We start from the raw sequence: 114,122 nt of genomic DNA, 5'->3' as shown, positions 1-114,122 counted from the left end.
AGGCCACCGCCACCGTTTCCGGCACCGTGGTGGTGGCCATGTCGGCAATGGCCTTGACGGTGGCCAGCTTCATCTCCTCGTTGATGGTGGTGGCGCCGCAGTCCAGGGCGCCCCGGAAGATGAACGGGAAGCAGAGGACGTTGTTGACCTGGTTGGGGTAGTCCGAGCGTCCGGTGGCGATCACCGCATCCGGGCGCACCGCCTTGGCCTCCTCCGGCATGATCTCCGGGGTGGGGTTGGCCATGGCCAGGATCAGGGGGCGTCCCGCCATGGTCGCCGCCATCTCCGGGGTGAGCGCGCCTCCGGTCGAGAGACCGAAGAAGACATCGGCCCCGTTGACGGCATCGGCCAGGGTGCGGGCCTCGGTGCGAGCCGCATAGCGCGCCTTGTACTGATCCAGGCCGTCACGGTCGGCGTGGATCACGCCACTGCGGTCGCAGACCAGGATGTTCTCCTGGCGAACCCCCAGGGAGACCGCCAGGTCCAGGCAGGCCAGGGCCGCGGAGCCCGCGCCGTTGCACACCAGACGGATGTCGCCGAGCGGCTTGTCCACCACCCGCAGGCCGTTGAGCAGCGCGGCCGCCGTGACGATGGCGGTCCCGTGCTGGTCATCGTGGAACACCGGAATATTCATCCGCTCGCGCAGGCGCCGCTCGATCTCGAAGCACTCCGGTGCCTTGATGTCTTCCAGGTTGATGCCCCCGAAGGTGGCCTCCAGGCCGGCGATGATCTCGATCAGCTTGTCCGGGTCGCGCTCCTCGATCTCGATATCGAAGACGTCGACGTCGGCGAACTTCTTGAACAGCACCGCCTTGCCCTCCATCACCGGCTTGGAGGCCAGGGCGCCGATGGCCCCCAGCCCCAGCACCGCCGTGCCGTTGCTGACCACGGCCACCAGGTTGCCGCGGGCGGTGTACTCGGCCGCCAGCAGGGGATCGCGCTCGATCTCCTCGCAGGCCGCGGCCACGCCGGGGGAATAGGCCAGGGAGAGATCCCGCTGGCTGGCCATGGGCTTGATCGCCTGGATCGCCAGCTTGCCGGGGCGGGGAAACCGATGGTACTGCAGGGCGCTGTCGCGCAGATCGTCTGCCATGTGCTCTACCCCATTCGTTGTTATTGACAGCGAGGCGGCCTCGGTGACCGTCTTGCCGATCGCCTTCTCGAACTGTTGTCAGTCCGGCTCTACCGGCCGAGCCACCCTTGCCTTGGCAACGCACTCGACTCGATACGCCTTAGGGCAATATAGACATCAACGGTTAACGAGCAATCAACGAAGATTGGATGCCACGACATCGTCATCGCCGTCCTCGCCGTTGAGGTGACATTCGAAGGGGGGATCCTGACTGCAGTCGTGAGGGTGGGCGTTGCGCGTCTCGTGGTCCTTCAGTCCTCGGCATTCAGCAATTCGCGGATCGCCCGGCCGATCTCGGCCAGCACCCGCTCGCTGCGTGCCACCTCTACTTCGCCGCGAACGCAGGCCACGACCGCCAGCTGGCGGCCCTCGCCCACCATGGAGACGATGCCGGCATCGCAGGCCAGGCGATGCTGGGTGCCGGTCTTGTGGGCGAAGCGGATGCCGGGCCCAAGGCCCGCCTTGAGCCGCTGCTCACCGCTGGCGGTGGCGGTCATGATCGCCAGCAGATCGGCGCTGGCCTGAGCCCCCAGCGCCCGCCCCTGCGCCAGGGCGGCGAGCAGGTCGGCGACGCCATCGAGCCGGCCGCCGTTGAGGCCGCTGGCGTAGTAGCGGGCGAAGGCGGCCTCCAGGCTCGGCAGGCGCAGCGCCTGGGGCGCAAGCTCCAGCCGGTCCACTAGCCACGCCAGCCGCCGGGCGTCGTCGGGCTGCTTCTGCAGCGCGATGAAGTCGAGGCCGGTCAGCTCCCGTGCGGCGGGATGCAGCGCCCCGTACACCTCGCGGCGCACGTCCACCAGGCGGGTGATCGGCCCCAGCCGCCGCGGCTCGTCGACCAGCGCCGCGGCACGCCGGTTGATGGCCGAAAGCCCCAGGTGCTCGATCAGCATATCGGTGGCGGTGTTGTCGCTCACCGTGAGCATCGCCACCAGCAGTTCGCCCAGCGTCAGCGGCGTGCCAGGGTCGTGCCAGTTGGTCGGGCCGGCACCGTCGATATAGTGGCGCTCCTCGAGGATCAGGCGCTCCTCGAGGGTCGTCTCGCCCACCTCCACCCGAGCCATCAGCTCGATGGCCACCGGCACCTTGACCAGCGAGGCTAGGTACCAGGTCTCGCGATCCCGCCAGCCGAAGGCAGGCGCATCCGAAGCCAACGGACGCAGGTGCACCCCCAGCTCGCCGTCGAAGGCGGCCTCGATGGCGGCCAGGCGCGATTCGAGCCGGGCCCGCCAGTCGGCCTCGACGGCGGTGGAAGCAGCGGTGGCCGTTACGGAAAAAGACAGTGAGAGCAGCAGGCCGGCCAGGGCCAGGCCTATCATCAGGGCGCGGGTCATCGCCTCGCTCCCATCCAGCGCAGCAGGGCGATCCAGCCCGCGGCCCCCAGCACCAGCGCCACGCCGATGCCCAGCGTCTGCGGATAGCTGTACACCTGCCAGGCCTCGAGCAAAAAGCGCAGGATCAGAAAGATCACCACGATATGAAACACGAACGCCTTGAGGGCGTCACCGCCGATCAGGGTGATCGGCCTAAGGGCGCGCGCCGCCCCCGCCCCACCCCACAGGCAGAGCGCCAGGATCACCAGGGCGCCGCCCAGGCTGAACAGCATGAAGGACAGCGCCGGCGGGTGCTTGCCGCGGTTCCAGGCCACGCCCATCAGGGCCTGGTAGAGCTCGGGCAGCGCCAGCGCCAGAAAGCCCAGCAGCAGGGCCACGCCGAGCCCGCCCACGCCGAGGACCAGCCGTCGGCGCCATACCGGTGTCCCGTACCCGCGCAGCAGCGCCTCGCCGATCAGCAGACCCAGCATCACCAGCGGGAGGCGCGAGAGCTGCCCCCAGGCATAGTGGTCGTCATCCTCCACCAGGATCGCCTTGAGCGGCTCGATCCCCCAGAAGTGGAAATGCCGCTCCAGGGCCCCCGCCAACAGGGCCACCGCCACCGGTGCCGCCAGCCGCGACCAGAGCGGCAGACGCCGCCACAGGGGAAGCACCCAGGGCAGCCACAGCAGGGCAATGGCGTAGAAGCCGAGGATCTCCACCCAGATCGGAAAGCGCTGATACAGCAGGGCGTCGAGGATATCCTGAGGCTCATAGAGCGGCAGCATCTCGACGATGGTCAGCGCCTTGTACCAGAACAGCACCTCGAGCCCGCGCAGCAGCAGTTTGAGGCGCCGCCGCGGCCAGCCTGGCTCGCCGACCCTGGGCAGGAAGGCCACGGCCAGGGCGATGCCGAACACCACGATGAACAGCGAGGAGGAGAACTTGGTGAGCAGGTGGATCGGCACCATGCCCCAGTCGGGCACCTGGCGAATGCCGTACAGCCCGCTCACTGCATGGCTGAGGATCATCAGCGAGATGGCGATGCCCCGGGCCAGGTCGATGGCCTCGATGCGCGCCTCGGCGGCCGGCAGCACCGGCCGTTCGTTGAGTCTCGAGGTGACTCCCTTCCCCCCCATGCGGCTCTCCCGTCGCTGCTCGTCCCGGACTCAGTCTCGCCGAGACACCCCGGACTATGCCAGCGCGCCGGCCGTATACCAGGCGATCATGCGCTCTTCGTCGGTGGGAATCACCCACAGCCCCACCCGGCTCTCCGCCGCGGCGATATCGGTGGCATCGGCCCGGTTAGCGGCCGGGTCGAGGGCCGCCCCCAGCCACTGGCAGCCCGCCACCACCCCGGCGCGCACCGGGGCGGCGCGTTCGCCGATGCCGGCGGTGAACACCAGATGGTCCAGCCCGCCCAGCGCCGCGGCCAGGCTGCCGATCTCGCGCACGATGCGGTAGACATAGAGTTCGATGGCCTCGGCGGCCTCGGGGGCCTCGCTTTCCAGCAGCTCGCGCATGTCGCCGCTGATCCCGGAGACGCCGAGCAGCCCGGACTCCTTGTAGAGCAGGCGCTGCACGGCCTCGGCGGCCATCCCCTCCTGGAGGATCAGGTGCAGCACCAGGCCCGGGTCGAGGCTGCCGCTGCGGGTGCCCATCATCAGCCCCTCCAGGGCGGTGAAGCCCATGGTCGAGGCCTGGCTCACGCCGTCGCGGATGGCACACAGGCTGGCGCCGTTGCCCAGGTGGGCGACGATCACCCGCCCCGGCGGCACGGCGCCCTGAGCCTCCCCGGGCCCTGCCCTGTCCGGCAGCACCCGCTCGTTGAGGGTGCGATTGATGTAGTCGTAGGAGAGGCCGTGGAAGCCGTAGCGCACCACGCCCGCCTCGCGATAGCGGCGCGGCAGGGGAAAGGTCTGGGCCACGGCGGGCTGCCCGGCATGGAAGGCGGTATCGAAACAGGCCACCTGGGGCAGCGCGGGACGCAGCGCCGACAAGGCCCGCACCGGGGCGAGGCCATAGGGCTGGTGCAGCGGCGCCAGGGAGTTGAGCGCCTCCAGGGCAGCAAGGGTGGCGTCGTCGAGGCGCACCGGGTCGGTATGCTCGCGCCCGCCGTGGACGATGCGGTGGCCCACCGCCGCGATCTCGCCCAGGTCAGGATGGGCCTCGATCCAGGCCAGCAGCCGCTCCAGGGCGGCGTCGTGATCGAGCGCGGCGGGTAGCTCGCCAAGCGGCGAGCCGGCGGGGTCCAGCGCCCGGCCCTCGGCGTCGTGCAGGCTCAGCCGCGCCTGGCCGCCTAGGCCGGCCAGGTGGCCACGAAAGCGCAGCGTCAGCGCCAGCGGGTCGGCCTCCACGGGCACGCCGAACAGCGCGAACTTGATGCTCGAGGAGCCGCTGTTGAGGACCAGGATCTCGCGCATCACCGGCCCACCCGCTGCTGATGGTCGGCGGCCAGCAGCGCAAGGGCGCAGGAGGCCAGGCGGGTAATGGCGTCGTCGGCGCGGCTGGTCAACACGATGGGCACCCGGGCCCCCACCACCAGGCCGGCGCCGGTGGCGTCGGCCAAGTAGGTCAGCTGCTTCATCAGCATGTTGGCGGACTCCAGGTCGGGCGCCACCAGGATATCGGCCCGACCGGCCACCGGCGAGACGATGCCCTTGGCCGCCGCGGCGGCCTCGGAGACGGCGTTGTCGAAGGCCAGCGGGCCGTCGATCACCCCGCCGCGAATCTGGCCGCGCTCGGCCATCTTGCACAGCGCCGCCGCCTCCAGGGTGGAGGCGATCTTGGGGTTGACGGTTTCCACCGCCGAGAGAATCGCCACCCTGGGATTGTCATTGCCCACGGCATGGGCCAGCTCGATGGCGTTCTGCACAATGTCCCGCTTGGCGTCGAGCTTGGGATCGATATTGATCGCCGCATCGGTGATGAACAGCGGCCGCGGGTAGGTGGGCACATCGAAGGCCATCACATGGCTGATGCAGCGCTCGGTGCGCAGGCCACCCTCGCGCTTGACCACCTCATGAAGCAGTTCATCGGTGTGCAGCGCACCCTTCATGATCGCCCCCGCACGCCCCGCGCGAACCTGCGCGACCGCTTCGGCGGCGGCGGCATGGCTGTGGGGCACATCGATCAGCGGGAAGTCGTCGATATCAATGCCGGCCGCCTCGGCCGCCGCCCGGATCTTCGCTTCCGGGCCGACCAGCAGCGGGCGAATCAACCCGTGGCGCGCCGACTCGAAGGCCCCCAGGATCGACACCTCGTCGACCGGGTGTACCACCGCCATATCCACCGGCTCGGGGTGATCGGCGGCACTGAGCAGCTCGTGCAGGCGGGCCCGCTCGGCCATGCGCACCCGCGGCAGAACCGCCCGCGGGCGGCGGATCTTCTCGGTGGGCGCCTGGACCTCCGCCTCGCCCTCGATCACGGCGCGGCCGTTCTGGTTCGTACAGCGGCAGTCGAAGGTGATGCGCTTGCGCGCCTCGTCCTTGGCGCGCACCGTGACGCCGACCTGCAGCACGTCCCCCAGGCGCACCGGCTCGAGAAAGCGCAGCGTCTGGCCGAGGTAGATGGTACCGGCACCGGGCAGCTCGGTGCCGAGCACCGTGGAGATCAGCGCCCCGCCCCACATGCCGTGGGCCACCACCTCCTGAAAGCGCGTGCTCTTGGCAAAATCTTCGTCGAGGTGCGCGGGATTGATGTCCCCGGACATGATCGCAAACAGCTTGATATCGTCCAGCGTCAGGCGCTTCTCCAGCGAGGCGCTGTCGCCGATGTGAATTTCGTCGAAGGTGCGGTTCTCGATATGGCCGTTGCCGTCCGTCAGCTCATGATTCTCCATCCGGCGGGTCTCCAAGGGTAAAAACGCTCATCATACTGCGTCGCAGCATGAACATGCCGTCAGCATCGACGATAGCTTGACCGACATCAAGGTCTTACGCCGGCCCCATGCGGCTTTCGCAGGGCACAGCCTGGGCAACTATAGTGACTCAGGCCCCTGGACGCGCTGGAGAGACACTCACATGCCCGATTATCGCAACGATCCCACCCTGGCGATCCCCGCCTTTCCCGGCAGCCATCTGGTGCTCGACGACCATTATGTGTTCGTCTCGGGGCTGACGGTCGCCGATATCCAGGGCGGCGAGAGCGTGATGGGCGATATCGGCGAGGAGACCCGCTGGGTGATGCGCCGGCTGGAACGCATGCTCACCTATGTGGGCGCCGACCTGGCCGACACGGTGCGGGCGGACGTCCACCTGACCAACCTAGACGAGCTGCGCAACATGGACGCCGCCTATGCTGAATTCTTTCACCATCACCGCTATCCGGCGCGCACCTGCACCATGACCCCGCGCCTCTACGGCGGCGCTAACGTGGAGATCACCCTGATGGTGCGCCGGCGCCGCGACACGGCGAGCTCGGAGGCGTGAGCCGCGACATCAGAGGGTCATGCCCGGCTCAATCCGATAGCCCAGATCGATGGCCGGCTCACCGCCCGGCTCGCCCTGGATTCGCCGGAGCAGCTCACCGGCCGCGCACTCGCCGATGGCCTGGCGGGGGGTGATCACGCTGGCCAACCGCGGGGTCATCACCTGTCCCACGTCATGGCCATGGAAGCCGGCCAGTGCCATCTGCTCGGGCACCTTTACGCCGCGGCGCAGGCACTCGAAGTAGGCCCCCACCGCCACGTCGTCGTTGGTGCAGAAGATGCCATCGGCCGCGGGATAGTCGCTGAGAATTTCTCCCAGCAGGGCCGCCCCCACGCTGTAAGAGGAGCGCTGGCTGCGCTGCAGGGTGACCGGCTCCAGGCGATGCTCCTGCATGGCGCGGCGGTAGCCCGCTTCACGCTGGCGGGTGCGCGCGTCGAGGCGCACGGCCAGGTAGAGGATGCGGCGTCGGCCGCGGCGGATCATCTCGCTGACCATGTCGTAGGCGGCCTGGACGTTGTCGTAGCCCACCGCCTGATGCAGCGGCGGGGTCAGCGAGTCCATGATCTCGACGGTGGGAATCCCGGCGGTTTCCAGCATGCGCAGGCTGCGCGGGCTGTGATGGCTGTCCGAGAGAATCACCCCGTCCACGTTGTAGGAGAGCAGCGAGGCGAGGCTGCGCTCCTCCAGCTCCGGGCTATAGCCGTAGTGGGAGAGCATCAGGTGGTAACCCGCCGGCTCGGTGACCGTCTCGATGCCGACGATCACCTCGGCGAACACCTGGTTGGTCAGCGAGGGCACCAGCACGCCGATGGCGTGGCTCTTGGCCTTGGAGAGGATGTCCGGCGCACGGTTGGGAATATAGCCGAGCCGCTCGGCCACCTCGAAGATGCGCTCGCGCAGCCCCTCCGAGACCGTGGTGGGATCGCGCAGGCAGCGGCTCACGGTCATCTTGGTGGCGCCGACCTGGTCGGCGATATCCTGTAGCGTGGGGCGTTTCTTTTTCACGGCATTCTGATCGAAGTGACGGTGAGCCCTGCCAGGCTCTGTCTGAAAACTGGCTGCGCTCGACCATACGGCGTTAAAAATCGGTTCAAAGTACTCATTTACACCCCGTAAACTCCGTCTTTTCGCCGATTTTTGCCTTGTCTGGCCTTCGCTCGCCGACTTTTCGGACAAAGCCTTGGGTGGGAAAGAGCGACGCGCTCACCTTACCCAAGTTGTCCCGCAAACGCATGTCCGCCACGCTGCCGACCCACGGTTCAGCCGGCGCCCAGCCAGTCCAGGGCGGCATCGAGGATGCTGTCCGGCGAGCGACTCACCGACAGCGCCAGGGCTTCCCCCTCGCCCGGAGGCTCCAGGTCGGCCAGCTGGCTGTCCAGCATCTCGTCACCCTTGAAGAAGTGCCCCTGGCGGGCCATCAGCCGCTGTCGCAGCAGGGCCCGCTCGCCTTCCAGGTAGAGGATCCGCAACGCCGGGTCGGCGGCGCGCAGTTGCTCTCGGTAGCGGCCCTTGAGGGCCGAGCAGGCGATCACCAGAGTGGCATCGCGCCGCCGGTAGTCGGTAAAGAACCCTGCCAGGGTCTGCAGCCAGTCCTGGCGATCGCCGTCATCCAGCGGCACACCGTTGGCCATCTTGGCGATGCTGGTCGGCGAGTGGTGGTCGTCGCCGTCGATGAAGTCGGCCTCCAGCCGCTCGGCCAGCAGGCGCCCGATATGCGACTTGCCCGAGCCGGACACCCCCATGACCAAGATGCGGTACGTGGTCCGTGGCATGATCACCTCCTTGTCGGTCTCAGTTGCCACGCACGGCGGTCAGGTCGGGCAGCCAGGTCACCAGCCCGGGGAAGGCGATCAGGATCACCGCCATGACCAGCAACGTCGCGTAGTAGGGCAGCATCGCCTTGACCAGCTGCTCCATGGTCACCTTGCCCACCCCGCAGCCGACGTACAGGCAGGTGCCCACCGGTGGGGTCAGCAGCCCGATGCCCAGAATGAACGCCATCAGCACCCCGAAGTAGACCGGTTCGATGCCCACCGAGGTGACGATCGGCGTCAGCATCGGTGCCATGATCACCATCGCCGGGGTCAGGTCCATCACGAAGCCCACCAGCAGCAGCAGGCCGGCGACGATCAGCAGCAGCCAGAACGGGTCCTGGGTGATCGCCTGCACCTGGATCACCAGGGTCTGGGGCACCATGTTGATGGTCAAGAACCAGGCGATCACCGTGGCGAAGGCCAGCAGCAGCAGCACCATGCCGGTCAGCCGTGCGGTGCGGATCAGCATCCCCCACAGCTCGCGCACGTGGAACTCGCGGTAGACCGCCAGCGAGATGAACAGCGAGTAGAGCAGCGCGGCGACCGCCGCCTCGGTGGCAGTGAAGACCCCGCCGATGATGCCGCCGACCACGATCACCGGCAGCACCAGCGCCAGCCAGGCGGCCTTGAACGCCTGCCACAGCGGGCCGAGGCGGAACTTGCGGGTCTGCCCGGCGCCGCCGAAGCTGGCCATGATGAAGGTGGTAACCATCAGCCCGAGACCGATCATCACCCCCGGCACGATGCCGGCGATGAACAGCCGGCTGATCGAGGTCTCGGTGACGATGCCGTAGAGGATCAGCGGAATCGACGGCGGAATGATGATGCCGATCACCGAGGAGACGGTGTTGATCGCCGTGGCCTGGGGCGCCGAATAGCCCTGCTGCTTCATCGACGGGATCATCATCGAGCCGGTGGCGGCGGTATCGGCCACCGCCGAGCCGCTGATGCCGCCGAAGAACATCGAGCCGGTGATCGCCACCTGGCCCAGTCCCCCGCGGATGAAGCCGACCAGCGCGCCGGCCAGTTCCATCAGCCGCCGGGCGATGCCGCCGGCGCTCATCACCTCGCCGACCAGGATGAAGAAGGGGATGGCCAGCAGCGGGAAGTTGTTGATCCCGCGCACCGACTGTTCGATGAGGATCGACAGCGGGATATCGGAGATCACCGCCATCACCACCGCGGCGATGCCCAGTCCGAAGGCGATCGGCAGGCCCAGGGCCAGGGAGGCGAACAGAATGCCGAGAAAGATCCAGAGCATGACAGGGAGTCCTTAGCGAGCGCCGAGCATCAGGCGGGCGGCGCACCAGGCGCGCCAGATCGCCACCGCGGCGATGAAGGCGGCGCACAGCACCAGCGAGAGATTGATCAGGTTCCAGGGCACGCCGAGGATCGCGGTGCGCCCGGTGGAACGGGAAATGACGAGGTAGCCGCCGATCATGATCACGATCATCAGGCCGGTGATCAGCAGGTGCTGGACCAGGTAGAGGCCGTAGGCGGCGCGCTCCGGCAGCTTGCGCAGCAGCAGGTCGACGGCGATATGCTCGAAGCGCGCGAAGGCCGCAGCGGCGCCGATGAACACCAGCCAGATGAACAGCATGCGCGCCAGCTCATCGGCCCAGGGCAGCGAGCGGTTGAACAGCGCCCGGCCGATGACGTTGGCCGACACCGAGACGATCAGGGCCACCAGGATCGTGGCGATCAGATGCTCCATGGCCACGGTCAGCCAGCGGAACGGCGCGGGGCCGCGGCGCTGCTCGGTATCGATCTCCAGCGGCTGGCGGCGCGGGTCGTCGAGAAACTCCGCCGGGTCCGGCGGGGAGTGAGAGGGTTGCATAGGCGCTCCAAACGCGGACGGACAGGACGCGGGGCAGCGTGCCCCGCGTCTGACTCATGGGTTGCCCGAGGGCAGACGCCTTAGTCGTTCATGGTCTGTTCGACGATCTGCTGGATCTCGGCGACCAGGTCCTCGCCGATGCGCGGCGCCCACTCCTCGTAGACCGGCTGCACGGCCTCCTGGAAGGCGGCGATCTGGTCGTCGTCGAGGCGAGTGATCTGCATGCCGCGCGCTTCGAGCTGATCGCGGGACCAGTCGTCATACTCGGTGGCCAGCTGGATCTCGTACTCGGCGGCCTGGCGGGCGGCTTCCTGAATCAGCGCCTGATACTCCTCGTCGAGGCGGTTCCAGGTGCGCTCGGAGATCATCTTGATGAACGGCGTGTAGACGTGGCGGGTTTCGGAGCCGTACTCCTGCACCTCGTAGAAGTTGGAGGTGAGGATGGTGCTCCAGGGGTTCTCCTGGCCGTCGACCACGCCCTGCTCCATGGCCGAGAACAGCTCGCCGAAGGCCATCGGCGTGGGGTTGGCCCCGAGGGTCTCCCAGATCGACAGGTGCACCGGGTTCTCCATGGTGCGCACCGACAGGCCGCGCACGTCGAGGCCGGCCACGTCCTCCGGCGTGGCGACCGGCCGCGCGCTGTTGGAGAGCTGGCGGAAGCCGTTCTCGGAGAACGCCAGGGCCTTGATGCCGGTGCCTTCGAAGCCGTCGAGCATCGCCTGGGCGACCTCGCTGTTGAGCACGGCGATGGCCGCCTCGCGGGTCGGCAGCAGGAACGGCAGGTCGAACACCGCCAGCTCGCTGACATAGGTGGTGGCCGGCGAGCTCGACGGATAGGTCATGTCCAGCGAGCCGGTCTGCAGCATCTCCATCATCTGCACGTCGTCGCCCAGCTGGCTGTTGGGGAAGATGTTGACGCTGATGCGCCCTTCGCTGCGCTGGTCGAGGATATCGGCGAAGTACTGGGTCGAAAGGTACTGCGGCGAGGTCTCGGCCAGGCCGATCCCCATGCGCAGGGTGATGCTGCCGTGATCGCCGACCGTGTCGCCTTCGATGGCGGGAGGCGCAGAGAGGTCGGGGGTCTGGGCGTAAGCGAGGCTGACAGAGAGGGTGGCCGCGCCGGCCAGCGTGAGCGTGGTACGCCAGATTGGGGTCATGGCGGTATCTCCATTGCAGATTATCGTTGTTGATGCGGGAGTCGGTGCCGCTTGGACCGAAAGTTCGACTCGAGGCATCGGATGACCCGGGATTGTTACCGGTAACATTCGATGATAGAAGCGTAGAAGGGTGGCCGCGGAGTGTCAACGCGTCTCGCGCCGGCCACGCCTAGACCTTAGTCGCAATACCGAAGAAAAACGACTCTTCGCACTTTAGCGTGAACATGTTTGGCGGGCTTTATGGGGGGAGGCCGGCTCTGCCGGCGGTTCGACGCTTCGACGAAGGCGCCGCAGGCGCCCCTTGGGTAGCGCTGCGCGCTACTTCGCGAGCTGAAGCTCCCTCCCACAAAGCCAGTTCACGCCAGTCTACGATGAACCAGAAAATCTGCACCGATGGGGGTGCCGCGTGACCTCACTCCTCCGGCTAATCGAGCACTTCGACGCTCTCCAGCGTCAGCTGGCGCCCCTCCGCGGGGGCATACTGGAACTCGCCCACCACTCGCACCCGCTCGCCCAGATGCGGGGCGATCTCCTCGTGGGGAAAGATCTCGACGCGGTTGAGATCGGCGTCTTCGATCCAATAGTGCAGCGGCTCGTCGAAATGGCGCACTTCTCCCTGGGTGGCGACCACGGCCCCGTCATGGCTCGCCGGGTCGGACGCGAGCACCGCCAGGGTCACTTCCCGGGGCGCGTCGTCGCCACCGCAAGCCGTCAGGGCGGTGAAGAGCCCTGCCAGCCATAGGGACCTGGCACGAGCCGGCAGAATCGATGATGAGGGTATGCCCATGGTGGCCTCCGATTGGCGTTGGGTATCGACGCCCGAGCCGGCCAGCAACCCGGCCCGCGGCCGAGCCGGGCTCGGTCGCGGGCGCCGCCTCAGGGCAGGATCAGCGTCATGCCGGGCCAGACGTGATCCGGGCTCTCGAGCACATGCTCATTGGCCGCGTGAATCTCCGTCCAGCGGTTGGCGTTGCCATAGTAGCGTCCGGCGATTCTTGCCAGGGACTCTCCCGGATTGACGCGATAGAGGGTACCGCCCTGGACGCGACTGACCAGGCGCTGATCGTGCTCCAGTTCCTCGGCCAGCTGTTCCAGGTCGGCCTGCTGGGCCGCGCTGCCGCCGCCGGCGCGGCGCAGTTCCCGCTCGGCAGAACGCATCGCCTGAGCCGTCAGCCGCGCCGATGCATGGGCCGACTCGAGCTCCAGGGTGCCCCCCTCTTCCGGCGGCAACCGACTGCGCAGCGCTGACAGCTCGGCGTGGTGTTCGCGGTACTGGATATCGCGATCCCGCTGAGCCTCCTGCAGGGCCTGCTCCAGCTCGGCCACCCGCACCGAGAGGGCATTGACCTCCTCGCTGGCGCCCGCCTCGTCGTTGAGGGCCTCGCGGGCCTCCTCCGCCATGTCGGTCGCCTCGCTCGCCTGCTCGCGCGCCTCGGCCAGCTCGGCTTCCAGGGCGTCGAGCTGCCCGCGCAGCGCCTCCATCTCGCCCGCTTTCTCCTGCAGGCGGCTGTTGGCCGCCTCCAGCTCGCTTTGCAGCGACTCCTGCTCGGCCTGCAGCGCCTGGCCGTCCTGCTCGGCCAGCGCCGGCGTGCCCAGGGCAGCGACCAGCAGCCCCGCGGCGAAGAGCCCGGGCAGCGGCAGCCGGCGTTTGGCCACTGGGGAAGCGGCGAGAACAGCTTCGGTCATAGTCGTGTCTCCCTGCGGATGCGTTTGGCCCGCTGCACCGTGCAGCAGGCCCATCGAAACCTGAGTCGCGGATATGAAACCAGTTCATCCCGCCCCCTGAGTATGGACAGCCCGACGCTAGCTTTCTTGCCTTGGCTTCAACGCTGTAGCGAAACGACCCGGTTCCGGCCGGAAAGCCGCCTCACATACAGGTTCACAGCGCCTCTTTGCAGGCGTGCCTTCAGGTCGTCCCCGAGCGATGCAGGCAATCTGCGATAACCTCGCCCCGAGGATGGCATCCTGGCGCCGGGGACGGCATCATGGGGCCCCGATTTCCTCATCCATTCACCGATCCAAGAGGCCCCGTCCAACCCCATGAGATTTCTGATTCGCTACTTCTTCCGCGGCGTTCGCCTGGTGCTCACCCCCGTGATGCTGACCGCCGAGAAACTCTCCACGCCCAACCAGGACGTCGAACGCAGCGCCGATCAGCAGGCGCAGGTCGACGAGCAGTGCCGAGCACTGGCGCTCTACCAGTTCCGCGCCTGCCCCTTCTGCATCAAGGTGCGCAAGGAGATGGCACGCCTGGGCCTGAACATCGAGCTGCGCAACGCCCGCGACGACGCCGAGCATCGCCAGGCGCTGGAGGCCGGCGGCGGGCGCGTCAAGGTCCCCTGCCTGCGGATCACCCACGCCGACGGCAGCGACGAGTGGCTCTACGAGTCCGACGAGATCATCGCCTGGCTGCAGCGTCGCTTCGACACCGCCGCCAGTCAGCCGGCCTGATCCTCTAGGCTGGCCAACAGCCGGTTGGCCAGCGCATACGCCTCCTCGCGGGCCAGAAACGGCAGGCTCACCCGGCCGTTGGCCAGATTAAGCCGCAGCGTTGCCACCCCGTGTCGGCGCTGCAGCCAGCTCTGCTGCACGCTCGCCGAGACCAGGCTGTGCAGGGGGAACAGGCTAGTGCGCTGGCCCCATAGCCCCTGGCGGACCCGCAGGTAGCCCCCTTCCCGGGCCCAGCCCAGTGCCAGCCAGCGCAGCTGCGCCAGCCCGGCCGCCAGGGGCAGCAGCAGCATGGCGAGCAGCCCCCAGATAAGCGGCGACAGACTGGCCGGCCCCGCCAGCCCGCCAAGCACCAGCAGCGCCGCGAAAAGTCCCAGCAGGATGCGCCAGAACATCACCCGCCGATAGAGAGGCGTGACCCGTGCCAGGGGCTGGCGCATCTCCAGGCCGGGCCAGAGCACGGCGCTCAGCGCCCGCCCCTGGGCCACGCTGAGTCCCGGCACCAGGAAGCGGCGCGACTCGGCAACGCTGCCCCCGCCCAGCGCCCCGAACTGATGGCAAACCAGATAGCCGCGACCCAGCAGGCGACCCAGGCCGGTCTGCACCCACTCCACCACCTGCAGGCGCGACAGGGTCAGCACCTGCTCCTGGCGATGGAAGAGCCCACTGACCTGAACCTGTCGGTCGCCGTCATCGCGCAGCACATAGCCGTGAAAGCGCCACCAGGCGGCCAGCACCGAGAGCAGTGCCAGCACGACGACCACCGTCAGCAGCCCCAGCGCCGCCGCCAGGGGCGCCGAGGCCGGCAGCCAGGCACGCAGCTCGAGATGCGGCAGGTGGTCATGGAGCCAGCGCTCCAGCGGCTGCACCAGCGGCGAGAGCATCGCCGCGATCACATACACCGAGCGGCTGGTCAGGCCGTGCAGCACCAGCGCCCCGGCCGTGAGGGAGAAACGTAACCGCGATGGCGCCGACGCCTCCGGCTCCTCCGGCGCCAGCGATGTTTCGGGGGTGTCGCCGGTACCGCGCAGCCGCCGCCCCAGCGCCTCGGCGATGTCACGGCGGATCCCCGGCAGCTCGATGCGTGAGGCTTCTCCTGCCAAAGTTTCCACCTGCCACTGCACCACACCGAAGGGGCGCATGTAGAGAGGCTGATGCACGGCGATATGCTGCACATGGGAAGCCGACACCTTGAATTCCCGGTGCTCGAAGAGCCCCTTCTGGATAACCAGCACGTCGCCCTCGAGGCGGAAGCGAAAGCGCCGGTAGTAGAGCAGGCTCAGCAGCACCGCCACCGCCAGCAGCAGACCACCGCCCAGCAGCAGCTCGCGAACGCCGATCCGCTCCACCAGCGCCAGGCCAGCACCGGCTCCCAGCAGCAGCGGCAGGTGCTGGCGAATCAGCGACAGCCCGGAGGTCACCAGCAGCAGTCCCACCGCCCAGGGCGACAGCCGCTGCCACCGCGCCAGCCGCGCTGCGGCGTTCTCGGTTCCGGAGCGGCTCACGGCCCCTCCGACGGCGAGGGCGGCGCCCCTTCCAGCCGCGACAGCAGGTGCTGCTTCACCCCCTCGGCTCGGGACGCCGGCAGCCCTTCGAGCAGCAGGTCCGCGCCGCGCCCGCCGGCCGTAAAGCAAGCGAGTCGGACTAACCCAAAGGCCCGCTCGACGGGGTTGCTGAGCGTTTCGACGTGCTGCAGACGCACCAGTGGCAGCACCTGGGTACGTCGCACCAGCAGGCCACGCCGATAGATCAGGTCATGCTCGCGCACGCCGTAGGCGCGACGCCGCGCCTCGATCCAGCTCAGCCCCACCGCGACCAGGCCGATCAGTGCCACGGCGCCGGCCGCCAGCAGCTGCCAGCGGGCCGCCTCCTCGTGCTGCAACGGGAAGATCAGCACCAGCACCGTGACCAGCATCCAGCGACCCAGCAGCAGCAGCGCCTGACAGGGTGCCAGGCGCGGCGAAACCGGCGTCAGCGGGGCCTGCTCGAGAGCCGGCAGCGAGTCGGGGTCGAGAGGATCGTTGGTGAACGGCACGGCGGCTCCTGAATTCCAAGGGACATGGCGCACCCGCAAGCGAGAAAAGCGCAGGCGCGATGTTGCTGCACGGGCGCTATGCTGTAGGGAGTGGAACCGCAACAATCCGAAGGGAGGCACGGTAATCGGTCAATTGTCGGCCCTGGCGGCCGAAGGAGAAAGTACCATGGCCATCCCGATGACCATCCGGGAATACCTCAGAGCCTGCGACATCGACTATGAGGAGGTCAAACATCCGCGCGAGGTCAGCACCAGTCGGCTCGCCCAGGTGGCCCACGTCAGCGGCGAGCAACTGGCCAAGGCAGTGATGCTGCATGCCGACTCGGGCTGTCACCTGGCGGTGCTGCCCAGCAGCTGCGACGCCGACCTCGAGGCGCTGTCGCAGCTGTTCAACGAGCGGGTCGAACTCGCCTCCGAGGCCGAGATCATGAGCCGCTTCAGCGACTGCGATCCGGGCGCCACCACCCCGGTGGGCCAGGCCTACGGGCTACAGGTCTATGTCGACGACATGCTGCGCCATCAGCCGGACATCTATTTCGACGCCGGCGATCACGAGACCCTGCTGCATATGAGCGGCAGCGAATTCAACCGGCTGATGAGCAACAGCCCCCACGGGCACTTCAGTCGCCACCACTGAGCCGCCCTGCCCCAGCAGGGTATCCGGCTCCCCCCAGGGCCGCGGCCGATCACCGCGGCCCCGCTTGATTCCCCCCGCCGCTTGCCTTGGCGGGGCCTGGCGCCTACACCTTGAGCATGGACAGCTCTCCCTCCCCCACCGGCCCGTCCCTGGATGCGCTTGCCATGCTGCGCTTCCTGGGCCTGGTCATGCTCGGCGCTGTCATCGGCGCCGTGGCGGCGCTGCTGGCGGTGGGTTTCGTGGCCGCCGTGCTATGGCTCAATGACCTGCTGATGATCTCGCCGCGCAGCCGGATGATGGTCGAATCCCCCGGACTGCTGATCGCCGCCACCCTCGCCGTTCCCGCCCTGGGGGGACTGGTGGTGGGAATGCTGCACCGCGGCATTCCCGAAGGACGCCCCCATACGCCCGCCGATGTGATCGCCGCCGTACAGACCCGTCGGGGCCGCCTGCCGGCCCGGGCCGGTGGCCTCTCGGCGGTGAGCGCCGTGGTCTCGCTGGGCGCGGGCGCCTCGGTGGGACAGTACGGTCCGCTGGTGCATCTGGGCGCCACCCTGGGCTCCCAGGTGGCGCAGCTGTTGCGGCTGGGGCGCTCCGACGACAACGTCACCATCGCCTGCGGGGTGGCCGCCGCTATCGCCACCGCCTTCAATGCACCGCTGGCGGGAATCCTCTTCGCCCACGAAGTGGTGCTTCGCCACTACGCGCTGCGCGCCTTCGCCCCGGTGGCCGCCGCGGCCCTGGTCGGCCATGTGATCGCCACCGGCGTGCTCGAGCGGGGCGCCCTCTTCCATGTCGCCGACCCCACCCTGCCGGCCCCCTGGGAATTCGCGGTCTTTCTGGCCATCGGCGGCGTCGGTGCCATGCTGGCCGGCGCCTACATGACCGCCATCCTCGGGGTCGGACGGCTGGCCCGCACCCTGCCGCTGCCTCCCCTGCTGCGCCCGGCGCTCGCCGGGGCGCTGCTGGGACTGGTCGCCCTGTGGGTGCCCGATATCCTCGGCATGGGGCAGGAGACCCTACGCTTTGCCACGCTCTTCGGCGCCTACGGCTTCGGCGAGCTGATCGTGGTGCTGCTGCTCAAGCTGGCGGCCACCGCGCTGTGTCTAGGGATGGGCTTCAGCGGCGGGGTCTTCAGTCCCGCTCTGGTGATCGGCACCCTGTTCGGTGCCCTGTGCGGCACCCTGGTGAGTCAGTTGACCGGCGCTCCCCTGGAAACCTTCGTGTTCTATGCGGTGTGCGGCATGGTGGCCGTGACCGCCCCGGTTATCGGCGCGCCCTTGACCAGCCTGCTGATCGTCTTCGAGCTCACCGGCAGCTACGCCCTTACCACCGCGGCGCTGGCCAGCGTGACGCTGGCCAGCCCCATCGCCGCTCAGCTGTTCGGCCGCTCGCTGTTCGATATCCAGCTTCGGCAGCGGGGGCTGGACCTCTCGGGCGGCCGTGGCGAAGCGCTGCTCCGCGATAGCCCGGTATGCGACCACCTGACCCGGGAGTGCGTCATCCTGAGCCCGACGATGCCGGTCATCGAGGCGATAGGCGCCCTCAGTCGCGCCGACCACGCCGAGGGACACCTGGTCGACCCGCGGGGCCGCTACCTGGGCTGTATGACCCTGGCCGAGCTGGAAACGGCCCGCGAGCGTGGGGACGGCCATGAGGCGCTCGGCCGCCTGCCGCTTCGACCGCGCCCAACGCTGAGACCCGACGCCTCGCTGTGGGACGCCATGGCGCTGCTCCAGGAGGTTACCGGCGAGGCCATCGCAGTGGTCGATGGCGCCGATGGCGAGCGCTTCCAGGGTGTGGTCTACGAGGCGAGCATCACCCGCGCCTACCTGAGGCGCAGCAACGAGATGAGGCGAGAAGAGCATGAGAACCGCTGATCTGCGCGGCCTGGCCATCGGCTGCCTGCTGCTGGCGACGCCGGCCCTGGGGGAATCGGACTCGGCGACCCTGACCGTGCTGAGCTGGGGCGGCGCGTACGAACGCGCTCAGCGCACGGTGCTCTTCGACCCCTTCGCCGAGGCCAGCGGCATCGCCGTGGAGGCGGCGCGCTACGACGGCGGGCTCGACATGCTGCGCGATGCCGTGACCAGCGGCGAGGTGCCCTGGGACCTGATCGACATGACCCGCAGCGAGGCGATGGCGGCTTGCGACGAGGGGCTTTTGGAGCCGCTCTCGCCCACGCTGCTGGCCCCTGCCCCGGACGGCACGCCGCCCGCGCAAGACTTCCTGCCGGAAGCCTTGGGCCGCTGCGCCATCACCCACACGATCTTCGCCACCGTGGTGGCCTATCGACGCGACGCCTTTCCCGCCCGGCGCCCCACGCGGATCGCCGACCTCTTCGACCAGCAGCGCTTTCCCGGCCCGCGCGCCCTGCAGCGCACCCCCGCGGCCAACCTGGAGTGGGCGCTGCTCTCCTATCGCGTTCCCCGTCAGGAGCTCTACGAGCTGCTGAGCACCCAGCGCGGCCTGCGCCTCGCCCTGGAGCGGCTGGATGGCCTGGACGACATACGCTGGTGGGAAGGCGGCGAGGAGTCGCCGCGCCTGCTCGCCGAGGGCGAGGTGGTGATGGCCTCGGGCTACAACGGCCGCTTCTTCGACGCCATGCTGCGCGAACAGGCGCCCATCGAGATCCTCTGGGACGGCCAGGTGCAGGAGCACGAGACCTGGGTGATTCCACGAGGCAGTCGCCATCCCGAGGCCGCCCGCGACTTCATCCGCTTCGCCACCACCACCGAGCGGCTGGCCGAGTTTGCTCGCCATATTCCCTACGGGCCGGCACGCCGTTCGGCGGCACTGCAGGTCACCACGCATCCGGAAAGCGGCATGGACATGCGCCTGCACATCCCCACCCATCCGCTCAACGCCGAAGGGGCGATTCTCAAGGACGAGACCTGGTATGCCCGCACTCGGGAACGCATCGAAGCCTACTTCGAGGCCTGGCTGGATGGTCGCTGACCCTGGCGTCCGTCACGCCTCCTCTTCCCGGGGCCGATAGGCGTGACGCAGGTTGCGCTGCACCGGCTCCGGCGCCGGCTCGTAGTGGCTGAACTGCAGAGTGTAGCTGCCTGCCCCGCCGGTCAAGGCGTTGAGCCGGCTGGGGTAATCGGCGACTTCAGCCACCGGCGCCAGGACCTGAATGCTGACCTGGTCGCCCAGGGTCCGGGTGTCCTGAATGCGCCCGCGGCTAGCCGCGAGGTCCGCGGTGAGGTCGCCCATGGCGCTGCTCGGCCCCTCCACCACCAGTTCGGCCATGGGTTCGAGCACGATGGGCGAGGCCTTGCGCACGGCATCCAGAAAGGCCTTGCGGCCGGCAATGACGAAGGCGATCTCCTTGGAGTCCACCGGGTGGGTCTTGCCATCGTGAACGATGACCCGGACGTCCTGCAGGGGATAGCCGGCCACCGCACCGCTGGCCATGGCCTGGCGCACCCCCTTCTCTACTGCCGGCAGCAGCACGGCGGGAATCACCCCGCCGCGGATGGTGTCGGTGAACTCGAAGCCGGCACCCCGAGGCAGCGGCTCGACGCGCAGGAAAACCTCGCCGAACTGCCCAGCCCCGCCGCTCTGCTTCTTGTGGCGGCAGTGCCCCTCCGCCGCCGCGGTCACCGTCTCGCGGTAGGCGATCGATGGGGTACAGGTCTCGACCTCCACGTGGAAGCGCTGACGCAGCCGCTCCAGGGCCATGCGCAGGTGCAGTTCGCCCAGCCCGCGCAGCACCGTCTCCTGGGTCGCGGCGTCCTGCTCGACCCGCAGGCCGGGGTCCTCCTCGACCATGCGAACCAGCGCTTCGGAGAGCTTCTGCTCGTCGCCGTGACGGGTCGCCTGGATCGCCAGGCCGAAGACCGGCGCGGGCAGCTCGACCGGCCGCAGGCGAATATGGTCCTCGTCATGGGAGTCGTGCAGCACGCTGTCGACGGTCACCTCCTCGACCTTGGAGAGCGCGCAGATTTCGCCGGGGCCACAGCGCTCGACGTCGAGGTGCTGGTCGCCCTGCAGGCGGAACAGGGTGCCGACGCGAAAGGGTTTGCGCGCCTCGCCGATGAACAGGCGGGTGTCCCGGGTCACGGTGCCCTGGTGAACCCGAAACACCGCCACCTTGCCGCGGTAGGGATCGTGCTCGATCTTTACCACATGGGCCAGCACGTGGGCCTCGGGGTCGGGACGGGCCCGGTACTCGTGGGTCCCCGCCTCATCCTGGCGCAGGAATGGCGGCGGGTTACCTTCCAGCGGATTGGGCATCAGCCGCGCAAAGACCGACAGCAGCTCGGCAATACCGGCCCCGGTGGTCGCCGAGGTGAAGCAGACCGGAACCAGGTGGCCCTGGCGCAGCGCCGCCTCGAAGGGGGCGTGGAGCTGGTCGGGATCGAGCGCCTCTCCCTGCTCCAGATAGAGGGCCATGAGCGCCTCGTCCAGCTCGACCACCTGGTCGACCAGCTGCTCGTGGGCCTCGGCGACAGAGGCGAAATCGGCGTCGCCGTCGGGGGCGAAGAAGCAATCCACGACCCGCCGAGCGCCGTCGGCGGGCAGATTGAGGGCCAGGCACTGGGGCCCGATGGTGTCGCGCAGCGTGCCCAGCAGCGCCTCGAGCCCGGCAGGGTCGACGTCGATCTGGTTGACGATGATCAGTCGGCACAGCCCGCGCTGCTCGGCCCACTGCAGCAGGCGCCGGGCCATGGCATCCAGGCCGTCGGCAGCGCTGATCACCACCGCCACGGTCTCCACCGCCGGTAGCACCGACAGCGCCGCCCCCTGGAAGTCGGCGTAGCCGGGCGTGTCGATCAGGTCGATACAGGCGTCTTCCCACTCCAGCCCCAATATCGCCGCGCTCACCGAGTGCTGCAGCCCCTTCTCCAGCGGCGAGGCATCGCTCGCGGTGGTGCCCTTGTCGACGCGGCCGGGACTGGCCAGCTCGCCGGCGGCGGCCAGCAGCGCCTCGGCCAGGGTGGTCTTGCCGGTGCCGGGGCCGCCGGCCAGGGCGATGTTGCGAATACGCTCAGGGACTCGTGCGACCATGGGGGCCTCCACCAGGCTGTCGGCAACTTGCCTAAAGCGTAGCAGGACATTGCATCCCCGAGCTCCTCAGCGGTGCAGCCAGCAGGCCGAGAGGTGGCGTTCGCGGGGGGCGAAGTCGGGCGGGTCGTCGCGGTCGCACAGCCCAGCCATGGCGTGGGGGCAGCGCGGATGGAAACGACAGCCCCGGGGGGCTGGATCAGGCTCGGCGGCTCGCCCGCCGGCACCTCGCGCAGCCGACGGGCGTTGGCCGCATCGGGGTCGGCGATGGCGGCCAGCAGCGCCTGGGTATAGGGGTGCTGAGGGTGGTCGAGCAGCTCCTCTACCGAGGCGCTCTCTACCACCTGGCCGGCGTACATCACGAAGATGCGCTCGGCGAAGTGGCGCACCGTGGAGAGGTCATGGGTGATGAAGGCCAGGGTCAGCTCGCGCCGCGCCTGAATGGCGCGCAGCAAGTTGAGGATCTCGACCCGCACCGAGGCGTCGAGCATCGAGACCGGCTCGTCGGCGATGACCATCGAAGGGGCCAGGATCAGCGCCCTGGCGATCACCACCCGCTGCTGCTGGCCGCCGCTGAGCATGTGCGGAAACTTGGTGAGGTACTCCTCGGCCGGGGAGAGTCGCACCTCCTCGAGCACCGCACGGATGCGCCGCTCGCGCTCCTGGCGGTCCTTGATCCCATGCACGATCAGCGGCTCGGCGAGGATGCGACGCACATCGAGAAAGGGCGGCAGTGCGCCGTAGGGATCCTGTTGCACATAGCCCACCTCGGCACGGAAGGCCTTGAGCTCGGCGGCGCTAAGCGACTGCATATCGCGCCCGGCGAAGCGCACCTCGCCGCGGGTGGGGCGATGCAGCCCGAGCAGGGTGCGGGCCAGAGAGCTCTTGCCGCAGCCGCTCTCGCCGACGAAGGCCACCGCCTCGCCGCGAGCCAGCGTGAAGGTGACCCCGTCCACCGCATGCACGGCGCCGACACGCATGAATCCCCACTGGCGCAGCTCGAAAAAGGTCTGCAGGTCGCTCACCTCGAGCAGCGGCGTCGAGGCGTCGGCGTGAGCTTGTGAGATCGCCATCATGCCCCTCCTCCGGCCTGAGTGTCGTCATGCAGCCAGCAGCGCACGCGGTGGCGCTCGGCCAGGCGAATCGCCCTGGGGTCGCGGGCGCAGGCCGCGAAGCGGTGCGGGCAGCGCTCGGCGAAGCGACAGCCCCCGGGGGGCGCGAACAGGCTGGGCGGCTGGCCGGGAATCGCCTGGGGTCGGCTGCGCTGACGCAGCTTCGGCACGCTGGCCATCAGCATCTGGGAATAGGGGTGGGCGGGGTCGGAGAAGAAGCGCTCGGCATCGCTGACCTCGACCAGCTGCCCGGCGTACATCAGCGCCACTCGGTCGGCCAGCTCGCTGGAGGTGGCCACGTCGTGGGTGATCAGGATGAAGCTGGTACCCAGCTCGCGCTTGACGCGCTTCAGGGCGTTCATGATGCTCGCTTGGGTCAGCACATCCAGGGCCGAGGTGGGCTCGTCGAGGATCACCAGCTCCGGCTCGGCCACCAGCGCCATGGCCAGCACCGCCCGCTGGCGCATGCCGCCGGAGAGTTCGAAGGGGTAGCGGGTCATGAAGTCCGTGGAGATGCCCACCAGGGCGAACACCTCGGCGGCCCGCGCCAGGGCACGGCGCCGCGGCCAGCGGCGCAGCACCCGCAGCGGCTCGGCGACCTGCTCGCCCACCTTGACCACCGGGTTCAAGGCGTTCATCGAGGCCTGCATCACCAGCGCCATGCGCGACCACTGCACCTCGCGGCGAAAGCGCTCGTCGGTGAGCGTCGACAGCTCGGTGTCGCCCAGGGTCACCCGCCCGCCCTGATGATGGACGTTGCGCGGCAGCACCCGCATCAGGGTCTTGGCCAGCGAACTCTTGCCGCAGCCGGACTCGCCCAGCACCACCAGCGCCTCGTTGCGCCTGAGCTCGAAGTCGATCCCGTCCACGGCGTGCACTACCCCCTGTCGGGTCTGATAGTGGAGCCGCAGGTCGTCCACACGCAGCAGGGTCGCCTCGCCCATCACAGACTCCTCAGTCGCGGATTGAAGACCCGATCCAGGGCGAAGCCCAGCATGGCGAAGCCCAGGCCAGTGAGCATCAGCAGCACCGCCGGCGATACCACCCAGTAGTAGTAGCCGTTGTAGAGCGCGCTCTGGGACTGGGCGTCGTTGAGCACCTTGCCCCAGGTGGGCAGCACCGGGTCGCCGAGCCCCAGCACCGCCAGCGACGCCTCCAGGAACACGAAGGTGGGGATCAGGGTGACGAAGGTGGGGATCAGCACCGGCAGGATGCGCGGGATCATGTAGCGCATCACGATGCGCAGGTTGCCGGCGCCGTAGGCCCGGGCGGCCTCGATATAAGGCGCCTCGCGAATCGGCAGCAGCATCGCCCGGTACATCTTGATCCCGGCGCTGAAGATCCCCAGCACCACCACCACGCCGAGCATCAGCCAGATACTGGTGGAGTAGAGGGTGCCGACCATCACCAGAATCGGCAGCAGCGGCAGGATCATGTTGACCTCAGTGAGCCGCTGAATCACCGCGTCCACCCAGCCGCGGTACCAGACGCCCACGGCGGCGATCACCAGGGTGGTCACGGTGGTGCCCACCGCCGCCAGCAGGCCGAAGGCCAAGGCTACCGGGGTGCCCCACATCAGCGCCAGGCTAAGGTCGCGGCGCTGGTGGTCGGTGCCGGCGATGCCGTGGACGCGGCCGTAGAGCACCAGCTCGGCCTCGATGCCGGCCGTCTCATCGAACACCACGGTGTCGAGCAGCAGCCGGTGGCGGCCAGGCAAGACCTCGGGCTCGCCCTCCGCCGCGGGGTCGGCCAGCAGGCCGATATGCGGTACCAGCCCACCCAGGCGCCGCTCCAGGGCGCGATCCTGGGAGAGCGAGATACGATCCTGCCGGCCGATACGGTGCCCGCCCAGCGCGATCTCGCGGCCGTCGGGAGTCTGCCACACCAGCCGCGCGAAGGGCCGCTGGGCGTGGTCTTCGGCGCGCAGGAAGAGGTTCAGCTCGCTGGGAAAGCCGGCATAGGCGTAGTCCACCTCCAGGGGAATGCGCAGACGTCGCCCGCCCTCGAAGGGGATCTCCTCCACGTCGGCACCTTCGCTGTCAACGATCAGGGTGCGTGCCTCGCGGCCCCCGGTGAGCCGGTCAAGCCACACCGGCGAGGCGTTCACGGGATGCAGCTGCCAGGGCTCGCCGCCGCGCCACTCCTCCAGGGCCTGGGAGTAGGGAATGGCGATCACCGTGTAGAGCGACAGCCCCACCAGGACCGCAATGATCGCCATGCCCACCAGCGCCGAGGGGTAGCGACGCAGCTCTGCCCAGCGCTCTCGCCAGCGTTCACCGATCATCGCCGCCCTCCTTCGATGCGCACCCGCGGGTCGAGCAGCGCGTAGAGAATGTCCAGCAGGAACACCGTGACCGCCAGCAGATAGGCGAAGATCACGACTCCGCCGATGATCACCGGGGTGTCGCGATGACCGATCGCCTGGAACAGCAGCGAACCCAGCCCCGGCCAGTTGAACACCTGCTCGAGGATGATCGCCCCGCTCCACAGGCCGATCAGCATCAGCAGGAAGCTGGTGATGATCGGCGACAGGGTCGGGCGCAGGATGTAGCGCCGCTCGATCAGGTTCGACGGCAGCCCCTTGGCGCGCGCCATCTCCACGTAGTCTTCGCTGGAGTGGATCAGGAAGAAGGTGCGCCAGGAGTAGATGGAGATGAAGATCGACGACAGGAACATCGCCACCAGCGGCAGCAACATGTGGCGCAGCACGCTGGCGGCGTACTCCCCGCGCCCCTCCGGCGGCGGGGCAGTGACCATGCCGCCCGCCGGCAGCACCGGCACCACGAATGCAAACAGCAGGATCAGGAAGATGCCGTAGAACCACCCCGGTGCCGCCGAGGTGGGTGCCAGGGCGATCACACTGCGATCCAAGGCGCTGCCGTAGCGTCGGGACAGGTACAGGGCGGCAAACACCGAGACGAAGAACACCAGCAGGTTGGCGCTGCCGAACAGCAGCAGCGTGGCCGGCAGTCGTTCGACGATGATGTCGTAGACCTCACGGGAGCCGCGGTCGCTGTGCATCTGCTCGGCGCGCCCCAGGTCGAGGCGCATGGCCCGCTGCAGGTAATCAACGCTGCGCACCACGAAGGGCTGGTCGAGCCGCAGCCGCTCCACCTCCAGTGCCACCTGACGCTCGATCAGTTCGTTGCGCTCCTGCGCTGGGAGGTCCTGGAAGGCGGGGTCGGCGCGCACCGCTTCAGCGGCCTGGCTGCGGATTTGCACCAGGCGCAGCTCATCGACCTGACCGCCCATGTTGGCGATGACGATGGTCAGGTAGACCCCCACCAGCACGGTGAGCAGCAGCGCCACCAGGCGCTTGCCGGCAAACAGCAGCAGGTGGCGCAGGTCGCGCAGCAGGCCGCGACGCGGCGGCGGCGCCATGGGCGAATCGTTCATCGCGCCTCCTCCAGGCCGCCGGGCGGCACCGTGGCAAACACATGGGAGACGAAGGCCGGCAGCGCCACGCGCCGGCTGGTGACGGCAAGCTCCAGGCTGTTGGCGCCCACCCCCAACGCCGCCAGGGCTTCCGGCGACAGCCGTATGCGCCACTGGCCGTCGCCCAGCGCCTGGGCTTCGCCGCGCCGGGCCAGCTCGCCGCGCCCGTCGAACAGCAGGTACTGCACCTGCTGGATCGCCTCTTGCGGGTAGGGCTCTCCTTCGAAGGTCACCGCCAGCTGGAATTCGGCACCTTCCAGCCCCTCCCCTCCGCCAGCGGCCAGGGGGCCGTTACCCGCCGGCCCCACCGCCACGCGACCGCTCTCCACGACCATGGGACCCTCCAGCGCCAGCTCCGGCACCATGGGAGTGGTGAAGCCGAGCCACTTGTCGGCCGGGTCCGGGAACTCTTCGAAGCGGCGCATCACCACGCTGCCTTCCACCGGGTGCACGGAGTGCAGCTGGAAAGGGCCGTTGCCGATCCAGAAATGGCCACGCTCGGCGTGCCAGTCGGTGAGCGACTGGTAGCGTTCGGCGATCGCCTCCTCATCGAGCCACTTGGCCAGCACCTCGGGATAGAGACGCGTGCCGCGCTGGCGTGCCTCCCTCAGATGGCGCTCGAGAATCGGCAGGCTTGGGCCGGCCACCAGGCTCATCCAGTCCACCCGCAGACGATCGGCCTTATTGGAGGAGAACGCCAGCTCGCCGCTGGCCTCGGCGAGTATGCCCAGCGTCAGGGTATGCCAGGGGGTCGGCACCGGCGCCCTGGCGGCGACAATGGTCTCGGCATCGGGATAGATCTGGTCGCTGTAGATCTCGATCACCAGCGGGTCCTCGGCGACGATGCGCCAGCCGCGGAAATGGCGCTGGAAGGCCTCGAACACCGGCAGGTGGGCGATATCGAACAGCGGGCTCTGCTCGTCGGCGCGCTCGAAGGTGAGGATCCAGGGCAGCACGAAGTCGGCCGGTGAGAGGTGTGAGCCGTCGTGCCAGCGCTGTTCGAAGAGGCTCGGGTCATAGGTCACCCGGACCCGGGTTCGCGCCGTGATACCGTCCGGGTGCTTGTCGCCGACGGTCATGAAACGGCCGGCGTCACCGTCCCAGTCGATCCAGGCCTCCTCGGGGACCTCAATGACCTCGGCGCTCTCCACGCTCAGCCAGTCCAGGGTGCGCTCCACCGGCACGTCCTGCTGCACGGTGACCTCGGCCGCCGCCAAGCGCTGGGGCAGATAGAGGCCGGTGAAGGGGTCGGGCATCACCACCGGGTCCTGGGTGGCGCGCGTCAGCATGGTGTCGAAGACCCAGTTGCTGCCCGCCACCGGGTTCCAGGGTTCGGTAAGGATGCCCGGGGTGCCCAACACCATCTCGCCGCCTACCCGGTCGGTATAGCGCAATGTGTAGGGCCATAGCGCCGAGCCGGAGAGCCCCCCGGCCAGATCCACGGCGACCGCGACATTGGCGGCCCGTGCCGAGGCGTTGAGCTGATCCACCAGCCAGATGCGCACCGAATCCTCCATGGCCAGCTCCAGGGCCCGCGCCATCATCGCCTGACGCTCCTCCCAGGTCGCATAGTCGCGGCGCTGCAGGCGGTCGGCCAGCTCGTCGAATTCCGGCACCGGCTCATAGGCCTGCCACAGCGGTTCGGCCCGGCCTCGGGGGGTGTAGTAGAAATTGAACCCCTCGGCCTGGTCGCGCTGAATGACGATGGTGATCCAGCTACCGGTATAGAGATGCCAGTGACCGGCGCGGGGATCGCTGGCGATCCACAGCCGGGACGCCTCCTCGGCGGTGCGGTAGCGCCGCTCGACCGCAAAGCCGATATCCTCCATCAGGTTGGCGATGTAGTCGCCGATTCGCCGGCGCTCGTCCTCGGTGCGGATCAGCACCCTGAGTTGCACCGGCTCCCCCTGGTAGCGCCACTGCCCCCGTTCGAAGTGGGCACCTAGCGACTCCATCTCCCGGTGAATCACCTCGATGGCGGCATCCGGGTCGTGGGCATAGCGCAGCTCCAGCTCGCGGGCCACGTCGGCCAGGCGGGCGTAGTCGGGAAAGGCGGTGGAGAGCGGCAGGTAGCGCGGCACCGCCAGCCCCCCGTAGATCTCCTCGGCGATATGGCGGCGATTGATCAGGCGATTGAGGGCCTCGCGGATGGCCGGCACATGGAAAGGATTGAGGCTGCCATCGGCCAGCTCCGGCCCGGCAGGGTTGAGGGTCAGCTCGCTGGAGGTACCGTAGGAGAGGTCGTAGTCGGCATACAGGGAGTCCCGCAGACGGTTGAACACCGTGGGGCTGGAGATGCCCTGGGTGAAGAGCTGATGGCTGCCCGCCTCGATCAGCCCGGTGACTCGGCCCACCTCCGCCTCGCGGGTGAACACCAGCTGGTCCACGATGGCCCCGCGGCGGCCCTCGAGCTGGGCCGCGCCGACGGTGTCGCTGGCCTCGCCCGCAACGGGCGGCTGACGCGCCGGCGTAGTGAACGCCGGGCGCAGTGCCACCGCCAGCACCGCCACCAAGAGCAGCAGACTGGCCGCGAGTACGACTCCCCTCATAGTTCCACCACTGCAGTGTGCCTCGGCAGGGTCACTGACCCGTAGGATTGGGTAATCCGTTTTGACACCCTAGGCAAGATGACCGCTTCGGGAATAGTGGCCGATTCAACGCTTGGGGGCCTTGCACTAGGCGGGTGACATCGCACAATCCCCCTCGCGCCCCCACCCACCCAGGAGCCGACAGTATGGAAGCGAATCAGGCATCGACGGCACCGTGCGTGCTGGTCACCGGCTGCTCCAGCGGGATCGGCCACGCCGCGGCCCATGCCCTGAGCCAGCGCGGCTGGCGCGTCTTCGCCACCGTCCGCCGCGAGCAGGATGTGGCCAGGCTGCAGGACGAAGGCCTGGAGGCGCTGCCCCTGGATCTGGCCTGCAGCGAATCGATCACCGAGGCCGTGGAAAGCGTGCTGGAGCGAACCGACGGGCGCCTAGACGCTCTGTTCAACAACGGCGCCTACGGCCAGCCTGGCGCGGTGGAGGACCTCTCCCGCGCGGTGCTGCGCGCCCAGTTGGAAACCAACCTGCTCGGCACCCATGAGCTTACCTGCCGGGTACTGCCCACCATGCGCCGCCAGGGCCATGGGCGAATCGTGCAGAACAGCTCGGTGCTGGGCTTCGCCGCCCTGCCCTACCGCGGCGCCTATGTCTGCTCCAAGTTCGCCCTGGAGGGGCTCACCGATACCCTGCGCCAGGAGCTTGCCGGCACCGGCATCCACGTCAGCCTGATCGAGCCAGGGCCTATCACCAGCCGCTTCCGAGAGAACGCCCACCGTGCCTTCCGTGCCCATATCGATGCCGAGCATAGCGCCCACGCCGAGACCTACCGGGCGGTGGAAAAGCGCCTCGGCGGCAGCGACGCCGGCGGCGCCTTCACCCTGGGCCCCGAGGCGGTGGTCAAGCCGCTGACCCACGCCCTGGAGAGCCGCCGCCCCCGGGCGCGCTACTATGTCACCCTGCCCACCCACCTGTTCGGCACCCTCAAGCGCCTGCTCAGCACCCGGGCGCTGGACCGGGTGCTGCTGCGGGCCACCCGCGACGAGCGACAGCCCTGAGCCCGGAGAGACAAGGCTCTGTCCGAAAAGTCGGCGAGCGCAGCCAGGTTTCGGGCAGAGCCTAGATGGCGTTGCGCAGCCCCAGCTCATAGGGGTGGGGGTCGAGATAGGTCTGCTCGCGGATATAGTCCGAGCCGTGGCGCCTCAGGTAGTGGTTGAGCAGGCGGATCGGCACCGCCAGGGCCACGTGGCCCAGGCGATACTCCTCGATGGCCGCCAGCAGGTCCCGGCGGGTCTCGCCGTCCAGGGCTGCCTTGAGATAGCCGAACACGTGCATCAGGGCATTGGTGTGGGTCTTGCGGGTGGCGGGCCGCCCCAGGGCCGCCATGAAGCGCTGCAGATAGTGGGCCAGCACCTCGTCCAGGGGCCGCCTGCTGGCCTCGGCGAGATAGCGGCCCAGCTCGCGGTAGCTCTTCACATGATGGGCCATCAGCAGGTACTTCTGGCGGCTGTGGAACTGCAGCAGGGCGTGGTAGCTCGGCGCCGGCGCGACCCGGCGCTTCCAGTCATCCAGGGCGTAGACGCGAGTGATGAAATTCTCGCGCAGTACGGCATCGTTCATGCGCGCCTCCTCCTCCAGCGGCAGCGCCGGAAAGTGGCAGCGCAGTTCGCGGACGAAGGCGCCGGAATCGGCGTGGCTGGGCATGCCGTTGTGATGATAGACCTTGACCCGCTCCAGGCCACAGCTCGGCGAGCCCTTCATCAGGATGAAGCCGCGCAGATGGCGATGGCGCTCGATAAAGGCGCGGCTGACCTCGGCGAGCTTGTCGGTGACATCGAGGCTGGGGTCCACGGTGCCCCGCACCCGCGGGGTCTCGCCGAGCGCTCCCACCAGGCGGATCGGCTCCCTCGGCACCCCCAGCCCGGCCTCGAGTTCGGGACAGAAGGGCTCGAAGGCGAAGCGCTCGCCAAGCACTTCCAGGCAATAGCGCGAACGCTTGTGACCGCCGTTGTAGCGCACCGGCTCCCCCATCAGGCAGGCGCTGATGCCCACCGGGATGCCCTGGGACGACGCCTGTTGCTCTGCCATTGATCCACTTCCTCCTGTCGTCGCGTCGGCTCTCATCGCGCCGCCCGCCCCGGGCGCGCCTGCCGCCATTGTGGCATAGCCTGGCGCCATGGCCAGAGCCGGCCGGGCCAGGTGAACCGTCGGCCTGCGGGGCACCAATATCCTGGCAACTCGGTCGACTAGGCTTGGGGGGACGGGTGTCCTTGCCTTCACGAGGAGTTCAACGACGATGTTCAAGTCCGTACTGGTGATCGGCCATTTTCGTGGCATTCGCTTCGAGGTGCATATCAGCTGGCTGATTATCTTTGCCTTGCTGGTGGTGAGCATGAGCACCGGCTTGCAACAGCACCATCCCGACTGGTCGATGACGACCGCCGTGGCTACGGCGGTCGTCACCTCGCTGGTCTTCTTCGCCTCCATCGTGGCCCACGAGCTCGGCCATAGTCTGGTGGCGATTGGCCGCGGCGTGCCGGTTCGCGCCATCACGCTGTTTGTCTTCGGCGGCGTTGCGCAGATGAACCGTGACCCGGATCACGCCAATGACGAGTTCTGGATCGCCATCGCCGGGCCGGTAGTCAGCTTTGCTCTGGCGCTCACCTTCGGGCTGATGGCCCGGCTGACCGCCGACTGGTATGAGCCAATCCCGGTGGCCCTGGGCTGGTTGGCGCTGATCAACCTGGTGGTGGCGATCTTCAACCTGATACCGGGATTCCCCCTGGACGGGGGGCGCGTGCTGCGCGCCCTGGTATGGAAAGTCACCGGCGATGCGCGCAAGGGCAACATGACCGCCCGGGTCAGCGGTCGGCTAGTGGCCTACGGCCTGTTCGGGATGGCACTGTGGAACATCCTGGTATTCGGCAACCTGGTGGGCGGGCTCTGGATCATGCTGATCGCCTGGTTCCTGCTCACCATGACACAGGCCCAGAGTCGCATGTTCGATATGCGGGAGCGGCTCGCAGGGGTCGTGGCTCGCGATCTGGCCGAGGCGAACGTGCCCAGCATTGAGGCCAACTGCCGCCTCGACGACTGGGTCTACCATCACGCCCTGCCCGCCGGACGGCGTGCCGCCATGGTCGGCGATCCCCAGCGAGTAGAGGGGCTGATCAGCCTGAGCGATACGCGCAAGATTCCCCGTGAGCAGTGGCCCGTGACACCGGTAAGCGCCGTGATGACACCCCTGGATGCCCTCTACCATGTCGCCCCCGACACCCCGGCCGATGCGATCTTGCAGCAGATGAACGCGCACGGCCTCAACCAGGTACCGGTCATGGAGGGCCGCCGCGTCAGCGGCTGGATCGACCGCCAGCGGCTGCTGCGCACCATCGAGCTCTATCTGGAGGTCGAGCGATAAGGGGGCTGCCCTACCGCCGGGCCAGCGTCTCCACGGCTTGGGCCAGGGCCAGCGTGACCCGCGCCATGCTGTCATAGTCCAGGGTGTCCCAGGTATCGCCCGGGCCATGATAATGGGGATTACGGAAGTTGGCGGTGTCGGTAAGCATCAGCGCCGGGTAGCCCATTTCCCAGAAGGCCCAGTGATCGGAGCGACGGATATCCCGGATCAGCTCCGGCGCCGCCAGCCCTTCCGAGGGGATCTCGGCATGCTCCCGGAAGGCGCCGGTGGCCTCGCGTACCAGCCGCCGCGAGGCCAGGTTGCCGACGAAGGCCACGAAGTTGCCCGTGCTGGGGTAGACGAGGTCGAGCAGCGGCGGATGCGACTGGCTGTCCGGCGCCTCGGTGAAATAACCCAGCATCTCCAGGGCAATCATGCCGACGATATCCTCGCCCCGCGCTCGCGCCTCACGGGCGTAGCGCAGGCTGCCCATGGCGTCGCTGCCGAAGAAGGGCGCCTCCTCGTTGACAAAGGCGACCAGGTGCACGCTGCGTTCGAGCTCGGCGTCGCGTAGCAGCCGCGCCAGCTCGAGCAGCACCGCCACCCCCGAGGCATTGTCGTCGGCGCCGGGGCTGCCGCGCACGGTGTCGTAGTGGGCGCCGATCACCAGCACTTCGTCGGCCCGATCACGGCCCGGTAGCCGAACCTCGAGATTGTAGAAGGTCTCCTCCCCGGTAGGCACGGCATGGCGGTGTGGCGCATGCCCGGCGCCACGCAGGGCATCTTCGATGGCATCGGCGGCCGCATGCAGCGCCTCGGGGCGCCAGTAGTGGCGCTCACCGATCTCGTCGGAGAGCGTGCGCACATGGCCGAACAGCCGCTCCCGGACGGCCTCGCCCTGGGTATCCAGCGGCGGGGGCGTACCGCGAAAGGTGCTGCCCGGCATCTGAAACATCAGCCAGTACCCCCCACCCAAGGCCAGCACGACCAGCAGCAGTAGGCCAGCGCCCCCCAGCAGCGCCGTGATAACCCGTCTGTTGGACACACCGGGCACCTCCTTATCCATCAGGTCGGCCCCTAGGCCGGCGCAGCCGATACCACTGAGACAGGTAGACCAGGCCATACAGGCTGACCCCCAGGATATCGGTGAACCAGTTGGGCTGGATCAGCATGAAGGCCACCCCCAGTAGCACCCACCGCTCGACAACAATGGTGCGGGTCCGCACGAAGCCCTGCACCCCGGCAGCGAAGGCCAGCATGCCCACCAGGGCGCTGCCGAAGATATGCAGGATCTGCCACCAACCCTCGACACCGATCTGCAACAGCTGGGTATTGAAGATGAACATGAACGGCAGGATGGCCGTGCGCATGTCGTAGATAAAGCCCTGCACCCCGGTACGAATCGGGTTGCTGCGGGCGATGCCCGCCGCCGCATACGCCGCCAACCCCACCGGCGGCGTATCGTCGGCGAGGATACCGAAGAAAAACACGAAGAGATGCGCCGCCAACAGCGGAATGCCGAAGCCAAACTCATTGCCCAGATTGTAGATCACCGGCGCGGTGAGGGTCGCCATCACCACATAGTTGGCCGTGGTCGGCAGCCCCAGGCCGAGGATCAGGCTCGCCACCGCGGTGATCAACAGCACGATGGCGAACTGCGTGGTGGTGTCGAAGGTCCCCACGTTGCCACCGAAGAAGTCCACCACCGGCAGGGTGAAGGTGCCGATGCCGCTGGCCATGGCGGCACTGAGAATCTGGATAATCTCGGTGAGCCGTAGCCCCACCCCCGTCTGGCCCACCGAGCCGACAATGATCCCCGCTGTCGCCACCGCCACGGCGATCCCTACCATGTTGCGCGCCCCTGAGACCAGACCGTGAAACAGCATGATCAGACCGTGCTGTAGGGCGGGCAGCAGGGGACGCCCCTGCAGATAGGCCTTGATCGGCTCCTGTACCACCATTAACACCGCCAAGGTAACGATGGCCGTCATCACCGCATAGCCGGGCGTACGCCGTTCGATGACCAGGAAGTAGACCAGCACCACTACCGGGATCAGAAAGTGAAGGCCGCCGATGAAAGTCTGAAGTCGCGGCGGTAGCTCGGGTCGGGGAATACCGTGCAGGCCAAGCTTCAGGGCCTCGAGGTGCATGATGTAGAAGAGCGCAAAATAGGCCACGAAGGCCGGGATCACCGCGGCCTGGATCACCTCGATATAGGGCACGCCGACGAACTCGGCGATGATGAAGGCCGCCGCCCCCATCACCGGCGGCATCAGCTGACCATTGGTGGAGACCGCCACCTCGCAGGCACCGGCCTTGTGGGCCGGATAGCCGGTACGCTTCATCAACGGAATCGTAAAGGTCCCGGTGGTCACCACATTGGCCAATGACGAGCCCGAGACCATCCCGGTCATCCCCGAGGCCACCACGGCGGCCTTGGCCGGGCCGCCGCGCAGGTGGCCGAGAAAGGAGTTGGCGACGTCGATGAAATACTTCCCCGCCCCGGCCTTGTCGAGCATCGAGCCGAACAGCACGAACAGGAACACAAAGGCCGTGGAGACCCCTACCGGCACCCCGAAGATCCCCTCGGTGGTCACGTACTGCTGGCTGATCGCCCGGGCCAGGCTGGCACCGCGATGGGCCAGCAAATCGGGCATCCAATCGGCGAGCCAGGGAATGGCACCGCGCGGCCCTGCCAGTTGGTAGAGGAAGAAGGTACCAGCGACCACCACCAGCGCCGGGCCCAGGCTGCGGCGGGTGGCCTCCAGCAGCAGCAGCATGAACAGCAGGCCAATCCACACCTCTCGGGTGATCGCCAGCCCCTGGCGGGCCTGTAGCCCTTGGTAGTCGAACACCAGATAGAGCGCGCCCAGTCCCGCCACCAGGGCGAAAAGGTAGTCGAACCAGGGCACGCGATGCACCTGCTCCAGGCGTAGCGATGCCAGCACCGCAGCACATAGCGCGACCCCGACCCCCACCGCCAGCCAGCCCGGTACGGTCAGCGGTGTGACCACCGACAGCAGCATCATAGCCGTATAGCCGACCCCCAGGCTGATGCCGCCGAGCATCGCCAGCTGAAAAAGCGACGGCCGCTGGCGACCGCGTATCGCCGGAAAGACCAGAAACGCCAGGGTAACGCCGAAGAACACATGGATGGCGCGCTGGATCACCACGTCTACCGCCAGCACGCTGGCCACGCCGAGCTGAAACAGCGACCAGGCCAGCGCCAAGGCCACAATGACCCAGAGTAGCGCGCCACTGGGGATGCGGGCACCTGTCTCAAACTCCTCGACCAGCCGACGCGCCTGAGCGGCCGCCTCATCATCGAGCCGCCGATGCGCATCGGCCTGGGGCGACGTTTTTCCATTCGATGCGCTGTTCGGCCGATTCGGCGGCGGCTTCTCGACCATGCGCCACCCCATGCTCAGGAAACGGACGCCAGGGCCTGTCCAAAGGCCCTGGCGAATACCCACTGGGCAGCCCCTACAGCAGGCCCGCCTCCTGGTAGGCCCGCTCGGCGCCATCATGTAGCGGCGCGCCGAGACCGGTCAGGAAGTCCTCCGCGGTCAGAAAATTAAGGGCCGGGTGAATCTGGGTGAAGTCCTCCAGGTTGTCGAGGATCGCCTTGGTGACCCTGTAGACCACCTCCTCATCGAGGTCGGTGGTGGTGACGAACAGCGCCTTCACCCCGAACAGGGTGATGTCCTCTTCCTGTCCCCGGTAGGTGTTGGCCGGCACTTCCGTGAAGGCGAAATAGGGGAACTCCTCGACCAGCGCTTCGAACTCGGGCTCATCCATGGGCACGAAGACCACGTCCTGAGTCGTGCTGATATCCTGCAGCGCCGCGCCGCCGATACCGATGGTGTAGAAGAAACAGTCGACCCGTCCATCACGCAGGAAATCGACGCCCTCGGGAGCGGTCAGGCTGTAAGCATCGATATCGTCGAGGCTGATCTCCAGCGCCTCGAGCGCCTGCTCCACGGTGAAGCGGATGCCGGAGCCGGGGTTGCCGATATTGACCCGCTTGCCGAGGATATCGCGCACGCTGCCGATGCCGGCGTCGCGGTCGCAGACCAGATGCAGCGGCTCGGCGTGGAGCCCCATCATGGTGCGCAGCTTTGGCACGGCCTCGCCTTCGAAGCCCGCTTGTCCCTCATAGGCCTGGAACACCACGTCGGACTGGGCCAGCGCCATATCCAGTTCGCCCGCGGCCAGGGCACGGGCATTGAAGGCCGAGCCGCCGGTTGCCTCCACCGTGGCTCGCACGCCGATATCGGCCTGGTTGATGATCTGGGAAGTCGCCCCGCCGACGGGATAGTAGATGCCCACTACGCTGGCGGTGCCGATGGTCAGGAACTGGCGCTGTGCGGTGGCATGATGCGCGACGAGCGCGAGTGCCAGCGCCAGGAGAGCTATGGTGAGTCGCTTCATGGCAGCCTCCTTCCGAAGGGTCGATAGGACACAAGGCTTCCTGCGGCCCCTGCCTGCTTACACCTCGCCTGCCTCCCAGCATTGCACTTGCAATATCCCGCTGGCGGATCGGCAACGGGGCCAGTTCGCCGACCAGTCGGGACATGGGTGTACTACTGCCTAGTCATCGAGGGTCACGTCAGAGCCGCCCATTGCCGCCGGCATGTCCTTCATCTTAGTGATTCCATCGGCTATCTTGAGCACCGACTCCTGATAGTGCACATGAATGCCCGGCGCAAAGGGAAAGTCCGGCATCACGGCCGCGTAGACGTCGATCAGTCCCAGCGTGGGATGCTCGGTCAGAACATGCCCCCCACAGATCGTGCACCACTTGCGAACGCTGGCCGGGGTCTTGCTGTAGCTGTCCAAGTGCTCGGCCCCCTCGACTACCTCGACGGCATCCGGCCGCCACAGCGTAAAGGCGTTCACTGGACCCGCCGACCAGCGCCGACAGGAGTCACAGTGGCAATATCCCATGCCTTCCGGCTCCCCGGTGACCTGCACCTGCACGGCGCCGCAGAAGCAGCTGCCGCGGTACTGCTGCGCTTGTCCCATATTCCACCTCCTGCACCCACTACTGAGCACGAGAATGATTCTGTATTAGTGTAGTGGGTCGGGCCGGTTTTGCCGCCGGCCAGCACCGTCGCCCGTGCATGACGCCCGTGTGCGACGCTCGAGGAAGACGCGAGGAGGGAGAAAGCGGCCTAGAGAGACGCCCAGACAGGCAGCGGTGGCGGGGGCCGGGATACAGCAGCGGGCCTCAGCGGGGTAAAAACGCCCGCAGCAGCAGGTTGCGTGGCGTGAGATCGCGGGGGCAGAAGGTGCCGAGTTCGACCTCGTAGCCGGCCTCCTCGAGGCGCAGCAGCCGATCCAGGGCCAGCCAGACTTCCAGCGGGCGGCGAAACAGGTGGCGCACCAGCTCGAGGCGCGACACCTCGCGCTGGCGCCGCCGCCCCGCCCGCTCCAGGGCCGCCCAGTCGACGCGCTTGGGCAGCGTCAGTCCCTTCTGGTCGGCCGCCCAGCGGCAGAAATCGGTGAAGCGCTCGGGCAGCCGGCCGTAGGCCAGGCTGGGCACCGGTAGATAGGTATCCTGGCCGCGGATCTCACGCTGCAGGAGGTCGAAGCCGAGCCGCCAGCCGTTGGCGCGCTCGCGGTTGAGCCGGACGTTGCGCGGGGCGGTCACGGTCTCCTGCACCGCCAGGGCAAGATCCTCCCGGGATAGCGTCAACCCGCGGGCATCGACCCGCTCGCGCCCCTGTCGGGACAGGGGCCGGTAGCGTTGATCAGCGGTGCGCTGGTAGCAGCAGGGCGCCAGGGTCACCGCGCTGCCGCGTCTCACCGCCAGCTCGAGCAGGCGCCGGTGCAGGTCGCCGCAGGCGTGTAGCGCGACCGCATGGGTCTGCCGCCCCAGCCAGCGCGCCGCATCCCCGGCCAGCACATCCTGCTGGCGCACATCCAGCGCCACGCCCTGCCGGTCGGCCAGCCGACGCGCTTCGACGCACAGCGAGGGTTGCCACTCCAAGGCCGTGACCGGGCGGTCATGCCATCGCGCCAGAGTGCGGGCCAGGTGCCCCTTGCCCGCGCACCACTCCAGCAACGACTGGCCGGGCACGCTGGGGGTGTGGGCCACGAAGGCTTCGATCTGCTGCCATTTGCGGCCACCCACATGGCAGGACCACGCCTGGGGTAGCGCCGCCCCTGTCGCTGTCAACGCCGGGAGGCTCACCTGTTGCGCCAGCTCGGCGACGGGCAGCCAGGCCGTCAACGGCGAATCATGGAAAGGCGAATGCTGCAGCCTCTCGCTGTCGTCGTCACTGAGCGCCAGCAGCGCCTCGACCAGGTCGGGGAACGCCTCCCCCCAGGGTGGCCGGTGATACTGGAAGGGCAGCGGCTGCCAAAGCGGCCGCCATTCGGCCAGCAGCTCGGTCAGCCGCCGAAAGCGTTCGACAGGGGTGGCTACCACCGGATCATTCCATTATGTCAGACACTGCCTCGGGGCACGCCGCAACGATGAGGGATCACGATACCTTGTGGCTCGAAGTGGCTTCGGCCTCGTTCAGAAACGCCTCGCTGAGGTAGAGCTCCTCGTTGCTGTTGACGGTCACGCCACGCTCGAGGATATCGGCGGCGATCGCCTGAGCCTCCTCGAGGGAGTGCAGGGTGTAGGTGCCGCACTGGTACTCGTTGAGCTCGGGAATCTGATCGGCGCTCGGCACCCGAGCGACGTCCCGCATGGCGGCCAGCCAAGCGTCTCCCACGGCCCGCTCGGACGGCGTGCCGATCAGGCTCATGTAGAAGCCGGTGCGACACCCCATGGGCGAGATATCGATGATCTCGACCTCCGGGCCGTTCAAGTGCTCGCGCATGAAGCCGGCGAAAAGGTGCTCCAGGGTGTGGATGCCCTTCTCCGAAAGGATCTCCCGGTTGGGAATGCAAAAGCGCAGATCGAACACGGTGATAGGGTCACCCGAGGGGGTCTGCATGGTCTTGGCAACCCGGACGGCGGGTGCCTGCATGCGGGTATGGTCGACGCGAAAGCTGTCCAGTAGGGGCACGACAGGACTCCTGTAAGAAAAATGCAGGCATTGGTGAGGATGCGACCCGCGCACCATAGCGCAGGCGCCCCACGATACCAGATCATGGGGCCGGATGGTGCCCTCGACGGCAATGGCCCAGGGCAGTGGCTATAGCTCAGAACTCGACTTTGCGGGCCTCGATGTCGAAGTCCACCGCCACGTCGATCCCCTGCGCCAGGCTCGGCGGCTCGCCAAGCGACTCCTGCAGCGCCAGGGTACCCTCCACGCGACCGGCGACATGGGCCACGTTGCCCTCCACGTTGAAGGTCTCAAGGCGGAGGCTGACGTCGGCATCCTCCGAGGTGTAGACGGGGGGCATCGCCGTGGCACTGATGAGGTGGACCACGTCGAAGTCGACCAGCTCACCCTCTGCCACGCTGAGGCTGATGGAGAAGCCGTCGCGGGTACGCCAGGAGTCGGGGTCGACCACCCCGAGGATATCGACGCTGTAGATGCCTCCCAGGTCGGTGAAGGTGGCGTTGGACTCCCCCCCCTCCTTGAGGATGTACCACTGCCGCTCTTCCCCGTCTAGGGTACCCGCCAGGCGATCAGCCAGAAGCGGCGCAGGGGCAAGCCCCACCATCAGCAGTGCCCCCAGTGAGGCCAGTTTCCATCCGTTCATGATACGCTCCCGTTGTAACGCCAGGCGATGAGCGTCGCCCCGGCCACCGTGCATCCAGCGTAGCAGACAGCCCCCCAAACGAGCTCGCCACCCCCGGCTGTCGTGCTATCCTCGCCTCTCCCTTCAATGGCATACGCCCCCATCATCAAGGAGCGCCTCATGGCCAAGGCAAGCGCACGTCATATTCTGGTGAGCAGCAAGGAGAAATGCGAGGCCCTCAAGGCCGAAATCGAGGGCGGGCGTGACTTCGCCGAGGTGGCACGGGAGAACTCTACCTGCCCATCGGGTCAACAGGGCGGCGAACTCGGCAGCTTCGGGCCGGGCCAGATGGTCCGCGAGTTCGACGAGGTAGTGTTCTCTGGCGAGCTGAACAAGGTGCATGGGCCGGTCAAGACCCAGTTCGGCTACCACCTGCTGGAAATCACCAGCCGCAGCTGATCGCTGCCGGGTGGTACACCCCCATGTCGAGCCCGCCAAGTGGGGCGGCGTGGGGGTGTGCCGATGCTCGCGATCGTGGAGGACCCACTCTTGAATGATGCCGCGATGATCCGCATCGAGGGATTGTCGAAGACCTTCAGCGGAGGCTTCCAGGCGCTTAGGAACATCGATCTGACGATTCGCCGAGGCGAGATCTTTGCTCTGCTCGGCCCCAATGGGGCCGGCAAGACCACCCTGATCAGCGTGATCTGCGGGCTGGTCAATGCCAGCGCCGGACGCGTGCGGGTCGATGGCCATGACAATGTGGCGGCCTATCGACGCGCCCGGGAACTGATCGGCCTGGTGCCCCAGGAGCTGACCAACGAGGCTTTCACCACGGTCTGGGACACGGTGAGCTTCAGTCGCGGGCTGTTCGGCAAGCCAAAGGACCCGGCCCATATCGAACGGGTGCTGCGTGCCCTGACGCTGTGGGACAAGCGAGATAACCGCCTGCTCGAACTCTCGGGCGGGATGAAGCGACGCGTCCTGATCGCCAAGGCGCTGGCTCACGAGCCGCAGGTGCTGTTTCTCGACGAACCCACCGCCGGTGTCGATGTGGAACTGCGCCGTGAAATGTGGAGCGTGGTTCGCGGCCTGCGCGCCCAGGGGGTGACCATCATTCTCACCACGCATTATATCGAAGAAGCCGAGGAGATGGCCGACCGCATCGGCGTGATCCGCCGGGGCGAGCTGGTTCTGGTGGAAGAGAAGCGCACCCTGATGCAGCAGCTTGGCCGCAAGGAGCTGACCCTGCACCTCGACACCCCGCTGAGCGCGGTTCCCGACGGCCTCGCCAACCATGAGCTTGCCCTAGTGGAGGAGGGCCATGCCCTGGTTTACACCTACGATGCCAGTCAGCCGGGCGAAGGCTCAGGAATTTCGGCACTGCTCACCGATCTGGAGGCGGCCGGCCTGCAGGTAAAGGATCTGCATACGCGACAGAGTTCGCTGGAGGATATCTTCGTCAGCCTGGTTCGGGAGAACGCATGAACCTGCAGTCGGTCAAGACCATCTACCTGGCCGAAATGGCCCGCAGCCTGCGCACCGTGCTGCAGAGTATCGTCTCACCGGTGGTCTCTACATCACTCTACTTCGTCGTGTTCGGTGCCGCCATTGGCTCACGAATCAGCGAGGTGGAGGGCGTGAGCTACGGCGCCTTCATCGTGCCGGGGCTCATCATGCTGATGCTGCTGACCCAGAGCGTGGCCACCGCCTCTTTCGGCATCTTCTTTCCGCGCTTTTCCGGCTCGATCTACGAAATTCTATCGGCCCCGATCTCCTATTTCGAAATCGTGCTCGGCTATGTCGGCGCAGCCGCCACCAAGTCGCTGATCTTGGGGCTGATCGTGCTCGGCACGGCACGGCTGTTCGTGCCCTTCACCATCCAGTATCCGCTGGTCATGCTGCTGTTTCTGGTGCTGACGGCCGTGACCTTCAGCCTGCTGGGATTCATCATCGGCATCTGGGCCGACGGCTTCGAGAAGCTGCAGCTGGTCCCCCTGCTGATCATCACCCCGTTGACCTTCCTCGGCGGCACCTTCTACTCCATCGACATGCTGCCACCCTTCTGGCAGGCAGTGACCCTGCTCAACCCAGTGGTCTATCTGGTCAGCGGCTTTCGCTGGAGCTTCTACGGCATGGGGGACGTCAGCATCTGGGCGAGTCTGGGAATGGTAGCGTTGTTCCTTGGCGTCTCGCTCGCCGTGGTGAACTGGATCTTCAAGAGCGGCTACAAACTGAAACCGTGACGAGCGCTTCGAAGATCGGGAACTCCCTTCCGGTCGACCTCATGCATGGTAAGCGCGGGTCAGGGGCGATGCATGCCGTTATCTTGCGCAGTCTTCTCCAAACGTGATGCGTTAGTTAACGTCATCCTGTCCGTTTGCAGGGGGCATGGGAGCAACAATCACGCCACCCTACACTGTATTGCCACGGGAAATCGCTCGAACCCAGGCAGGCCAAACCGGGCCAAGCCTTGCAACAATCATGAATTCGCGGGAGCCGAAAATGCGCGCTAAGCCATGGAATCCGTTCTTCGCCGCAGCCCTCCTGGCCACCTCATGGGGGATGGCGGCGCCGGCACTGGCCGATGATCGGGTCAGTCTGATGGTGTTCGACGCCTCGGGGTCGATGTGGGCCCGACTCGAGGATGACAAGTCGCGTATCGAGGTTGCCCGGGAGGTCATTGATGAGTTCGCCGAGAGCCGCGATTCCAGCGTGCCTTTCGGGCTCGTGGCTTACGGGCATACCCGGCGCGGTGACTGCGACGACATCGAATCGGTGCTCCCGCTGGGAACCTACGAGGGCGGCGAAATTTCCCGGACCGTTCGGGAGCTCAATCCGCAGGGCATGACGCCGCTGACGGACGCCATGGCAATGGCCCGTGAACAGATTCCGCTTACTGCAGAAGCGGCCGACATCATCCTGGTGACCGACGGGTTGGAAAATTGCGGTGGCGACCCCTGTGCGCTGGCGGCCGAGATGGCAGCAGAGGGGATCAACATCCGTGCCCATGTGGTTGGCTTTGCGCTCGAGGAGGAGGCCGTGCAGACCCTCTCCTGCGTGCCGGAGCAGACCGGTGGACAGCTGTTCACTACCCAGTCCGGGGCTGAGCTCAGCAAGGCCCTCAACGAGCTTTCCATCCCCGTACCCAGCAAGATCCGCGTGCAGCTGCGTGCGCTTGATGAGCGCAGCCCCGAGGAGCATGTCCGGCTCGTAGAGTGGGATGTTGCCAGCGATGCAGGCGAGGAAGCCTATGCCGGACGCAGTCGGGGCATTATCGACCTCGAGCTGATGCCCGGCGGCTACAGTGTCGAAGCTGAAGCCGATAGCTTTGCCGGAGCCGCCGAGTTCGAGATCACCCCGCAGACCGATGACCCCATCGACATCATGATGGCCAAGACACAGGCCACGCTGATGCTGCGTGCCGAGGAGGCCGACACCGGGGCAGAGCTGACAGGCGTGGACTGGACCCTACTCGATGTCACCACCGAGTCGACGCTGGAGTTGCATAGCGATCAAGCGGGCTTCACGCCGTTGCATCTCGAACCTGGCGAATATCGTGTGATCGCCGAGCGCGGCAAGATGAGCGGCGAGGGCCATGTGACCGCCACGCTTGACGAGGATCGCGACGTCGTCATCGCCCTCGAGCGGGACATCCCAGACGCTGCCATCTATGCGCCCGACAGCGCACCGGCCGGCTCCACGGTAGAGGTCAGCTGGGACGGCCCGGAAGAGGAGCGCGATTTTATCGCCGTGGTGGAGCCGGGAGCCCCCGAGGGCGCATCGGGACATTCGCGCCGTGCCAGCAGCCGGGTCCGCGGCAATGAAACGGTATCCATCCAGATGCCCGACGCCCTCGGCATCTTCGAGCTGCGCTACGTGCATCGCGAAAGCGAAGCGACGCTGGCGAGTCACGACATCGAGCTGATGCCCGTGGAGGCCTCGGTCTCGGCCCCCGAGGAAGTCGGCACCGGAGCACAGTTTGAAGTGGAGTGGGAAGGCCCGGTCAACCGCAACGACTACATCGCCATTGTCGCGGCGGGTGCGCCGGATGACGACACCGGCCATGGGCGCCGCGCCACCTCTCGCGTATCGGAGAGCGGTGAGCCGGTCACCCTGCAGGCACCGGATGCCCTGGGCCCCCACGAGGTGCGCTACGTGATTCGCGACAGCCGTCGCGTGCTCGCTTCCCAGGAAGTGACGCTGACCCCCGTGGAAGCCTCGGTCTCGGCCCCCGAGGAAGTCGGCGCCGGAGCACAGTTTGAAGTGGAGTGGGAAGGCCCGGTCAACCGCAACGACTATATCGCCATTGTCGCGGCGGGTGCGCCGGATGACGACACCGGCCATGGGCGCCGCGCCACCTCTCGCGTATCGGAGAGCGGTGAGCCGGTCACCCTGCAAGCACCGGATGCCCTGGGCCCCCACGAGGTGCGCTACGTGATTCGCGACAGCCGTCGCGTGCTCGCCGCCCAGGAACTGACCCTGACACCGGTGGCGGCGTCGCTCGAAGCCCCCGACACCGTGCTTCCGGGCGCGGATTTCGAGGTGCACTGGGAGGGGCCGCAGAACCGCCGGGACTACATCGCCATCGTGGCGCCGGATGCCCCCGAGGGCGATAGCGGCGATAGTCGCAGCGCCAGCAGCCGCGCCGCCGGCGACAGCGTGACCCTCACCGCCCCCGACAGCGAGGGAGACTACGAGATACGCTACGTCATTAACGACTCGGACCGCACCCTGGCGGCCATTCCCATCCGCGTGGGGGGCACCGATGTCACTCTGACGATAGAAGCCCCCGTGGAAGCCGGCGGCGTCGTGGAAGTCAGTTTTTCCGGCCCTGGGCGCTTTGAAGACCTCATCGAGATCGTGGAATCCGGCGCCGACCCGGGCGATGATGCGGTGCGGGATGCACGTGCCTCTCAAGGCAGCCCGGTTCAGCTCTTTGCACCGTCCGCGGCGGGTAGCTACGAAATCCGCTACCGGGCCACGGACAGCGGTGATGTGCTTGCCACCACCCCGCTGGAGGTGCAGTAAGCCTCATGGGCACAGGTGGATTGCTGGGCGCGTTCCCGACTACCGTCACCTTATGCAGACGAGTATCATCGGTCGCCGCCTTTCAACATCTGGAGCGCCCATGCCGACTCTGCACTGCATCGTTCACCGCATCGACAAGGAGGCCATCGAGCGGCCAGCTACCCTGACGCTTGCCAAGGCGGAGCTGGCCGACTCGGAGCCTCTGGAAAGCCTGGTGGTGGGGCTGCATGACACCCTCAATGCCAAGCCCAAGGCGTGGGGCTACTTCGGCTCGACCGAGGATCAGGACGCTACCGCGGCGGTTTTCGCCGGCGAGCTGGACGACTATCTAGCGCAGCGCCGAGATTTCGTCGACCTGACCCAGCGCCTGTCGCAGCGCCTTCTCCAGGTGGTCGATGCCCACCTGTCGATGTCCGGTCACCTGCTGGTGGCCCACACCCGGCTGGGTGACACCGAGTACCTGAGCCTAGCGCTCTTGCACCACCGCAGCGGCCTGCAGATCGACCCCGCGCTGCAGATCGCACCGGCCTTCCAGCTCAACCTAAGCCAGCCGAGCCTGGCGCTGCGCATCAACCTGAGCCAATGGCAGGGCGAACCGAGTTCCCGGCAGTACATTACCTTCCTGCGCGACCGGGGCGGCCGCAAGCTGGCCGATGACCTCGCCGTCAGCCTGGGGATCGAGGAAGGCGTGGACGCCCCGAGCGAGACCCGCACCCTGCTCAAGGCATTCAGTGACTACGTGGCCCACGAGGAGCTGGCCGAAGCACAGAGCCGCGAGAAGACCGAGGCGCTGATCGACTACGCCAACGACCAGGCCGGCCGCGGCGAGCCGATGACCCTGGAGGCGCTCTCCGAGGTGCTCGACGAGCAGCAGCCGAAGGCCTTCTACGACCATATTCGCAACGCCGACTACGGGCTCTCCCCGGAGATTCCGCCCGACAAGCGCACCCTCAACCAGTTTCGCCGCTTTACCGGTCGTGCCGGCGGCGTCTCGATCAGCTTTGACTCCCATCTGCTGGGCTCGAGCATCGAGTATGACGCCTCCCAGGACCGCCTGATCATCAAACAGGTGCCCAAGCAGCTCCGCGAGCAGCTCAAGGGACGACAGGATTGACGCCATGCCCTCAGGACTAGGCCCCTCACCCTTTCGCCTCAGCAAAAGCCACGTAATGAACTGATAAATAAGCTCATTCTTGCGCAATCTGCCTCTTCTTGCCGACACTGTCAGGCACATGGATACTTCGGTAAGCGGCAGCCAGCACACACGCGCGTCTCAGTATTTTTCAGCCTATCCCGCATAGCGCCGCCAGCTTACACCCAAGATAGGGAAGCAGGGCGATCCTATGACGTCCCGTTCGTCCTGTATTTCAAGGAGTGTGGCGCATGGCAGCTAGCCCGACTGATACAGCCGATACCAGGACAGACTCTGTCCTGGACTGGCGAGCACAGTTTCGTGACGCAGCGCTTGAGGCCCTCTATCGGCGCACCATGCAGTCCCATGATGCCTGCCAGATGCGCATCGCTTTATCCGTGGTCGCCGCGCTCTTCCTCGCCTTCAGCCTCAGCGACTACAGCCTGGTCGGTTTCGACGCTCCCTTTCTGACGCTACTGGCGATGCGCTTCACGGTGGCAGCCGTCTGCCTGCTGGCGGCCTGGTCGGTTTGGAGCCGCCCGGCTCTGGCCCACCGTGCCCTGCCGGTCAACCTAGTCTGCCTGGTAGGCATCAGCGGCCTGCTGCTGACGATCCCGCTGAAGTCTGAAAGCACCGGCATTCATCTCGCCTCAATGGTAGTCGCCAGCATGGTGCTCTACCTCTTCGTACCCAACCGTCTGCCGTGGATTCTCGGGTGGAATGCCTACCTGTTCACCGGCTTTATTATCGCCACCTGGCTGTGGGTGACCGTGCCGCCGGGCATGATGGCCACGAGCCTGCTGCTGCTAGGCTTCGTCAACCTGCTTGGCTGGCTGACCCTGACCCGCCTAAGCCGCCTGCAGCGCGAGCAGTTCGCTTCCCTGCTGGAGGAGCGCGAAGCCAATCGCCAGCTGCATGTGGAGATCGCCGAGCGCACCCAGCTCGAGGAGCAGCTGCGCCAGATGGCCAGCATCGATGACCTGACCGGCATCGCCAACCGACGCCACTTCTTCGAACTGGCCGAGCGGGAGCTGCGGCGGGCACGCCGCGACGACTCGCCTCTGGCCATCTGCATGGTCGATATCGACCTGTTCAAGCGCCTCAATGACCGCCACGGCCACGCGGTGGGCGATCGCGTGCTGACCGCGGTGGCGGCCTGCTGTCAGTCGGTGCTGCGCGAAACCGACATCATCGGTCGCTACGGCGGCGAGGAGTTCGTGATCGCCCTGCCCCAAGCCAACCTGCATACCGCCAGCGCCATTGCCGAGCGGCTCCGCGACAAGGTCTCAAGGCTCTCTCTGCCGATGGTCGACGATGCGGTGCGCCTATCGGTGACCGTTGGCATTAGCCTGGTCGAGAAGGATGAGGTACGACTCGACGGCGCCTTGCAGCGGGCGGACAAGGCGCTCTACGAAGGCAAGGCCCGCGGCCGCAACTGCGTTGTAGTCTCTCGCCAGGATCCACCGCTATCGGCCGTGACCTCCTGACGACCACACCCCGCTCATTTCCACGCTTGCCGAGGCCTTCGACCCTCCGCGGTCGTTTCCGTCGCCTCTCCGGCACATGGCCCTCGGGCGCCCGGCACGATACGCTGCCGGTGATGATCCTTCGTTCCCGAGAGGCACCGACTCCATGACGCATCCCGACCCGAGGGTGCTGCTGCGCTTGCTCACCCTGCTGCGTCCCTACCGCCTGCAGCTGCTGCTGGCCGCCATCGCCCTGCTGACGGCCTCCGGAAGCGTGCTGCTGCTGGGTCAGGGGTTGCGCCTGGTGATCGACCAGGGGTTTCTCGCCGAAGACCTCGCTCAGCTCAACCAGACGCTGCTGGGAATGTTCGGCGTGGTGGCCCTGCTGGCCAGCGCCGCGGCACTTCGCTATTACCTGGTCACCTGGATTGGCGAACGGCTCGCCGCGGACCTGCGTCGCCGAGTCTTCGACCATCTGCTCGACCTCGAGCCGGGCTTCTTCGAGAGTTCGGACCACACGGATCGCGGTCCCGGCGAGATCACCTCGCGGTTGACCGCCGATACCAGCGTACTGCAGACCCTGTTCGGCTCCTCGATCTCGCTGGCGCTGCGCAACCTGGTGATGCTGCTCGGCGCGGTAGCACTGATGCTGGTGACCCAGCCGTGGCTCTCGGCCCTGGTACTGCTGGGCATTCCCGCAACGGTGTTGCCCATCCTGTGGTTCGGGCGGCGCGTGCGCCGGCTCTCCCGATCCAGCCAGGACCGGGTCGCCGAGCTGGGCCGCTACGCCGGGGAAGCGCTATCGGGCATCCGCACGGTGCAGGCCTTCAACCACGAGGCCGTCGACCGCCGCTGCTACGGCGAACGCGTCGAAGATGCCTTCGCCACGGCTGTGATCCGCACCCGCCAGCGCGCCTGGCTGACGGCGGTCGCCATGCTGGCGGTGTTCGCGGCCGTTGGCCTGATGCTGTGGCAGGGCGGGCATGCCGTGCTGGCCGGCACCATGACCGCCGGCGAGCTCTCGGCCTTCGTCTTCTATGCGGTGCTGGCCGCCGGCGCCGTGGCCACCCTGGCCGAGGTGGCAGGCGATGTGCAGCGCGCTGCCGGTGCCGCCGAGCGGCTGCTGGAGCTGCTCGATACGCGCCCCACCATTCAAGCACCGGCCACGCCGCGGACGCTGCCCAGCCCGCTGCGCGGGGAGATCCACCTGGAACAGCTGAGCTTCACCTACCCGGGGCGCGAACAGCCCGCGCTGGCGGGGCTCGACCTGCACATCCGTTCCGGGGAGCGGGTCGCACTGGTCGGCCCCTCGGGCGCCGGCAAGAGCACCCTGCTTACCCTGCTGCTGCGCTTCCACGACCCGGACACCGGTCGAATACGCCTGGACGGCATCGACCTGCGTGATCTCGACCCTCAGGCCCTGCGTGCCGTGATGGGCCTGGTGGCCCAGGAGCCGGTGCTGTTCACCGGCACCGTTGCCGAGAATCTGCGCTACGGCAAGGCCGACGCCACCTTGGACGAGCTGCGCGGCGCGGCTCGCGACGCCAACGCCCTGGACTTCATCGAGGCGCTTCCCCTGGGGTTCGACACATCGCTGGGACCGAGCGGCGTGCAGCTCTCCGGCGGTCAACGCCAGCGCCTGGCGATCGCCCGGGCCCTGCTCAAGGACCCGCGGGTACTGCTGCTGGACGAGGCGACCAGCGCCCTGGACGCCGAGAGCGAGCGTCAAGTGCAACAGGCGCTGAACCGACTCATGGAAGCACGCACCAGCCTGGTGATCGCCCACCGCCTGGCCACGGTGATCGCCGCCGACCGCCTGCTGGTATTCGATCAGGGGCGGCTGGTGGCCACCGGCCAGCATCGCGAGCTGCTCGAGACCAGCCCGCTCTATCGCCATCTCGCTGACCTGCAGTTCGGCCAGACAGAGGTCTCACCTGCAAATGCCTGAACCGGCAACGGACGACAGGATTGGTGGAAATGCTTTCCATGCCGCATGCTATGTCCTTTCATCCATCCTGGAGACTCGCACATGACTTCCCCCCGCCTCGGTTTTATTGGTATCGGCTTGATGGGCGATCCCATGACACGGCGCCTGCTTAACGCCGGCTTCGAGGTCACCGTTTGGAATCGCTCACCGGACAAGGCCGCAGGCGTGGTGGCCGCCGGTGCACGTCAGGCCCATAGCATTGCGGAGCTGGTCGACGCCGTGGACGTGGTGATGCTGTGCCTGGCCAATACCGCCGTGGTCGAGGACGTCGTCTTCGGCGCCTACGGGGTGGCTGCCCATGGCCGCGCCGACCAGCGGCTGATCGACTTCTCCAGCAGCGACCCGTCTGCCACCCGGGACTTCGCCGCCCGGCTTGGGGAGAACTGCGGCATGTCCTGGATTGACTGCCCGGTCTCCGGAGGCGTCGCCGGCGCCGAGGCGGGCAGCCTGGCGATCATGTGCGGCGGCGAGCATACCGACCTGGAGGCGATCCGCCCGCTGCTGGCGCCCCTGGCCGCGCGGGTGACCCATATGGGCCCGGTGGGCGCCGGCCAGGTCACCAAGGTCTGCAACCAGATGATCGTCGGCTGCCAGTCGGCAGTGATCGCCGAGATGGTGGCGCTGGCGGAGGCCAGCGGCGTGGAGGCCGGCCGGCTCGCCAACGCCCTGGCCGGTGGCTTCGCCGACTCCAAGCCCTTTCAGATCCTCACCCCGCGCATGGCGGCGAGCGACTTCGCCGACCCGCCCTGGCACCTGCGTACCCTGCTCAAGGACCTGGACATGGCCGTGGCTCAGAGCCAGCGCGCCGGTAGTGCCACCCCCATGAGCGCCCTCGCCGCCCAGCTGATGCGCACCCATGCCAACCGCGGACACGCCGAGCACGACCCGGCGATTCTGGTGGAGGCGTATCGCCGTAGGCCATGACGCCGGAATGGAGGAAATGGGAGACATGACCATTTGTCCCCCGCCCCACCCTTCCGTACACTTGTTTGACTTCCCCTACACGATGCTAACTGCCGAGGCATGACCATGGCTTTCGATTCGACCTCTACCTATGTGGCTACCGATGCCTTGAAGCAGGCGGTGAACGCCGCCGTGACCCTGGAGCGCCCGCTGCTGATCAAGGGCGAGCCGGGCACCGGCAAAACCCTGCTGGCCGAGGAGCTGGCGGCATCGCTCGGCACCCGGCTGCTCACCTGGCATATCAAGTCCAGTACCAAGGCGGCCCAGGGCCTCTACGAGTACGACGCGGTAAGCCGACTACGCGACTCCCAGCTGGGCGTGGAGGGCGTGGAGAACGTCGCCAACTACATCAAGCCCGGCAAGCTGTGGGAGGCTTTCACCGCCGACGAGCGCGTAGTGCTGCTGATCGACGAGATCGACAAGGCCGACATCGAATTCCCCAATGACCTGCTCCAGGAGCTGGATCGCATGGAATTCCATGTCTACGAGACCGGCGAGACCATCACCGCCAAGCATCGGCCGATCATCGTGATCACCTCCAACAACGAGAAGGAGCTGCCGGACGCCTTCCTGCGCCGCTGTTTCTTCCACTACATCGAGTTCCCCGACCGCGAGACCATGGCCGCCATCGTCGATGTCCACTTCCCCGATATTGCCCCGAAACTGGTGGGCGAAGCGCTGGAGGTATTCTTCGAACTGCGCCAGGCCCCGGGGCTGAAGAAGAAGCCCTCCACCTCGGAGCTGGTGGACTGGCTCAAGCTGCTGATGGCCGACGACCTGGCCCGGGAGGCGCTCTACCAGCGCGACCCGGTGAAGGCCATCCCACCGCTGGCCGGGGCACTCGTCAAGAACGAGCAGGATACGCAGCTCCTGGAACGCCTGGCCTTCATGCTGCGTCGTCAGGGCAACCAGAGGCGCTGAGCCATGTTCATCGGCCTGTTCGAAACGCTGAAGCGCGCCGGGGTGCCGGTGTCGCTACGCGAACTGCTCGACCTACACGCGGTGGTGGAACGCGGCGTGGTATTCGCCGACATGGAGGCCTTCTATCGGCTGGCGCGCACCGTCATGGTCAAGGATGAGCGCCACTTCGACCGCTTCGATCGCGCCTTCGCCGCCTGGTTCGAGGGGCTCGAGAACCTCGACGCCGCCATTGAGGCGCTGATTCCCGACGATTGGCTGCGCCGGGAGTTCGAGAATCAGCTCTCCGAGGAGGAGAAGGCGAAGATCGAGTCGCTGGGCGGCCTCGAGAAACTGATCGAGACCTTCAAGCAGCGGCTAGAGGAGCAGCAGGAGCGCCACGCTGGCGGCAACAAATGGATCGGTACCGGCGGCACCAGCCCCTTCGGCGCCTACGGCTACAACCCCGAGGGGATCCGCATCGGCCAGGAGGGCTCACGCCATCGCCGGGCGGTGAAGGTATGGGACGAGCGGCGCTTCCGCGACTACGATGATTCGCTGGAGCTGGGTACCCGCAATATCAAGATGGCGCTGCGCCGGCTTCGCAAGTTTGCCCGCCAGGGGGCGGCGGAAGAGTTCGACGTGGACGCCACCATCCGCGAGACCGCCCGGGACGCCGGCCTGCTCAACGTGCAGATGCGCCCGGAGCGCCATAACGCCGTTAAAGTGCTGCTGTTGCTCGACGTGGGCGGCTCCATGGACGACCACATCCGCACCTGCGAAGAGCTGTTCTCGGCGGCACGCTCGGAGTTCAAGCACCTGGAGCCCTACTACTTCCACAACTGCCTCTATGAGGGGCTGTGGCGACACAATGCCCGGCGCTTCGACGAACGCATCCCCACCCTGGACGTGCTGCACACCTACGGCGACGACTACCAGGTGGTGATCGTTGGCGACGCCGCTATGTCACCCTATGAAATCACCCACCCGGGCGGCAGCGTCGAGCACTTCAACGACGAGGCCGGCGCGGTATGGCTCAAGCGCCTTGTGGAGAAGTTCCCACGCCTGGCCTGGCTCAACCCCATGCCACCGCGGGCGTGGGAATTCACCCACTCCACTCAGCTGATCCGCCAGCTGATCGACGACCGCATGTATCCCATGACCCTGGAGGGGCTGGAGAACGCCATGCGGGTGCTGGCTCGCTGAACACTAATAGCCCTGCAGGGCGATAATGAAAAAATATAGCCCTTAAGGGTTATTTGGTTGCCAAATAGCCTTTTTCGGCTATGATGAAGTCGACCCTCCCCGGAGCGCTTGCCATGACCCAGCGAATCGCCGTGCTGACCGGAGATGTGATCGACTCTCGCAAGGTCGAGGATCGTCAGCGGCTCTATGCACTGCTGGACCAAACCCTGGCCGGGCTGTCCGCCCGGCATGGCGGACGCAGCGAACGCTTCCGCGGCGATGGTTTTCAACTGGCCCTCCCCAGGGCCGCCACCGCCATGGAGGTGGCGATCGCCCTGCGTGCGGCTCTGATCGAGAATTCCGAGGCTGACCAACGCTGGGACGCGCGCATTGCGATGGCGATCGGGCCGGCAACCTGGCCGGAGAACGGCCGGCTTGCCACGGCGGACAGCGAACCCTTCGTGCGGTCCGGCCATGAACTGGATACATTGAGCGAGGGCAGCTCGCACCTGGTGCTGGCGCTGCTCGACGAAACGGACGATGGCAGCCTGGCCTTGCTGACCCGCTACCTGGACGACATGGTGGCCAATTGGTCGCGCTACTCGGCCGAGGTGGTCAGGCTAAGCCTGGAGAGCGAGACCTCCCAGCAGGCCATGGCCGAGCGGCTCGGCATTCGCCAGCCCAGCGTACACAAGCGCCTGCGGGCGGCGCGCTGGCCGCTGCTGGCCGACACCCTGGCCCATTTCGAGGCTCGCCTGGCCACCGGAGACGAATGCCCATGACGCCCGTCGACACCGCGCCGCTCTCCCTGTTGATGGCGCTGGTATTGGCTCACCTGGTGGGCGATTTCCTGCTGCAGCCGTATCACTGGGTCGTGGACCGCGAGCGGCACAAGCAGCACTCGCGCCACCTGCTGCATCATGTGCTGGTACACGGGGCGCTGACGCTGGCGGTGCTGGCCGCCGCCAGTCTGGCCATGACCGGCACGCCGGGGCTGGCGCTGTCCCTGGCCGGGGCTCTGGCGGTGGCGGGCAGCCACTGGCTGATCGACCTGGGCAAGGCGCACCTGCCGCCTGGCAAGCTGCGCTGGTTCCTGCTCGACCAAGGGCTGCATCTGCTGGTGCTGGGCGCCCTCTGGCTGGCATGGATCGCCAGCCTGACACCGCTTGTCACGCTTGCGGCCTGGCTGACCTCGCCACCGGTGCTCGGCGTGGCGGTCGCCTATCTGGTGGTCACCCGCCCCTTTGCCTTCGCCATCGCCATGGTGATGCAGCACTGGAGCCATGAGATCGAGGACCGGGACACCCTGGCCCGGGCCGGTGCGCGTATCGGCATGCTGGAGCGGGTGGTGGTGCTTACCCTAGTGCTGCTCGACCAGCTCACCGCGGTGGGTTTCCTGCTGGCGGCGAAGTCGGTGCTGCGCTACGGCGACCTGCGCGAATCCCGGGATCGCAAGCTCACCGAGTATGTACTGCTGGGCACCCTGATCAGCGTGGCCTCGACCCTGATCCTGGGCCTGACCCTCAGACTGCTGATACTGGACACGATGGGCTGACCTGCCCCAGCCTCCGTTGCCCAGGCACGCCCTGGTACCAGGCTCAGGCGCCGGAGACCGCGCCAGGCAGGTAGTGGATGACGTCATGAAAACGCAGGGGCCCCTCGCCCAGGTTGCGCATCACATGATGGCGGTCGGCATGGAAGCGCAGCCCCGCCCCGGGGGCCAGGCGCTGCTCCTCTTCGCCTTCCAGGGTCAGCCCCAGGGTGCCTTCCACCACCACGATATGCTCCACCACCCCTCGGGCATGGGGCGACGACTCGCTCACCGCCCCCGGGGCCAGCTCGATCTCGAACATCTCGAAGCCCAGCAAGGGGTCGAAGGGAAAGAGCACCCGAGCCTGCATGCCCACGGCGTCGCGCCCCCAGCGGGTCTCCCCCGCCGGCCCCTCCTCGGCATCGGTTCCCGGTGGGGCGAACAGCGACGAAAAGGAGACCGAGAAGCCGCTGGCGATCTTCCAGAGCGTCGATACCGTGGGGCTCGACTCGCCCCGCTCGATCTGTCCCAGCATCGCCTTGCTGACCCCGGTGGCCCGGGCCGCGCGATCGAGGCTCCAGCCCCGCGCCTTGCGCAGGCCGCGCAGCCGGGTGGCGATATGATTGGCGATCTCCTGCATCAGAGCCTCCAGTGAGATTTATTCCCATTGTGCGCTATGGCGCACAATGCTAGAGTGCCGGCATTGTACGCTATAACGCACAACCCGGGGAGAGGCCCCGCGTCAGGAGACATCGGCCATGCAACCGCAGACTCAGGTATTCGAGGCATCACGCCGCTCGCCATGGCGCGATCTCAGCCCCTCCACCGTCACCGCCGGCCTGGTGGCGGTGCTGGTGGGTTATGGCAGCTCGGCGGTGATCATCTTCCAGGCCGCCGAGGCGGCGGGCGCCAGCCAGGCAGAGATTGGCTCCTGGCTCTGGGCGCTGGGCATCGGCATGGGCCTCACCTCCCTGGGCCTGTCGTTGCGCTACCGCATGCCGGTACTCACCGCCTGGTCGACCCCCGGGGCCGCCCTGCTGGCCACCAGCCTGCCCGGCATGCCCATGGAAGAGGCCATCGGCGCCTTTCTCTTCTCGGCGGCGCTGATCACCCTGTGCGGCGTTACCGGCCTGTTCGGCGCCCTGGTCAAGCGCATTCCCCCGACCCTGGCCGCGGCGATGCTGGCCGGGGTACTGCTGCGCTTCGGCATCGACCTCTTCGCCACCTTCGAGAGCCAGTGGCTGCTGCCCCTGGCCATGCTGCTCGCCTATGCCCTGGGCCGGCGTTTCCTGCCCCGCTACGCCATCGTGCTGGTGCTGCTCACCGGGGTGGTGGTCACCGCCGCCCAGGGGCAGCTGCAACTGGACGGCATCGCCCTGGCCCCGACCCTGCCGGTCTTCACGGCGCCAAGCTTTTCGCTCTCGACCCTGATCGGCGTGGGCATCCCGCTCTTCGTGGTGACCATGGCCACCCAGAACCTGCCCGGCATCACGGTACTGCGGGCCGCCGGCTACCCGGCTCCCAGCTCGCCGCTGATCGGCTGGACCGGCGCCACCACCCTGGTGCTGGCGCCCTTCGGCGGCTTCGCCCTCAACCTGGCGGCGATCAGCGCCGCGGTCTGCCTGGGCCGCGAGGCCCACGAGGACCCGGCCCGGCGCTATACCGCCGGGGTCGCCGCCGGCGCCGGCTACCTGCTGCTGGGGGTCTTCGGCGCCACCGTCACCGCCCTGTTCGCCGCCTTTCCCAGCGAGCTGGTAATGGCCCTGGCCGGCCTGGCCCTACTGGGCACCATCGGCAACGGCCTGGCCGGCGCCATGGCCGAACCCGAGCAGCGCGACGCCGCCCTGGTCACCTGTCTGTTCACCGCCTCCGGGGTCACCCTGCTGGGCATCGGCGCCGCCTTCTGGGGCCTGCTGGCGGGAATGGCCATGCTGGGGCTGCATGCCTGGCGGCGCTAGGGCCTAACGCCGCGTCGTCGGGAGAATTGGCGACGCTAGCGCGGCCTGCTAGGGTTCGGGCATTTCACCGGCCGCAGAGAGGCGTCATGACCGGGCTGACCTTGACCACCCGCCGGGGGCCGGCCATCGCCCCCCACCTGGAGGCCCTCGCCGGGCTGCGCATCCGGGTGTTCCGCGACTTTCCCTACCTCTACGATGGCGATCCCGCCTACGAGGCCGCCTACCTGGGGCGCTACGCCGAGAACCCGGCCAGCCTCTTCGTGCTGGCCTTCGACGGCGAGACCCTGGTGGGCGCCGCCACCGGCCAACCATTGAGCGACGAGGTGGCGGAATTCCGCGCCCCCTTCGCCGCCGCCGGCATCACCCCGGAAACGGTCTTCTACTACGGCGAGTCGCTGCTGCTACCCGAGTATCGGGGCCGCGGCATCGGCAAGGCCTTTATGGCCGAGCGGGAGGCCCATGCCCGGGACGCGAGCTTCTCCCTCGCCGCCTTCTGTGCCGTGGAGCGGCCCGAGGATCACCCCCGCCGGCCCACCGACTATGAGCCGCTGCACGGTTTCTGGCGCTCCCGGGGGTACGAGCGCCACCCAGAGTTCGCCACCACCTTCGCCTGGAAGGATCTCGGCGAGGCCAGCGAGAGTGACAAGCCCATGGTCTTCTGGCTCAAGGAAGTGATCCCATGACGCTCTTGGCGGCCGGCATGGTGACCGACAACGGGCGGCGGAGCGGGAATGGCTGGGGTTACAGGACGTCGTCCCCGGGCAAGGCTTCCCCTGCCAGGCGGTCGGCGTCATCAATGCCCGCCATGCGCACCATCGCCAGTGCCTCGTCGAGGCTATCGACCGCGGCCACCTGGAGCGCCTCGCTATCGAGGTCCACCGGCTTGCCCGTCTGCTCGCTGAGCAGTTGCTCAAGGGTCGCCACGTCCATGCCATCATCGAGCCGCAAGGTATCCACCTGAGCCCGGGTGTGGCCGCTGGGCAGGTAAAGGGTACCGCTGGAGAAGTCGATGGCGTAGGCGACCACACCGGGCACGATAAAGAACAGCAGGCCAACGCCATCGGCGATGGCCATCGCCGGGTCGCTGTGTCCGCTCACCCGCCCCTTGCCTTCAGGTTGGACAGCCGCACCGCAGGCCACCAGCATACTGATCGAGGCACCTACCACCAGGGGGCGCAAGGCGCGGTGAAACCAGGGCATACTGGCTGAGCTCATGGCAAAGAGGTCTCCGTTGGGTCAAGGGTCCTCGTCCGGCACCGAGGGGACGAAATCGCCAAAGCGTATCATAGCCCGCGTTCATACGAGCGTTTTCCCGTTCCACGGGTCTTCGTTTCCAGGCGCGTTTTGCCGCCGCTACAGCTTGGCCGTACAATGCCTCAACCGCGGCCACCCCAGGCCACACCCGATGTCAGATCGCGAGGAATTGCCGGAGCCATGCGCGCCACTCAACTGTTGATCGCCACCCTCAAGGAAACGCCCGCCGATGCCGAAGTGATCAGCCACCAGCTGATGCTGCGCGCCGGCATGATCCGTCGCCTCACCTCAGGTCTCTACACCTGGCTGCCGGTTGGCCTGCGCACGCTGCGCAAGGTGGAGCGGATCGTGCGGGAGGAGATGGACCGCGCCGGCGCCCAGGAAGTCTTGATGCCAGCCGTTCAGCCCGCGGAGCTATGGCAGGAGTCGGGACGCTGGGAGCAGTATGGACCGGAGCTGCTGCGTCTCAAGGATCGCCACCAGCGCGACTACTGTGTGGGGCCAACCCATGAAGAGGTGATCACCGATCTGATGCGCCGGGAGCTGGCCAGCTACAAGCAGTTGCCGGCCAACTTCTACCAGATCCAGACCAAGTTTCGCGACGAGATCCGCCCCCGCTTCGGGGTGATGCGCGCCCGCGAGTTCATCATGAAGGACGCCTACTCCTTCCACCTGGACCAGGCCTCCCTGAAGGAGACCTACCAGGCGATGTATGACGCCTACTCGCGCATCTTCACTCGCCTGGGCCTGGACTTTCGTCCGGTGCTCGCCGATACCGGCGCCATCGGCGGCGACAACTCCCACGAGTTCCATGTGCTGGCGAAGTCCGGCGAGGACGATATCGCCTTCTCCAGCGAGTCCGACTATGCCGCCAACGTCGAGAAGGCCGAGGCCCTGCCGGCGCCGCTGGGGACCACCCCCGAACGCCCCGCTCCCAGCGAGGAGCTGCGCTTGGTCGATACGCCAGACGCCAAGACCATCGCCGCCCTGGTGGAACAGCACGGCCTCCCCATCGAGAAGACCATCAAGACGCTGATGGTGCACGGCAACGAGGGCGGCCTGGTGGCACTGCTGGTGCGCGGCGACCACGAACTCAACACCGTCAAGGCCGAGCACCTGCCCGAGGTGGCCTCGCCGCTGGTCATGGCCACGGAAGAGGAGATTCGTGGTGCGGTGGGCGCCGGCCCCGGCTCCCTGGGCCCGGTGGGGCTCGATATGCCGATCGTCATCGACCGCAGCGTGGCACTGATGAGCGACTTCGGCGCCGGCGCCAACGTCGACGGTAAGCACTACTTCGGCATCAACTGGGAGCGCGACACGACGCTACCCAAGGTCGCCGACCTGCGCAACGTGGTGGAAGGCGACCCCTCGCCCGATGGCCAGGGCACCCTCTCCATCCGGCGCGGCATCGAGGTGGGCCACGTTTTCCAACTGGGCACGAAATATTCGGAAGCGATGAATGCCACGGTCCTCGACGACAGCGGCAAGGGCACCCACCCCTGGATGGGCTGCTACGGTATCGGGGTGACCCGGGTCGTCGCCGCTGCCATCGAGCAAAACCATGACGCTGCCGGCATCATCTGGCCCGACGCCATTGCCCCCTTCGAGATCGCGCTGGTGCCGATGAACGCCCACAAGTCGCAGCGGGTGCGCGAAGCGTCTGAAACGCTCTACCAGTCGCTCAGCGCCGCCGGCTTCGACGTGCTGCTGGACGACCGCGACCTGCGCCCGGGCGTCAAGTTTGCCGATCAGGAGCTGATGGGCATTCCCCACCGCCTGGTGATCGGCGATCGCGGCCTGGACAAGGGCGAGCTGGAGTACAAGGGACGTCGTGACAGTGATGCCACCATGGTGCCGGCCGAGCGCATTCAGGACTTCCTGGTCGAAGCGCTGGGCCGCTAGCCGAGGCGTCGCCGCGCTCGCGGCGGCCCTCTGGCTGACCCCACAGGCCGGCGCTCAGGGCGACGGGGAGAAGATTGCTGGCGCGCTGCCGGCCTCGCTCCCCACCGACCCGAGCGCGCGGCAGGTCCGTGATGCCCCCGCATCCCTGCGCCGAACCCTGGACGAGCTGCACGGCGCCCGCCTGCCGGCCGCCGAGATCTGGGCCGCCCGCCAGTGGATGAACGACATGGCCCCTAGCCTGGCGCGCTTCGTCGATGACCAGGCGCTGCGCGACGCCCTGCTGCACCGCATCTACCACGAGGCGCGACTCGCCGGGCTACCGCCAGAGATTGTACTGGCGGTGATCGAGGTGGAGAGCGCCTTTCGCCCCGACGCCGTCTCTTCCGCCGGTGCGGTGGGGCTGATGCAGATCATGCCGTTCTGGATCCGCGAGCTGGGGCGGCCCGCCGACGAGCTCCAGGATCCGTGGCTCAACCTGCGCTATGGCACCACCATCCTCGCCCACTACCTGGCGGTTGAGCGCGGCGACCTGACCCGAGCGCTGGCCCGCTACAACGGCAGCCGCGGCCAGACCTGGTATCCGGAACGCGTGATGGACGCCTGGACACGGCACTGGCGGCAGTCGCCCACAGGTGGTCGCGTCCTGGTCGCCGATTAGGCGTTGCCGGCGGCCGCTTCGATCACCGCCAGCTCCCAGCCGTTGCGTCCCTTGCCCTTGACCCGATACAGCGCCTGATCGGCGGCGGCATAGCCCAGGGCAAAACCCGACTCGCCGGCGATGAAGCGCGCTGCGCCGATGCTCAGGGTGACGCGCTGCGCATGGGGGTGGGTCGGATGGTCGAGGGCCGCCTCGCCCACCTGCTCGGTCAGTCTCTGGCAGTACACTTCCAGGGCGGCGTTGTCACGGCAGTCCAGCAGCGCGGCGAACTCGTCGCCTCCCATGCGATAGAGCCGCGCCTGCCCGGCCAGGGAGTCGTCGATCAGCATGGCCAGGCGACGCAGCAACTGGTCGCCGTCGGGATGTCCCAGGGCATCGTTGTACTGCTTGAAGAAATCGATATCGATCAGCAGCAGCCCCACTGGACGCCCCTCCCGCTGTAGGATCGCCTCATGCAGCGCACTGCGGTTGCCCACGCCGGTCAGCGGATCGAGCATGGCCCGGGACATCCACCTCAGGCTTTCTTGCGTCGCCTGTTCGGCGCTTCGCCGCTGGCGCTCGTGCATCCACCAAAAGACGATCCCCAGCACATAGATGAGCAGACTGCCGAGCAGCACCAGGGTCTGGTGACGCCGAGTTTCCTCGACAAACTGATTGGTTGCCAGGCCACGACGGTCGAGCTGCCCCATCTCGATCTCGGTGAGGCAGCCGATCGGAGCCAACAGGCGATGATTGAGCTCGGCCGGGGTCGGCACCTCGCCGGCCTGCAGCCGCTGCCCCAGGCGGTCAAGCCGGGCAAGACTGGGCTCGGTGCAGGCATACTCGCGGCGATACAGGCCGATATCGAAAAGGCTGTAGGCGAGCTCGAGACGGAACAGAGCCCGTTCGAGGCTGGTCGGCTCGTCGGCCTCCTCGAGCAGCAGGCCGAGGCTCTCTTGCAGATACCCTCGGGAGCGCGTGGCCAGTTGCTGACCGGTCAAGTTGCCGGACTGGCTGAAGTAGGCATGAATCTCGGGATGCACCCAGCGCGTTTCGTAGGTGATCAGCAGAATCAGGGCCGTGAAGCTCATCAGGCTGAGCCATAGCCAGCCCACATGCCGCCGCCACGGCAGGGCGGGTTTCACGGCACCGCCTCGATGCTGCGGATCATCCACACCCAATCGTTGAAGTTGCGCAGATTGGCAGGATCGCGATCACCGTAGTCGCGCTCGACGAGGCGCAGCGGGCCGCGATTACGAAGCCCCAGCGCCTCGCCATCGTGATGGGTGACAAGAATCCAGTTGGGATCGTCCCATCCGCCCAGCGTCACCTCATAGTCGTCCCAGGCGGTGAAGGCCAGCCGCTCCGGCACTGCGCCGTATTCGGCTTCGAGAAAATCGCGGAACACCAGGCCGCGCACCTCGATCTCCTCGGCCTCGTAGGGGTCGAAGAAATGGAAACGCTGATCGGCGCGTTCACGCAGGTCGTCGATGGCGATCGACGTTGACCGCTCTCCCTGCTGCTTTAGGACCAGATGGTCGGGGCTGGCCAGGGCGGCGGTGGTAAGCCAAAGGCTTGCACCCGCAATGAGCCCGGCGAGAAGGCGGACACCCCTATGACATGATGACAACATGCCTCGTTCCCTCTGCGTCGTTTATTGGTAATATTGTATGGAGCAGAGTCTACCACGAAAAAAAGCCGACCCAACCGGGCCGGCTACTGGGGGGAAGATCCCCCCTCCCCTGACGACTTGCTATGCCGCTGCTTCAGTGTTTCTTCTTGCGGTGATCCCGCACGATGAACCCGACCCAGCCGGCAAGAAATGCGATCATCATGGCGACGGTGACCAAGCCGAAAATTACTGCGTCATCCCAGTACATGGTGTGCTCTCCCCGTCTCCGATGCGATGACTGCACTGTAGCCCGGGATCGGCAAAGAAAAACTGACCTGCATCAAATTTGCTTCTGGGATGGCATCGGGGCGGCGGCGAAACTGACTCAAGTCAATTTTATAGCGCTTCCACTGACGACTATGGGGCCGCATCGGGCGTGGCCGACGCCAGCGGGTGGCCCTGGGTCAGCTCCTCAGGGCGCGCCTCGCGCACCGACAGCACCGACAGCCGGTAGCTCAGGGTGTGTCCCGCCAGGGGGTGATTGGTATCGGCCAGAACGCTCTCCTCGTGCACCTCGAGGAGGGTGACGATCTCAGGCCCATCCTCCCCCGGGGTCTGGAAACGCATGCCGGGCGAGAGGGCCTCGCCCGGGAAGGCGCTACGGCTGAGTCGCTGCACCAGCGCCTCGTCGCGCTGGCCATAGGCCTCGGCGGGCTGCAAGGTCACGCTGAGCTCGGCACCGACCTCGCGTCCCTCCAAGGCCCGCTCCAGGCCGGCCATAATGTTGGCATGGCCGTGCAGATACTCCAGGGGCCTGCCTCGCGCCCGGGAGTCATCGAGCACCTGGCCCTGTTCGTCGCTGAGCTCGTAGTGCAGGGTCACGACCCGCTGCGGGGCGATTATCATGAAGGTCTCCTCTGATAGGGATAGGACGGATGACGTCAGCGCTGGGCGCGCAGGTGCGCCACGGGCATCTCCAGCCGCTGCTGGCGGTGCAGAAGACTGAGCAGCACGACGGCTCGTTCATCACCCTTGTGGCTGGCAAAGACTGCCTGAAGGTCCTTGAAAGGCCCCTCGGTGATCTCAACGGTCTCGCCGGCACGAAAATAGACGTTGGCGCCGTCTCCGTCGCTGCCATGCTGGCGAAGCGTCTCGATCAGGGCGTCATCCACCGGCAGCGGACGGTCGCCGAAGGTGACGATCTTGAGCACACCGCGGGTAGAGCGGATCGGCCGCCAGTTGCTGGCCAGGCGATCCAAACGAATGAACAGGTAGTGGGGAAACAGCGGCTCGCTCACCCACAGCAGCTTGCCCCGCCGCTTCTTCTGCACCTCCAGGATCGGATGAAACAGCTCGTAGTCCTGGTTACCCAGATTCTCTGCCGCGCGAAAGGTCTCTCCTCCCTTGCACTGGACCACGTACCAGCGCGGCAGGCCGTCGTCATCGAGATCGCTGGGGAGGCACTGGGAATCGCTCATGACGGGCTCCTACCTAGTCGGGATATCCTGCTGGAATCGATGGCGCTGCTCTGCAACAATCGATCGGCCGTCGCCTGGCCACTCGCCGTGTCGGCTGCAAGGTAATTCTATCATCTCTGTCAGGCAGCGGCCGGCCAGCTGCCAGGAGCGACTTAGCGCATGACCTTCCCTACCGTCCATCGCAGCTGGCGTGATGCCCTGGCGATCTACCTGCGCGCCCCGGTCATCACCATGCTGTTTCTGGGCTTTTCCGCCGGCCTGCCGTTTCTGCTGGTGTTCTCGACCCTCTCGGCCTGGCTGCGCAGCGATGGCGTGGAAGTCGCCGCCATCGGCTTTTTTTCCTGGATCGGCATCCTCTACTCGATCAAGTTCTTCTGGGCCCCGGTGGTCGACCGCCTGGCGCTGCCGCTGTTGACTCGCACGCTAGGGCAGCGCCGCGGCTGGATGCTGACCGCCCAGGCCATGATCGCCACCGGGCTGGTCGCCCTGGCCAGTCTCGACCCGACACAGAACCTGCTGCTGGTGGCCGTCTTCGCCCTGCTGGTCGCCTTCGGGTCGGCCACACAAGACATCGCCATCGATGCCTTCCGCATCGAGTCCGCCCCGGACGACATGCAGGCCGCCATGGCCTCGACCTATATCATCGGCTATCGCGGCGGGTTGCTGGCAGCCGGCGCCGGCGCTCTCTATGTGGCCTCGGCGATCTCCTGGGAGGCGGCCTACCTGACCATGGCAGGCCTGGTCGGAATCGGGGTCATCACCGTGCTGCTCCGTCCGGAGCCGGCTCGTCTGTCGCTCAATACCCAGCTGATCCATGAGCCCCGGGTACGCGCCTTCCTGCGCGCCAGCCGCGGCAAGCCGCGCCATCTGCGACGGCTAGGGGCCTGGCTGATCGGCGCGGTGGTCTGCCCCTTCACCGATTTCTTCACCCGTCACAAGCTCAAGGCGCTGTGGCTGCTGGTATTCATCGCGATCTTTCGCATCAGCGACCTGGCCATGGCCTCCATGGCCAATCCGCTCTATATCGACCTGGGCTTCTCACTGGCCACCATCGCCAATGTCACTAATGTCTTCGGCATCGCCATGAGCATCAGCGGGGGCATCCTGGGCGGACTGCTGGTCGCCCGCTACGGCATCGGGCCGATTCTGGTACTGGGCGCCGCGGCGGCGACTCTCACCAACCTGCTGTTCGCCGCCCTGGCCCTGGCCGGCCAGAGCCTGCCGATGCTGGTCATGGCCATCGTCGGTGACAACCTCGCCAACGGCCTGGCCAGCGCGGTGTTCATCGCCTTTCTGTCGAGCCTGACCTCCAAGGCCTACACCGCTACCCAGTACGCGCTGTTCTCGTCGCTGATGACCCTGCCGGGCAAGTTCCTCAGCGGCTTCGGCGGCCTGGTAGTGGCGGCCGAAGGCTATGCCACCTTCTTCGTGATCGCCACCGCGCTGGGGCTGCCGGCCATCGCCCTGGCCATCTGGATCAGCCGCGACCGGGAACTGGTGCCGCCGCCGGCGCCGCGCACCGCTTGAGAGCGAGCTGGACGCCCGACGGCTCGCGATCAGTCGGCCTGCTGCGCCTGCAGCCAGGCCAGCGCGCCAGGGGTGGCGCGCCACTGGTCGCGCATCAGGGTGCGGTACTGCCAGGCCTCGGCACGCGAGCCCGGCTCGGCCACGCCGTCCTGGGCCGACGCCACCGGACGCGGGTTTTCGGCGCAGAGCATCGCCAGAGCGTGGGCGTTGTGACGCGCCACCTCCGCCAGGACCACCTCTGCCTCCTCGCGGCGTCCCAGGCGATAGAGGGCGAGCGCACGCCCCATCAGCATGCCCAGCACCGGCGTCTGGCCGCCATGGGTTTCGGTCATGGCCAGGGCCTCCTGATCGCGCCCCTCCCGCAGCAGTTGGTCGAGCACTAGCTCCTGCAGACCCAAACTGTCCTGGTCGTCCAGCGACAGCAGGCGCTCGGCCAGCAGCCGGGAGCGCTCACGCGCGCCGCGCTCCATGCCCACCACCAGCGCCAGCCCGGTGCGCAGCAGTACCGCGTTGTCCGCGCTGTCCCACAGGAAGGGGCCGTCACCCTCACCGCGAATCCGCACCAGCCAACGCTCCAGCCGGTCGGCCAGGGGTTCGAACAGGCTCGGCGACATCCACGGCAGGCTGCCGAAACGACTGGTCAATGCCAGCGCCAAGGACTGCACCACCCGCGGCGAATCGAGCCATTCGGGATGGGCGCAGAGCTCACGCAGCCAGGCCCCCGCCTGGAGCCAGGGATCGGTCTCGAATCCCAGCGCGCTCTCCTCGTCCACGGCCGCCTCGAAATGCACCTGAAAGGCGGCAAATAGCGTGTCCTCGCGAGCGGTGCTGTGATACTCGAGCTCTCCTTGCGAGGTATGGCGAATATCCAGCCCGGGGGCCGGGGGCAGCTCGGCAAGCAGCGCCTGCAGGGCCGCCAGGGGTTCGGCCAGATCCTCCTCGGCGTTGAGCAGCTGGTCGGCCAGGGTGGCGCCGGGATTCTCGGCCAAGTCGGCGAGGAACTGCAGTTGATCCGGATCCAGCTCGCCCTGGCGAGCCAGACGACGGAACCAGAAGCGCGCCCGCTCGGCGGCTTCCTGTTCATGACCTTCATGAAGCAGCAGCATGGCTTCGATATACGCCAGGGTGGGCGAATCGGGCAGCGCCTGCTGGGCGCGCACGAAGGCGGCCCGGGCGCTGTCCAGGTCATCGCTGTCGAGATGCATCAGGCAGAGCCGCTCTAGCGCCACGCCGCGCAGGAACAGCGGCCCTCGTTCCAGCACCTCGTCGAGCAGCTCGGCACGCTTGCGGGTGAAACCGCGTTCCTGGTAGAGGTCGATCAGCAGTTCGAAGGCCGGCTCCGCCTGAACCGGCAGGCGCGACCAGTCGGCGCGCTGGAACAGCGACTCGAGAATCTGCTGGGCGCGCCCGCGCTGACCGGTCTCGGCGGCGATCAGTCCGGCCTCGAGCAGCGCCTGGGCCGGTGCACGACCACTCTCCAGCGCCGCCTTGAGGGTCGGCCCCTTCCAGTCACGCAGCGACAGCATCCACATCAGGTGGCCTGGCACCTCGCCGGGCAAGGTCACCGCGCCGCAGCAGTGCTTGGTCTTGCGCCCCGAGTCGCACCAGCAGGGCTCGTTACGCCCGGGACGCGCCAGCGGCTCGCAGGCGAAGCCGGCACGCTCCAGCGGGGTCTGGCACCACAGCTCCGGTGCCAGCGCCTGGGCCAGGGGCAGGTCGTTGCCCAGCTGGGCGGCCCCCTCGTCCCGGGCCCAGGCCATCAGCGTCGGATAGTGCTCGTCTTCGCGGATCGCCTCCAGGGCCCCCGAGGCAAAGCCCAGCAACTGTTCCACCCATACTGCCAGCATCGCCGCCTCCGCAAACCCGAAAACGCCACAGTCTAACAGCCCCGTCACGCTCTGGGCAGGCGCGCTCAGTCCCCTAGGAGCCTGTCGGATTTGACCGATCGTTGCGAGGAATACGGGTTTCGTAGCAGATCAGCGTTAAGTCCGACGGGCTCCTCTGGCCCAGGCCAGCAGCGGTCGGGTGCGGGCGTGCATGTCCAGCCGCGCGCCCAGCCGCACCAGGTTCCAGTAGTGGCCGTTGAGGGTGCGGGAGAGCAGCAGGGTATCCGCGGGGGGCTGCAGGCGGTCCATGGCGGCCCACACCTTGGGGGTGAGGTCGCGCAGCCGGCGGTGCACCCGCACGTCGGAGAAGTCCTGCACCCCGGGGGCGAACAGCGGCGCCACCGCCTCGGCGGATTCGCGATAGAGGGCCAGCGGCGCCCCCTGGCCCTGACGGCCGCCCAGCTTGAGCAGCGCCTCGTCCATGGCCATGGGGTCCCCCGCCAGGGTGGCATCGAGCAGGGCCATCATGGCGCGCAGGCGCGCCTCGGGGACGGGAATCACCGCCCCCAGGTCGTAGATCACCAGCCGCCCCTGGTCGTCGGCGGCGAAGTTGCCGGCGTGGGGGTCGGCGTGGAGCTCGCGGTGGGTGAACAGCTCCTCGGTGAGCCAGTCGGCCAGGGTCGCGGCCAGCCGCTGCCGACAGGCATCGTCGGCCCCCTCCAGCTCGCGCAGCGGGGTTCCCGCCACGTAGCGCATGGCCAGCACCCGCGGGCCAGAGAGCGACGGCAGTGGCTCGGGGATCACCAGCGTCTCGAGGTGCGCGTAGCGGGCCCGGTAGCGGGCCAGCGCGCAGGCCTCGGCGTGGTAGTCGAGCTCGCCGCGCAGGCTGGCAGCGAGCTCCTCGAACAGGGCATCCAGCCGCACCTGGGGCACCTTGAGCCAGCGCCCCAGCCGCATGATACGCCTCACCTGGGCCAGGTCGCTCTCCAGCACCTCGGCAAGACCCGGGTACTGCACCTTGAGCACCAGGGTATCGCCGTCGCGGGTCACGGCGCGGTGCACCTGCCCCATCGACGCGCTGGCGAAGGGACGCGGCTCGACCTCGCGAAAATGCGCGTCCAGGTCGCCGTACTGCTCCACCAGGGTGCGGCGTATGCCCTCCCAGGGCATCGGCTCGGCCTGGCGCTGCAGCCGCGACAGCTCCTCGACCAGATCCGGCGGCAGCAGGTCATCCCACTGGGCCATGATCTGGGCGAGCTTCATGGCCGGGCCCTTGAGCTCGGAGAGTCCCTCGAAAAGCGCCTCGCCCAGGGCGCGCCAGTCGGCCTGCCCACCCAGGCGAGTGCGGATCATGGCACTGCCGGTGCGGGCTCCCAGCCCCAGCAGACGCCGGGTACGCCCTCGTTCACGCATCGCGATGCCCTCCTCATCCCCTATCGTTTGACTTGCCATGCCCCGAGATTGACGCCATGCCAGCCTGCACAATATCCGTTTGCCTTGGCGGGCCACCCATAATGATACAAACTTTGTACAACAACAAGCCTCCCGACATCTGGCCACGGCGCCGCGATACTGGAAGAATGTCCACCACATAGAGAACCGCCGACCATTCCCATGCGCCTGATCATTGCCGAAAAACCCAGCCTGGCCCGGGCCATCGCCGAGGGGCTGACCGGCAGCGTACGACGCGACGAGGGCGCCCTCCACGCGGGCGACACCGTGATCACCTGGTGTCTGGGCCATCTGCTGGAGCAGGCCCCGCCGGATGCCTACGACCCCGCCTTCAAGCAGTGGCGGCTCGACCACCTGCCGATTCTGCCCGGGCAGTGGAAGCTCACCCCGCGGCCCAAGGCGCGTGGGCAGCTGGCGGTGATTCGCCGGCTGCTCAAGCAGGCCGGCGAGGTGGTCCACGCCGGCGACCCGGACCGGGAGGGGCAGCTGCTGGTCCAGGAGGTGATCGAGCACCTGGGCTGGAAAGGGCCGGTGTCGCGGCTGCTAATCAGCGACCTCAACCGCCCGGCGGTGCAGCGCGCGCTGGCGCGGATCGAGGACAACGCTCGCTACCAACCGCTCTACCGGGCCGCGGAGTCCCGAGCCCGGGCCGACTGGCTCTACGGCATCAACCTGACTCGGGCCTGGACCCTCACCGGCCGCCAGGCGGGCCACGACGGCGTGCTCTCGGTGGGACGGGTACAGACCCCGGTGCTGGGGCTGGTCGTCCGCCGCGACGCGGAGATCCGCGAGTTCACCCCCCGCCCCTTCTTCCCGCTGTGGGTCGACCTGGCCCTGCCCCGGGGACAGCTGCGCGCCTGGTGGCAGCCCGGCGAGCCCCATCCGCTGGACGACCAGGGGCGCCTACTCGCGCGGGAGCCGGCGGCGGCACTGGCCGAGCGCCTGCCCGGCGCCGAGGGGGAGCTCGCCGCCCTGGAGAGCCGCGACAAGCGCCAGCCCGCCCCGCTGCCCTACTCGCTCTCGGCGCTACAGGTCGACGCCGCAAGGCGATTCGGGCTCTCGGCCAAGGCGGTGCTGGATATCTGCCAGCGGCTCTATGAGCGCCACAAGCTGATCACCTACCCCCGCTCGGACTGCCGCTATCTCCCCCAGGAGCATCTGCGTACCGCCCGCGCTACCCTGGAGCGAGCCTGCCAGGCGGACGCCACCCTGGCGCAATGGCTCGCCGGAGCGGACTTCTCCCTGCGCTCCCGGGCCTGGAACGACAAGCAGGTGGGCGCCCACCACGCCCTGGCCCCCACCGGCAAGCCGGCGGAGCTCTCGCGTCTGGAGAAGGCCGAGGCCGACGTCTTTCGACTGATCGCCCGCAACGTCCTGGCCCAGTTCTACCCGCCGCTTGCCACCCGCGAGGTAAAGGCCGAATTCCTGATCCTGGGGGAACGCTTCCGGGCCCGGGGCCAGACCATTCTCCAGCCCGGCTGGAAGCCGCTGTTCACCACCCGCGACGAGGCGCCCCCGCTGCCGCCCCTGGCCGAGGGCGAGCGCTGCCGGGTCGAGCAGGCAGGGGTGGAAGATCGCGAGACCCGCCCCCCAGAGCCCTTTACCGACGCTAGCCTGATCAAGGCGATGATGAACATCGCCCGCTACGTGGACGACTCCGCGGTGCGGCGTACCCTGCGCGAATCCGACGGCTTGGGCACCGAGGCCACCCGGGCCGGGATCATCGAAACGCTGCTGCAGCGCGGCTACCTGGTCAGGCAGGGCAAGGCGCTGCGCGCCACGCGGCTTGGCAGCGCACTGATCGCCTCGCTGCCGGAGGCGGCGACGCGACCCGAGCGCACCGCCCTGTGGGAGCAGCGGCTGGCCGCCATCGCCGAGCAGGGCGACGACCCGAGCGCCTTCGTGGCGGGGCTGATCGAGGACCTACGCGGCCTGCTCGGCGGCGCCGACGCCGAGGGGCTGCGCCGCGCGCTCGCCAGCGCGCAGGGCGAGGAGGCTTCCACCCCGACCCGGCGCCGCACAAGCGCCCCTCGCCGGCGAAGCACCTCGGGAAAGGGCCAGTCGCGGCGCCGCGCCTCCCGCAAGCGGGGCCCCGCATGACCCGGCGGGACAGCCACTGGATCGTCGGCCCCGGCGCCCTGGGTCGCCTGATCGGCCTGCGCCTCGCCGAGCTCGCGCCGGTGACCCTGATCGGGCGCCGGGCGCTGCCCGCCGAGCAGACCCTGGTCACCCCCGGCGGCGAGCCCCTCGTTTCCCATGTGGCCGTCGCCTGTCTCGATGCCCTGCCTGACGACGCCCCCGGGGTCGTCCATCTGACCACCAAGGCCTACGCCGCCGAGGCGGCCTACGGCGCCATCGTCCACCGGCTGCCCGCCAGTACGGCGCTGGTGCTGTGGCAGAACGGTTTCGGCTGCCAGCCGCGCCTCACCGCCCGCCATTCAGGCCCGGTGCTCTGCGCTACCACCACCGAAGGCGCCTATGTCGAGAGCGACGACCGGGTGGTGCATGCCGGCCGCGGCGAGACCCTGCTGGGCGCCCTGGACGGCGGCCACACCGCGCTGGCCGTCGCCCTCGCCGACACCCTGAACGCCGCCGGCCTCGAGGCGCGCGCGGTCACCGATATCCGTCACCGGCTATGGCAGAAGCTGGCCGTCAACGCGGCCATCAACCCGCTGGTCGCGCGCTTTCGCATCCGCAACGGCCAGCTGCGCGACCGCCCCTTCCGCCCGCTGGTCGACGCCGTCATCGATGAAGTAGCAGCGATCCTGGCCGCCGAAGGGATTCCCGCCCCCGAGGAGGGCTGGCATGCTCGGGTCTGGCGGGTCGTGGCGGGCACCGCCGGCAACCGCGCTTCCATGCTGCAGGACGTGCTCGCCGGTCGCCCCACCGAGCGGGAGGCCATTCTCGGCCCCCTGGAGGAGGCCGCCCGGCGCCATGGTCTGGCGGCGCCCCGCCTGGCCGAACTCGACGACTGGCTCGCGGCAGCCCGATGATATATTAGCGCCTGGCGTAACTTCAGCCGGGTTGTTATGCTAGATGGGTATTTGGCAGGCCAAGCGACCGTTCGCTGCCCGCCGTTTCTCGAGGTCAGGTAAGATGAAACCGGGAACCCATGCCGCTGCCGCACTGGCAGTGACTCTATCGCTAGGTGCACCGAATGCGCTGGCCAGCGACGACGTCATGAGCCTGGCAGATACGCTGGCACAGCCGGGAGAACTCGATGCCCCCGCCTATGCCGGTGACAGCCCGGAGCTACTACCGCTAGACAACGGCGTGCTGCTGCAGGGCAACAGCGTCAGCACCCTCGACGGCTTCACCTCGGGCTTTCGCGTGGTGGCCGGTTACCGGCCCCTGACCCTGCCGCGACTCGATCTGGGCGCCGAGATCACCTATCGGACCAGCGACGAGGTACCAAGCGCCTACGCCGGCGAGAACCTACTCCTCAACACCACCAGCCTCGGCGGCAGCCTGATCGCCGGGGTGCGCCTCGGCCAGTTCGGTCTCTATGCCAAGACCGGCTACGCGGACTGGGCCGGCGACCCGGTGAACCATGGCCATGGCGACGGCCGCCAGATGGCAACGGCCGGCACCTCCCGTATCCAGGGATTCGGCGCCAGGCTGCAGCTCAACCGGGCGATCAGCCGCCTGGAGTTCGAGGAGATCGATGCGCCCAGCATGGCGCACCTCAATCAGATCACCGCGTCGGTGCACTTTCCATTCTAGGTTCTAGGTTCGAGGTTCGAGGTTCTAGGTTCGAGGTTCGAGGTTCGAGGTTCGAGGTTCGAGGTTCGAGGTTCGAGGTTCGAGGTTCGAGGTTCGAGGTTCGAGGTTCGAGGTTCGAGCAGGATTGTGCCCTGCCAGCGCCATGACACCAATATCGTTTTCCTCGCGCCTTGCCCCTCGCTCCTCCCGGTCGAAGCCCGGGCCTACCCCGTATTTCGCAGGCCGGCGGCGATCCCCGCCATGGTGACCATCAGGGCGCGAGTGAGTTCGCCGCTGATGGCGCCGTCGGCATCCCGGTTGCGCTGCAGCAGCTCCGCCTGCAGGCCGTGTAGCGGGTCGATGTAGGGATTGCGTACCTCGATCGCCTGGCGGATCAGGGGCATCTGCTCCAGCAGCTGCTGCTGGTCGAGAATCGCCAGCAGCATCGACTGCAGGCGACCACAGCGCTCGCGCAGCTCCTCGCCCAGCGCCTTCAGAGCCGGTTCATCCACCAGCCGCCGCTCGTAATAGGTGGCGATGCCCACGTCGGCCTTGGCCAGCAGCATCTCGAGCATGTCCAGATAGGTACCGAAGAAGGGCCACTGCTCACGCATCTCTTGCAGGGTTTCAAGCCCCCCCTCCTCTTCGATGCGCGCGGCAAAGGCCTCGCCACTGCCCAGCCAGGCCGGCAACATGAGGCGGATCTGGGTCCAGGCGAAGATCCAGGGAATCGCCCGGAGGGTCTCAACGCCGCCGTCCTGACGCCGCTTGGTGGGCCGCGAGCCCAGCGGCAGGCGTCCAAGCGCGCCTTCCGGGGTCACCGCCCGGAAATAGGGTACAAAATCGGGATTCTCGCGGACTACGCTGACGTAGCCGCGATGGGCGATCTCGGCCAGGCGATCCATCTCTTCTCGCCAGTGCGGCTGCGGTGACGGCGGTGGCAGCAGCGTCGCCTCGAGCACCGCACAGGCGTAGATCTCCATGGAGCGCAAGGCGATATCGGGCTGGCCGAACTTGAAGCGAATCATCTCCCCCTGCTCGGTCACCCGCAGGCTGCCGTTCACCGACCCGGGGGGCTGGGAGAGGATGGCCGCATGGGCCGGCCCGCCGCCGCGACCGACCGCCCCGCCGCGGCCGTGAAACAGGGTGAGGTCGACGCCGCGCAGCTGACACACCTCCACCAGCCGCTCCTGGGCGCGGTACTGGGCCCAGGCGGCCGCCAGCTGGCCGGCGTCCTTGGCCGAGTCGGAGTAGCCGATCATCACCTCCTGACTGTCGCCGGCCAGGGCGCGGTAGCCCGGCAGCGCCAGCAGACGGTCAATGACGTCGCCGGCCCGGTTGAGGTCGTCCAGGGTCTCGAACAGCGGCGCGATGGGCAGCGTCACCGCCCCGCCGACCTCCTTCATCAGCAGCGCCACGGTAAGGACATCGGAGGGCTGGGCCGCCATGGAGATGACGTAGGTGCCCAGCGCTTCGGGCTGCTCGCTGGCGATCACCCGGAAGGTATCCAGCACCTCGCGGGTCTCGGCGGAACACTCCCAGCGACGCGGGATCAAGGGACGCCGCGACTCCAGCTCGGCGAGCAGGAAGGCCTGGCGCTGCGCCTCGCTCCAGTCGCGGTAGTGGCCGAGCTCCAGCGCCCCGGTGAGCTCCTCCATGACCAGCGCATGACGGCTCGCCTCCTGGCGAATGTCGAGTTTGGTCAGGGTCACGCCGAACACCGCCACCCGGCGCAGCGTATCCAGCAGGGCCCCGTTGGCGATGGTATCCAGCCCCACGTCGCACAGCGAGCGGTAGCAGGCCAGCAGCGGCGCATAGAGCTGGTCGCGGGTCTCGATGATCGGCCCGCCCTCGAAGCTCTTGCCGTCGAGCTCCGCCTTGGCCCAGTCGCGGGTCGCCTCCACCCGCGTGGCCAGCCGCCGCAGCAGCTCGCGATAGGGTTCGGCGACGTCGCCTACCTCGGCACGCAGCGCGCTGTTGGCCTTCCACATGGAGAGCTCGGCCTTGAGCTGGTCCAGATCGCGGGAGTAGAGATCCGCGGCCATCCAGCGACCCAGCAGCAGCACCTCCCGGGTCACCCGGGAAGTGACGTTGGGGTTGCCGTCACGGTCGCCGCCCATCCAGGAGGCGAAGACCAGCGGGGCGGCATCCAGCGGCAGCCGCTCGCCGGCGGTCTCCAGCAGCAGGCTGTCCAGGTCGCGATGGAAGTCGGGTACCGCCTGCCACAGGGAGTTCTCGATCACCGCGAAGCCCCACTTGGCCTCGTCCACCGGGGTGGGACGCTCGTGGCGAATCTCGTCAGTGTGCCAGGCCTGGCTGATCAGCTCCTCCAGGCGGCCACGCGCGCGGCTGGCCCGCTCGGGATAGTCGGCGGAGGACTCGATGGTCGAGAGGCAATCGTCAATGGCGTCGTACTTCTGGATCAGGGTACGGCGTATGACCTCGGTGGGATGCGCGGTCAGCACCAGCTCGACGCGCATGCTGGCCAGGCTCTCCACCAGCTTGCGCGGCGCATGGCCGGAGTCCCGGGCGCGCGCCAGCAGCTCACCCAGCATGGGCTGGCTGCCGGGGCGATAGTCCTCCACCCGACGAAAACGTGCCCGGTAGTGCTGCTCGGCGATGTTGGCCAGGTTGAGAAACTGGTTGAAGGCGCGGGTCACCGGCAGCAGCTCCCGGTCAGGCAGCTTGCGCAGGAAGTCGATCAGCTCTCGGCTGCTCTGCACATCCCCTTGACGCCCCTGCTTGGCCAGCCCGCGGATCGTCTCGATCCGGTCGACGAACCCCTGGCCAAGATCATCGGCGATGGTACGCCCCAGGCTATCACCCAGAATACGAACGTTGTCACGCAGGGATTCATGCAGATCGTGGCTCATGGCCGGCGTCCTCCTTGGGGCGGTTCGGGGTGGGGTGGTTCATCATGCTTGGCCTGCTGCCAGTAGCGCTCCATGGTGGCAAGGCCCGCGTCCTGAGGCCGCAGCCCCTGCTCACTCAGCGACCGCTCGACGTAGCGAAAGCGGCGCTCGAACTTGGCATTGGTCCCCCGCAGACACTGTTCGGGGTCGGCCTTGAGGGTGCGCGCGAGGTTGGTCACGGCAAACAGCAGATCGCCGACCTCGGCGGCGGCATGGTCACGGTCGCCCAGGGCCAGCGCCTGCTCCACTTCGTCGAGCTCCTCGCGGATCTTGGCCACCACTCCACGGACGTCGGGCCAGTCGAAGCCGACTCGGGCCGCGCGCTTGGAGAGCTTGGCGGCACGCGACAGCGCGGGCAGGGTGCGGGGCACATCGTCAAGAGCAGAGGGCGCCGACGCACCGTCGCCCCGCTCGGCTCGCTCGGCGGCCTTCAGCGACTCCCAGCGGCTGTTGACCTTGCGCGCCTCGATCTCGGCCGCGCTAACCCCGACGGGCCGGCGCGAGGCCAGGGTACCGTCGGGAAAGACGTGAGGGTGGCGACGCAGCATCTTGGCGGTCAGCGCATGGACCACGTCATGGAAATCGAAGCGTCGCTCTTCGGCCCCGAACTGGCTGTAGTAGACCACCTGGAAGAGCAAGTCGCCAAGCTCTCCCGGCAACTCGTCGAAGGCGCGCCGCTCGATGGCATCGGCCACTTCATAGGCCTCTTCCAGGGTGTGGGGGACGATGGAGTCCCAGTCCTGTTTGATGTCCCAGGGGCAGCCATCACGCGGGTCGCGCAGCACCGCCATCAGGGTCAGCAGGTCATCGATGTCGTAGCGCAACTCGCTCATGACGGCTTCCCCTTGCGCTTTCCCTTGCCACCCTTGACACCACTGCGCAGGCGCTTGACGTCGATCACATTGGAGAGCTGCTGGATCCGCGAGAACAGCCGGCCCAGGGTTTCCAAGCCATCGACTTCCACGGTGATGCGCATGCGAGCGATGCCGTCGCGGGTGTCGGTCAGGGTGTTGACCGACAGCACGTTGACCTTGTCATGGCTGAGCACGCTGGTCACGTCGCGCAGCAGCCCCGAGCGATCCCACGCCTGGATCTCGATATCCACGGGATACTGGGTGCGGGCCCGCTCGCCCCACTCCACCTCGATCACCCGCTGCGGCTCGTCGAGGCGCAGCTGCAGGATATTGGGGCAGTCCTGGCGGTGCACCGTGACCCCGCGCCCCTGGGTGATGAAGCCGACGATCGGCTCGCCGGGCACCGGGTGGCAGCAGTTGGCCATGCTGGTCTTGAGGTTGCCCACCCCGAGCACGGTGATGTCGGAGCCGCCGCCCTTGGCGGCGTCGCGGCGCGGCTTGGCCAGCAGCCGGTCGAGCTGCTCCTGATCGTCGGTCTCGCCGAACAGCTGCTGGGCCTGGTGCAGCACCTGGCCGATGCGCAGATCGCCGGCCCCCAGCGCCGCGTACATGTCGTCGGGGCTGACGTAGTTGACCTTGTTGGCCAGCGTCTCCAGGTCCATGTCCTCGATGTCCAGGCGCTTCATTTCTCGTTCGAACAGCGCCTTGCCCTCTTCGAGGTTCTGGCTGCGGGCCTGATGCTTGAACCAGGCCTGGATCTTGGCTCGGGCCCGGGAGGTACACACATAGCCGAGGCTGGGGTTGAGCCAGTCGCGGCTCGGCCCGCCCTTGCTGGCGGTGAGAATCTCCACCTGCTGGCCGGTCTTGAGCTTGTAGGTGAGCGGCACGATGCGGCCGTCGACCTTGGCCCCGCGGCAACGGTGACCCACCTCGGTGTGCACCCGGTAGGCGAAATCGATGGGCGTGGCGACGCGCGGCATGTCGATCACATGACCGTCGGGGGTGAACACGTAGATGCGGTCGGGCGCCACGTCGCTGGAGAGCCCCTCGCGCAGGTTGCCGAAGTCGCCGACCTCCTCCTGCCACTCCAGCACCTGACGCAGCCAGGCGATCTTGTCCTCGTAACTGGTGCTCTTGGCCTTGGTATCGTGCCCCTTGTAGCGCCAGTGGGCGCAGACGCCCAGTTCGGCCTCGTCGTGCATGGCGAAGGTGCGAATCTGAATCTCCAGCACCTTGTTCTCGGGGCCCAGCACGGCGGTGTGCAGCGACTGGTAGCCGTTCTTCTTGGGATTAGCGATATAGTCGTCGAACTCATTGGGAACGTGGTGCCAGCGCGAGTGCACGAGCCCCAGCACGGTGTAGCAGTCCGCCACCTCAGGCACCAGGATACGCACCGCGCGCACGTCGTTGACCTGGGAGAAGTCGATGCGCTTGCGCTTCATCTTTCGCCAGATGGAATAGATATGCTTGGCGCGACCGTTGACGTCGTAGGGGCTGATGCCCTGGGCGTCCAGCAGCCCCTTGAGGGTCTCGACCACCTCGTGGATATAGCGGTCGCGGTCCAGGCGCTTCTCGGCCAGCTGGCGCGCAATGGTCTTGTACTCATCTTCGTGGAGGTAGCGGAAGGAGAGATCCTCCAGCTCCCACTTGAGCTGGCCGATGCCCAGCCGATGGGCCAGCGGTGCATAAATGTCGAAGACCTCCCGAGCCACCTGCAGACACTTCTCGCGAGGAGCATCCCGCACCTGCCGCAGCGCGCAGGTTCGCTCGGCGATCTTGATCAGGGCCACCCGCACATCGTCGATCATGTTGACCAGCATCTTGCGCAGATTGTCCTGCTGGTCGTGCTGCACCATGCCCTGGCTGGGTGTCTGGAGATTGCTGATGGCGGCCATCTGCAGCACCCCGTCGATCAGCCCCGCCACCTCAGAACCGACGTGCTTTTCGATGGCCGGCAGCGACATGAGCCCCTCGCGCACGGCGCGATAGAGCACCGCCGCCTCCAGCGCCGACTGGTCCAGCTTGAGCTCGCCGAGGATATCGGCCATCTCGAGCCCCATGCGAAAACTGGAGCCCGCCGGCAGCCAGGCTTTGTGGGAGCGTGGCGACTCCTCTGCCAGACGCTTGGCCAGCTCGCAGGTGCGACGCATCGCGTCGGGGTCGCGCAGCTTGACGTCCTCCTGCAGGCGCTCGAGCCAATGTTCGATATCGACGTCACCGTCACGGGTCAACGGCTGATCGTCACGCACTTTCACCATCTCGCTACACTCCTTGCGATGGTGGCCGCTATTCGTAGTGCTCGAACAGCAGCACGGATTCCAGATGCGAGGTGTGCACGAAGAGATCGGCCACCGCCGCTTGGCTGATGCGGTAACCGCCATGCACAAGGCGTGCCGCATCCCGCGCCAGGGTGGCGGGGTCGCAGGCCACATAGGCGACCCGAGGCACCGGATGCGCCACCAGGGCGCGACAGGCGGCGTCTGCACCATCCCGGGGCGGGTCCAGCACCACTGCCCCGGGGCGAAGCGCCTCGAGCCGGTCCGCCACGGCGGCCGGGTCGTTGAGGTCGGCCTGGCTCGCATTGACCGCCAGGCCATTGGCCCGGGCATTCTCGGCCAGCCGCGCGACCATCGCCGGGCTTCCCTCCACGGCGCTCACCTGAGCGCCCTCGGCCGCCAGCGGCAGACTGAAATTGCCCACCCCGGCGTAGAGATCCAGCACGGCGCTCCCGTCGAGCGGCGCCAGCCACTCGCGCAGCGTCGCGACCAGGCGACGGTTGACGGCCTCATTGACCTGCAGGAAATCCCCCGGGGCAAAGCCCAGGCGCAGCTCGCCACCGGCCCCAGGCAATCGATAGGCCAGGCTCGGCGGCGCCGTCAGCCATTCGAACACGGGTGTCTCGCGCCCCAGCCAGCGCCCCACGGCCACTCCCTGGGCGGCAGCGAACGCCTGCCAGCGCTGGCAGTCGGTGCCATTCTCGCGCAGCTGGCGCACGATCACCGCCGTGGCGTCATCGCCGGCCACCAGCTCCAGGTGCCCCACCCACCGGGGGGCCTCCAGGGTGGCCAGCAGCGCGCGCAGCGGCGCCAGCAGGGTGGCCAGGGCGGGCACCAGCACGGTGCAGGTGTCCAGATCCACCAGCCGGGTGGCGTGGCGGGCCCGAAACCCCAGGTGCACGCCGCCCTCGGCGTCCACCTTGACGCCTAGCCGGGCGCGGCGCCGGTAGGCGCTCTCCGGCTCGGCCAGCAGGGTCGGGGGCGCTGGCTGCGCGATGCCCTCCCGGGCCAGCAGCTCCTCCAGCACCGACCGTTTGTGGGCACGCTGCGCCTCAAGGGACAGATGCTGAAGGTCGCAGCCGCCACACTGGCCATAGTGGGGACAGGGCGGCACGGCACGCTCGGGAGACGCCGCCACCAGGGTGCGCACGTGGGCCTCGTCGAAGCGTTGACGGGTGCGATGCACCGCCACCTCGACGCGCTCACCGGGCAGCGCCCCCTCGACGAACAGCGTCTTGCCGCTGGCGGCACGGGCCACGCCGCGGCCGTCATGGGCCAGGCGCTCTATGGTCACCGCCTGATCGGCATCGGGGCGGGGCCGGCGTGCAGTCTCTCGCGCCCCCTGCAGGCCGGACACGCCGGAGCGCTTGCGCGGCGGGCGGCGCTTGCCGAGCATCGCCACCTCAGGCCTCCTGTGCGAAAAGGCCGGTGGAGAGGTAGCGGTCGCCACGGTCGCAGACGATGAATACGATCACCGCGTTCTCCACCGCCTCGGCCACGCGCAGCGCACCGGCCAGGGCGCCGCCGGATGAGACACCGGCCAGGATGCCCTCCTCCCGGGCCAGGCGCCGCATGTGCACCTCGGCCTCGTGCTGGCCGATATCGAGCACGCGATCGACCCGCGAGGCGTCGAAGATGCTGGGCAGGTACTCCTCGGGCCAGCGACGAATCCCGGCAATGCTGGCGCCGTCCTCGGGCTGCAGGCCAACGATCTGCACCTCGGGGTTGCGCTCCTTGAGGTAGCGCGACACCCCCATGATGGTGCCGGTGGTACCCATGGAGCTGACGAAATGGGTGATGCTGCCGGCGGTCTGCTCCCACAGTTCGGGGCCGGTCCCCTGATAGTGGGCCAGGGGGTTGTCGGGATTGGCAAACTGATTGAGTGGCTTACCGTCGCCCCGGGCAATCATCGCCTCGGCCAGGTCGCGGGCCTCCTCCATGCCGCCGGCCTTGCTCACGCTGATCAGCTCGGCACCGAAGGCGGCCATGGCCTGCTTGCGCTCGCTCGACGCGCTCTCGGGCATGATCAGCACCATGCGATAGCCCTTGATGGCGGCCGCCATGGCCAGGGCGATCCCGGTGTTACCCGAGGTCGCCTCGACCAGGGTGTCGCCCGGGGCGATGTCGCCCCGACGCTCGGCCTGCTCGAGCATGGAGAGCGCCGGGCGATCCTTGACCGACCCCGCCGGGTTGTTGCCCTCCAGCTTGGCCAGCAGGGTATTGTTGCGGCCCGCCGCAATACGCTTGAGGCGCACCAGCGGCGTGTTGCCGATGATTTCCTCGAGGGTGGGGAAATGCATGTAACCTTCCTTATGGAAACGCCTTTTCATCATTATATCCGGCGCGCCATCCACTGGACAGGCATCCCGCCCGCCTGTGGCATACTGGAGCGCGAATCACCGTGCCAAGGATGCCCCGATGTCGCTCGGAAACCGTTTGACGCTATGGATACTCTGCCTGCCGCTAGCCCTGATGGCGGTAGCCGTGCTGGTGCTTCATCAGGATACCGAGTGGCGCAAGTCGGCCCTGAAGGAGCGCCTGACCCTGGCTGCCGAGCTGCAGGCCCCTGGGCTCGGCGTGGCGCTGGGCGAACAGGACACCCAGCGCCTGGACGCGCTGGCCCGGCAGCTGCTGTCCATCGAGGAAGCCCGCGGGATCGGGCTCTACGAAGGCGATGGGGTCCCCCTGCTTGAGCTGGGACGCAACGACACGTCCGCAGCCGCAGCGCCTCCCGACGCGACACGTCTGGACGATGGCAACGACCGATGGCGGCTGCTGGTGCCGCTGCCCGACGCCGAGCAGCAGACGGGCGCCTCGCCAGCGGCCTGGCTGGAGATCGATATCGACACCCGCTCCCTGACCCTGGACCACTATCGGCGACTGGCGAGCACCGGCCTGATCCTGCTGGTACTGGGGCTCGGCCTGTTCGTGCTGGGCTCGCTGTTGGGGCGGCGACTGGACAGCAGCCTGAGGGACGCCGGCAGCGCCCTGCGCTGCCTGAGGCGTGGCGACTCCCATGTTCGACTCAACGAGCAGGGACCCGCCGAGCTCAGTCAACTGGCGGCGCAGGTCAATGCCCTGGGCGATGAACTCCAGCACTCCCGGGACAACATGCAGCGCCAGATTGAGCAGACCACGGCCGACCTGCAGGAGTCGATGGAGACCATCGAGATCAAGAACATCGAGCTCGACCTGGCGCATCGCCGGGCGCTCGAGGCCAGCCGCATCAAGTCGGAGTTCCTGGCCAGCATGAGCCACGAGATTCGCACCCCCCTCAACGGCATCGTCGGCTTCTGTCGCCTGCTCGGCCGTTCGCGCCTGGACCCCCGCCAGCGAGAGTGGCTCGACCAGGTCCAGGTGGCCTGCGACAACCTGCTGGCGCTGGTCAACGATGTCCTGGATTTCTCGCGCATCGAGGCCGGCCGACTCGAGCTGGACCGCACCGAGCTCGACATGGTGACTCTGGTCGACGAGGCGCTCGGCCTACAGGCGCCGCTGGCGCACCAGAAGGACCTGCAGCTGCTGGGTCTGGTCTACGATGACGTTCCGACCTCGTTGCGCGGCGACCCCCTGCGCATTCGCCAGGTGCTGACCAATCTGGTTCACAACGCGCTGAAGTTCACCGACCGGGGCGAGGTGATCGTGCGGGTCATGGTCGAGGAGTCGGCCGAGCCGGGCCAGGTAGCGCTACGCATAGGCGTCAGCGACACCGGTATCGGCCTGTCGCAGCAGGAGCAGCTCGAGCTGTTCCAGGCCTTTCGCCAGGCGGCCCCCAGCCACCCTCGCCACTACGGCGGCTCGGGACTGGGGCTGGCCATCAGCCGTCAGCTGGTAGAACAGATGGGGGGCGAGATCAGTGTGGAGAGCGAGCCCGGCCGCGGGTCGACCTTCGCCTTCACCCTGCCGCTGGAGTGCAGCGAGCGACAGGCGCCCCCTGCTGAGCGGAGCCTCGACGGCGCTTGCATTGCCCTGCATGAGCCCCACGCCCCCACCCGCCATGCGCTTCGCCACCTGCTCGGCAGCTGGGGCGCCCGGGTGGTCGAGTCCGACACTCCCCTGGCCGCGGTGCCGGACGCCACCCTGATGATCGCCGCACTGCCCACCAGGGCGACCAGCCGACAGCTCGATGAGTGGCAGGGCCGGCTGGAAGCCGCCTCCTGCCCGGTGCTGCTGCTGGCCAATGCCAGCCCGCTGGAGCTGCCCGATCTGGCGCTGCCCGAGGGAGGCGAGATCCTCTGCAAGCCGCTGCCACGCCAAACCCTGGCCGATGCGCTGCGACGCCATAGTACCGCGCGACTCACCGCGGACGGCGAGCGCCGCCAGTCACGTCTGCTGGTGGTGGACGACAATGCCAGCAATCGCCGCCTGCTCGGCGAACTGCTCAAGCGCCCGGGGCTGATCGTCGAGCAAGCCGCCAGCGGCGAGGAGGCCCTGGCGCTGGCCGAAAGCCGCCTCTTCGACCTGGTGCTGATGGACATTCGCATGCCGGGCATCGACGGCGTGGAGACCACCCGCGCCCTGCGCAGGCTCGACGCCGGCTGGGCAAAGTGTCCAGTGATTGCGGTGACCGCCCATGCCCTGGAGGAGGACCGCCGCCAGCTGCTGGAGGCCGGCCTCCAGGGCATTCTGCTCAAGCCGGTGGATGCCAACGAGCTCGAAGGGGTACTGCGCCGCTACCTGGGCGGGGCCGCCGCCCCACCTGCTGCCGAACCCCGCTCGTCGGCGACACAGGCTCATTCTGCCAGCGGCGAACTGGCCACCGTAGACCTGGCCCTGGGGACACGGCTGGCCAATGGCAGCGAGTCCCTGGCGCGCGAGCTGCTCGACGAGCTGGCCAAATCGCTGCCGGCGACCGAGGCAGCGCTGCGTGCCGCCCTGACGGCACACGATGAGGAGGGGCTGTTGGATGCGGTACACGCCCTCAACGGGGCCTGCCGCTACTGCGGGGCGCCCGAGCTGGCGCTGGTGGCCGAGACCCTGGAGACGCGGCTGCGCTCGCGGGGCATGACCGAGATAGCCGCGCTGATGGACGAGCTGCTGCAGGCCATGGCGCGCCTCCAGGCCTGGCACGCCGCTCAGCCTTCGAGCACCACCATGGCCAGCGCCACCTCGGCCTCGTCGGAAAGCGACAGATGAATGGCCTTGACCCCGGCGGCATTGGCCAGCTCACGCGCCTTGCCACCCAGCACCAGCGAAGGGCGGCCCAGGGCGTCGTTGACCACCTGGATCTCGGTCCAGCGCATGCCGCGCCTTAGCCCCACGCCAAGCGCCTTGACGAAGGCCTCCTTGGCGGCGAACCGCTTGGCCAGGTAGGCCCCGGGGGAGACGTGATCGGCCAGCCGCTCGCGCTCCGCTTCGCCGAGCAAGCGCTCGGCGAAGCGGTCGCCGTGGCGGGCAACCGCCGTATCGAAGCGGGCTATCTGGGCAACGTCGGTGCCGATGCCGATGATCATCAGGGTCAGTCGTGGTCTTCGTGGTGGTGGTCATGCTCCTCGAGCGCGGCCAGAAACCCGGCCTCCTGGCCGGCGATGATCAGCCGCTTCATCTCGGCCACCGCCTCCTTGAGCCCCACGAACAGCGCCCGTGCGATGATGGCATGACCGATATTGAGCTCATGGAGCCCGGGAATGGCGGCGATCGCCTCGACGTTATGGTAGTGCAACCCGTGGCCGGCATTGACGGTCAGCCCCAGCTCCAGGGCCATTTCCGCCGCTGCGCTGAGCCTGGCGTGCTCTTTCCGAGCGGTATCGCCGAGGTGCTCGGCATACCCCCCGGTATGCAGCTCGATCACGGGCGCCCCGGCCTTCGCCGCGGCCTCGATCTGAGCCGGTTCCGGATCGATGAACAGCGACACCTCGCAGCCCGCCGCAGCGAGGCGCGAGCAGGCAGCGGCGATGGCGTCGAAGCCGCCGACCACATCCAGGCCGCCCTCGGTGGTGAGCTCCTCACGCTTCTCCGGCACCAGGCAGACGTGGGCGGGACGCACCTGCTCGGCCAGCGCCAGCATCTCCTCGGTGACTGCCATCTCCAGGTTCATGCGGGTGTTGAGCACCTCGGCTAGCAGGCGGACGTCGCGCTCCTGGATATGCCGGCGATCTTCACGCAAGTGCACGGTGATGCCGTCGGCGCCGGCCTCTTCGGCCAGCAGCGCCGCCTGAACGGGGTCGGGATAGCGGGTACCGCGGGCTTGGCGCAGGGTGGCGATATGGTCGATATTGACGCCGAGCAGGATACGGGGGGGGTGCATGGGAGCTCCTTCGGTAAGCCGTAAGCCATAAGCTGTAAGATGGAGTAGCATCTTATAGCCTACAGCCTACAGCTTACAGCTCCCGGACGGAGTCCGGGCGGGCCCGCCGTCGCTCGGCAAGCTGGCGCATCAGCTCTCGCGATCGCAGCGGCCGGGCGCCCAGCAGCGGCGCCAGGGCGGCGCGGGTCACCGCCTTGGCCGGACCGGCGAGGCCGGGCAGGCCCCAGTCGCCGCCGGCCAGCAGCCGTAGGGTACGACCGTCGATGCCCGGCTCCGCCGGGACGAAGGCGCGCGAGGCGGCATCGAAGCGGTAGCGGCGCTGAGGGTCGAGCGCTCGCCCATCGGGCTCGGTGAAGCGCGGCTCGGCATCCAGGGCCTCGAGCAGCGTCACTTCCAGCCGCCGCAGCGCCGCCGCCCGACCCTCGGGGCGCGGCAGCGCCTCCAGCAGCGCCGTGTAGAAGGCAAACACCTCGGGCACCGGCAGCTCCACCGGCAGGGTGCGCGCCAGCAGCTCGTTGGCATAGAGTCCGCACAGCAGGCCTTCGCCGGCCAGCAGCGCCGCCGCGCCGCGGCTCTCCATCAAACGCAGGCGCTTGAGCTCGCCCTCCCCTGTCCAGGTCAGGTGAAGGGGCGCGAAAGGCTGCAGTCGTCCCCGGGAGCGCGAACCGGGACGCTGCACCCCCTGCGCCACCGCCCGCACCCGGCCGTAGTGCAGCGTCAGTAGCTCCACCAGGGCGCTGGTTTCACGGTAGGGCCGCTTGTGCAGCAGGAAAGCGGGCTGGGGAGTCATGGGCGAAGAGGTTCGAGGGTCGAGGGTCGAGGGTCGAGGGTCGAGGGTCGAGGGGCAGGGTTGTCCCCTCGGGGTCACTCAGTCGTGGTCATAACCGAGGCTTTTCAGGGCGCGCTCGTCGTCGGACCAGCCCCGCTTGACCTTGACCCACAGGTTGAGCATGACCTTGGCCTCGAAGGCGCGCTCCATCTCCAGGCGCGCCTCGCGACCGATGTTTTTGATCCGCTCGCCCTTGTCGCCGATCAGAATCTTCTTCTGGCCCTGGCGCTCCACCAGGATGCGGGCGCTGATATGCACCACCCTGCCCTCGTCACGAAACTCCTCGATCTCCACCGTCACCTGATAGGGCAGCTCATCGCCAAGCTGGCGCATGATCTTCTCTCGCACCAGTTCGGCGGCCAGAAAGCGCTGGCTCTTGTTGGTGACCTGGTCTTCCGGATAGAAGTGAAGGCTCTCCGGCAGGTGTTTCGCCACCTCCTGCTCCAGCTCCGGCACATTGGTGCCGTGCTTGGCCGAAATCGGAATGATCGCCTCGAAGTCGCGGCGCGCGCCGACCTCGGCCAGCCAGGGGAGCAGGCTGGCCTTGTCCTGCAGGCGGTCGACCTTGTTGACCGCCAGGATCACCGGCGCCTTCACGTGTTCGAGTCGTTGAAGCACGACCTGGTCCTCATCGCTCCAGCGGGTGCGGTCGATGATGAAGACCACGCAGTCCACGTCGCGCAGGGCCTGGGTCGCCGCCTGGTTCATGAAGCGGTTGATCGCCTTGCTGCGATCCTTGGCCATGATATGGATGCCGGGGGTGTCGACATAGATGAACTGCGCCTCCCCTTCGGTCTTGATCCCCATGACCTGATGGCGAGTGGTCTGGGGGCGCCGCGAGGTGATCGAGATCTTCTGGCCGAGGATGCGATTCATCAGGGTCGACTTGCCCACGTTGGGGCGGCCGACGATTGCCACGAAGCCACAGGTCTGAGTCATGAGTTGCGCCTCTCCCGGGGTTCGAGCTGGGCCAGGGCCGTTTCGGCGGCCTGCTGCTCGGCATGGCGACGGCTGGAACCGGTCCCCAGGGTGTGGGCTTCGAGCAGCTCCACGTGGCACTCCACGGTGAAGGTCTGGTCGTGGGCTTCGCCCTCCACCGAGACCACCTCATAGCGGGGCAGCGGCACTTGTCGCGACTGCAAAAACTCCTGGAGACGGGTCTTGGGATCCTTCTGAGTGTCTTGGAGATCGATCGCTTCCAGCCGCTCGGCGTACCAGGCCAGCACACGGGCACGGGCGGTCTCCATGCCGGCATCCAGATAGATGGCGCCGATCACCGCTTCGACGGCATCCGCCAGGATCGATTCTCGCCGGTGGCCACCGCTCTTCATCTCGCCGGAGCCCAGCCGCAGGCACTCGCCGAAGGCCATCTCGCGGGCCAGCTCGGCCAGCGTCTGGCCGCGCACCAGCCGTGCGCGAAGCCGCGACAGCTGGCCCTCCCGAGCCTCGGGAAAGCGCTGGTAGAGCGCCTCGGCGATCACGAAGTTGACGATCGAGTCGCCGAGAAACTCGAGTCGTTCGTTATTCTGCCCGCCATAGCTGCGGTGGGTCATGGCCAGCTCCAGCAGCACGATATCGCCGAACGAGTGGCCAATGCGACGGCTGAAGGCGTCGAGAATGCGGGCGTTGGAAGAGTTGCTCACGAAGCTCCTGCTTGTTGTCTAGCGGCAATAATGGGGTTTGGCGGCGGCCCGCAGAGCGGACGGCCCGCGGCGAGGGCATGATCGCCCCCGCTCACCGGCGCCTCGAGGCGGCCCCGGCTCAGTGGATACGGCGCACGTTGGAAAAGCTCGGCAGACCACCGTCCCACTGCATCCATACGGCGAAGGCACGGCCGACGATATTCTCCTCCGGGACGAAGCCCCAGTAGCGGCTATCGTTGGAGTGGTCACGGTTGTCCCCCATGGTGAAGTAGTGGCCTTCCGGCACCACCAGCTCGCGCACCCGGGGGCCAGGGTCTCGGGGATTATTGTAGATACGGTGGCTGATCGTGCCCAGCTGCTCCTCCAGCAGCAGCTCGCCCGGCGCCTGGGCAGGACTGTTCTCCAACAGCTGCTTGGGCACCGGCTCGCCGTTGACGTAGAGCTGTTTGTCTTCGTAGCTCAGGGTATCGCCCGGCAGCCCCACGACCCGCTTGATGAAGTTCACCGAGGGCTCGTTGGGAAAGCGGAACACCATGACGTCGCCGCGCTGCGGCTCGCCCAGCTCGACGATGCGCGTATGGGTGACCGGCAGGCGCAGGCCGTAGGCGTACTTGTTGACCAGGATGAAGTCGCCCACCTCGAGGGTCGGACGCATGGAACCCGAGGGGATCTGAAACGGCTCGACCAGGAAGCTTCTCAGCAGCAGCACCACCAGCAGCACCGGGAAGAAGGAACGCGCATAGTCGACCGGCCAGGGCTCCTTGAGCACCTTGGCACGCGCCTCCTCATCGAGCCCCTCGGTGGTAGCGGCCTCGGCGGCGGCCAGGTTGCGGCGGCGCGCCGGTCGCCACCAGACCAGGTCCATGAGCCAGATGACGCCGGTCACCACCACGGCCACCACCAGCAGAAGAGAGAAATCCATGTTGTCGTCGACCCCTAGTCATTCACTTTGAGCACGGCCAGGAACGCATCCTGTGGAATCTCCACTCGGCCGACCTGCTTCATGCGCTTCTTACCCGCCTTCTGTTTCTCGAGCAGCTTCTTCTTGCGGGTGACGTCGCCGCCATAGCACTTGGCGGTGACGTTCTTGCGCAGCGCCTTGACGGTGGAGCGCGCCACCACCTGGCCACCGATGGCCGCCTGAATCGCCACGTCGAACATCTGGCGCGGGATCAGCTCCTTCATCTTCTCGACCAGCACGCGACCCCGGCTGTGGGCGTGATCGCGGTGGATAATCACCGCCAGCGCATCGACCCGGTCGCCGTTGATCAGCACGTCGAGACGCACCAGCTTGGCGGCCTGGAAGCGTTCGAAGTTGTACTCCAGCGAGGCGTAGCCCTTGGAGATGGACTTCAGCCGGTCGAAGAAGTCCATCACCACCTCGGACATCGGCAGCTCATAGGTGAGCTGAATCTGGCTGCCGAGGAACTGCATGTCGAGCTGGGTGCCGCGGCGCTGCTCGCACTCGGTGATGACGTTGCCGACGAACTCCTGGGGCACCAGAATGCTGGCCCGCACGATCGGTTCGCGCATCTCCTCCACGTCGGCCATGTCGGGCAGCTTGGAAGGGTTGGCCACGTACCTCACGTCGCCAGTCTTCATCGCCAGCTCGTAGACAACCGTCGGCGCCGTGGTGAGCAGGTCCAGGTCGTACTCGCGTTCGAGCCGCTCCTGGATGATCTCCATATGCAGGGTGCCAAGGAAGCCGACCCGGAAGCCGAAGCCCAGGGCGTCGGAGTTCTCCGGCTCATACTCCAGCGAGGCGTCGTTGAGCGCCAACTTCTCCAGGGCATCGCGGAAGTCTTCGTAGTCGTCGGCGCTGACCGGGAACATGCCGGCATAGACCTGGGGCTTGACCTTCTGGAACCCGGGCAGGCGCTCGACGTCCGGCGTCTTGGCATGGGTGATGGTATCGCCCACCGGTGCGCCCTGGATGTCCTTGATGCCGGCGACGATAAAGCCCACCTCGCCGGCGCGCAGGATGTCGGTTTCGCGGCGCAGCGGCGTGAAGATGCCCACCTCGTTGGCCTGCCAATCGCGGCCGGTGGACTTGATGCGGATCTTCTCGCCCTTCTTGAGGGTGCCATCGAAGAGCCGCACCAGCGAAACCACCCCCAGGTAGTTGTCGAACCAGGAGTCGATGATCAGCGCCTGGAGCTGGCCGTCCGGGTCGCCCTTGGGCGGCGGGATGTCGCGAACCAGGCGCTCGAGCAGGGCATCGATGCCCAGCCCGCTCTTGGCCGACACCTGGCAGGCATCGGTGGCGTCGAGGCCGATGATCTCCTCGATCTCATGAGAGACCTTGTCGGGGTCGGCCTGGGGCAGGTCCATCTTGTTGAGCACCGGCAACACCTCGAGGCCCTGCTCGATGGCGGTATAGCAGTTGGCCACCGACTGGGCCTCGACGCCCTGCCCGGCATCCACCACCAGCAGGGCCCCCTCACAGGCGTAGAGCGAACGCGACACCTCATAGGAGAAATCGACGTGGCCGGGGGTATCGATGAAATTGAGCTGGTAGGTATTGCCATCTTGGGCGTGGTAGTCGAGCGTCACCGACTGCGCCTTGATGGTGATGCCGCGCTCACGCTCGAGGTCCATGGAGTCGAGCACCTGCTCCTTGAGCTCGCGCTCGGTCAACCCGCCGCAGGTCTGGATCAGGCGATCGGCCAGGGTCGACTTGCCGTGATCGATATGGGCGATGATCGAGAAGTTGCGAATATGCTTCAGCTTGTCGTTGCGTGCGTCGTTGCTCATCTAGCCCGGTCCGGTGTTCGTCGCGGGCGGAAGCGGCAGCATCGGCCGCGCCCCGGCCACGTCGTATGAATTCGATGGCGGGTATTGTACCGGCATGGCGGGGGGTTGGACAGCGCGGCCGCCAGAAGCGGCCGCGCCGGTGGCGCCCTAGAGGGGTGTGGAGGGGCGCCGGGGAAGGCAGGCGGCTAGGTCACCGGTGGTGAAGTGCCGTTACTCTGCAAGCCTCAGCGCCACGAACAGTGAGCGGCCGTCGCGATAGAGGCGTACCGGCAGCGCGCGCTGGCCGTCAAGGGTTCCGGCCAGCTCGGCCAGCTCGGCCGGATTCTCCACCCGCTGATGATCGATACTGACGATGATGTCACCCGGGCGAATACCGGCCTCGGCGGCCGGCCCCTGACTCTGGACCTCACGCACCCGCACGCCGTATTCGATGCCCAGCCGCTCGCGGTCGGCAGCCTCGAGCTCGGCCACCGTCATGCCCAGACGCTCGTGGCCGCTCGGCGCATCGGGCCGTTCGGCGCGCTCATGCGTCTCCGGCCAGTCGGCAATGGTGACCGTCTCGGTGGTCCGTTCGCCGTCACGCATCAGGGTCAGCTCGACATCGTTGCCCGGCACCACTCGCCCGATCAGCCGCGGCAGGGTGCTGGAGCGCTCGACCTCCTCGCCGTCGACCTCGAGAATCACGTCACCGACCCGCAGGCCGTCACGTGAGGCCGGCCCTTCCGGGTCGAGATCGGCGATCAGCGCCCCGCGGGGACCGTCCATGCCGAACGATTCGGCCAGATCGCGGGAGACCGGCTGAATCATCACGCCCAGCCAGCCGCGGCGCACCCGCCCATCATCACGAATTTGATCCGCCACCCCCATGGCCACGTTGATGGGAATGGCGAAGGAGAGCCCCATGAAACCGCCGCTGCGAGTGAAGATCTGGGCGTTGATGCCGACCACTTCGCCGTCGAGGTTGAACAGCGGCCCACCCGAGTTGCCCGGGTTGATGGCCACGTCGGTCTGGATGAAGGGCACATAAGCGTCGCGCGGCAGCGTACGGTTGATGGCGCTGATGATCCCAGCGGTAACCGAGTGCTCGAAGCCGAAGGGAGAGCCGATCGCGGCCACCCATTCGCCGACCTTCAGGTCGTCCGAGTCGCCAATCGCCAGGGTGGGCAGATCCTCGGCCTCCACCTTGAGCAGGGCCACATCGGTCTGACTGTCGGCGCCGATCAGCTCGGCCTCCAGCTCGCGCCGATCGGCGAGGCGGACGATGATCTCATCGGCACCCTCGACTACGTGGGCGTTAGTCAGAATGTAGCCGTCGGCACTGATGATGAAGCCGGAGCCCAGCGACTGACGCTCCTCGCTGCGGCCACCGCCCCCCGGCGGCTGCGGAAAACGCTCGCCGAAGAAGTGGCGGAAGATATCGGGAATCTCCTGCCCACCGAACCCCTGGAAGGGATCGCGTCGCTCCACCACCCTCGTCGAGGCGATATTGACCACCCCCGGGGCGGCCTGCTCGACCAGCTCGGTGAAATCCGGCAGGTCGCGCGCCTGAACCGACTGCCAGGCCAACATCAAGGCGGCCACGACGGCCCAAAGGGAAAGGTGTCGCATCATTGGCTTCATGGAATGCTCCTGCATCAGCTTGCTCGTTCTCAACGACTCATTGTTTGCGACTTGAGGAAGCCGTCACCCACTCCCATAACCACAGCCGACAAGAAAGGTTCACAAACAGCAATCTCCGCCACGCCTCTGCCACCCAGCGACGCCGGCAGCTGACGCCGGGTCACCGTGTCGGCGCTTCATCCCACACCAGGTTCTCGGCGACCTGCACCAGCACCCGTGGCGGCAGCTCCCCCATGACCACCAGCTGTACCTGCCCCTCTTCCAGTGCCAGGTGGCGCACCACGGCCAGCGAGATCCCAAGCCGATGCAGACCGGGAATCAGCCGCTCGCCGCCCTCATCAAGGGGCTCGACAAACAGACTCAGCGTAGAGAGACCGTCGCTATAGATGCGATGCCCGACCCGGTCACTGTGCCGACGACTGCGGGTATCGACGGGCTGGGCGATGAAGCCGTCGGGAAGCCAGCCAGGCTGCCAAGGCAGCGAGGGAGGCTCGCGGTGGGAATCGAGCACCACGCTACCTTCATAGAGTCGCGGCTGCTCGAGCTCCGTCAACTGGAAGGTTTCCACCACCCTACCCTGCTCGTCGATCAGCTCCTGCTTCATCGGCAGCGCGGTCTGCCGATCGACCCAGAGCCGATGACCGAAGCGCAGGTGGTCCAGGGGTTCGATGTCCAGACGCACCACTCGCCGGCTGGCGATACGCTCCTCACCCCCCAGGGTGATCCGGTAGTGCTGATCGAGGTGACGGGCGATCCCTTCGGGAGAGGCGGGCACTTCAGCGTCGCCGTCGGACCAGCTCAGCCGCCCGATGCGCCCGCGCCGTTCGAACACCACCGCCGGCCCATCGAGAAAGCGAGCCACTTCACGCTCGACACCGTCCTGAATATCGTGGGAAAGCGCCAGGGTGCGAACGCCGTCGATGCCGATTCGCACGGCGCGAGCCTGAAAAACGTAGCAGTGGTTGGCCCACAGGCTGCGCTCGAACCACTCCTGGGCCGACGTCGGCGCCGCCCAATCGGCGAGCTGGTGACAGTCGAAGCGCTCCTCCTCGGCTGCCGCCGCCTGCTCGACAACTGCCGTGGCAGCCAGCAACAGCATCAGGCACGGCAGCACCAGGCGCCACCCTGTGTGCCGGACAACCATCAGCGCTGCCCCAGTGTCTCGCTACCGGACGCCCGCAGCAGCGGCATCCAGGCATCGCCGCTAGGGTAGGCCGCACCCTCGGCATGGCGGTCAAGGTAGGACTGCAGCAGCCGCGCCTGCTCCTGGTCGGCACGCAACGACTGGCGCGGGTTAGGCGCCATGAAGAGCGGTCCCTCGACGCCGGCGCCGACCGGCATGATACCGGAGGCACTCCCCCCTGCGGGGAACAGCGGTAGGCCGGATGCGGCCAGCTGGCCGCCGCCGGAGGCCGGGGAAGCGGGAGCGCGCTGGTCCGTCACCGGAGCCGAAGAGGCCTCGCCACCGCTCGCCACTTCGGCCGGCGCATCGCCAAAATAGCCGCTGCCGTTGTAGAACTGCACGCCGGTGATCACCATCAGCGACACGGCCGCCGCGATACCGGCGCTGCGGGCGAGAGACGGGGCACGAGCCGTCGGGCGCTTGCCCGCCTCGGCTACCGGCACCGGTTCGTCCTCGAGGCGCGCTAGAATGCCGGCAGAGAGATCCGTGCTGACATCGACGTCATGATCCCGTCGCATCAGGCTGCGCATCAGATGATAGCGCCGCCAGGCGTCCGCCGCGTCGGGATCGTCTTCCAGCGACTTAAGCACCCGACGCAGCTCGAGATCATCACCTTCGTTGTCCATCAGGGCAGAAAGCGATTCCCGTGCGTTCTGACTCATTTCTTTACACCCTCTACTCTCAAGGCGCCCGCCTTGCATTCAATGTAATCCCGGCATTCCCCGCTGCGGCTAGGTTATGGTGGCAATGCCGGCACACTCCTGAAACATCGGTCACAGCTTCAGACGCCAACGGCGCGTGACAGTTCAGCGCCCAGGCGAAAACCTTGCTTAGCTCCCCTCCTCGGTCACCGACTCGCGAGTACGGTGGGTGGTCACCAGGGGCTGAATGTGCTGGTCGACCGCCTCACGGGCCCGAAAGATCCGCGAGCGGACGGTGCCGACCGGGCACTGCATGATATTGGCGATATCCTCGTAGGAGAGGCCATCGAGCTCGCGCAGCGTGATCGCCGTGCGCAGGTCATCGGGCAGCTTCTCGATGGCCTCGAACACCGCCGCCTCGAGCTGGTCTCGGGCAATAGCGGCCTCGGGCGTCTCGATGTCGGCTAGCCGCCCGCTATGATCGACCACCTCGGCGTCGACGATATCGAGGTCGCTGCCGGGGGGGCGGCGCCCTCTGGAAACCAGGTGGTTCTTGGCGGTATTGATGGCGATGCGATACATCCAGGTATAGAAGGCGCTTTCCGCGCGAAACTTACCCAGCGCCCGATAGGCCTTGATGAACGCCTCCTGAGCCACATCCTGGACCTCGGCATGGTCCTGCACATAGCGTCCGATCAGGCCAATGATCTTGTGCTGATACTTCCGGACCAGCAGATCGAACGCGCGGCTATCGCCCTGCTGAGCACGCTCGACGAGCTGCTGATCGGTTTCCCGGTTGCCCATTCACACCCTCCCCGACCGGGAGAACCCCTGATGAATGGCGGGCATATGAAATGTCAAAACGGTGTCTGAATGCATGGTGTCAACCTGGTGCCCATCGGCAGCTGATATCCCTGGAAAGTCGAAGACCTGTCGAAGATGGGTCAGTGTTCCTGTTTCTTGGCCGCGCATCAAGCCGGCTGCCACGCACGCCGGTGCCCGCGATGGGACAGGATGCACCGCACGCGGGTTCCCGAGGCAATTGATTTTTTCCCAGCCACGGGGTGATAGTAGAATACCTTTCTTGCCTTCAACGCTTCACGACACAGGTACCACAATGTCCGATCAGCAGGTCAGCAACCTCAATGTTCTCTCCCAGGACGTCCTGATCACCCCCGAGACGCTCAAGCAGGAAATTCCGCTGAGCGAAGAGGCGGAACGCACCGTCATCGAAGGACGCCGGACCATCCAGAACATCCTCGACGGCTCCGACCCGCGCCTGCTGGTGGTGATCGGGCCTTGCTCCATTCATGACGTGGATGCTGCCCTGGACTATGCACGCCGCCTGCGACGCCTGGCCGATGAGGTCAAGGATAGTTTATTCGTGGTGATGCGGGTCTACTTCGAGAAGCCCCGTACCACCGTAGGCTGGAAGGGGCTGATCAACGACCCTCACCTCAACGGCTCATTCGAGATCGAGGAGGGCCTGCACATCGCCCGCCGGCTGCTGGTGGAACTCTCCGAGCTGGGCCTGCCGCTGGCCACCGAAGCGCTGGACCCGATCTCACCCCAGTACCTGCAGGACTGCATCAGCTGGTCGGCCATCGGCGCGCGTACCACCGAATCCCAGACCCACCGCGAGATGTCATCGGGCCTCTCCAGTCCCGTGGGCTTCAAGAACGGCACCGACGGCAGCCTGGACGTGGCGATCAACGCCCTGCAGTCCGTCTCGCACCCGCACAACTTCCTGGGCATCAACCAAAGCGGCCAGGTGGCGATCATCCGCACCCGCGGCAACCGCTATGCCCACGTGGTGCTGCGCGGCGGCAACGGCAAGCCCAACTACGACAGCGTCAGCGTGGCGCTGGCCGAGCAGGAGCTGCGCAAGGCGGGCGTCCAGGCCAACATCATGATCGACTGCTCCCACGCCAACTCCAACAAGGACCCGGGCCTGCAGCCGCTGGTGATGGAGAACGTCACCAACCAGATCCTGGAAGGCAATCGCTCAATCATGGGCCTGATGGTGGAGTCCAATATCGGCTGGGGCAACCAGAAGATCACCGACGACCACAGCCAGATGCAGTACGGGGTCTCGGTGACCGACGCCTGTATCGACTGGGACACCACCGAAGAGGCCATGAAGCGCATGGCCCAGAAGCTCGCCACCGTGCTGCCCGAGCGTACGGCGTGATCCCTCGCCACCGCCAATAAGGCAGCGGGCCCGCCATCGGCGGGCCCGCTGCGTTGGCTCTCCGGCAGCCCCCTACCCGGCGCCGTCGATCTCCCGCACGAAAGGCGGCAGGGCATCGAGCAGGGCCCGGCCGTAGCGGCGGGTCAGCACGCGACGATCGAGCAGGGTGATGCGCCCTCTGTCGGCCTCCTTGCGAATCAGCCGACCGCAGGCCTGCACCAGCTTGATCGAGGCGTCCGGCACGCTGATGCGCATGAAGGGATTGCCCCCCTGGCTCTCGATCCACTCGGCCAGGGTCGCCCCCACCGGGTCGTCGGGCACCGCAAACGGCAGCCGGGTGATCACCACGTGGGTCAGGTAGTCGCCGGGCAGATCGATGCCCTCGGCGAAACTGGCCAGCCCGAAGATGATGCTGCCCTCCCCCTCGTCCACCCGACTCCGATGCCGCTCGATCAGCTCGCGCTTGGGCAGCCGATCCTGGGCCAGCACCCGCTGGCGGCGCTGCGGCGACAGCGCCTTTTCTACGCCGCGCAGCTGCGCCCGGGACGAGAACAGCATCAGCACCGCTTCGTCATCGCCGAGCGACTCGACGAAGTCGACGATGGCACGCTCGTGGGCGTCGCGGTCGGCAGGATCACAGGCCTCGCGGGGGACGCTGAGCACCGCCCGGGAGTAGTCGAAGGGACTGGGCAGGCGCTGGTAGCGATAGCGATTGGCCAGGCCGGCACGCTCCTGCAGCCGTTCGAAGCGCCCCAGCGCTGTCAAGGTGGCCGAGGTCACCACGGCGCCGTAGCAGCTTCCCCACAGGGTCTTGGCAAGCGTCGGCGCCGCCGAGACCGGGCTGGCGGCGAAGGTCAGCTCCGCCTCCCCACCGATCCGCTCCAGCGTCAGCCAGCGGGCCCGCGGCGCCTCGCCTCCCGGATCCGGCTCGGCATAGGCCTGCCAGAGGGCGTGGGCCTCCAGGGCCCTGCCGTGAAGCAGCGCCATCAGCGGCAGCCAGGCCTCGGCCTGCTCGCGGTCGAGGCCGGTGTGCTTGTCGGGGTCGAGGCTCTCGCGCAGGATATCGCTCATCGACTCAAGGGTCCGCGACAGCTCGGCGAACCCCACCAGTAGGGTCGCGGCGTGGTCCCGCAGCGCCTCCGGCACCTGCCCCATCGCGAAGCGGTGCTGGCGACTCTCCTCGTCGCTGGCCAGCCCCTGGGGGCGACCGGCCAGCTGGTGCCCCAGGGCAAAGGCCTCGCCCAGTCGCGGCTCCAGCGCGGCGATGGCGTCCGGTAGCCCGGCCAACAGGCGTGCCAGGGTGGGCTGCACCGCCAGCGCCTGGTTCAGCTCGGTCAGCGACTTCTTGAGGCTGCCCAGCCAGCGCAGCGCGGCCCCCACGCCGACGCGGTGGGTAAAGTGGTTGAGGGCCTTGTCGGGCAGGTGGTGCCCCTCATCGAAGACGTAGATGCAGTCCCCCGGAGGCGGCAGTACGACCCCACCGCCCAGGGAGAGGTCGGCCAGAACCAGGTCGTGGTTGGCGACGATGATGTCGGCGCTCTCCAGATCGCGCCTGGCGCGAAAGAAGGCGCAGGCGGCGAAATGGCCGCAGCGGCGATTGGTGCACTGACGATGATCGATGGTCAGGCGCCGCCAGTCGCTGTCGGCGACGGTCTGGGGCCAGCTTTCGCGATCTCCCTCCCAGCGACCGCTGCCATAGGCCTCGGCCATCTCGGTGATCAGCGCCTTGAAATCCGCCCCGGCCTCCTGGCCCAGACTCTGCTCGAAGAGCGAGAGGGTAGGATTGCCGGCGACGCCGTCGAGCGCCTGCTCGAGGCGCGCCACGCAGAGGTAGCGGCCGCGCCCCTTGGCCAGGGCATAGGAAAAGTCCAGGCCGCTATGCGCCTTGAGCGACGGCAGGTCCTGGTGCAGCACCTGCTCCTGCAGGGCCACGGTGGCGGTGGCGATCACCAGCCGCTTGCCTCGCGCCTTGGCCACCGGCAGCGCCGCCAGCAGATAGGCCAGGGTCTTGCCGGTGCCGGTGCCCGCCTCGAGCACGCAGATATGCTCGTCGGAGAGCCGCTTGCCCGCCTCGTCGGTCTCGATGGCGCTGAGGGTGCGGGCGATCTCGGCGATCATCAGCCGCTGACCGTAGCGCGGGGTGAGGTCGAGCCCCTCCAGCACGCGACGGTAGGCGGCCTGTATCTCGCCCTTGAGGGCCTCGTCAAGCATAAGCGTCCAAGCTGTAAGCCTTAAGCCGTAAGCTGTAAGAGAAACACATCCCAGCAGAGCCCAACCTGGCTGAATAAGCGGATACACCGAGGCTGCAAGCCCTTTAACTTAAGGCTTACAGCTTATAGCTGCCGTTAGAGCAGTCCTTCGGGCGGGTGCTCGCAGGGCAGCTTGTCGTTGATGTAGCGCTCGATCTCCGGCAGCGAGAAGGCGTCCTCCTCGCCCACGAAGCTGATCGATACCCCGGCGGCCCCGGCCCGGCCCGTACGACCGATACGGTGCACGTAATCCTCCGGGTCTTCCGGCAGGGTGTAGTTGATCACGTGGCTGACATCCTCGATATGGATGCCGCGGCCGGCCACATCGGTGGCCACCAGCACCTGGATCTCCCCCTCGCGGAAGCGCTCCAGGGTCCTGATGCGCTGCGCCTGGGGCACGTCACCGGAGAGCATGGCGGCGTTGATCCCGGCCTTCTTCAGCAGCTCGTCGAGCTTGCGCACCAGGTCGCGGCGATTGCCGAAGACCATGACCCGATCGAAGCTCTCCTGCTGGAGCAGCTTCACCAGCAGGCGCTGCTTGTCATCATCGCTGACCAGGTAGACCCGCTGATCGATATTGGCGCTGTTCTCCACCGTGACCTCGATCTCGACGTGGGTCGGCTGATGGGTCCACTGGCTGGCCAGGTTGAGGATGTCCTGGGAGAAGGTCGCCGAGAACAGGAAGGTCTGGCGCTCTTCCTTCTTGGGCGTGTGGCGGATGATACGCTTGACGTCGGGAATGAAGCCCATCGACAGCATGCGATCCGCCTCGTCAAGCACCAGCACCTCGACCTGGGTCAGGTCGACGTCGCGCTTCTCGTGGAAATCCAGCAGCCGCCCGGGGGTGGCCACCAGGATATCCAGCTTCTTGCCCAGGTTGTCGCGCTGCTTCTGGTAGTCCATGCCGCCGACCACGCTGGCCACGTTGAGATCGGTAAAGCGCGCCAGGGCCTTGGCGTCCTTCTCGATCTGCAGCGCCAGCTCGCGGGTCGGGGCCACGATCAGTGCCCGCGGGGCCCCCGGCTTCTGACCGTCTGGCGCCTCCTCCTCGAGGAAGTAGGCCAGGATCGAGATCAGAAAGGCGGCCGTCTTGCCGGTGCCGGTCTGCGCCTTGCCCACCACGTCGCCACCCAGCAGGGTGTGGGTCAGCGCCTCCGCCTGGATCGGGGTGCAGTACTCGAACCCCAGGGCGTGAATGGCCCGCATCAGCGGCAGCGGCAGGTCAAAGTCGTGAAAGCGCCACTTGCCCGCCTCGACAGGCACCTGAAACTGGCGCAGGTCCCAGTTCGACTGGCGGCGACGCGGTTTGCGGCGACGACGCTTGGGCTTGCGGTTCTGGGCCGGGGCTGTGGTCTGTTCCGACTCGCTCATAGGCTGTATGTCTGTCCGTAGCAGTGGATGGGAAGCCTCGTTCAGTCGGGCATTGTAACAGCCTCCGGCGACGAGGGCGCGCCTGCCGCATCGGGCTGGTAGAATAGCGGCCCATCCACCTTTCCATACGAGGGAGTTCGGCCGATGACACGCCGCAAGAAGACCCGTTCGCTGGCCGACAAGGTGACGATTCGCACCGGCCGGCGCAAGGATTACAAGCAGTGGCGCCACGAGAATCCCGACCAGGTAACCTCGTCGCGCCGCTTCACCCAGAAGAAGCGCCAGCAGCGCAAGCTGCAGGCCGCACGCAAGCAGGCCCGCCAGGAAGAGGGGCAGTCGATCGCCATCCATCCCGAGGGGTCACGGTCCGATTCCGAGGGGAGCCAGGAGTGATGCGCCTCGTCTCGTTCAACATCAACGGCCTTCGCGCTCGACTGCACCAGCTCGAGGCGCTGACCCAGCGCCACCGACCGGCGGTGATCGGCCTGCAGGAAACCAAGGTCCAGGACAGCGAGTTCCCCCGGGAGGCGGTCGAGGCGCTGGGCTACCGGGTCATCTTCCACGGCCAGAAGGGCCACTACGGGGTGGCGCTGATGGTCGATACCGCCCAGTGCGGCGAACCCGAGGCGGTCTACTACGGTTTTCCCGACGATGCCAAGACGGCCCAGCGACGCATGATCGGCGTGCGCCTGCGCGGCGGCGACGACCGCCCGCTGACCGTATGGAACGGCTACTTTCCCCAGGGCGAGAACGTGGCTCATCCCACCAAATTTCCCCACAAGCGGGCGTTCTACGCCCAGTTGGGGCGCCTGCTGCAGGAGTCGCACCGGCCGAACGAGAACCTGGCGGTGATGGGCGATTTCAATATCTCCCCCGAGGATCGCGATATCGGCATCGGGGAGGCCAACCGCAGGCGCTGGCTGCGGGAGGGCAAGACCAGCTTCCAGCCGGAAGAGCGCGAATGGCTCGAGGGCATCAAGGCCTGGGGGCTGGTCGACAGCTACCGGCTACGCTACCCGGAGGTCGACGACCGCTTCAGCTGGTTCGACTACCGCTCAAAGGGCTTCGACCGCGACCCCAAGCGGGGGCTGCGCATCGACTATATCCTGGTCAGCGAACCGCTGGCGGCCAAGGTGCGCGACGCGGGGATCGACTACGACCTGCGCGGCATGGAGAAGCCCTCCGACCACGCCCCGGTGTGGACCGAGCTGGCCCCCTGAGCCCGCAACGCCATCGCAATAGCTGAAGCCGCGTGCGGCCACCTCAAGGGTGGCCGCGCTTTGCAGGCGCCATTCACAGTGTGTGCATTACCTCATAACGCTCCAGGCGGTCTTCAGGTAGGCATCCCCGTTGACCCTAACGCCGTCGATATCGCCGGTTTCAGAAGCCACATGCACCGCCTCTAGCGTATCGGCAAGGGCTGCCAGATCGGTGTGAAGCTTCTCCAGGGCTACCTCCAGGGTATAGGTCAACTCATGGACGGCATTGAGGTCGTCCATACTCAGGGTTTCCTGCTCCAGAATCGCAGCCAGATGGACATTGTGTGTGGTGAAGTTGTCCACCGCCTGCACCAGTGTCTCCGAGGGCAAGGCTTCAAAATGATCAATACGCGATTCATCATGTGCCAATGTGAAAGGTGCAACAACCAAAAGGCCCGAGAAGGCCATAGCGATCAGCGGCTTATGCATATGTAATCCTCTACTATTCGTTGAGTGTCTCAGCAAGGGCAAGCAACAACCCATGTTTATCCAGCCGCTTTAACGCTAGCAACGAACACCAGAAATGTAAACGATTATCACTACCAAATGAAGATTCAAGGGATCTGGGTCAGTCCTGGGCGCTTTCATCGCAAGGCGCTCGGCATGGATTCGACCAGCCGCATCGCCGCAAGCCATGGCTCGGCCTGCTCGGCCCCCAGCGCTTGCGCGGTCTCCAGGGCCGTGACGGCAAGCTCGTCTCGCCCCCAGCCATGGGCCAGCTGGCCCAGGCGCAGCCAATCCTCGGCGGCCTGAGTGCGCTGCGCCAGCGCCTGCCAGGCGGCCAGCGCCCGGTCGCGATCCCGGGCGGCCTGCCAAGCCTCGGCCAGCAGCCGGCGGTGGGCCAGGCTGTCGTCAAGCGCCTGCTGCGCCAGGGCGTTATGAAGATACTCCGCCGCCCGAGCCGGCGTTCCCGCCGCCAGGTGCAGCTCGATGCGCTGCAACAGGTCCGCCTCGCCTCCCAGCACGCCCAGACGCCAGCCGGCCTCCCACAGCGCCGCGGCACGCCTGGGCTCCCCCAGACGCTGCGCCAGGGCAGCGGCCTGACGCCAGGCCTGCGGGTCTGAGGTGGCCTCCAGGCCCGCTTCCAGCCGGGATAAGGCGTCGTTCCCGCGCCCCACCCGCTGATAGACGGCAGCGGCCAGCGCCTGACGCCTGGCAGCCGGCGAGTCGTCCACCTCCAGCGCTCGGTCGATCCAGCGCGACGCTTCTTGCCAGCGCTCGAGCTCGGCCAGCGCACGCGCCAGCCGCCAGCGATCGTCGGCGCTGCCCGGATAGCGCTGATGCCACTCCAGTAGCAGCGCCACCGCCTGCTGCGTCTGCCCGGCCGATAGCCGCAGCCTCGCCTCCTCATTCAACCAGCGGTCGTGTTCTCGCTGGGGAACCTCTTGAACACGACGGGCCTGGGCCAAATGCTCCGCCGCCGCCTCGCGGCGGCCGGCTGCGGCCTCGGCACCGGCCGCCAGCTGGCGGTACAGTGCGCTGGCCCAGCGGTCGGCGGCGTTGCCGCTCTCCAGGCGCCGAGCCTGGGAGCCGGCATGCGCTGCTAGCGCCTCGTCTCCCTGCTGCAGTCGCTGCTGAGAGCGCTCCAGGTCGGCGATGATATCGCCGGGCAGCGCTGGCGGGTCGGCCACCAGCGGGCCGGCCGACAGCAGCCAGGCAGCGGCCAAGAGCCACAAGGCTAAGCGTCGCTTCATGATCTCACCTCAGCTGAAATTCCAGGCGCTGGCGCGCCCGACGCACACCAGAGGCAGGCTCGAACTGCCAGCGCGCCACGGCCTGCTCGGCGGCCGAGTCGAAGACGTTGCGCGGCTGCGACTCGACCACGCGAATCGACGAGCGATCGACGCTGCCGTCGGGGCGAATCAGGAACTGCAGTTCGACATGCCCCTCCAGGCCTCGCCGCTGGGCACGCGACGGATACTCCGGTGGCACCCGGCTGGTCGGGGCGATCTGGCCGACATCCACCGGCCCCGTCTCGGCAGGCGCCGCCGACTCACGGGTCGCCCCCTCCTGTGCCGCGGTGGGTGATGGGCTCGGCGCAGGGGCCAGAGACGGCTCGGGTGCTGGTTCCGGCGTCGGCTCGGGCGGGGGCTCGGGCGCCGGTTCCGGCGGCGGCTCAGGCTGAACCTCGACAAGCTCGGGAAGGCGGCTATCGAGCTCCAGCGGCTCCGGCGGGTCCGGTGGCAGCTCGGGTTCCGGCATGGCAATGGGGCTCTCCCGCGGCGGCAGGGGCTCCGGCGGTGGCGGCGGGCTGGCTTCGACCTGCGGCGGCGGCTCGGCGGTGGGCTCGGCAACCTCTTCCGGGACCGGCTCGGGCGCCTCGACCAAGTTCATCGACATGCTGACATCGATCACATCGAACTCCTCCTCTGGCGGCGCCACCAGCAGCGCCAACAGCCAGAACAGCAGCAGCGCCAGCCCGACACCCCCCAGCGACGAGAGCGGCAAGCGGGTCACGAGCGACTCCGACTGGCGGCCACCGCCACCTGATCCACGCCGGCCTCGCGAATGCGATCCATCACTTCGATCAGCAGCCCGGTGGTGGACTCGCGATCGGCCTGGATCACCACGGAGCCCTCACCGCTGACCAGATCGGCGACCTTGCCGCCTACCCGGTGCAGATCCACCGGCTGACCGTCCACCCAGACCGCCCCCTCCGGCGTGATGGCCACCATCACCTGAGCATCCGGCTGGGGACTGGTGGCGCTCGACTCCGGACGCTGGATCTCGACCCCGCTCTCCTTGATGAAGCTGGTGGTCACGATAAAGAAGATCAGCATGATGAAGACCACGTCCAGCATCGGCGTCAGGTTGACCTCGCCGGCCTCACCGACGTCACTACCGTTGCGGCGTCTACGCATGGGATTCCTCCACGGCACGGGCCAGGCGGTCATGCAGCCGCTGATCCTCACGCCGAATGATGTGCTCCAGACGACTGGTAAAGAGTAGCCCCACCACTGCCACAGCCATGCCGGTCAGGGTCGGCAGGGTGGCCCGCGCCACGCCATCCGCCATGGAGCGGGCCTGGCCGGTGTCGCTCAGCGATAGGCTGTCGAAGACGGCGATCATGCCGGTGACCGTGCCCAGCAGCCCCAGCAGGGGACAGAGCGCCACCAGCAGCTTGAGCCAGGGCAGCGGCCGGCGCAGCCGGGCGATAAGCGCCCGGGTCCAGGCCTCGCGCAGGGTCAGGGCACTCCAGCTGACATGGTCGGGACGCGCCGCCCAGCGATCGATCAGCTGGCGGCGGGCGCGGCGATAGGTGATACGGAAGTACCAGACCCGCTCCAGCGCCAGGCTGAACAGGAGCATCGCCACCAGTGCGATGACCACCAGGATCGCCCCGCCCGCCTCGACCAGGCGCTCCAGGGGCTCAAGCCAGAGCGGCATCACGGGCCTCGCTCCCCAGGGGTGCCATGGACGGCGCTGAACGCCGCTCGAGCGCTTCGGCCAGGGCCGCACTGGCCTGGCCTTCCATCCGTCCGGCCAGATGGCGGCTGCGGCCGGCCAGCGCCGTATGGGCAAACAGCAGCGGCACAGCGGTAATCAGCCCCAGCACGGTGGTCACCAGCGCCTGGCTGATGCCGCCGGCCATCAGCTGCGGGTCACCGGTGCCGAACACGGTGATGGCCTGGAAGGTGACGATCATCCCGGTGACGGTGCCCAGCAGCCCCAGCAGCGGCGCAATCGCGGCCAACAGTTTGACCAGTGGCTGACCGCGCTCCAGCCGAGGCAGCTCCGCCAGCACGGCTTCGTCGAGGCGCGCTTCCAGCGCTTCGGGCATCGGGTTGTCTTTCAGCGAGCGAAAACGCAGCAGTACCCGGCCCAGCGGATTGTCATCCCGCAGCCGGCCAAGATCGCGCACCTGGCGGCGCATGGTCAGGCTGACGCGCAGCAGATAGGCGTACTGAAGCAGCGCCACCAGCAGCCCGAGGCCGCCCAGCGCCACCACCACATAGCCGACGGCCCCGCCCTGGTGGAAGCGTTCGACCAGCGAAGGCCGCTGCGCCAGGGCCGCCAGTAGCTGGCCCCGTGTCGGATCCAGGGCCAATCGTTCGGTTTCGCCGGCGTGAAACGCGGCCAGATTGCCCGCCACCTCGCGAGGCGTGCGCTCCGCCACCGACAGCGTCTGGTCATCAGCCCCCTGGCGCAGCAGCTCGCCGCGGGTGAAGGCCGCCATATCGCCCAGGCGTATCACCTCGCGGGACTGGATCTCACCGTCGGCGCCGGCGACCGGCGCCTCGAAGCGGGCCGCGCGAGCCGTCTCGGCGGTCAACGCCATCAGGCTGTCGGCCAGGGCCTCGAGATGCGCCAGCTCCAGAACCTCGGCATCATCCAGCCGCGGCGGAAGCTCGGTACCGGCAACGGTAAGCCAGCTGTCGCTCAAGCCATCCCGCAGTTCGCCGCTGTGTCGAGCCAGCACCGCGAGCAGGGCGGCCAGATCATCGCCCTGCTCGGCTTGGCGGGCGTCGAGCTCGGCCTGACGTTCGTCCAGGGCCTGAGCCTCGGCCTGCAGCTCGGCATGACGAGATTCGGTATCTGCATGGGCGGCCCGCGCCTCTTCGAGGGCCGCCTCCAGGGCGTTGCGATCCTCGAGCAGCGCGGCCAGCCGCTCGCGGTCACGGCTCTCGGCGGCTTTGCGCTCGGCGCGCAGTGTCGTCAGCGCCTCGGATTCCGCCTGGGCCATGACCGGCACCGCCAAGAGGGCGGTGATCAACACAGCGATCAAGGGGGTCAGCGCTCTCATGCGTCACCCTCCCCGGCACGTTCCAGCGGCTGCGAGATGGGCAGCGTCAGCAGTTCCGGGGCGCGCTGATCGCGGGCGATACGCAGCCCACTGCGCACCTGGCGACGCGATGCCTCGTCCAGGGGCTGCCATTCTCGCTCGTCGGCCCGCCAGACACCGCCCTGGCGTCCATCGGGGGTCAGATAGTAGAAGCCGACGCGCCCCAGGCGGAGATAATCCACCTCACGCCGCCGGTCGCCCTCGTCGAGATAGCCACGCCAGACGTCCAGTTCGCGCCCGTAGTCCAGCTCGGTTCGCCAGGCAGCCAGGATGCGTTCCAGGCGATCGACCTCGGACAGGTCGGGGTCGACAAGGTCGGCCTCCAGGCCGTCGACCCGTGCACGACGCTCACCGACCAGGAAGGGCAGGTCCTGTTCAACCCACCCGGCAAGTCGCATGATCAGGCCTTCCTGAAGCGCCGGCAGGGCTTCACGGGTCTCTGCCAGGGTGTCGAGCGCCGCCTCGCGGCGATCCAACGCCTCGACCTGGCGCTCCAGGCGTGCCGCCATCGCCTCACTCTCGCGAGCCAACCGGCGCTCGTTGCGCTCCAGCTCGCGCAGTTCGTCGAGCATCGCGCGCGCGTCATCGTCAGCGGCATCGATCCGCTCCTGTAGCTCGGCCTGGCTGTGCTGCGCTTCTCTGGCTTGCTGATGCAGCTCCGGGCTGGCTAACGCAGAAACGGCCACCCCCAGCCAGATAAAAGCCCCCCAGAAGCATGGTTGGCGAAACGATCTCACGTACTTTCTCCCGGCTAAAACTCGGTAAACAGGCGATAGCGCCCGGTGGACATGCCGGAACAATGCCATAAATGATAACAGTTATCAATGACAGCTGGCGAATCACCACGCCTCCGAAATCCCTGAGTTCACTACGTTCCAGGGTGACCGGCGTAAAAGGACTTATTATCTATTGATAAATGAAAATGCGAAATTTTATTATTTATATTCCTAGAATGAACTGAGACGACGCGACATCCCAACCGCAAGCAAGGGAATGCTCCCATGACCCACAAGACATCTATCGCCTGGCTGGCACCGGCGATACTCGGCTCCACCCTGCCCGGACTGACCTTTGCCCAGGCTACTGACGAAGCCGCCACTTCTTCCGATCTCTCCCCGGTAGTGGTGACAGCTACCCGCAACCGCAGCCAGGCCGGCGAAACGCCCCAGAAGGTCACCGTCATCACCCGCGAGCAGATCGAGCAGCAGTTGGCGATCACCCAGGATCCCGGCCAGGTGCTCAGCAACCTGATTCCCTCCTACTCACCCAGCCGCCAGAAGCTCAACAACACCGGCGAGACCTTCCGCGGTCGTTCGCCCCTGTTCATGATCGACGGCGTGCCCCAGTCCAATCCACTGCGCGACAGCGGCAGGGACAGCTACACCATCGACCTCTCCATGGTCGAGCGCATCGAAGTCATCCACGGCGCCAGCGCCGAGCATGGCCTGGGTGCCACTGGCGGCATCATCAACTACGTCACCAAGCGCCCCGACGCCGGTGAGCTCAATCAGCACGTCGGAATCAGCCTGACCAGCGACGACGACTTCGAGTCTGAGGGCTTCGGCCACAAGCTGGACTACCGCATCAGCGGCCAGAGCGGCGACTGGGACTACCTGGCAGCCGCCAGCCGCCAAAAGCGCGGCGTCTTCTACGACGGCAACGACGAGATCGTCGGCATGGCCTACCATGGCGAGACCCAGAACTCCACCAGCTACGATCTCTTCGGCAAGCTCGGCTACTGGCTCGACGACGACCAGAACCTCGAGCTCTCCCTCAACCATTTCGAACTGGAGGGCAACAACGACTATGAGCCGGTGGCCGGCGACCGCGCCGCCGGCATCGCCACCACCGCGCGCAAGGGCAACCCGGATGGCGAGCCCGGCTACAACGAGGCCACCACGGCACGGCTTTCCTATTACCATGCCGACTGGTTCGGCAACGAGCTGGATGCCCAGGTCTACCGCCAGCGCTTCCGCGCCCAATTTGGTACCACCGGCCTCGGCTCCTTCCCCTTCCAGGACGAGAATGGCGAGACGCGGTTCGACCAGACCCGCAACGAGTCCGACAAGCTGGGCGCCAAGTTCACTCTCTCCCACGCCGGCCTGCTCGACGACCGCCTCAAGCTGACCAGCGGCCTCGACCTGCTGCAGGACGACACCCGCCAGCAACTGGTGAAGACCGGTCGCAACTATGTGCCGGAGAGCCGGTTCCGCAACGCGGCAGCCTTCCTGCAGGGCTCGCTGCAAGTGACCGAGCCACTGACGCTACATGCCGGCGTCCGCTATGAGCACGCTCAGCTCGATGTCGATACTTATCAGACCATCTCCCGCAGCGACGTCAGGCAGGATGGGGTAACGGTGGAAGGCGGCAAGCCGAGTTTCGACGAGACGCTATACAACATAGGTCTAGTCTATCAGGTCACCGACTGGGCCCAGCTGTTCGCCAACTACTCCGAAGGCTTCGGCATGCCTGACGTGGGCCGTGTGCTGCGCGGCGTCAATACTCCCGACCAGGACGTCGACGACCTGATCGACCTCTCCCCCATCGTCACCGACAACCGCGAGATCGGCGCCCGCTTCGACTGGGACCGCTACGGCCTCGAGCTGAGCTACTACGAGTCGAATTCCGACCTCGGCCAGCGAATCCAGCCCGATGACCAGGGCAACTACCGGGTTCAGCGGGAGAAGACCGAGATCCAGGGCTTCGAGGTCACCGGGGAGGCCCGCGTGAGCGACGCCCACCAGCTGCGGCTCTCCTATACCCGCACCGAGGGCAAATCCGACACCGACGGCGACGGCAGCGTCGATACCAAGCTGACGGGTCGGGACCTCGCCCCGGATACCCTCAAGCTGGCCTGGAGCGCGGCCTGGAACGACAAGCTGTCCAGCCACCTGCAGGCCAGCTACTACCGCGATCGCAGCTTCGACGACCCGGAGCTCGAGTTCGACGGCTACACCCTGGTCGACACCTCCCTGGCCTACCAGCTACCCGTGGGCCGCGCCACCTTCGGCATCGAGAACCTCACCGACAAGGACTACTTCACCTACTACTCGCAGTCGTTCCCCCAATCGCCTGTGCTTGAGGACGATCTGTACTTCAAGGGTCGGGGACGCACCTTCACCCTGGGCTACCAGCTCGACTTCTAAGCGTCTTCGAGGGCCTTCGCCCTTCCCAGACTAGCTCGCTGCTTGGCGGCGCCCCATCGGGCGCCGCTTTTTCAGGCTTATCGCCCTCCTCGAGAGGATCCCCGGAAAGTGCGGCTCGGATGTCCAGCCCCGATGGCACCGTCGCCCTGCCCTGGCTGCAATTGATAACGTTTTGCATTTAAGTCTGAGCCATGGCATCATCCTGCCCCATGACGCATTTCACGCAGGCGCATCGCCCCACCAGCGCCCGTCGTGCCCCGCCGAGTGAGTGTCCATGCCGAATGCTTCCGTGCAGGGCGGAAAAAAGCTGATCAGTGTGCTGCTGGGCACCTTTACCGTCAGCCTCAACAACAGCGCCCTGAACCTTGCCGTGGCCGAACTGATGGCCACCTTCGAGGCCAGCGCCACGGCGGTCAGCTGGGTGGTGACGCTGTTCATGATCACCATGGGCATGACCATGCCGCTGACCGGCTACCTGGCCGACAGGTTTGGCCGCAAGCGTGTTTATCTACTGGGGCTGTGGGGGTTTCTGGCAGGTTCTGCCCTCGGTGCCATGGCCCAGAGCCTTACCGGTATCATCCTCGCGCGTGGCCTACAGGGCGTTGCGGCGGGACTGATGATTCCCCTGTCCCTGTCACTGATTTTCTCTGCCTACCCCGGCGACCAGAGAGGCCGTGCCAGCGGGATCTGGGGCTTTGCAGTGATGATCGCCCCGGCCATTGGCCCTAGTGTCGGCGGGCTGTTGCTCGAAGTCAGCCACTGGCGAGCACTGTTCCTGATGAACATGCCGTTTGCGCTGCTGGGGCTGCTGTGTGGCTATCGCTATCTTTCGGCAGACCCCTCCAACCACCGGCGTCGGTTCGATCTGCCAGGCTTTGCGCTGATTACCCTGGGCATGGGCGCGGTGCTGTTCTCGCTCAGCCAGGTGGAAACGCTGACGGACCTCCTGAGCTTCCAAGCCCTTCTCCCGCTCACGGCCGGTCTCCTGGCACTTTCACTCTTCGTGCGCGTCGAGCGAGGCGCCGATACGCCGCTGCTCGATCTCTCCCTGTTTGCTCACCCGGGATATCGCCTCAGCGTCATCCTGGCCTGCCTGCAGTCGATTATCCTGTTCGGCTGCATCCTGCTGGTGCCACTGTGGATGCAGAATGCACTGGGCTTCGGCCCGCTGACCACGGGGCTGGTGTTCCTGGCCACCGCGCTGGCCGCCTCCGCCTGCTCGCCCATCGCGGGGCGCCTGATCGACCGCTACCCGCCGCAATGCTGCATCGGCGCCGGACTGTTGATCACCATGGCCAGCCTGCTCGGGCTCGCCACCCTGACGGAGGCCACGCCGGTGTGGATGATCGGTGCCTGGATGGGCCTGCGCGGTCTCGGCCTCGGCTGCGCCTACCTGCCCTCCACCACGGTGGGCATGCGTGACCTGCCCGAGTCACAGGTCGCCCAGGCCTCGGCCATGAACAACATGTCCCGGCGTATGGTCTCGTCGCTCGGTATCGTCGCGCTGTCCATTCACTACGACACGGCCGTGCAGGCTGCGCTGCAGCAGGGCATCCCCTACACCGAGGCGAGCGCTGCCGCCCTCCACCACGCCTTCCTGGCCCTGGCGGCCATCGCCGTGCTCTGCCTGCCATTGACCTGGCGGCTCGGTCGCGCTGTGTCGCGGGGTGATCCGCCATCGCCCAGCGAGGCGGCAGCGCCCTTCCACCCGCCCGGGCATTCCCTGAAGACCGCATCCCCCAGGAGGCCGGAATGAAGACTCGCGCCAGGATCCGGCGCTTGTGGCTGACGGCGCTGCTACTGTCCATCATGCCGTTGGGGCCTATCACCCTCGCCGCAGACGACACCCAAGGCATGCGCATCGTCCCCAATGATTTCGGCGACACGGTCATCCCCGCCACACCGCAGCGGGTCGTCACCCTCTATCAGGGCGCGACGGACAGCGCGATGGCACTCGGCATCAGGCCGGTCGGCGTTGTCGACTCCTGGCTGGAGCAGCCCATGTATCGCTACCTGCGTGATGCGCTGGATGGTGTGGAACACGTCGGCCTGGAGACCCAACCCAACCTGGAGAAGGTGGCCTGGCTGGATCCCGACCTGATCGTGGCCACGCGCTTCCGCCATGAGCGGGTCAGGCCGCTGCTGGAGAAGATCGCGCCGACGGTCGCCACCAGCACCGTCTTCGACTTCAAGGCCACCCTGTCGCTGATGGCCGAGGCCACAGGCCGGGAGCCCCGCGCCCGCGCCTTGCTGCGGGACTGGAACGAGCGCGTGGCGGACTTTCGCCGCAAGATCGCCGACCGCCTGGGCGACGACTGGGCCCAGAAGGCCGCCGTGGTACGCTTCAAGAGCGACCATGTGCGTCTCTATTCCACAGGCTTCGCCGGCTCCATTCTCGATGAGCTGGGCTTCGAGCAGCCGGCATCCGTCCAGGATCAAGGGTGGGGCATGAAGCTGACCAGCAAGGAGAACATCCCGGTCATCAATGCCGACGTGATCTTCGTGCTGATGGAACCGGATGACCCCGCCATCATCCAGAACTATCGGCACTGGACCGCCCACCCGCTCTGGCAGCGGCTGGATGCCGTGCAAAACGAGCGCGTCTTCGAGGTGGATGCCGTGAACTGGATCATGGGCGGCGGCATCCTGGCCGCCAACGCCATGCTGGACGACCTCTACCGTCACTACGGACTGGCGCCCCACACCGGGCACACGGCCTCTTCGCCAGATAGCTCGGCCGGCGCGATATCCTCAGACGCCGCGGCCACGGCATGCGCCGGCGATACCGCCGTGGCATCCCACAGGGACGAGGAGCCAGCCGCATGCTGAGTTGCCGTTTGTCACGGATCGCGGGGCTGCTGGTGGGCATGATGCTGGTCGCGGCGGCCTTCGCGGCAAGCGTCATGCTGGGCACCACGGAGATCGCCCCGCCGACCTTCGCCAAGGCCCTGATGCACTACGATCCCTCACGGGTCGCTCATATCATCATCGTCACGGAGCGCCTGCCCCGGGCGGTCATCGCCGCCCTGGTCGGCGCGAGCCTGGCCATCGCCGGCGCCCTGATGCAGACCATGACCCGCAATCCACTGGCCTCGCCGGGTATCTTGGGGATCAACGCGGGAGCCATGTTCTTCGTGGTGATCGCGGTCTCGCTGCTGCCCCTCCACGCACCGGCCGACTATGTCTGGGCAGCACTGCTGGGCGGGCTCGTCGCCGCTTGCCTGGTGATGATGTTGAGTCGCGGCCGTCAGGGGGAGCTGTCGCCGCTGCGGGTCGTCCTGGCCGGCGTGGCCGTCACGGCCATGTTCGTTTCCTTCAGCCAGGGCCTGCTGATCATCGACCGCCAGAGCTTCGAGAGCGTGCTGTACTGGCTGGCCGGCTCCGTGTCCGGGCGGGAACTCTCGCTGGTAGTGCCGCTGCTGCCGCTGTTCGGTATCGCCCTGCTGCTGTGCGCCCTGCTCGTCAGGCACGCCAATGCCCTGTTGCTGGGCGACGACATGGCCGAAGGCTTGGGCATGCGTGCCGGTACCATCAAGCTGCTGCTCGGCCTGGCGGTGATCCTGCTGGCCGGCAGCTCGGTCGCGCTGGCCGGCATGATCGGCTTCGTCGGGCTTATCGTGCCGCATATGGCGCGGGGGATCTTCGGCGTCGACCACCGCTGGCTGCTACCGGCCTGCGCCCTGCTGGGCGCGAGCCTGCTGCTGCTGGCCGATGTGGCATCGCGCTTCCTGATGGCCCCTCAGGATGTTCCGGTTGGCGTGATGACCGCCCTGATCGGCACGCCTTTCTTCATTTATCTGGCGCGCAGGAAGCAGGCCTGATGACCATGACCGCCTCCCCTTCCCTGAAACGCCAGGGCGAGCGTTCCCTCGAGGCCCGCCGGTTCCGCGACCTGGGCGTCACCATCCTGCTCCTGCTGGTCTTGCTCGCCAGCATGGGCGTGTCGCTCGGCCTCGGCAGTTTCCCCACGCCGTTCGTGAACGTATTGGATGCGCTGGCCACGCCACAGGACAGCGACATTGCCTTCATCATCTGGGAGCTGCGCCTGCCACGCATCGTGCTGGCCGTGCTGGTGGGAGCGGCTCTGGCCGTGGCCGGCGCCATCCTGCAAGGCATCGTGCGCAACCCGCTGGCCTCGCCGGATGTGATCGGCATCACCAGCGGTGCTGCCATGACCGCCGTCGCCTTCCTGGCACTCTTTGGCACCGGCCTGAGCATCCACTGGCTGCCGGCTGCCGCGCTCGCCGGCGCGTTGCTGTCCGCCATGCTGGTGTTTCTACTGGCCTGGAAAGGCGGCATCACGCCCTCGCGCATGGTGCTGGTCGGCATCGGCCTCTCCGCCGCCATGGGGGCTGTGACCACCCTGCTGATCGTGATCAGCGACGATGCGTCGGCCATGGTCGCCTATGTGTGGCTGACCGGCAGCCTCTACGCCGCCCAGTGGCAAGACGTGTTCGGCCTGCTGCCCTGGCTGCTGGTCGCCGTTCCCCTGTGCCTGTCCCTGGCGCGGCACATGGATGCCATGACGCTGGGCGACGCGGTTGCCCAGGGGCTGGGCGTGAGCCTCCTGCGCAGCCGCCTGGTGTTGATGGCCTGCAGCGTGGCTCTGGCGGGCGCGGCCGTGGCCTTCGCCGGCGGGCTAAGCTTCGTGGGCCTGATCGCTCCGCATATCGCGGCTCGCTTGGTGGGACGAGGCTTCGCCCGACTGATGCCTGCCGCCGCCCTGATCGGCGCCCTGATCGTGCTCTATGCCGATCTGATCGGCCGCGTGGCCTTCCTGCCCAAGGACCTGCCCGCCGGCATCTTCGTCTCGGGAGTCGGCGCGCCCTTCTTCGTCTATCTGCTGCATCGCTCCCGTGGCCGCCGTCACTGAATCGGCCGGCCGATCATCGCCCCATTCACTTCATGGCACGACCAGGGAAAGCCCATGTTTCATATCGCCCCCCGCCAGGACACCCTCACGGCACAGCAACGGCAACGCTATCGAACGCTTGCCACCTCCACCCTGGGACACCTTACCGACTTCGGCGCCATTGCCTCGCTCACGCCACTGCGTCGTCCTATCCGGCTTCTCGGCACGGCCGTGACGGTCAGGATCCCCCATGTCGACGGTAGCATCATCCGCGAGGCGCTGAAGATGGCCTGCCCGGGCGATGTGCTGGTGATCGATGTCTCCGGCGACCAGCATCGTGCTTGCTGGGGTGAGTTCCGAGCCTACGCCGCCTTGCGCAAGCAGCTTGCGGGGGTCGTCACCAACGGCGCGATCACCGATTGGGACGCCCTGTCCCGGCTGAACCTGCCCATCTACGCCAGTTCGACCAGCCCACTGACCACCAGAGCGCTGGAGCTGGAAGGAGAGATCAATACTCCGGTCGCCATCGACGGCGTCACGATCAATCCCGGCGACCTGGTGCTAGGCGACGACGATGGGCTTTTCGTCATTCCGCCGCACCGTGCCGACGCGCTGGCCAACGCTGCGGAGGAAAAGCAGGCACAGGAGGAAGAAAAGCGACACGCCATCGAGGCCGAATTCCCCGAGTGGTTCCGCTGACAACACGCCCGTAGAAAAACACCGCCCGATGGCATGTCGGGCGGTGTGGGGCGTATCGGGCGCCGTTCGTCTCAGGCCTCGCTCAGCGCCTCGGCGGGCATGGCCGCATCCGGCAGGCCTGCGCGGATGAACGGATTGCAGGTCAAGCTGGTACCGAAGGGCATGCTGCCCGGTCCCCCGGCGCGCTCGATGATCGGCGTGATGAGACGCTTGTATGGCCATTGCGCCCTCTCGAAGAGCGCCTCCTTGAGCATCTCGCGGTCGCGATCGTCGAAGGGAATCGCCTCGATCCGGGCCGCGAGACGAGCCGCCACCTCTCGCCAGAGATCGCGAACCGGCAAGGCGTAATGTTCCGCCAGCGTCTCGATGATCGCCCTCAGGTTGACCTGTATGGCCAGGGTCTGAAGCCAGAACAGCAGGGCCTCGAGACTGTCGTGGTACAGGGTGTTGGCGTGGCCGGGCTTGATGCAGTAGCACGGGTCCTGCATGCCGTGCCGCTCCAGGCGCGCGACATTGATCCTCAGCGAGTCATGGTCGCGCAGCAGCAATCCCTCGCACCGTCCTTCTCTGAACACCAGAACGGCATTCTGGCCATGCACTTCGGCCAGCATGCCGAGCCGGAACATGCGCAGGTTGATATCGAAGAAGGTATCGCTCAGCTCGCCCAACAGCGCCCGAATCGCATCGGGGCCGGCCGTCATGCCGCGCTGTGCCAGCCAGTCGTCGAACACATGGTGCTCGCCGCCCGGCAGCGGTGTCCCCAGGGTGGCCATGGGCACCAGGCGCACGTTCGGGTCCTCCAGCAAGGCTCGAGGATAACTGCGCACCATGGCAGACAAGTGCCGCGGCGCTTCGTCGAACAGCGTCGCCTCCTCCGGCATGTAGGCCCACCATTTGCCTTCGTCGCATAGGTAGAGCCCCTCGGCGAGCCGGGCGTCCTTCTCCTTGGCCTGGTGCAGCAGGCGGGCGCTGAGATCGCCATTGAACATCTTGACCGCCGGCAGGTAACGCGACGCCCCCAGGGAATGGATGGCCATCGGCAGCTTCAGGTAATGCGGACTCGCCATGGTCGGGGCCAAGGAGCGAAGCGAGGACGTCGCCAGCCAGGGAGCCGTGACCGTCTCCAGCG

Annotated in this window: 99 protein-coding genes and 1 pseudogene (2 of these 100 running past the window's edge); 37 read left to right on the top strand and 63 right to left on the bottom strand. The window is 67.3% G+C overall.

Annotated features, from left to right (window positions below):
- The 5 genes from ACZIYR_RS07410 to ACZIYR_RS07390 all read right to left on the bottom strand — a co-directional run.
- Positions 1-1,093, bottom strand: the start of a protein-coding gene (locus ACZIYR_RS07410) for an NADP-dependent malic enzyme (protein WP_483528742.1). 1,175 nt of this gene lie to the left of the window's left edge; 1,093 of the gene's 2,268 nt are visible here — the first part of the coding sequence; the start codon lies at positions 1,091-1,093; its stop codon lies off the left edge, out of view.
- Between the two features lie 290 nt (positions 1,094-1,383).
- A complete protein-coding gene (locus ACZIYR_RS07405) occupies positions 1,384-2,460 on the bottom strand; it encodes a serine hydrolase (RefSeq protein ID WP_483528741.1) in 1,077 nt (358 codons plus the stop codon).
- Positions 2,457-3,578, bottom strand: a complete 1,122-nt coding sequence (locus tag ACZIYR_RS07400) for an acyltransferase family protein (protein ID WP_483528740.1) — start codon at positions 3,576-3,578, stop codon at positions 2,457-2,459. Before ACZIYR_RS07400 ends, ACZIYR_RS07405 begins: the two co-directional genes overlap by 4 nt.
- A 54-nt stretch (positions 3,579-3,632) precedes the next feature.
- Positions 3,633-4,862, bottom strand: coding sequence for an acetate/propionate family kinase (locus ACZIYR_RS07395; protein ID WP_483528739.1), 1,230 nt, complete (start codon positions 4,860-4,862; stop codon positions 3,633-3,635).
- Entirely contained in the window at positions 4,862-6,280 is a 1,419-nt protein-coding gene (locus tag ACZIYR_RS07390) for a bifunctional enoyl-CoA hydratase/phosphate acetyltransferase (protein ID WP_483528738.1), read from the bottom strand. The genes ACZIYR_RS07395 and ACZIYR_RS07390 overlap by 1 nt, the downstream gene beginning before the upstream one ends.
- A 181-nt stretch (positions 6,281-6,461) precedes the next feature.
- On the opposite strand from ACZIYR_RS07390, the gene ACZIYR_RS07385 reads away from it, so the two are divergent.
- Positions 6,462-6,869, top strand: coding sequence for a RidA family protein (locus ACZIYR_RS07385; RefSeq protein ID WP_483528737.1), 408 nt, complete (start codon positions 6,462-6,464; stop codon positions 6,867-6,869).
- A 9-nt stretch (positions 6,870-6,878) separates the two neighbouring features.
- Here the strand turns inward: ACZIYR_RS07385 and gntR are convergent, their stop codons facing one another.
- From gntR to ACZIYR_RS07350, 7 genes are all read right to left on the bottom strand, one after another.
- On the bottom strand, positions 6,879-7,874 hold the full coding sequence (gene gntR, locus ACZIYR_RS07380) for a gluconate operon transcriptional repressor GntR (RefSeq protein ID WP_483528736.1): 996 nt from the start codon (positions 7,872-7,874) through the stop codon (positions 6,879-6,881).
- 254 nt (positions 7,875-8,128) lie between these two features.
- Entirely contained in the window at positions 8,129-8,641 is a 513-nt protein-coding gene (locus tag ACZIYR_RS07375; RefSeq protein WP_483528735.1) for a gluconokinase, read from the bottom strand.
- 19 nt (positions 8,642-8,660) lie between these two features.
- Positions 8,661-9,944 carry a TRAP transporter large permease gene (locus ACZIYR_RS07370; protein WP_483528734.1) on the bottom strand — a complete coding sequence of 428 codons (1,284 nt, stop codon included), beginning with the start codon at positions 9,942-9,944 and terminating at the stop codon, positions 8,661-8,663.
- 12 nt (positions 9,945-9,956) lie between these two features.
- On the bottom strand, positions 9,957-10,520 hold the full coding sequence (locus tag ACZIYR_RS07365) for a TRAP transporter small permease (protein ID WP_483528733.1): 564 nt from the start codon (positions 10,518-10,520) through the stop codon (positions 9,957-9,959).
- Between the two features lie 80 nt (positions 10,521-10,600).
- Positions 10,601-11,677 carry a TRAP transporter substrate-binding protein gene (locus ACZIYR_RS07360; RefSeq protein WP_483528732.1) on the bottom strand — a complete coding sequence of 359 codons (1,077 nt, stop codon included), beginning with the start codon at positions 11,675-11,677 and terminating at the stop codon, positions 10,601-10,603.
- Positions 11,678-12,101: 424 nt separating this feature from the next.
- Positions 12,102-12,464, bottom strand: coding sequence for a hypothetical protein (locus ACZIYR_RS07355; protein WP_483528731.1), 363 nt, complete (start codon positions 12,462-12,464; stop codon positions 12,102-12,104).
- Between the two features lie 89 nt (positions 12,465-12,553).
- Positions 12,554-13,363, bottom strand: a complete 810-nt coding sequence (locus tag ACZIYR_RS07350) for a LysM peptidoglycan-binding domain-containing protein (RefSeq protein WP_483528730.1) — start codon at positions 13,361-13,363, stop codon at positions 12,554-12,556.
- 354 nt (positions 13,364-13,717) lie between these two features.
- Here ACZIYR_RS07350 and ACZIYR_RS07345 point away from each other — a divergent pair, with 354 nt between their 5' ends.
- Positions 13,718-14,128, top strand: a complete 411-nt coding sequence (locus tag ACZIYR_RS07345) for a glutaredoxin family protein (protein WP_483528729.1) — start codon at positions 13,718-13,720, stop codon at positions 14,126-14,128.
- On the opposite strand, the gene ACZIYR_RS07340 is transcribed toward ACZIYR_RS07345, so the two are convergent.
- Entirely contained in the window at positions 14,116-15,630 is a 1,515-nt protein-coding gene (locus ACZIYR_RS07340; protein ID WP_483528728.1) for a PH domain-containing protein, read from the bottom strand. The two genes, ACZIYR_RS07345 and ACZIYR_RS07340, sit on opposite strands and share 13 nt — an antisense overlap.
- Positions 15,627-16,160, bottom strand: coding sequence for a PH domain-containing protein (locus ACZIYR_RS07335; protein ID WP_483528727.1), 534 nt, complete (start codon positions 16,158-16,160; stop codon positions 15,627-15,629). Before ACZIYR_RS07335 ends, ACZIYR_RS07340 begins: the two co-directional genes overlap by 4 nt.
- 166 nt (positions 16,161-16,326) lie before the next feature.
- Here ACZIYR_RS07335 and ACZIYR_RS07330 point away from each other — a divergent pair, with 166 nt between their 5' ends.
- From ACZIYR_RS07330 to ACZIYR_RS07320, 3 genes are all read left to right on the top strand, one after another.
- Positions 16,327-16,797, top strand: a complete 471-nt coding sequence (locus ACZIYR_RS07330; RefSeq protein ID WP_483528726.1) for an aminoacyl-tRNA deacylase — start codon at positions 16,327-16,329, stop codon at positions 16,795-16,797.
- Between the two features lie 116 nt (positions 16,798-16,913).
- On the top strand, positions 16,914-18,677 hold the full coding sequence (locus ACZIYR_RS07325) for a chloride channel protein (protein ID WP_483529057.1): 1,764 nt from the start codon (positions 16,914-16,916) through the stop codon (positions 18,675-18,677).
- Positions 18,664-19,755 (top strand): extracellular solute-binding protein, encoded by a 1,092-nt coding sequence (locus ACZIYR_RS07320; protein WP_483528725.1) that lies wholly within the window; start codon positions 18,664-18,666, stop codon positions 19,753-19,755. The genes ACZIYR_RS07325 and ACZIYR_RS07320 overlap by 14 nt, the downstream gene beginning before the upstream one ends.
- A 12-nt stretch (positions 19,756-19,767) precedes the next feature.
- Here the strand turns inward: ACZIYR_RS07320 and fusA are convergent, their stop codons facing one another.
- The 6 genes and pseudogenes from fusA to ACZIYR_RS07290 form a co-directional block, all read right to left on the bottom strand.
- The gene (gene fusA / locus ACZIYR_RS07315; protein WP_483528724.1) at positions 19,768-21,813 is read right to left on the bottom strand and encodes an elongation factor G; all 2,046 of its coding nucleotides are present in this window, start codon (positions 21,811-21,813) and stop codon (positions 19,768-19,770) included.
- 146 nt (positions 21,814-21,959) lie between these two features.
- Positions 21,960-22,790 (bottom strand): annotated as a pseudogene (locus ACZIYR_RS07310) (ABC transporter ATP-binding protein); the annotation flags it as partial.
- Between the two features lie 92 nt (positions 22,791-22,882).
- Positions 22,883-23,866 carry an ABC transporter ATP-binding protein gene (locus tag ACZIYR_RS07305; RefSeq protein WP_473033105.1) on the bottom strand — a complete coding sequence of 328 codons (984 nt, stop codon included), beginning with the start codon at positions 23,864-23,866 and terminating at the stop codon, positions 22,883-22,885.
- Positions 23,866-25,206, bottom strand: a complete 1,341-nt coding sequence (locus ACZIYR_RS07300; protein WP_483528723.1) for an ABC transporter permease — start codon at positions 25,204-25,206, stop codon at positions 23,866-23,868. The genes ACZIYR_RS07305 and ACZIYR_RS07300 overlap by 1 nt, the downstream gene beginning before the upstream one ends.
- Complete coding sequence (locus ACZIYR_RS07295; protein WP_473033102.1) at positions 25,203-26,318, bottom strand: ABC transporter permease; 1,116 nt, start codon at positions 26,316-26,318, stop codon at positions 25,203-25,205. The genes ACZIYR_RS07300 and ACZIYR_RS07295 overlap by 4 nt, the downstream gene beginning before the upstream one ends.
- A complete protein-coding gene (locus tag ACZIYR_RS07290) occupies positions 26,315-28,906 on the bottom strand; it encodes an ABC transporter substrate-binding protein (RefSeq protein ID WP_483528722.1) in 2,592 nt (863 codons plus the stop codon). The genes ACZIYR_RS07295 and ACZIYR_RS07290 overlap by 4 nt, the downstream gene beginning before the upstream one ends.
- 185 nt (positions 28,907-29,091) lie before the next feature.
- Here ACZIYR_RS07290 and ACZIYR_RS07285 point away from each other — a divergent pair, with 185 nt between their 5' ends.
- Positions 29,092-29,958, top strand: a complete 867-nt coding sequence (locus ACZIYR_RS07285; protein ID WP_473033097.1) for an SDR family oxidoreductase — start codon at positions 29,092-29,094, stop codon at positions 29,956-29,958.
- A gap of 61 nt (positions 29,959-30,019) precedes the next feature.
- Here the strand turns inward: ACZIYR_RS07285 and ACZIYR_RS07280 are convergent, their stop codons facing one another.
- Complete coding sequence (locus tag ACZIYR_RS07280; RefSeq protein WP_483528721.1) at positions 30,020-30,988, bottom strand: YbgA family protein; 969 nt, start codon at positions 30,986-30,988, stop codon at positions 30,020-30,022.
- Positions 30,989-31,196: 208 nt separating this feature from the next.
- On the opposite strand from ACZIYR_RS07280, the gene ACZIYR_RS07275 reads away from it, so the two are divergent.
- Positions 31,197-32,318: a site-2 protease family protein gene (locus tag ACZIYR_RS07275; protein ID WP_483528720.1), complete on the top strand. Its 1,122-nt coding sequence runs from the start codon at positions 31,197-31,199 to the stop codon at positions 32,316-32,318.
- 10 nt (positions 32,319-32,328) lie between these two features.
- On the opposite strand, the gene ACZIYR_RS07270 is transcribed toward ACZIYR_RS07275, so the two are convergent.
- The 7 genes from ACZIYR_RS07270 to ACZIYR_RS07240 form a co-directional block, all read right to left on the bottom strand.
- Positions 32,329-33,342, bottom strand: coding sequence for a M20/M25/M40 family metallo-hydrolase (locus ACZIYR_RS07270; protein ID WP_483528719.1), 1,014 nt, complete (start codon positions 33,340-33,342; stop codon positions 32,329-32,331).
- A 13-nt stretch (positions 33,343-33,355) separates the two neighbouring features.
- Positions 33,356-35,707 (bottom strand): TRAP transporter permease, encoded by a 2,352-nt coding sequence (locus ACZIYR_RS07265; protein ID WP_483528718.1) that lies wholly within the window; start codon positions 35,705-35,707, stop codon positions 33,356-33,358.
- Positions 35,708-35,780: 73 nt separating this feature from the next.
- Positions 35,781-36,728, bottom strand: a complete 948-nt coding sequence (locus tag ACZIYR_RS07260) for a TAXI family TRAP transporter solute-binding subunit (RefSeq protein WP_483528717.1) — start codon at positions 36,726-36,728, stop codon at positions 35,781-35,783.
- Between the two features lie 159 nt (positions 36,729-36,887).
- On the bottom strand, positions 36,888-37,322 hold the full coding sequence (locus tag ACZIYR_RS07255) for a GFA family protein (RefSeq protein WP_483528716.1): 435 nt from the start codon (positions 37,320-37,322) through the stop codon (positions 36,888-36,890).
- Between the two features lie 205 nt (positions 37,323-37,527).
- Positions 37,528-38,730, bottom strand: coding sequence for a methyltransferase (locus tag ACZIYR_RS07250; protein ID WP_483528715.1), 1,203 nt, complete (start codon positions 38,728-38,730; stop codon positions 37,528-37,530).
- Between the two features lie 55 nt (positions 38,731-38,785).
- The gene (gene luxS, locus ACZIYR_RS07245; protein WP_483528714.1) at positions 38,786-39,322 is read right to left on the bottom strand and encodes an S-ribosylhomocysteine lyase; all 537 of its coding nucleotides are present in this window, start codon (positions 39,320-39,322) and stop codon (positions 38,786-38,788) included.
- Between the two features lie 136 nt (positions 39,323-39,458).
- Positions 39,459-39,965, bottom strand: coding sequence for a hypothetical protein (locus tag ACZIYR_RS07240; RefSeq protein ID WP_483528713.1), 507 nt, complete (start codon positions 39,963-39,965; stop codon positions 39,459-39,461).
- 159 nt (positions 39,966-40,124) lie between these two features.
- Here ACZIYR_RS07240 and ACZIYR_RS07235 point away from each other — a divergent pair, with 159 nt between their 5' ends.
- The 12 genes from ACZIYR_RS07235 to ACZIYR_RS07180 all read left to right on the top strand — a co-directional run bounded on the left by ACZIYR_RS07235 (position 40,125) and on the right by ACZIYR_RS07180 (position 54,160).
- Positions 40,125-40,403 (top strand): peptidylprolyl isomerase, encoded by a 279-nt coding sequence (locus ACZIYR_RS07235; RefSeq protein ID WP_473033085.1) that lies wholly within the window; start codon positions 40,125-40,127, stop codon positions 40,401-40,403.
- Positions 40,404-40,493: 90 nt separating this feature from the next.
- Complete coding sequence (locus ACZIYR_RS07230; RefSeq protein WP_473033084.1) at positions 40,494-41,432, top strand: ABC transporter ATP-binding protein; 939 nt, start codon at positions 40,494-40,496, stop codon at positions 41,430-41,432.
- Entirely contained in the window at positions 41,429-42,190 is a 762-nt protein-coding gene (locus tag ACZIYR_RS07225) for an ABC transporter permease (RefSeq protein ID WP_473033083.1), read from the top strand. Before ACZIYR_RS07230 ends, ACZIYR_RS07225 begins: the two co-directional genes overlap by 4 nt.
- A gap of 259 nt (positions 42,191-42,449) precedes the next feature.
- Positions 42,450-44,975: a vWA domain-containing protein gene (locus ACZIYR_RS07220; protein ID WP_483528712.1), complete on the top strand. Its 2,526-nt coding sequence runs from the start codon at positions 42,450-42,452 to the stop codon at positions 44,973-44,975.
- A 100-nt stretch (positions 44,976-45,075) separates the two neighbouring features.
- Positions 45,076-46,089 carry a nucleoid-associated protein YejK gene (gene yejK, locus ACZIYR_RS07215; protein WP_483528711.1) on the top strand — a complete coding sequence of 338 codons (1,014 nt, stop codon included), beginning with the start codon at positions 45,076-45,078 and terminating at the stop codon, positions 46,087-46,089.
- A 374-nt stretch (positions 46,090-46,463) separates the two neighbouring features.
- The gene (locus tag ACZIYR_RS07210) at positions 46,464-47,594 is read left to right on the top strand and encodes a GGDEF domain-containing protein (protein ID WP_473033080.1); all 1,131 of its coding nucleotides are present in this window, start codon (positions 46,464-46,466) and stop codon (positions 47,592-47,594) included.
- 145 nt (positions 47,595-47,739) lie between these two features.
- Complete coding sequence (locus ACZIYR_RS07205; RefSeq protein WP_483528710.1) at positions 47,740-49,521, top strand: ABC transporter transmembrane domain-containing protein; 1,782 nt, start codon at positions 47,740-47,742, stop codon at positions 49,519-49,521.
- Between the two features lie 81 nt (positions 49,522-49,602).
- Positions 49,603-50,484, top strand: a complete 882-nt coding sequence (locus tag ACZIYR_RS07200) for an NAD(P)-dependent oxidoreductase (RefSeq protein ID WP_483528709.1) — start codon at positions 49,603-49,605, stop codon at positions 50,482-50,484.
- A 105-nt stretch (positions 50,485-50,589) separates the two neighbouring features.
- On the top strand, positions 50,590-51,444 hold the full coding sequence (locus tag ACZIYR_RS07195) for an AAA family ATPase (protein WP_473033077.1): 855 nt from the start codon (positions 50,590-50,592) through the stop codon (positions 51,442-51,444).
- 3 nt (positions 51,445-51,447) lie between these two features.
- A complete protein-coding gene (locus tag ACZIYR_RS07190; RefSeq protein WP_473033076.1) occupies positions 51,448-52,626 on the top strand; it encodes a vWA domain-containing protein in 1,179 nt (392 codons plus the stop codon).
- A gap of 113 nt (positions 52,627-52,739) precedes the next feature.
- The gene (locus ACZIYR_RS07185; RefSeq protein WP_473033075.1) at positions 52,740-53,387 is read left to right on the top strand and encodes a hypothetical protein; all 648 of its coding nucleotides are present in this window, start codon (positions 52,740-52,742) and stop codon (positions 53,385-53,387) included.
- Entirely contained in the window at positions 53,384-54,160 is a 777-nt protein-coding gene (locus ACZIYR_RS07180) for a DUF3307 domain-containing protein (RefSeq protein WP_473033074.1), read from the top strand. The genes ACZIYR_RS07185 and ACZIYR_RS07180 overlap by 4 nt, the downstream gene beginning before the upstream one ends.
- A 43-nt stretch (positions 54,161-54,203) precedes the next feature.
- Here ACZIYR_RS07180 and ACZIYR_RS07175 read toward each other — a convergent pair whose 3' ends face one another.
- The gene (locus tag ACZIYR_RS07175) at positions 54,204-54,776 is read right to left on the bottom strand and encodes a helix-turn-helix domain-containing protein (RefSeq protein ID WP_483528708.1); all 573 of its coding nucleotides are present in this window, start codon (positions 54,774-54,776) and stop codon (positions 54,204-54,206) included.
- 118 nt (positions 54,777-54,894) lie between these two features.
- Between ACZIYR_RS07175 and ACZIYR_RS07170 the strand changes: the two genes are divergently transcribed.
- Both ACZIYR_RS07170 and ACZIYR_RS07165 read left to right on the top strand, forming a co-directional pair.
- The gene (locus tag ACZIYR_RS07170) at positions 54,895-56,094 is read left to right on the top strand and encodes a benzoate/H(+) symporter BenE family transporter (protein WP_483528707.1); all 1,200 of its coding nucleotides are present in this window, start codon (positions 54,895-54,897) and stop codon (positions 56,092-56,094) included.
- A gap of 86 nt (positions 56,095-56,180) precedes the next feature.
- Positions 56,181-56,777 carry a GNAT family N-acetyltransferase gene (locus tag ACZIYR_RS07165; RefSeq protein WP_483528706.1) on the top strand — a complete coding sequence of 199 codons (597 nt, stop codon included), beginning with the start codon at positions 56,181-56,183 and terminating at the stop codon, positions 56,775-56,777.
- Between the two features lie 58 nt (positions 56,778-56,835).
- Here the strand turns inward: ACZIYR_RS07165 and ACZIYR_RS07160 are convergent, their stop codons facing one another.
- A complete protein-coding gene (locus ACZIYR_RS07160) occupies positions 56,836-57,309 on the bottom strand; it encodes a hypothetical protein (protein ID WP_473033070.1) in 474 nt (157 codons plus the stop codon).
- 219 nt (positions 57,310-57,528) lie between these two features.
- Here ACZIYR_RS07160 and ACZIYR_RS07155 point away from each other — a divergent pair, with 219 nt between their 5' ends.
- Together ACZIYR_RS07155 and ACZIYR_RS07150 are read left to right on the top strand one after the other, a co-directional pair.
- On the top strand, positions 57,529-59,250 hold the full coding sequence (locus ACZIYR_RS07155) for a proline--tRNA ligase (RefSeq protein WP_483528705.1): 1,722 nt from the start codon (positions 57,529-57,531) through the stop codon (positions 59,248-59,250).
- Positions 59,189-59,908, top strand: coding sequence for a lytic transglycosylase domain-containing protein (locus ACZIYR_RS07150; RefSeq protein ID WP_483528704.1), 720 nt, complete (start codon positions 59,189-59,191; stop codon positions 59,906-59,908). The genes ACZIYR_RS07155 and ACZIYR_RS07150 overlap by 62 nt, the downstream gene beginning before the upstream one ends.
- On the opposite strand, the gene ACZIYR_RS07145 is transcribed toward ACZIYR_RS07150, so the two are convergent.
- The 5 genes from ACZIYR_RS07145 to rfaH all read right to left on the bottom strand — a co-directional run bounded on the left by ACZIYR_RS07145 (position 59,905) and on the right by rfaH (position 62,977).
- Positions 59,905-61,032 (bottom strand): GGDEF domain-containing protein, encoded by a 1,128-nt coding sequence (locus ACZIYR_RS07145; protein ID WP_483528703.1) that lies wholly within the window; start codon positions 61,030-61,032, stop codon positions 59,905-59,907. The genes ACZIYR_RS07150 and ACZIYR_RS07145 overlap by 4 nt on opposite strands.
- Entirely contained in the window at positions 61,029-61,520 is a 492-nt protein-coding gene (locus ACZIYR_RS07140) for a hypothetical protein (protein ID WP_483528702.1), read from the bottom strand. The genes ACZIYR_RS07145 and ACZIYR_RS07140 overlap by 4 nt, the downstream gene beginning before the upstream one ends.
- A 133-nt stretch (positions 61,521-61,653) precedes the next feature.
- Positions 61,654-61,767 carry a cytochrome c oxidase subunit CcoM gene (ccoM, locus tag ACZIYR_RS07135; RefSeq protein ID WP_309674856.1) on the bottom strand — a complete coding sequence of 38 codons (114 nt, stop codon included), beginning with the start codon at positions 61,765-61,767 and terminating at the stop codon, positions 61,654-61,656.
- Between the two features lie 149 nt (positions 61,768-61,916).
- Positions 61,917-62,405, bottom strand: a complete 489-nt coding sequence (locus ACZIYR_RS07130; protein WP_483528701.1) for an FKBP-type peptidyl-prolyl cis-trans isomerase — start codon at positions 62,403-62,405, stop codon at positions 61,917-61,919.
- Between the two features lie 35 nt (positions 62,406-62,440).
- A complete protein-coding gene (gene rfaH, locus ACZIYR_RS07125) occupies positions 62,441-62,977 on the bottom strand; it encodes a transcription/translation regulatory transformer protein RfaH (RefSeq protein ID WP_483528700.1) in 537 nt (178 codons plus the stop codon).
- 159 nt (positions 62,978-63,136) lie between these two features.
- Here rfaH and ACZIYR_RS07120 point away from each other — a divergent pair, with 159 nt between their 5' ends.
- Positions 63,137-64,504 (top strand): AmpG family muropeptide MFS transporter, encoded by a 1,368-nt coding sequence (locus ACZIYR_RS07120; RefSeq protein ID WP_473033065.1) that lies wholly within the window; start codon positions 63,137-63,139, stop codon positions 64,502-64,504.
- A 29-nt stretch (positions 64,505-64,533) separates the two neighbouring features.
- On the opposite strand, the gene ACZIYR_RS07115 is transcribed toward ACZIYR_RS07120, so the two are convergent.
- On the bottom strand, positions 64,534-66,351 hold the full coding sequence (locus ACZIYR_RS07115) for an SEC-C metal-binding domain-containing protein (protein ID WP_483528699.1): 1,818 nt from the start codon (positions 66,349-66,351) through the stop codon (positions 64,534-64,536).
- 135 nt (positions 66,352-66,486) lie between these two features.
- On the bottom strand, positions 66,487-67,743 hold the full coding sequence (locus ACZIYR_RS07110) for an ABC1 kinase family protein (RefSeq protein ID WP_483528698.1): 1,257 nt from the start codon (positions 67,741-67,743) through the stop codon (positions 66,487-66,489).
- Between the two features lie 201 nt (positions 67,744-67,944).
- Here ACZIYR_RS07110 and ACZIYR_RS07105 point away from each other — a divergent pair, with 201 nt between their 5' ends.
- From ACZIYR_RS07105 to ACZIYR_RS07095, 3 genes are all read left to right on the top strand, one after another.
- On the top strand, positions 67,945-69,882 hold the full coding sequence (locus tag ACZIYR_RS07105; RefSeq protein ID WP_483528697.1) for a DNA topoisomerase III: 1,938 nt from the start codon (positions 67,945-67,947) through the stop codon (positions 69,880-69,882).
- Positions 69,879-70,775, top strand: a complete 897-nt coding sequence (locus ACZIYR_RS07100; RefSeq protein WP_483528696.1) for a ketopantoate reductase family protein — start codon at positions 69,879-69,881, stop codon at positions 70,773-70,775. Before ACZIYR_RS07105 ends, ACZIYR_RS07100 begins: the two co-directional genes overlap by 4 nt.
- 103 nt (positions 70,776-70,878) lie before the next feature.
- Positions 70,879-71,505 (top strand): hypothetical protein, encoded by a 627-nt coding sequence (locus ACZIYR_RS07095; protein ID WP_473033063.1) that lies wholly within the window; start codon positions 70,879-70,881, stop codon positions 71,503-71,505.
- Between the two features lie 203 nt (positions 71,506-71,708).
- Here ACZIYR_RS07095 and ppc read toward each other — a convergent pair whose 3' ends face one another.
- From ppc to cysM, 5 genes are read right to left on the bottom strand one after another with little or no spacing between them, the layout of a single operon-like run.
- Positions 71,709-74,357 carry a phosphoenolpyruvate carboxylase gene (ppc, locus tag ACZIYR_RS07090; protein ID WP_483528695.1) on the bottom strand — a complete coding sequence of 883 codons (2,649 nt, stop codon included), beginning with the start codon at positions 74,355-74,357 and terminating at the stop codon, positions 71,709-71,711.
- Entirely contained in the window at positions 74,354-75,229 is an 876-nt protein-coding gene (gene mazG, locus ACZIYR_RS07085; RefSeq protein ID WP_483528694.1) for a nucleoside triphosphate pyrophosphohydrolase, read from the bottom strand. The genes ppc and mazG overlap by 4 nt, the downstream gene beginning before the upstream one ends.
- Positions 75,226-77,508 (bottom strand): GTP diphosphokinase, encoded by a 2,283-nt coding sequence (gene relA / locus ACZIYR_RS07080; protein WP_483528693.1) that lies wholly within the window; start codon positions 77,506-77,508, stop codon positions 75,226-75,228. The genes mazG and relA overlap by 4 nt, the downstream gene beginning before the upstream one ends.
- Before the next feature lie 28 nt (positions 77,509-77,536).
- Positions 77,537-78,928, bottom strand: a complete 1,392-nt coding sequence (locus ACZIYR_RS07075) for a TRAM domain-containing protein (RefSeq protein ID WP_483528692.1) — start codon at positions 78,926-78,928, stop codon at positions 77,537-77,539.
- 1 nt (position 78,929) lies between these two features.
- Positions 78,930-79,826, bottom strand: a complete 897-nt coding sequence (gene cysM, locus ACZIYR_RS07070) for a cysteine synthase CysM (RefSeq protein ID WP_483528691.1) — start codon at positions 79,824-79,826, stop codon at positions 78,930-78,932.
- A gap of 118 nt (positions 79,827-79,944) precedes the next feature.
- On the opposite strand from cysM, the gene ACZIYR_RS07065 reads away from it, so the two are divergent.
- Positions 79,945-82,662, top strand: coding sequence for a response regulator (locus ACZIYR_RS07065; protein ID WP_483528690.1), 2,718 nt, complete (start codon positions 79,945-79,947; stop codon positions 82,660-82,662).
- Here ACZIYR_RS07065 and acpS read toward each other — a convergent pair.
- From acpS to rpoE, 11 genes are all read right to left on the bottom strand, one after another.
- On the bottom strand, positions 82,602-82,979 hold the full coding sequence (acpS, locus tag ACZIYR_RS07060; protein WP_473033058.1) for a holo-ACP synthase: 378 nt from the start codon (positions 82,977-82,979) through the stop codon (positions 82,602-82,604). The genes ACZIYR_RS07065 and acpS overlap by 61 nt on opposite strands.
- A 5-nt stretch (positions 82,980-82,984) precedes the next feature.
- Positions 82,985-83,773, bottom strand: coding sequence for a pyridoxine 5'-phosphate synthase (gene pdxJ, locus ACZIYR_RS07055; RefSeq protein WP_483528689.1), 789 nt, complete (start codon positions 83,771-83,773; stop codon positions 82,985-82,987).
- A 73-nt stretch (positions 83,774-83,846) separates the two neighbouring features.
- A complete protein-coding gene (recO, locus tag ACZIYR_RS07050) occupies positions 83,847-84,563 on the bottom strand; it encodes a DNA repair protein RecO (protein WP_483528688.1) in 717 nt (238 codons plus the stop codon).
- A gap of 78 nt (positions 84,564-84,641) precedes the next feature.
- The gene (era, locus tag ACZIYR_RS07045; RefSeq protein WP_473033056.1) at positions 84,642-85,541 is read right to left on the bottom strand and encodes a GTPase Era; all 900 of its coding nucleotides are present in this window, start codon (positions 85,539-85,541) and stop codon (positions 84,642-84,644) included.
- Entirely contained in the window at positions 85,538-86,245 is a 708-nt protein-coding gene (rnc, locus tag ACZIYR_RS07040) for a ribonuclease III (RefSeq protein ID WP_483528687.1), read from the bottom strand. Before rnc ends, era begins: the two co-directional genes overlap by 4 nt.
- Positions 86,246-86,363: 118 nt before the next feature.
- Positions 86,364-87,167 (bottom strand): signal peptidase I, encoded by an 804-nt coding sequence (gene lepB, locus ACZIYR_RS07035; RefSeq protein WP_473033053.1) that lies wholly within the window; start codon positions 87,165-87,167, stop codon positions 86,364-86,366.
- Between the two features lie 14 nt (positions 87,168-87,181).
- Positions 87,182-88,999: a translation elongation factor 4 gene (lepA, locus tag ACZIYR_RS07030; protein ID WP_473033052.1), complete on the bottom strand. Its 1,818-nt coding sequence runs from the start codon at positions 88,997-88,999 to the stop codon at positions 87,182-87,184.
- Between the two features lie 210 nt (positions 89,000-89,209).
- Positions 89,210-90,619 (bottom strand): DegQ family serine endoprotease, encoded by a 1,410-nt coding sequence (locus ACZIYR_RS07025; protein WP_483528686.1) that lies wholly within the window; start codon positions 90,617-90,619, stop codon positions 89,210-89,212.
- A 160-nt stretch (positions 90,620-90,779) separates the two neighbouring features.
- A complete protein-coding gene (locus tag ACZIYR_RS07020; RefSeq protein WP_483528685.1) occupies positions 90,780-91,733 on the bottom strand; it encodes a MucB/RseB C-terminal domain-containing protein in 954 nt (317 codons plus the stop codon).
- A 29-nt stretch (positions 91,734-91,762) separates the two neighbouring features.
- A complete protein-coding gene (locus tag ACZIYR_RS07015) occupies positions 91,763-92,464 on the bottom strand; it encodes a sigma-E factor negative regulatory protein (protein ID WP_473033049.1) in 702 nt (233 codons plus the stop codon).
- 168 nt (positions 92,465-92,632) lie between these two features.
- Positions 92,633-93,247, bottom strand: coding sequence for an RNA polymerase sigma factor RpoE (gene rpoE / locus ACZIYR_RS07010; RefSeq protein ID WP_483528684.1), 615 nt, complete (start codon positions 93,245-93,247; stop codon positions 92,633-92,635).
- Positions 93,248-93,560: 313 nt separating this feature from the next.
- Here rpoE and ACZIYR_RS07005 point away from each other — a divergent pair, with 313 nt between their 5' ends.
- Positions 93,561-94,634 carry a 3-deoxy-7-phosphoheptulonate synthase gene (locus ACZIYR_RS07005; RefSeq protein WP_473033048.1) on the top strand — a complete coding sequence of 358 codons (1,074 nt, stop codon included), beginning with the start codon at positions 93,561-93,563 and terminating at the stop codon, positions 94,632-94,634.
- A 72-nt stretch (positions 94,635-94,706) separates the two neighbouring features.
- On the opposite strand, the gene dinG is transcribed toward ACZIYR_RS07005, so the two are convergent.
- A complete protein-coding gene (dinG, locus tag ACZIYR_RS07000) occupies positions 94,707-96,845 on the bottom strand; it encodes an ATP-dependent DNA helicase DinG (RefSeq protein ID WP_483528683.1) in 2,139 nt (712 codons plus the stop codon).
- Between the two features lie 134 nt (positions 96,846-96,979).
- Positions 96,980-98,254 (bottom strand): ATP-dependent RNA helicase RhlB, encoded by a 1,275-nt coding sequence (rhlB, locus tag ACZIYR_RS06995; RefSeq protein WP_473033047.1) that lies wholly within the window; start codon positions 98,252-98,254, stop codon positions 96,980-96,982.
- A 144-nt stretch (positions 98,255-98,398) separates the two neighbouring features.
- Between rhlB and ACZIYR_RS06990 the strand changes: the two genes are divergently transcribed.
- Positions 98,399-98,647 carry a hypothetical protein gene (locus tag ACZIYR_RS06990; protein ID WP_473033046.1) on the top strand — a complete coding sequence of 83 codons (249 nt, stop codon included), beginning with the start codon at positions 98,399-98,401 and terminating at the stop codon, positions 98,645-98,647.
- Complete coding sequence (xthA, locus tag ACZIYR_RS06985; protein ID WP_473033045.1) at positions 98,647-99,474, top strand: exodeoxyribonuclease III; 828 nt, start codon at positions 98,647-98,649, stop codon at positions 99,472-99,474. The genes ACZIYR_RS06990 and xthA overlap by 1 nt, the downstream gene beginning before the upstream one ends.
- Before the next feature lie 87 nt (positions 99,475-99,561).
- Here the strand turns inward: xthA and ACZIYR_RS06980 are convergent, their stop codons facing one another.
- The 7 genes from ACZIYR_RS06980 to ACZIYR_RS06950 all read right to left on the bottom strand — a co-directional run bounded on the left by ACZIYR_RS06980 (position 99,562) and on the right by ACZIYR_RS06950 (position 105,033).
- Complete coding sequence (locus tag ACZIYR_RS06980) at positions 99,562-99,942, bottom strand: DUF6746 family protein (RefSeq protein ID WP_473033044.1); 381 nt, start codon at positions 99,940-99,942, stop codon at positions 99,562-99,564.
- Between the two features lie 155 nt (positions 99,943-100,097).
- Positions 100,098-101,207, bottom strand: a complete 1,110-nt coding sequence (locus ACZIYR_RS06975) for a tetratricopeptide repeat protein (protein ID WP_483528682.1) — start codon at positions 101,205-101,207, stop codon at positions 100,098-100,100.
- Positions 101,208-101,211: 4 nt separating this feature from the next.
- Entirely contained in the window at positions 101,212-101,970 is a 759-nt protein-coding gene (locus ACZIYR_RS06970; protein ID WP_483528681.1) for an energy transducer TonB, read from the bottom strand.
- Positions 101,967-102,374: an ExbD/TolR family protein gene (locus tag ACZIYR_RS06965; RefSeq protein ID WP_483528680.1), complete on the bottom strand. Its 408-nt coding sequence runs from the start codon at positions 102,372-102,374 to the stop codon at positions 101,967-101,969. Before ACZIYR_RS06965 ends, ACZIYR_RS06970 begins: the two co-directional genes overlap by 4 nt.
- Positions 102,367-102,900: a MotA/TolQ/ExbB proton channel family protein gene (locus ACZIYR_RS06960; RefSeq protein WP_473033040.1), complete on the bottom strand. Its 534-nt coding sequence runs from the start codon at positions 102,898-102,900 to the stop codon at positions 102,367-102,369. Before ACZIYR_RS06960 ends, ACZIYR_RS06965 begins: the two co-directional genes overlap by 8 nt.
- Positions 102,884-104,257: a MotA/TolQ/ExbB proton channel family protein gene (locus ACZIYR_RS06955; RefSeq protein ID WP_483528679.1), complete on the bottom strand. Its 1,374-nt coding sequence runs from the start codon at positions 104,255-104,257 to the stop codon at positions 102,884-102,886. Before ACZIYR_RS06955 ends, ACZIYR_RS06960 begins: the two co-directional genes overlap by 17 nt.
- Entirely contained in the window at positions 104,254-105,033 is a 780-nt protein-coding gene (locus ACZIYR_RS06950; RefSeq protein WP_483528678.1) for a DUF3450 domain-containing protein, read from the bottom strand. Before ACZIYR_RS06950 ends, ACZIYR_RS06955 begins: the two co-directional genes overlap by 4 nt.
- 264 nt (positions 105,034-105,297) lie before the next feature.
- Here ACZIYR_RS06950 and ACZIYR_RS06945 point away from each other — a divergent pair, with 264 nt between their 5' ends.
- From ACZIYR_RS06945 to ACZIYR_RS06920, 6 genes are all read left to right on the top strand, one after another.
- Positions 105,298-107,442, top strand: coding sequence for a TonB-dependent receptor (locus ACZIYR_RS06945; RefSeq protein WP_483528677.1), 2,145 nt, complete (start codon positions 105,298-105,300; stop codon positions 107,440-107,442).
- Between the two features lie 274 nt (positions 107,443-107,716).
- Positions 107,717-109,198, top strand: a complete 1,482-nt coding sequence (locus tag ACZIYR_RS06940) for a DHA2 family efflux MFS transporter permease subunit (protein ID WP_483528676.1) — start codon at positions 107,717-107,719, stop codon at positions 109,196-109,198.
- Entirely contained in the window at positions 109,195-110,271 is a 1,077-nt protein-coding gene (locus ACZIYR_RS06935; RefSeq protein WP_473033036.1) for an ABC transporter substrate-binding protein, read from the top strand. The genes ACZIYR_RS06940 and ACZIYR_RS06935 overlap by 4 nt, the downstream gene beginning before the upstream one ends.
- Positions 110,265-111,263, top strand: coding sequence for a FecCD family ABC transporter permease (locus tag ACZIYR_RS06930; RefSeq protein WP_483528675.1), 999 nt, complete (start codon positions 110,265-110,267; stop codon positions 111,261-111,263). Before ACZIYR_RS06935 ends, ACZIYR_RS06930 begins: the two co-directional genes overlap by 7 nt.
- 5 nt (positions 111,264-111,268) lie before the next feature.
- Positions 111,269-112,315, top strand: a complete 1,047-nt coding sequence (locus tag ACZIYR_RS06925; RefSeq protein WP_473035012.1) for a FecCD family ABC transporter permease — start codon at positions 111,269-111,271, stop codon at positions 112,313-112,315.
- 54 nt (positions 112,316-112,369) lie between these two features.
- A complete protein-coding gene (locus ACZIYR_RS06920; protein ID WP_483528674.1) occupies positions 112,370-112,993 on the top strand; it encodes an RraA family protein in 624 nt (207 codons plus the stop codon).
- A 71-nt stretch (positions 112,994-113,064) separates the two neighbouring features.
- Here ACZIYR_RS06920 and ACZIYR_RS06915 read toward each other — a convergent pair whose 3' ends face one another.
- Positions 113,065-114,122, bottom strand: the 3' portion of a protein-coding gene (locus tag ACZIYR_RS06915; protein WP_483528673.1) for an IucA/IucC family protein. 859 nt of this gene lie beyond the right edge of the window; only the last 1,058 of its 1,917 coding nucleotides appear in the window; its start codon lies beyond the right edge, outside the window; its stop codon occupies positions 113,065-113,067.

This window comes from Billgrantia sp. NRB1 (genome assembly GCF_056921725.1).
The sequence above is the reverse complement of the archived record's forward strand: the minus strand, read 5'-3'. Positions and strand labels throughout refer to the sequence as shown.

Bases quoted from the DNA above. Each gene is read 5' to 3' on its own strand.
- ACZIYR_RS07405 (WP_483528741.1), bottom strand. From the start codon at position 2,460: ATGACCCGCGCCCTGATGATAGGCCTGGCCCTGGCCGGCCTGCTGCTC.
- ACZIYR_RS07400 (WP_483528740.1), bottom strand. From the start codon at position 3,578: ATGGGGGGGAAGGGAGTCACCTCGAGACTCAACGAACGGCCGGTGCTG.
- ACZIYR_RS07395 (WP_483528739.1), bottom strand. From the start codon at position 4,862: ATGCGCGAGATCCTGGTCCTCAACAGCGGCTCCTCGAGCATCAAGTTC.
- ACZIYR_RS07390 (WP_483528738.1), bottom strand. From the start codon at position 6,280: ATGGAGAATCATGAGCTGACGGACGGCAACGGCCATATCGAGAACCGC.
- ACZIYR_RS07385 (WP_483528737.1), top strand. From the start codon at position 6,462: ATGCCCGATTATCGCAACGATCCCACCCTGGCGATCCCCGCCTTTCCC.
- ACZIYR_RS07375 (WP_483528735.1), bottom strand. From the start codon at position 8,641: ATGCCACGGACCACGTACCGCATCTTGGTCATGGGGGTGTCCGGCTCG.
- ACZIYR_RS07370 (WP_483528734.1), bottom strand. From the start codon at position 9,944: ATGCTCTGGATCTTTCTCGGCATTCTGTTCGCCTCCCTGGCCCTGGGC.
- ACZIYR_RS07365 (WP_483528733.1), bottom strand. From the start codon at position 10,520: ATGCAACCCTCTCACTCCCCGCCGGACCCGGCGGAGTTTCTCGACGAC.
- ACZIYR_RS07360 (WP_483528732.1), bottom strand. From the start codon at position 11,677: ATGACCCCAATCTGGCGTACCACGCTCACGCTGGCCGGCGCGGCCACC.
- ACZIYR_RS07355 (WP_483528731.1), bottom strand. From the start codon at position 12,464: ATGGGCATACCCTCATCATCGATTCTGCCGGCTCGTGCCAGGTCCCTA.
- ACZIYR_RS07350 (WP_483528730.1), bottom strand. From the start codon at position 13,363: ATGACCGAAGCTGTTCTCGCCGCTTCCCCAGTGGCCAAACGCCGGCTG.
- ACZIYR_RS07345 (WP_483528729.1), top strand. From the start codon at position 13,718: ATGAGATTTCTGATTCGCTACTTCTTCCGCGGCGTTCGCCTGGTGCTC.
- ACZIYR_RS07330 (WP_483528726.1), top strand. From the start codon at position 16,327: ATGGCCATCCCGATGACCATCCGGGAATACCTCAGAGCCTGCGACATC.
- ACZIYR_RS07325 (WP_483529057.1), top strand. From the start codon at position 16,914: ATGGACAGCTCTCCCTCCCCCACCGGCCCGTCCCTGGATGCGCTTGCC.
- ACZIYR_RS07320 (WP_483528725.1), top strand. From the start codon at position 18,664: ATGAGAACCGCTGATCTGCGCGGCCTGGCCATCGGCTGCCTGCTGCTG.
- fusA (WP_483528724.1), bottom strand. From the start codon at position 21,813: ATGGTCGCACGAGTCCCTGAGCGTATTCGCAACATCGCCCTGGCCGGC.
- ACZIYR_RS07305 (WP_473033105.1), bottom strand. From the start codon at position 23,866: ATGGGCGAGGCGACCCTGCTGCGTGTGGACGACCTGCGGCTCCACTAT.
- ACZIYR_RS07300 (WP_483528723.1), bottom strand. From the start codon at position 25,206: ATGATCGGTGAACGCTGGCGAGAGCGCTGGGCAGAGCTGCGTCGCTAC.
- ACZIYR_RS07295 (WP_473033102.1), bottom strand. From the start codon at position 26,318: ATGAACGATTCGCCCATGGCGCCGCCGCCGCGTCGCGGCCTGCTGCGC.
- ACZIYR_RS07290 (WP_483528722.1), bottom strand. From the start codon at position 28,906: ATGAGGGGAGTCGTACTCGCGGCCAGTCTGCTGCTCTTGGTGGCGGTG.
- ACZIYR_RS07285 (WP_473033097.1), top strand. From the start codon at position 29,092: ATGGAAGCGAATCAGGCATCGACGGCACCGTGCGTGCTGGTCACCGGC.
- ACZIYR_RS07280 (WP_483528721.1), bottom strand. From the start codon at position 30,988: ATGGCAGAGCAACAGGCGTCGTCCCAGGGCATCCCGGTGGGCATCAGC.
- ACZIYR_RS07275 (WP_483528720.1), top strand. From the start codon at position 31,197: ATGTTCAAGTCCGTACTGGTGATCGGCCATTTTCGTGGCATTCGCTTC.
- ACZIYR_RS07265 (WP_483528718.1), bottom strand. From the start codon at position 35,707: ATGGTCGAGAAGCCGCCGCCGAATCGGCCGAACAGCGCATCGAATGGA.
- ACZIYR_RS07260 (WP_483528717.1), bottom strand. From the start codon at position 36,728: ATGAAGCGACTCACCATAGCTCTCCTGGCGCTGGCACTCGCGCTCGTC.
- ACZIYR_RS07255 (WP_483528716.1), bottom strand. From the start codon at position 37,322: ATGGGACAAGCGCAGCAGTACCGCGGCAGCTGCTTCTGCGGCGCCGTG.
- ACZIYR_RS07240 (WP_483528713.1), bottom strand. From the start codon at position 39,965: ATGAACGGATGGAAACTGGCCTCACTGGGGGCACTGCTGATGGTGGGG.
- ACZIYR_RS07235 (WP_473033085.1), top strand. From the start codon at position 40,125: ATGGCCAAGGCAAGCGCACGTCATATTCTGGTGAGCAGCAAGGAGAAA.
- ACZIYR_RS07225 (WP_473033083.1), top strand. From the start codon at position 41,429: ATGAACCTGCAGTCGGTCAAGACCATCTACCTGGCCGAAATGGCCCGC.
- ACZIYR_RS07220 (WP_483528712.1), top strand. From the start codon at position 42,450: ATGCGCGCTAAGCCATGGAATCCGTTCTTCGCCGCAGCCCTCCTGGCC.
- yejK (WP_483528711.1), top strand. From the start codon at position 45,076: ATGCCGACTCTGCACTGCATCGTTCACCGCATCGACAAGGAGGCCATC.
- ACZIYR_RS07210 (WP_473033080.1), top strand. From the start codon at position 46,464: ATGCAGTCCCATGATGCCTGCCAGATGCGCATCGCTTTATCCGTGGTC.
- ACZIYR_RS07205 (WP_483528710.1), top strand. From the start codon at position 47,740: ATGACGCATCCCGACCCGAGGGTGCTGCTGCGCTTGCTCACCCTGCTG.
- ACZIYR_RS07200 (WP_483528709.1), top strand. From the start codon at position 49,603: ATGACTTCCCCCCGCCTCGGTTTTATTGGTATCGGCTTGATGGGCGAT.
- ACZIYR_RS07195 (WP_473033077.1), top strand. From the start codon at position 50,590: ATGGCTTTCGATTCGACCTCTACCTATGTGGCTACCGATGCCTTGAAG.
- ACZIYR_RS07190 (WP_473033076.1), top strand. From the start codon at position 51,448: ATGTTCATCGGCCTGTTCGAAACGCTGAAGCGCGCCGGGGTGCCGGTG.
- ACZIYR_RS07185 (WP_473033075.1), top strand. From the start codon at position 52,740: ATGACCCAGCGAATCGCCGTGCTGACCGGAGATGTGATCGACTCTCGC.
- ACZIYR_RS07180 (WP_473033074.1), top strand. From the start codon at position 53,384: ATGACGCCCGTCGACACCGCGCCGCTCTCCCTGTTGATGGCGCTGGTA.
- ACZIYR_RS07175 (WP_483528708.1), bottom strand. From the start codon at position 54,776: ATGCAGGAGATCGCCAATCATATCGCCACCCGGCTGCGCGGCCTGCGC.
- ACZIYR_RS07170 (WP_483528707.1), top strand. From the start codon at position 54,895: ATGCAACCGCAGACTCAGGTATTCGAGGCATCACGCCGCTCGCCATGG.
- ACZIYR_RS07165 (WP_483528706.1), top strand. From the start codon at position 56,181: ATGACCGGGCTGACCTTGACCACCCGCCGGGGGCCGGCCATCGCCCCC.
- ACZIYR_RS07160 (WP_473033070.1), bottom strand. From the start codon at position 57,309: ATGAGCTCAGCCAGTATGCCCTGGTTTCACCGCGCCTTGCGCCCCCTG.
- ACZIYR_RS07155 (WP_483528705.1), top strand. From the start codon at position 57,529: ATGCGCGCCACTCAACTGTTGATCGCCACCCTCAAGGAAACGCCCGCC.
- ACZIYR_RS07150 (WP_483528704.1), top strand. From the start codon at position 59,189: ATGCCACCATGGTGCCGGCCGAGCGCATTCAGGACTTCCTGGTCGAAG.
- ACZIYR_RS07140 (WP_483528702.1), bottom strand. From the start codon at position 61,520: ATGTTGTCATCATGTCATAGGGGTGTCCGCCTTCTCGCCGGGCTCATT.
- ccoM (WP_309674856.1), bottom strand. From the start codon at position 61,767: ATGTACTGGGATGACGCAGTAATTTTCGGCTTGGTCACCGTCGCCATG.
- ACZIYR_RS07130 (WP_483528701.1), bottom strand. From the start codon at position 62,405: ATGATAATCGCCCCGCAGCGGGTCGTGACCCTGCACTACGAGCTCAGC.
- rfaH (WP_483528700.1), bottom strand. From the start codon at position 62,977: ATGAGCGATTCCCAGTGCCTCCCCAGCGATCTCGATGACGACGGCCTG.
- ACZIYR_RS07120 (WP_473033065.1), top strand. From the start codon at position 63,137: ATGACCTTCCCTACCGTCCATCGCAGCTGGCGTGATGCCCTGGCGATC.
- ACZIYR_RS07115 (WP_483528699.1), bottom strand. From the start codon at position 66,351: ATGCTGGCAGTATGGGTGGAACAGTTGCTGGGCTTTGCCTCGGGGGCC.
- ACZIYR_RS07110 (WP_483528698.1), bottom strand. From the start codon at position 67,743: ATGCGTGAACGAGGGCGTACCCGGCGTCTGCTGGGGCTGGGAGCCCGC.
- ACZIYR_RS07105 (WP_483528697.1), top strand. From the start codon at position 67,945: ATGCGCCTGATCATTGCCGAAAAACCCAGCCTGGCCCGGGCCATCGCC.
- ACZIYR_RS07100 (WP_483528696.1), top strand. From the start codon at position 69,879: ATGACCCGGCGGGACAGCCACTGGATCGTCGGCCCCGGCGCCCTGGGT.
- ACZIYR_RS07095 (WP_473033063.1), top strand. From the start codon at position 70,879: ATGAAACCGGGAACCCATGCCGCTGCCGCACTGGCAGTGACTCTATCG.
- ppc (WP_483528695.1), bottom strand. From the start codon at position 74,357: ATGAGCCACGATCTGCATGAATCCCTGCGTGACAACGTTCGTATTCTG.
- mazG (WP_483528694.1), bottom strand. From the start codon at position 75,229: ATGAGCGAGTTGCGCTACGACATCGATGACCTGCTGACCCTGATGGCG.
- relA (WP_483528693.1), bottom strand. From the start codon at position 77,508: ATGGTGAAAGTGCGTGACGATCAGCCGTTGACCCGTGACGGTGACGTC.
- cysM (WP_483528691.1), bottom strand. From the start codon at position 79,826: ATGCATTTCCCCACCCTCGAGGAAATCATCGGCAACACGCCGCTGGTG.
- ACZIYR_RS07065 (WP_483528690.1), top strand. From the start codon at position 79,945: ATGTCGCTCGGAAACCGTTTGACGCTATGGATACTCTGCCTGCCGCTA.
- acpS (WP_473033058.1), bottom strand. From the start codon at position 82,979: ATGATCATCGGCATCGGCACCGACGTTGCCCAGATAGCCCGCTTCGAT.
- pdxJ (WP_483528689.1), bottom strand. From the start codon at position 83,773: ATGCACCCCCCCCGTATCCTGCTCGGCGTCAATATCGACCATATCGCC.
- recO (WP_483528688.1), bottom strand. From the start codon at position 84,563: ATGACTCCCCAGCCCGCTTTCCTGCTGCACAAGCGGCCCTACCGTGAA.
- era (WP_473033056.1), bottom strand. From the start codon at position 85,541: ATGACTCAGACCTGTGGCTTCGTGGCAATCGTCGGCCGCCCCAACGTG.
- lepB (WP_473033053.1), bottom strand. From the start codon at position 87,167: ATGGATTTCTCTCTTCTGCTGGTGGTGGCCGTGGTGGTGACCGGCGTC.
- lepA (WP_473033052.1), bottom strand. From the start codon at position 88,999: ATGAGCAACGACGCACGCAACGACAAGCTGAAGCATATTCGCAACTTC.
- ACZIYR_RS07025 (WP_483528686.1), bottom strand. From the start codon at position 90,619: ATGAAGCCAATGATGCGACACCTTTCCCTTTGGGCCGTCGTGGCCGCC.
- ACZIYR_RS07015 (WP_473033049.1), bottom strand. From the start codon at position 92,464: ATGAGTCAGAACGCACGGGAATCGCTTTCTGCCCTGATGGACAACGAA.
- rpoE (WP_483528684.1), bottom strand. From the start codon at position 93,247: ATGGGCAACCGGGAAACCGATCAGCAGCTCGTCGAGCGTGCTCAGCAG.
- ACZIYR_RS07005 (WP_473033048.1), top strand. From the start codon at position 93,561: ATGTCCGATCAGCAGGTCAGCAACCTCAATGTTCTCTCCCAGGACGTC.
- dinG (WP_483528683.1), bottom strand. From the start codon at position 96,845: ATGCTTGACGAGGCCCTCAAGGGCGAGATACAGGCCGCCTACCGTCGC.
- rhlB (WP_473033047.1), bottom strand. From the start codon at position 98,254: ATGAGCGAGTCGGAACAGACCACAGCCCCGGCCCAGAACCGCAAGCCC.
- ACZIYR_RS06990 (WP_473033046.1), top strand. From the start codon at position 98,399: ATGACACGCCGCAAGAAGACCCGTTCGCTGGCCGACAAGGTGACGATT.
- xthA (WP_473033045.1), top strand. From the start codon at position 98,647: ATGCGCCTCGTCTCGTTCAACATCAACGGCCTTCGCGCTCGACTGCAC.
- ACZIYR_RS06980 (WP_473033044.1), bottom strand. From the start codon at position 99,942: ATGCATAAGCCGCTGATCGCTATGGCCTTCTCGGGCCTTTTGGTTGTT.
- ACZIYR_RS06975 (WP_483528682.1), bottom strand. From the start codon at position 101,207: ATGAAGCGACGCTTAGCCTTGTGGCTCTTGGCCGCTGCCTGGCTGCTG.
- ACZIYR_RS06965 (WP_483528680.1), bottom strand. From the start codon at position 102,374: ATGCGTAGACGCCGCAACGGTAGTGACGTCGGTGAGGCCGGCGAGGTC.
- ACZIYR_RS06960 (WP_473033040.1), bottom strand. From the start codon at position 102,900: ATGCCGCTCTGGCTTGAGCCCCTGGAGCGCCTGGTCGAGGCGGGCGGG.
- ACZIYR_RS06955 (WP_483528679.1), bottom strand. From the start codon at position 104,257: ATGAGAGCGCTGACCCCCTTGATCGCTGTGTTGATCACCGCCCTCTTG.
- ACZIYR_RS06945 (WP_483528677.1), top strand. From the start codon at position 105,298: ATGACCCACAAGACATCTATCGCCTGGCTGGCACCGGCGATACTCGGC.
- ACZIYR_RS06940 (WP_483528676.1), top strand. From the start codon at position 107,717: ATGCCGAATGCTTCCGTGCAGGGCGGAAAAAAGCTGATCAGTGTGCTG.
- ACZIYR_RS06935 (WP_473033036.1), top strand. From the start codon at position 109,195: ATGAAGACTCGCGCCAGGATCCGGCGCTTGTGGCTGACGGCGCTGCTA.
- ACZIYR_RS06930 (WP_483528675.1), top strand. From the start codon at position 110,265: ATGCTGAGTTGCCGTTTGTCACGGATCGCGGGGCTGCTGGTGGGCATG.
- ACZIYR_RS06925 (WP_473035012.1), top strand. From the start codon at position 111,269: ATGACCGCCTCCCCTTCCCTGAAACGCCAGGGCGAGCGTTCCCTCGAG.
- ACZIYR_RS06920 (WP_483528674.1), top strand. From the start codon at position 112,370: ATGTTTCATATCGCCCCCCGCCAGGACACCCTCACGGCACAGCAACGG.